Source organism: Nitrospira sp. MA-1 (assembly GCA_032139905.1).
In the GTDB taxonomy this organism is placed as follows: Bacteria; Nitrospirota; Nitrospiria; order Nitrospirales; family UBA8639; genus Nitrospira_E.
Window position 1 is genome coordinate 403,700 of record JAQJDB010000007.1, and the last position, 115,343, is coordinate 519,042.

Annotated in this window: 103 protein-coding genes, 1 tRNA gene and 1 riboswitch (2 of these 105 running past the window's edge); of the genes, 64 read left to right on the forward strand and 40 right to left on the reverse strand. The window is 48.9% G+C overall.

The window, feature by feature from the left end; translation table 11 throughout:
• On the reverse strand, window positions 1-302 hold the beginning of the coding sequence (locus tag PJI16_14570; protein MDT3778787.1) for an SRPBCC family protein. 478 nt of this gene lie to the left of the window's left edge; only the first 302 of its 780 coding nucleotides appear in the window; the start codon lies at window positions 300-302; its stop codon lies off the left edge, out of view.
• A gap of 158 nt (window positions 303-460) precedes the next feature.
• On the reverse strand, window positions 461-667 hold the full coding sequence (locus tag PJI16_14575; GenBank protein ID MDT3778788.1) for a hypothetical protein: 207 nt from the start codon (window positions 665-667) through the stop codon (window positions 461-463).
• A gap of 117 nt (window positions 668-784) precedes the next feature.
• On the opposite strand from PJI16_14575, the gene PJI16_14580 reads away from it, so the two are divergent.
• The 4 genes from PJI16_14580 to PJI16_14595 all read left to right on the forward strand — a co-directional run bounded on the left by PJI16_14580 (window position 785) and on the right by PJI16_14595 (window position 4,431).
• Window positions 785-1,219, forward strand: a complete 435-nt coding sequence (locus PJI16_14580; protein MDT3778789.1) for a hemerythrin domain-containing protein — start codon at window positions 785-787, stop codon at window positions 1,217-1,219.
• A gap of 531 nt (window positions 1,220-1,750) precedes the next feature.
• A complete protein-coding gene (locus PJI16_14585; protein MDT3778790.1) occupies window positions 1,751-2,416 on the forward strand; it encodes a DUF2238 domain-containing protein in 666 nt (221 codons plus the stop codon).
• Window positions 2,385-3,047 carry a DUF2238 domain-containing protein gene (locus tag PJI16_14590; GenBank protein ID MDT3778791.1) on the forward strand — a complete coding sequence of 221 codons (663 nt, stop codon included), beginning with the start codon at window positions 2,385-2,387 and terminating at the stop codon, window positions 3,045-3,047. Before PJI16_14585 ends, PJI16_14590 begins: the two co-directional genes overlap by 32 nt.
• 16 nt (window positions 3,048-3,063) lie before the next feature.
• Window positions 3,064-4,431, forward strand: a complete 1,368-nt coding sequence (locus PJI16_14595) for a hypothetical protein (protein ID MDT3778792.1) — start codon at window positions 3,064-3,066, stop codon at window positions 4,429-4,431.
• 84 nt (window positions 4,432-4,515) lie between these two features.
• Here PJI16_14595 and PJI16_14600 read toward each other — a convergent pair whose 3' ends face one another.
• From PJI16_14600 to PJI16_14625, 6 genes are all read right to left on the reverse strand, one after another.
• On the reverse strand, window positions 4,516-4,719 hold the full coding sequence (locus PJI16_14600; protein ID MDT3778793.1) for a hypothetical protein: 204 nt from the start codon (window positions 4,717-4,719) through the stop codon (window positions 4,516-4,518).
• A 465-nt stretch (window positions 4,720-5,184) separates the two neighbouring features.
• A complete protein-coding gene (locus PJI16_14605; GenBank protein MDT3778794.1) occupies window positions 5,185-6,936 on the reverse strand; it encodes a thiamine pyrophosphate-binding protein in 1,752 nt (583 codons plus the stop codon).
• A 67-nt stretch (window positions 6,937-7,003) separates the two neighbouring features.
• A complete protein-coding gene (locus tag PJI16_14610; GenBank protein MDT3778795.1) occupies window positions 7,004-7,384 on the reverse strand; it encodes a sensory rhodopsin transducer in 381 nt (126 codons plus the stop codon).
• A complete protein-coding gene (locus PJI16_14615) occupies window positions 7,381-7,560 on the reverse strand; it encodes a hypothetical protein (protein MDT3778796.1) in 180 nt (59 codons plus the stop codon). Before PJI16_14615 ends, PJI16_14610 begins: the two co-directional genes overlap by 4 nt.
• 68 nt (window positions 7,561-7,628) lie before the next feature.
• Entirely contained in the window at window positions 7,629-8,786 is a 1,158-nt protein-coding gene (locus tag PJI16_14620; protein MDT3778797.1) for a Gfo/Idh/MocA family oxidoreductase, read from the reverse strand.
• A 245-nt stretch (window positions 8,787-9,031) separates the two neighbouring features.
• Window positions 9,032-9,838, reverse strand: coding sequence for a PRC-barrel domain-containing protein (locus PJI16_14625; protein ID MDT3778798.1), 807 nt, complete (start codon window positions 9,836-9,838; stop codon window positions 9,032-9,034).
• A 693-nt stretch (window positions 9,839-10,531) separates the two neighbouring features.
• On the opposite strand from PJI16_14625, the gene PJI16_14630 reads away from it, so the two are divergent.
• Window positions 10,532-10,918: a hypothetical protein gene (locus tag PJI16_14630; protein MDT3778799.1), complete on the forward strand. Its 387-nt coding sequence runs from the start codon at window positions 10,532-10,534 to the stop codon at window positions 10,916-10,918.
• Between the two features lie 208 nt (window positions 10,919-11,126).
• On the opposite strand, the gene PJI16_14635 is transcribed toward PJI16_14630, so the two are convergent.
• Together PJI16_14635 and PJI16_14640 are read right to left on the reverse strand one after the other, a co-directional pair.
• Window positions 11,127-11,987 carry an alpha/beta hydrolase gene (locus PJI16_14635; protein MDT3778800.1) on the reverse strand — a complete coding sequence of 287 codons (861 nt, stop codon included), beginning with the start codon at window positions 11,985-11,987 and terminating at the stop codon, window positions 11,127-11,129.
• Complete coding sequence (locus tag PJI16_14640) at window positions 11,984-12,880, reverse strand: halocarboxylic acid dehydrogenase DehI family protein (protein ID MDT3778801.1); 897 nt, start codon at window positions 12,878-12,880, stop codon at window positions 11,984-11,986. Before PJI16_14640 ends, PJI16_14635 begins: the two co-directional genes overlap by 4 nt.
• 209 nt (window positions 12,881-13,089) lie before the next feature.
• On the opposite strand from PJI16_14640, the gene PJI16_14645 reads away from it, so the two are divergent.
• Window positions 13,090-13,575, forward strand: coding sequence for a hypothetical protein (locus PJI16_14645; GenBank protein MDT3778802.1), 486 nt, complete (start codon window positions 13,090-13,092; stop codon window positions 13,573-13,575).
• A 41-nt stretch (window positions 13,576-13,616) separates the two neighbouring features.
• Window positions 13,617-15,011, forward strand: coding sequence for an MBL fold metallo-hydrolase (locus PJI16_14650; GenBank protein ID MDT3778803.1), 1,395 nt, complete (start codon window positions 13,617-13,619; stop codon window positions 15,009-15,011).
• A gap of 542 nt (window positions 15,012-15,553) precedes the next feature.
• On the opposite strand, the gene PJI16_14655 is transcribed toward PJI16_14650, so the two are convergent.
• Together PJI16_14655 and PJI16_14660 are read right to left on the reverse strand one after the other, a co-directional pair.
• Window positions 15,554-15,898, reverse strand: coding sequence for a hypothetical protein (locus tag PJI16_14655; GenBank protein MDT3778804.1), 345 nt, complete (start codon window positions 15,896-15,898; stop codon window positions 15,554-15,556).
• Between the two features lie 117 nt (window positions 15,899-16,015).
• Window positions 16,016-17,629, reverse strand: coding sequence for a hypothetical protein (locus PJI16_14660; GenBank protein ID MDT3778805.1), 1,614 nt, complete (start codon window positions 17,627-17,629; stop codon window positions 16,016-16,018).
• A gap of 203 nt (window positions 17,630-17,832) precedes the next feature.
• On the opposite strand from PJI16_14660, the gene PJI16_14665 reads away from it, so the two are divergent.
• Together PJI16_14665 and PJI16_14670 are read left to right on the forward strand one after the other, a co-directional pair.
• A complete protein-coding gene (locus tag PJI16_14665) occupies window positions 17,833-18,192 on the forward strand; it encodes a PRC-barrel domain-containing protein (GenBank protein MDT3778806.1) in 360 nt (119 codons plus the stop codon).
• A gap of 342 nt (window positions 18,193-18,534) precedes the next feature.
• Window positions 18,535-18,885, forward strand: a complete 351-nt coding sequence (locus tag PJI16_14670) for a cupin domain-containing protein (protein ID MDT3778807.1) — start codon at window positions 18,535-18,537, stop codon at window positions 18,883-18,885.
• A gap of 47 nt (window positions 18,886-18,932) precedes the next feature.
• Here the strand turns inward: PJI16_14670 and PJI16_14675 are convergent, their stop codons facing one another.
• Window positions 18,933-19,745: a M48 family metallopeptidase gene (locus PJI16_14675; GenBank protein ID MDT3778808.1), complete on the reverse strand. Its 813-nt coding sequence runs from the start codon at window positions 19,743-19,745 to the stop codon at window positions 18,933-18,935.
• Between the two features lie 357 nt (window positions 19,746-20,102).
• Entirely contained in the window at window positions 20,103-20,573 is a 471-nt protein-coding gene (locus PJI16_14680) for a response regulator (protein MDT3778809.1), read from the reverse strand.
• 582 nt (window positions 20,574-21,155) lie between these two features.
• Between PJI16_14680 and PJI16_14685 the strand changes: the two genes are divergently transcribed.
• Entirely contained in the window at window positions 21,156-21,836 is a 681-nt protein-coding gene (locus tag PJI16_14685) for a PRC-barrel domain-containing protein (protein ID MDT3778810.1), read from the forward strand.
• 222 nt (window positions 21,837-22,058) lie between these two features.
• The gene (locus tag PJI16_14690) at window positions 22,059-23,519 is read left to right on the forward strand and encodes a glucose-6-phosphate dehydrogenase (protein ID MDT3778811.1); all 1,461 of its coding nucleotides are present in this window, start codon (window positions 22,059-22,061) and stop codon (window positions 23,517-23,519) included.
• 36 nt (window positions 23,520-23,555) lie between these two features.
• Here PJI16_14690 and PJI16_14695 read toward each other — a convergent pair whose 3' ends face one another.
• The 3 genes from PJI16_14695 to PJI16_14705 all read right to left on the reverse strand — a co-directional run bounded on the left by PJI16_14695 (window position 23,556) and on the right by PJI16_14705 (window position 26,134).
• Entirely contained in the window at window positions 23,556-23,984 is a 429-nt protein-coding gene (locus PJI16_14695; protein ID MDT3778812.1) for an MgtC/SapB family protein, read from the reverse strand.
• A 63-nt stretch (window positions 23,985-24,047) separates the two neighbouring features.
• Window positions 24,048-24,938 (reverse strand): mechanosensitive ion channel family protein, encoded by an 891-nt coding sequence (locus tag PJI16_14700; protein MDT3778813.1) that lies wholly within the window; start codon window positions 24,936-24,938, stop codon window positions 24,048-24,050.
• A gap of 17 nt (window positions 24,939-24,955) precedes the next feature.
• Window positions 24,956-26,134: an AI-2E family transporter gene (locus PJI16_14705; protein ID MDT3778814.1), complete on the reverse strand. Its 1,179-nt coding sequence runs from the start codon at window positions 26,132-26,134 to the stop codon at window positions 24,956-24,958.
• 470 nt (window positions 26,135-26,604) lie between these two features.
• Here PJI16_14705 and PJI16_14710 point away from each other — a divergent pair, with 470 nt between their 5' ends.
• The 5 genes from PJI16_14710 (at window position 26,605) to PJI16_14730 (ending at window position 29,399) form a co-directional block, all read left to right on the forward strand.
• The gene (locus PJI16_14710) at window positions 26,605-26,898 is read left to right on the forward strand and encodes a hypothetical protein (GenBank protein ID MDT3778815.1); all 294 of its coding nucleotides are present in this window, start codon (window positions 26,605-26,607) and stop codon (window positions 26,896-26,898) included.
• A gap of 83 nt (window positions 26,899-26,981) precedes the next feature.
• Window positions 26,982-27,155: a DUF1328 domain-containing protein gene (locus PJI16_14715; GenBank protein MDT3778816.1), complete on the forward strand. Its 174-nt coding sequence runs from the start codon at window positions 26,982-26,984 to the stop codon at window positions 27,153-27,155.
• A gap of 119 nt (window positions 27,156-27,274) precedes the next feature.
• Window positions 27,275-27,568, forward strand: coding sequence for a hypothetical protein (locus tag PJI16_14720; protein ID MDT3778817.1), 294 nt, complete (start codon window positions 27,275-27,277; stop codon window positions 27,566-27,568).
• A gap of 814 nt (window positions 27,569-28,382) precedes the next feature.
• On the forward strand, window positions 28,383-28,835 hold the full coding sequence (locus PJI16_14725) for a hypothetical protein (GenBank protein MDT3778818.1): 453 nt from the start codon (window positions 28,383-28,385) through the stop codon (window positions 28,833-28,835).
• Between the two features lie 168 nt (window positions 28,836-29,003).
• A complete protein-coding gene (locus tag PJI16_14730) occupies window positions 29,004-29,399 on the forward strand; it encodes a response regulator (protein ID MDT3778819.1) in 396 nt (131 codons plus the stop codon).
• 112 nt (window positions 29,400-29,511) lie between these two features.
• Here PJI16_14730 and PJI16_14735 read toward each other — a convergent pair whose 3' ends face one another.
• The gene (locus PJI16_14735; GenBank protein MDT3778820.1) at window positions 29,512-30,447 is read right to left on the reverse strand and encodes a hypothetical protein; all 936 of its coding nucleotides are present in this window, start codon (window positions 30,445-30,447) and stop codon (window positions 29,512-29,514) included.
• A gap of 361 nt (window positions 30,448-30,808) precedes the next feature.
• Here PJI16_14735 and PJI16_14740 point away from each other — a divergent pair, with 361 nt between their 5' ends.
• The 5 genes from PJI16_14740 to PJI16_14760 all read left to right on the forward strand — a co-directional run bounded on the left by PJI16_14740 (window position 30,809) and on the right by PJI16_14760 (window position 41,902).
• Window positions 30,809-34,621, forward strand: coding sequence for a PAS domain S-box protein (locus PJI16_14740; GenBank protein MDT3778821.1), 3,813 nt, complete (start codon window positions 30,809-30,811; stop codon window positions 34,619-34,621).
• A 9-nt stretch (window positions 34,622-34,630) separates the two neighbouring features.
• A complete protein-coding gene (locus PJI16_14745) occupies window positions 34,631-34,993 on the forward strand; it encodes a response regulator transcription factor (GenBank protein ID MDT3778822.1) in 363 nt (120 codons plus the stop codon).
• A gap of 128 nt (window positions 34,994-35,121) precedes the next feature.
• Window positions 35,122-36,630 carry a BON domain-containing protein gene (locus tag PJI16_14750; GenBank protein MDT3778823.1) on the forward strand — a complete coding sequence of 503 codons (1,509 nt, stop codon included), beginning with the start codon at window positions 35,122-35,124 and terminating at the stop codon, window positions 36,628-36,630.
• Window positions 36,631-36,852: 222 nt separating this feature from the next.
• Window positions 36,853-37,275 carry an STAS domain-containing protein gene (locus tag PJI16_14755; protein ID MDT3778824.1) on the forward strand — a complete coding sequence of 141 codons (423 nt, stop codon included), beginning with the start codon at window positions 36,853-36,855 and terminating at the stop codon, window positions 37,273-37,275.
• A gap of 430 nt (window positions 37,276-37,705) precedes the next feature.
• On the forward strand, window positions 37,706-41,902 hold the full coding sequence (locus tag PJI16_14760; protein ID MDT3778825.1) for a chemotaxis protein CheB: 4,197 nt from the start codon (window positions 37,706-37,708) through the stop codon (window positions 41,900-41,902).
• A gap of 600 nt (window positions 41,903-42,502) precedes the next feature.
• Here PJI16_14760 and PJI16_14765 read toward each other — a convergent pair.
• Window positions 42,503-42,892 carry a hypothetical protein gene (locus PJI16_14765; GenBank protein MDT3778826.1) on the reverse strand — a complete coding sequence of 130 codons (390 nt, stop codon included), beginning with the start codon at window positions 42,890-42,892 and terminating at the stop codon, window positions 42,503-42,505.
• Window positions 42,893-43,143: 251 nt separating this feature from the next.
• Between PJI16_14765 and PJI16_14770 the strand changes: the two genes are divergently transcribed.
• The 4 genes from PJI16_14770 to PJI16_14785 all read left to right on the forward strand — a co-directional run bounded on the left by PJI16_14770 (window position 43,144) and on the right by PJI16_14785 (window position 46,824).
• Window positions 43,144-44,655, forward strand: a complete 1,512-nt coding sequence (locus PJI16_14770; protein ID MDT3778827.1) for a tetratricopeptide repeat-containing serine protease family protein — start codon at window positions 43,144-43,146, stop codon at window positions 44,653-44,655.
• 648 nt (window positions 44,656-45,303) lie between these two features.
• Window positions 45,304-45,609, forward strand: coding sequence for a hypothetical protein (locus PJI16_14775; GenBank protein ID MDT3778828.1), 306 nt, complete (start codon window positions 45,304-45,306; stop codon window positions 45,607-45,609).
• A gap of 183 nt (window positions 45,610-45,792) precedes the next feature.
• Complete coding sequence (locus tag PJI16_14780) at window positions 45,793-46,101, forward strand: hypothetical protein (GenBank protein MDT3778829.1); 309 nt, start codon at window positions 45,793-45,795, stop codon at window positions 46,099-46,101.
• 3 nt (window positions 46,102-46,104) lie between these two features.
• Entirely contained in the window at window positions 46,105-46,824 is a 720-nt protein-coding gene (locus PJI16_14785; GenBank protein ID MDT3778830.1) for a hypothetical protein, read from the forward strand.
• Between the two features lie 10 nt (window positions 46,825-46,834).
• Here PJI16_14785 and PJI16_14790 read toward each other — a convergent pair whose 3' ends face one another.
• The 3 genes from PJI16_14790 to PJI16_14800 are packed head-to-tail and all read right to left on the reverse strand — an operon-like array spanning window position 46,835 to window position 50,747.
• Window positions 46,835-48,817: a response regulator gene (locus tag PJI16_14790; protein ID MDT3778831.1), complete on the reverse strand. Its 1,983-nt coding sequence runs from the start codon at window positions 48,815-48,817 to the stop codon at window positions 46,835-46,837.
• Window positions 48,814-49,257: a response regulator gene (locus tag PJI16_14795; protein ID MDT3778832.1), complete on the reverse strand. Its 444-nt coding sequence runs from the start codon at window positions 49,255-49,257 to the stop codon at window positions 48,814-48,816. The genes PJI16_14790 and PJI16_14795 overlap by 4 nt, the downstream gene beginning before the upstream one ends.
• A 14-nt stretch (window positions 49,258-49,271) precedes the next feature.
• Entirely contained in the window at window positions 49,272-50,747 is a 1,476-nt protein-coding gene (locus tag PJI16_14800) for an ATP-binding protein (GenBank protein MDT3778833.1), read from the reverse strand.
• Between the two features lie 503 nt (window positions 50,748-51,250).
• On the opposite strand from PJI16_14800, the gene PJI16_14805 reads away from it, so the two are divergent.
• From PJI16_14805 to PJI16_14825, 5 genes are all read left to right on the forward strand, one after another.
• A complete protein-coding gene (locus tag PJI16_14805) occupies window positions 51,251-51,436 on the forward strand; it encodes a hypothetical protein (protein MDT3778834.1) in 186 nt (61 codons plus the stop codon).
• A gap of 22 nt (window positions 51,437-51,458) precedes the next feature.
• Window positions 51,459-51,611 (forward strand): DUF3309 domain-containing protein, encoded by a 153-nt coding sequence (locus PJI16_14810; GenBank protein ID MDT3778835.1) that lies wholly within the window; start codon window positions 51,459-51,461, stop codon window positions 51,609-51,611.
• A gap of 49 nt (window positions 51,612-51,660) precedes the next feature.
• Window positions 51,661-52,131, forward strand: coding sequence for a hypothetical protein (locus tag PJI16_14815; protein MDT3778836.1), 471 nt, complete (start codon window positions 51,661-51,663; stop codon window positions 52,129-52,131).
• A gap of 81 nt (window positions 52,132-52,212) precedes the next feature.
• Window positions 52,213-53,784: a cytochrome B6 gene (locus tag PJI16_14820; protein ID MDT3778837.1), complete on the forward strand. Its 1,572-nt coding sequence runs from the start codon at window positions 52,213-52,215 to the stop codon at window positions 53,782-53,784.
• A gap of 68 nt (window positions 53,785-53,852) precedes the next feature.
• Complete coding sequence (locus PJI16_14825) at window positions 53,853-54,275, forward strand: hypothetical protein (GenBank protein ID MDT3778838.1); 423 nt, start codon at window positions 53,853-53,855, stop codon at window positions 54,273-54,275.
• A 153-nt stretch (window positions 54,276-54,428) separates the two neighbouring features.
• Here PJI16_14825 and PJI16_14830 read toward each other — a convergent pair whose 3' ends face one another.
• The 4 genes from PJI16_14830 to PJI16_14845 form a co-directional block, all read right to left on the reverse strand.
• Window positions 54,429-55,034 carry a BON domain-containing protein gene (locus PJI16_14830; protein ID MDT3778839.1) on the reverse strand — a complete coding sequence of 202 codons (606 nt, stop codon included), beginning with the start codon at window positions 55,032-55,034 and terminating at the stop codon, window positions 54,429-54,431.
• Between the two features lie 180 nt (window positions 55,035-55,214).
• On the reverse strand, window positions 55,215-56,402 hold the full coding sequence (locus PJI16_14835; protein ID MDT3778840.1) for a histidine kinase: 1,188 nt from the start codon (window positions 56,400-56,402) through the stop codon (window positions 55,215-55,217).
• Window positions 56,403-56,411: 9 nt separating this feature from the next.
• Window positions 56,412-56,747: a hypothetical protein gene (locus PJI16_14840; GenBank protein MDT3778841.1), complete on the reverse strand. Its 336-nt coding sequence runs from the start codon at window positions 56,745-56,747 to the stop codon at window positions 56,412-56,414.
• 300 nt (window positions 56,748-57,047) lie between these two features.
• Entirely contained in the window at window positions 57,048-57,563 is a 516-nt protein-coding gene (locus PJI16_14845) for a hypothetical protein (protein ID MDT3778842.1), read from the reverse strand.
• Window positions 57,564-57,804: 241 nt separating this feature from the next.
• Here PJI16_14845 and PJI16_14850 point away from each other — a divergent pair, with 241 nt between their 5' ends.
• The 3 genes from PJI16_14850 to PJI16_14860 all read left to right on the forward strand — a co-directional run bounded on the left by PJI16_14850 (window position 57,805) and on the right by PJI16_14860 (window position 59,475).
• Window positions 57,805-58,428 (forward strand): superoxide dismutase, encoded by a 624-nt coding sequence (locus PJI16_14850; GenBank protein MDT3778843.1) that lies wholly within the window; start codon window positions 57,805-57,807, stop codon window positions 58,426-58,428.
• Complete coding sequence (locus PJI16_14855) at window positions 58,425-58,634, forward strand: hypothetical protein (protein MDT3778844.1); 210 nt, start codon at window positions 58,425-58,427, stop codon at window positions 58,632-58,634. The genes PJI16_14850 and PJI16_14855 overlap by 4 nt, the downstream gene beginning before the upstream one ends.
• A 187-nt stretch (window positions 58,635-58,821) precedes the next feature.
• Window positions 58,822-59,475, forward strand: coding sequence for a response regulator transcription factor (locus PJI16_14860; GenBank protein ID MDT3778845.1), 654 nt, complete (start codon window positions 58,822-58,824; stop codon window positions 59,473-59,475).
• 120 nt (window positions 59,476-59,595) lie between these two features.
• On the opposite strand, the gene PJI16_14865 is transcribed toward PJI16_14860, so the two are convergent.
• The 5 genes from PJI16_14865 to PJI16_14885 form a co-directional block, all read right to left on the reverse strand.
• On the reverse strand, window positions 59,596-60,255 hold the full coding sequence (locus tag PJI16_14865; protein MDT3778846.1) for a response regulator transcription factor: 660 nt from the start codon (window positions 60,253-60,255) through the stop codon (window positions 59,596-59,598).
• 308 nt (window positions 60,256-60,563) lie between these two features.
• Window positions 60,564-62,042, reverse strand: a complete 1,479-nt coding sequence (locus PJI16_14870) for an antibiotic biosynthesis monooxygenase (protein MDT3778847.1) — start codon at window positions 62,040-62,042, stop codon at window positions 60,564-60,566.
• A gap of 13 nt (window positions 62,043-62,055) precedes the next feature.
• Window positions 62,056-63,105: a cobalamin-dependent protein gene (locus tag PJI16_14875; protein ID MDT3778848.1), complete on the reverse strand. Its 1,050-nt coding sequence runs from the start codon at window positions 63,103-63,105 to the stop codon at window positions 62,056-62,058.
• Window positions 63,106-63,655: 550 nt separating this feature from the next.
• Window positions 63,656-63,952, reverse strand: coding sequence for a PepSY domain-containing protein (locus PJI16_14880; GenBank protein MDT3778849.1), 297 nt, complete (start codon window positions 63,950-63,952; stop codon window positions 63,656-63,658).
• 628 nt (window positions 63,953-64,580) lie between these two features.
• Complete coding sequence (locus PJI16_14885) at window positions 64,581-64,832, reverse strand: hypothetical protein (protein ID MDT3778850.1); 252 nt, start codon at window positions 64,830-64,832, stop codon at window positions 64,581-64,583.
• Between the two features lie 148 nt (window positions 64,833-64,980).
• Here PJI16_14885 and PJI16_14890 point away from each other — a divergent pair, with 148 nt between their 5' ends.
• The gene (locus tag PJI16_14890) at window positions 64,981-65,298 is read left to right on the forward strand and encodes a YtxH domain-containing protein (GenBank protein MDT3778851.1); all 318 of its coding nucleotides are present in this window, start codon (window positions 64,981-64,983) and stop codon (window positions 65,296-65,298) included.
• 575 nt (window positions 65,299-65,873) lie between these two features.
• Here PJI16_14890 and PJI16_14895 read toward each other — a convergent pair.
• Window positions 65,874-66,728 (reverse strand): SDR family oxidoreductase, encoded by an 855-nt coding sequence (locus tag PJI16_14895; protein ID MDT3778852.1) that lies wholly within the window; start codon window positions 66,726-66,728, stop codon window positions 65,874-65,876.
• 100 nt (window positions 66,729-66,828) lie between these two features.
• On the opposite strand from PJI16_14895, the gene PJI16_14900 reads away from it, so the two are divergent.
• Entirely contained in the window at window positions 66,829-67,869 is a 1,041-nt protein-coding gene (locus tag PJI16_14900) for a GntG family PLP-dependent aldolase (GenBank protein ID MDT3778853.1), read from the forward strand.
• Between the two features lie 13 nt (window positions 67,870-67,882).
• Window positions 67,883-68,185, forward strand: a complete 303-nt coding sequence (locus tag PJI16_14905; protein MDT3778854.1) for a hypothetical protein — start codon at window positions 67,883-67,885, stop codon at window positions 68,183-68,185.
• A 324-nt stretch (window positions 68,186-68,509) separates the two neighbouring features.
• On the opposite strand, the gene PJI16_14910 is transcribed toward PJI16_14905, so the two are convergent.
• From PJI16_14910 to bioF, 5 genes are all read right to left on the reverse strand, one after another.
• Complete coding sequence (locus tag PJI16_14910; GenBank protein MDT3778855.1) at window positions 68,510-68,944, reverse strand: hypothetical protein; 435 nt, start codon at window positions 68,942-68,944, stop codon at window positions 68,510-68,512.
• A 402-nt stretch (window positions 68,945-69,346) separates the two neighbouring features.
• Window positions 69,347-69,562: a hypothetical protein gene (locus tag PJI16_14915; GenBank protein MDT3778856.1), complete on the reverse strand. Its 216-nt coding sequence runs from the start codon at window positions 69,560-69,562 to the stop codon at window positions 69,347-69,349.
• Between the two features lie 18 nt (window positions 69,563-69,580).
• Window positions 69,581-71,107 carry a YifB family Mg chelatase-like AAA ATPase gene (locus PJI16_14920; GenBank protein ID MDT3778857.1) on the reverse strand — a complete coding sequence of 509 codons (1,527 nt, stop codon included), beginning with the start codon at window positions 71,105-71,107 and terminating at the stop codon, window positions 69,581-69,583.
• Window positions 71,108-71,209: 102 nt separating this feature from the next.
• Window positions 71,210-73,099 (reverse strand): protein kinase, encoded by a 1,890-nt coding sequence (locus PJI16_14925; protein MDT3778858.1) that lies wholly within the window; start codon window positions 73,097-73,099, stop codon window positions 71,210-71,212.
• A 273-nt stretch (window positions 73,100-73,372) separates the two neighbouring features.
• Window positions 73,373-74,533 carry an 8-amino-7-oxononanoate synthase gene (gene bioF, locus PJI16_14930; GenBank protein MDT3778859.1) on the reverse strand — a complete coding sequence of 387 codons (1,161 nt, stop codon included), beginning with the start codon at window positions 74,531-74,533 and terminating at the stop codon, window positions 73,373-73,375.
• 259 nt (window positions 74,534-74,792) lie between these two features.
• Here bioF and ilvB point away from each other — a divergent pair, with 259 nt between their 5' ends.
• The 12 genes from ilvB (at window position 74,793) to queA (ending at window position 87,426) form a co-directional block, all read left to right on the forward strand.
• The gene (ilvB, locus tag PJI16_14935; protein ID MDT3778860.1) at window positions 74,793-76,568 is read left to right on the forward strand and encodes a biosynthetic-type acetolactate synthase large subunit; all 1,776 of its coding nucleotides are present in this window, start codon (window positions 74,793-74,795) and stop codon (window positions 76,566-76,568) included.
• A gap of 22 nt (window positions 76,569-76,590) precedes the next feature.
• Window positions 76,591-77,112 carry an acetolactate synthase small subunit gene (ilvN, locus tag PJI16_14940; GenBank protein ID MDT3778861.1) on the forward strand — a complete coding sequence of 174 codons (522 nt, stop codon included), beginning with the start codon at window positions 76,591-76,593 and terminating at the stop codon, window positions 77,110-77,112.
• A gap of 96 nt (window positions 77,113-77,208) precedes the next feature.
• Window positions 77,209-78,222 (forward strand): ketol-acid reductoisomerase, encoded by a 1,014-nt coding sequence (ilvC, locus tag PJI16_14945; protein ID MDT3778862.1) that lies wholly within the window; start codon window positions 77,209-77,211, stop codon window positions 78,220-78,222.
• Window positions 78,223-78,255: 33 nt separating this feature from the next.
• On the forward strand, window positions 78,256-78,921 hold the full coding sequence (locus PJI16_14950) for a phosphatidylserine decarboxylase family protein (GenBank protein MDT3778863.1): 666 nt from the start codon (window positions 78,256-78,258) through the stop codon (window positions 78,919-78,921).
• A complete protein-coding gene (gene pssA / locus PJI16_14955) occupies window positions 78,918-79,688 on the forward strand; it encodes a CDP-diacylglycerol--serine O-phosphatidyltransferase (protein MDT3778864.1) in 771 nt (256 codons plus the stop codon). Before PJI16_14950 ends, pssA begins: the two co-directional genes overlap by 4 nt.
• Before the next feature lie 62 nt (window positions 79,689-79,750).
• Window positions 79,751-81,298, forward strand: a complete 1,548-nt coding sequence (locus PJI16_14960; GenBank protein ID MDT3778865.1) for a 2-isopropylmalate synthase — start codon at window positions 79,751-79,753, stop codon at window positions 81,296-81,298.
• Between the two features lie 148 nt (window positions 81,299-81,446).
• Window positions 81,447-82,520, forward strand: coding sequence for a 3-isopropylmalate dehydrogenase (gene leuB, locus PJI16_14965; GenBank protein MDT3778866.1), 1,074 nt, complete (start codon window positions 81,447-81,449; stop codon window positions 82,518-82,520).
• Between the two features lie 3 nt (window positions 82,521-82,523).
• Window positions 82,524-83,738: an SMP-30/gluconolactonase/LRE family protein gene (locus tag PJI16_14970; protein ID MDT3778867.1), complete on the forward strand. Its 1,215-nt coding sequence runs from the start codon at window positions 82,524-82,526 to the stop codon at window positions 83,736-83,738.
• 163 nt (window positions 83,739-83,901) lie between these two features.
• Entirely contained in the window at window positions 83,902-84,915 is a 1,014-nt protein-coding gene (locus tag PJI16_14975; protein MDT3778868.1) for an aspartate-semialdehyde dehydrogenase, read from the forward strand.
• A 15-nt stretch (window positions 84,916-84,930) separates the two neighbouring features.
• Window positions 84,931-85,170, forward strand: coding sequence for a DUF2905 domain-containing protein (locus PJI16_14980; GenBank protein ID MDT3778869.1), 240 nt, complete (start codon window positions 84,931-84,933; stop codon window positions 85,168-85,170).
• A gap of 18 nt (window positions 85,171-85,188) precedes the next feature.
• Complete coding sequence (locus PJI16_14985; GenBank protein ID MDT3778870.1) at window positions 85,189-86,376, forward strand: SpoIID/LytB domain-containing protein; 1,188 nt, start codon at window positions 85,189-85,191, stop codon at window positions 86,374-86,376.
• 27 nt (window positions 86,377-86,403) lie between these two features.
• Complete coding sequence (gene queA / locus PJI16_14990) at window positions 86,404-87,426, forward strand: tRNA preQ1(34) S-adenosylmethionine ribosyltransferase-isomerase QueA (protein ID MDT3778871.1); 1,023 nt, start codon at window positions 86,404-86,406, stop codon at window positions 87,424-87,426.
• A 192-nt stretch (window positions 87,427-87,618) separates the two neighbouring features.
• Here queA and PJI16_14995 read toward each other — a convergent pair whose 3' ends face one another.
• Entirely contained in the window at window positions 87,619-88,320 is a 702-nt protein-coding gene (locus PJI16_14995; protein MDT3778872.1) for a SurA N-terminal domain-containing protein, read from the reverse strand.
• A gap of 336 nt (window positions 88,321-88,656) precedes the next feature.
• Between PJI16_14995 and gltX the strand changes: the two genes are divergently transcribed.
• From gltX to PJI16_15015, 4 genes are all read left to right on the forward strand, one after another.
• Complete coding sequence (gene gltX / locus PJI16_15000; GenBank protein MDT3778873.1) at window positions 88,657-90,087, forward strand: glutamate--tRNA ligase; 1,431 nt, start codon at window positions 88,657-88,659, stop codon at window positions 90,085-90,087.
• A 59-nt stretch (window positions 90,088-90,146) separates the two neighbouring features.
• Window positions 90,147-90,220 (forward strand) — tRNA-Gln (locus PJI16_15005).
• Window positions 90,221-92,425: 2,205 nt separating this feature from the next.
• Window positions 92,426-94,198, forward strand: coding sequence for a VCBS repeat-containing protein (locus PJI16_15010; protein ID MDT3778874.1), 1,773 nt, complete (start codon window positions 92,426-92,428; stop codon window positions 94,196-94,198).
• A gap of 593 nt (window positions 94,199-94,791) precedes the next feature.
• On the forward strand, window positions 94,792-95,067 hold the full coding sequence (locus PJI16_15015; protein MDT3778875.1) for a hypothetical protein: 276 nt from the start codon (window positions 94,792-94,794) through the stop codon (window positions 95,065-95,067).
• 72 nt (window positions 95,068-95,139) lie between these two features.
• Here the strand turns inward: PJI16_15015 and PJI16_15020 are convergent, their stop codons facing one another.
• Window positions 95,140-95,349 (reverse strand): hypothetical protein, encoded by a 210-nt coding sequence (locus PJI16_15020; GenBank protein ID MDT3778876.1) that lies wholly within the window; start codon window positions 95,347-95,349, stop codon window positions 95,140-95,142.
• A 286-nt stretch (window positions 95,350-95,635) separates the two neighbouring features.
• Between PJI16_15020 and PJI16_15025 the strand changes: the two genes are divergently transcribed.
• From PJI16_15025 to PJI16_15065, 9 genes are all read left to right on the forward strand, one after another.
• Entirely contained in the window at window positions 95,636-96,001 is a 366-nt protein-coding gene (locus PJI16_15025) for a hypothetical protein (GenBank protein MDT3778877.1), read from the forward strand.
• Window positions 96,002-96,029: 28 nt separating this feature from the next.
• Complete coding sequence (locus tag PJI16_15030; GenBank protein MDT3778878.1) at window positions 96,030-97,910, forward strand: FG-GAP-like repeat-containing protein; 1,881 nt, start codon at window positions 96,030-96,032, stop codon at window positions 97,908-97,910.
• 285 nt (window positions 97,911-98,195) lie between these two features.
• Window positions 98,196-98,450 carry a hypothetical protein gene (locus tag PJI16_15035; protein ID MDT3778879.1) on the forward strand — a complete coding sequence of 85 codons (255 nt, stop codon included), beginning with the start codon at window positions 98,196-98,198 and terminating at the stop codon, window positions 98,448-98,450.
• Between the two features lie 600 nt (window positions 98,451-99,050).
• Window positions 99,051-99,140, forward strand: a riboswitch (cyclic di-GMP riboswitch).
• 76 nt (window positions 99,141-99,216) lie between these two features.
• Window positions 99,217-99,618, forward strand: a complete 402-nt coding sequence (locus PJI16_15040) for a fibronectin type III domain-containing protein (protein MDT3778880.1) — start codon at window positions 99,217-99,219, stop codon at window positions 99,616-99,618.
• 991 nt (window positions 99,619-100,609) lie between these two features.
• Window positions 100,610-101,758, forward strand: a complete 1,149-nt coding sequence (locus PJI16_15045) for an outer membrane beta-barrel protein (GenBank protein MDT3778881.1) — start codon at window positions 100,610-100,612, stop codon at window positions 101,756-101,758.
• A 329-nt stretch (window positions 101,759-102,087) separates the two neighbouring features.
• Complete coding sequence (locus PJI16_15050) at window positions 102,088-102,888, forward strand: hypothetical protein (protein MDT3778882.1); 801 nt, start codon at window positions 102,088-102,090, stop codon at window positions 102,886-102,888.
• A gap of 1,810 nt (window positions 102,889-104,698) precedes the next feature.
• Window positions 104,699-105,514 carry an ABC transporter permease gene (locus PJI16_15055; GenBank protein ID MDT3778883.1) on the forward strand — a complete coding sequence of 272 codons (816 nt, stop codon included), beginning with the start codon at window positions 104,699-104,701 and terminating at the stop codon, window positions 105,512-105,514.
• The gene (locus tag PJI16_15060) at window positions 105,504-106,856 is read left to right on the forward strand and encodes an ABC transporter ATP-binding protein (GenBank protein ID MDT3778884.1); all 1,353 of its coding nucleotides are present in this window, start codon (window positions 105,504-105,506) and stop codon (window positions 106,854-106,856) included. The genes PJI16_15055 and PJI16_15060 overlap by 11 nt, the downstream gene beginning before the upstream one ends.
• A gap of 138 nt (window positions 106,857-106,994) precedes the next feature.
• On the forward strand, window positions 106,995-110,276 hold the full coding sequence (locus PJI16_15065; protein MDT3778885.1) for a glycoside hydrolase family 99-like domain-containing protein: 3,282 nt from the start codon (window positions 106,995-106,997) through the stop codon (window positions 110,274-110,276).
• 307 nt (window positions 110,277-110,583) lie between these two features.
• Here PJI16_15065 and PJI16_15070 read toward each other — a convergent pair whose 3' ends face one another.
• Window positions 110,584-111,573: a radical SAM protein gene (locus PJI16_15070; protein ID MDT3778886.1), complete on the reverse strand. Its 990-nt coding sequence runs from the start codon at window positions 111,571-111,573 to the stop codon at window positions 110,584-110,586.
• A gap of 1,118 nt (window positions 111,574-112,691) precedes the next feature.
• Here PJI16_15070 and PJI16_15075 point away from each other — a divergent pair.
• The 3 genes from PJI16_15075 to PJI16_15085 all read left to right on the forward strand — a co-directional run.
• Window positions 112,692-114,062 carry a glycosyltransferase gene (locus PJI16_15075; GenBank protein ID MDT3778887.1) on the forward strand — a complete coding sequence of 457 codons (1,371 nt, stop codon included), beginning with the start codon at window positions 112,692-112,694 and terminating at the stop codon, window positions 114,060-114,062.
• Between the two features lie 115 nt (window positions 114,063-114,177).
• Window positions 114,178-114,954, forward strand: coding sequence for a macrocin O-methyltransferase (locus tag PJI16_15080; protein ID MDT3778888.1), 777 nt, complete (start codon window positions 114,178-114,180; stop codon window positions 114,952-114,954).
• A gap of 33 nt (window positions 114,955-114,987) precedes the next feature.
• Window positions 114,988-115,343, forward strand: the beginning of a protein-coding gene (locus PJI16_15085) for a class I SAM-dependent methyltransferase (GenBank protein MDT3778889.1). 382 nt of this gene lie beyond the right edge of the window; 356 of the gene's 738 nt are visible here — the first part of the coding sequence; it begins with the start codon at window positions 114,988-114,990; the stop codon falls past the right edge of the window.

The window sequence follows — 115,343 nt, forward strand, 5'->3', positions numbered from 1 at the left end:
AAATTTTTAAAATCCCGCCAAAACGAATAGAGGTCCTCCTGCGATCGATTGATCGTAATGGACCCTCGGAAATGAACGGTTCTATTCAGGGGATGCCGTATATGAGATCCATGCAATTCGTCAATGCCAATAGCCTCATACAGGCGGCTATGGCTTGTAAGGCCATGGATGAGTAACCCGCTCCCGAATAACAGGGGTAAAATACCTCGCCTGGTTTTTTGCCCTAGACCATGAACAATTAAACCACTGCCGATTCCTAAGGAAAGGATTTGCTCCAGAGCTCCGATATTCGTGCTTTTCATATGACATCTCCAATACAAATTATTCCAGCCCAGAGAATCGGGTGATTGGCCCTCACGCCATCGGGATCACCATACGAACTAACTTATACCCTCTCGTGCTCCACGGTTACTGGTAATATCCCTGGAAATAAACCAGAAACAGACCAATGAAGGTTTTTTCAATCGCATGAGAGAATCAGCCCTTCATGTCCGCGCAGATCGAGACGGCCGTGTATTTCTTCCCCTTCCTTGTCCAGAAACGTGGAAAGACAGACGTGGGCCTGAAACGAATGGTCCCGCTCAAGTGTTTGCGGTTCACCACTGAAGTTGAGCACGACCAGATGATTACCGTCGTGACTCATTCGCAGCCGGATGTATGTGGACATTTATGCGAGCCTCTTTACCAATTCGTCCATACCTCTCATCAACCGTCCCATGGTGTACTACGGAACATCATATTGATGTTCCGGTAGAAGAACTTAACATTCAATAGGGGGGCTTTAATGGATATTTATCAGGCGCTCAAGGAAGATCATCAAGAAGCTAAGCAACTCTTCAGCCAAATCGAAGCCGCGGGGAAGAACAGTGATTCACGGGGAAAACTGTTTCTCAAACTTAAGGATGCCTTGGAGGCGCATAGCGAAGCGGAAGAGCAAGTCTTCTATACTCCCCTTCAAAAAAATGAGGAGACCAAACAAAAAATCAACCATGCCAACAAGGAGCACGAAAAAGTCACCACGTTGCTGAATGAAATCGAGGCTATGGATCCCCAGGATGAGAATTGGGGGAAGAGAGTCAGTAAACTGAAAGAAGATGTGCAACATCATATTCAGGAGGAAGAAGGCGAAATTTTTAAGAACGCTCGGGGTATCCTGTCACAGGATCAGGCCGACCAGATGGGGGAAGAATTCAAGCAGGTCAAGGAAAAGAAGGTATAAGACAATGGATATGGATTTGCCTCGGAGACGAACATCTATGATCGGAATGGAGGAAGACGATGGCGGATAATTGGGGATTATGTAAGAGGTGCCAATGGTGGCAAATTGAACCATCTGCAAATATCGAAGATGCGACAATGGGACTGTGTATTGATGAAAACCTACAACCCTTTCGATTGTTGGTCTCCGGCAATAGTGGATGCAATAGATTCATGAAAGGCACCCCTGCGAAAGCGGAAGGGTCCTCTTCCAGCCCTCCGACTGCCGAGCCAACCCGTTAGGTGAACGGGGTTTGACCTGCCAGTGAGATGGGGGAGGCTGGAGGCTGTCTCTCACCTGAGTCCGTCGGGTGGGATGCATCAAAGGGAAGAATGGCGAATCGGCTTTGTCAAGCCAGGTACTCATCAATGGGTTCAAGCCTCAGTCCATGTAAGAAATTTTTCCCGTTGACTTGTTTTTCAGGGGTTCATGGTGACCAATATATATTACCCATGTAATGGCTTATTCCGAACGCTCTGAGGAGGAGTTTATTTGAAGCATCGAGTAGGGTACGGATTATTGGTCTGGTATTTGGGGTTTTTCGTGTTCATGGGGTTGGCTCCCATTGACCCTCAAAGTTGGGCCTTTGCGAATATCCTCCCGCTTCTCTTCGTCGGTGTGTTAACCATGACACATCGCCAATGGCCATTTTCAAGCGCTTCATATGTCCTCCTCACGGTGTTCCTCACCTTGCATACGATTGGATCACACTACACCTATGCTCAGGTGCCGTTCGGACTTTGGCTGGAAGAGTCCTTTGAATTGCCCAGAAACCATTTCGATCGCATCGTCCATTTTTGTTTCGGCCTACTATTTGCCCTGCCTTTGCATGAACTCTTCTCCCGGATTTCCGGTATGGCTGCATGGCTCCGCTCCGGCATGGTCCTGATCACCCTGGTGGGGCTGGGCGGTATGTGGGAAATTCTCGAATCATGGGTGACCAGAATCGCCCACCCCGAATTAGGTCTGGCCTATCTGGGAGCACAGGGAGATATCTGGGATGCGCAGAAGGATATGGCCGCGACATTCTATGGAGCATTAGCCTCTCTAGTGATCATGGCTGGTGGGCAGAAACTAACGGGAACCCGTTTGACCATAACCCGGGAAAGGCCGGTGGAACTTCCGCATGCAATTGACCACTGCGACAAGCGTCAATAATCAGAGGCCGTTTAAGAACCGGATTCTCCTTCACGGGTTAATGGCCTGGTATGCGGTGCTTTGGATATTTCTCGCCATAGAACCGATCGACCGCCATGATTGGTTTCTCGAAAATATATTGGCGATTGGATTGGTCATTGTGCTTGTCACGACGTATCGATGGTTTCCCTTATCGGATCTTTCCTATATTTTTCTCACGGTGTTTATGACCCTCCATGCGATCGGAGCCCATTATACCTATTCAAAAGTTCCTCTTGGATATTGGATGCAGGAGTGGTGGGGATTAGAGCGCAATCATTTTGACCGGATCGCACATTTTTCATTTGGTCTGCTCCTCGCCTATCCTTTAAGGGAGTTATTTCTTCGCCGGGTCAATGTGCGTGGATTCTGGGCGTATTATCTCCCCGTTAGCGGAATATTGGCCCTCAGTGGATTCTTCGAAATTATCGAATCCTGGGTTGCTCTCCTCGTTCGTCCGGAATTGGGGGAGGCCTATCTAGGTACTCAAGGAGACGAATGGGATGCACAAAAGGATATGACCGTGGCGGTCATCGGGGCCGTTTTAACAATTATGCTGACGTATGTCTTCTCCAAAGTCGTGCCACAAAAATCCCTTCCGACTGCTCCTTAGAATTTCCGATTTCCCTATGATTCACCTGTCCATTGCGGGCTCGATTCCGATCCACGCTCACGGAGATGAATCCAAGGGACCACACACGCACGAACGTAGCCGCCACACCCCTATCCATAATTGGATGTTGGCCTTGTCGATATGCCTGATGGTGATTTCCCCTCGGGTCGCTTCGGGGGAAGATCCCGACACGCCGCTTGCAGGACAACCCCATCAGACGGAAATTTTTGGACAGGAAATTCATGTCCCTCCACGGGATCGCCGGCATGTGACGGCGATCAATATGGGGATGAATTGGATTCCGGACGGACCCAAAAGATTGGAACTTCTCCCATTTGGAGCCTTGTTTATTTGGCACAATTGGGAGGAGGAAAACCGGCGGTTTCGGGGGACAATTTCAGGCGTTTTCAATGACATTCAGTACCAGCATGGTCTGTCATCGACCAGCCCATGGTTTGCCGCCATGACCTTTGAAAATGTGATCATTCCATTCGGCCGATACGAGTATGTAGAAGGACAGGCTATCAAGGATGTGGACCTGCAATGGAATTATTTCTTCGCCGGAATGGGTTTCGGGTATCGCACGTCAGTTTCTCCGGGGTTTCAGGATAATGTGGTTGAAGTTTCTTTGACGTATGAACCAGGTTACCGGTGGTTTGACCGCAGTTCAAAAACATCCCAAAATTTCACCGTTCCTCAAAATACCTACGAAGGGCGTGTCCATGCCCGGCTCCGGGTAGATAAATTTGAACGAAATCTCATGGAGTTGCTTCATCACGGTGTTGCCTTCGGAGGTGATGCCATTTATGGACATCGCTCCCAATGGCGTCAGTGGGGAGATCCGGAATTTGAGACCCCCGATAACCATGATGATCCCACATTTATGCTGGCCAGCTTCTATGCCGCCTTGGCGGGCAAGGTCCCGTTTGTCCCGACAGAACGGCACAGGTTGGTTGTCACGATGTATGGTGGAATCGGGAAAAACCTTGACCGATTTTCCACCTTCCGGTTGCCGGGCCGTCCTACGGGCTACGAGTGGGAGGCGCTGTCACGTCCTCTCATACCCGGAGTGGCCTTCAACGAACTGTTCCCTCGCAAGTACGCGATTGCGAACCTCACCTACCGGTATGAGGCGTTGTTTTTCTTGTATCCGTATATACGAGGTACCTGGTCCGCGATTGAACGAGCCCGTTTCAACGGGGATGGTTCTATTCGCAACCAGGTAGATATGCTGCCCGCCGTGGGAGGGGGAATTGTCAGTGGGGCTCCATGGGGTTCACAAATAGAGATCAATTATAGTTATAACTTTGGGATATACCGGGACCGGCACGGGCCCAAACTGGGAGGTAATAGTGTGGTGGTATTCTGGTCAAAGCTACTTTAACATGAAGCGAAAAAAATTCCCGCATCCGATTTTCTGGGGATCAGAATGAAGATCTTCGCCTTCTTCTTTCCTCTTCCGATATGGTTAGTTCCGTTCCTGAGTCGGGACCTGTGGATCGACATGCATTTCTGTTTGAACCACTCCATAGAAGATCGTCGCCAGGGACAGAATCAACAAAAAATAAAAGGCCACGCGCGCCGGTCCTAAAATAGGGGTCGTAAAGACTCCAAATCCGATTAAGGCACAAAGTCCTGCGAAGATGAGTAAAATGAAGCCGATGGTGAGCATGGGTACCTCCTTTTCTGGCAGGCAAGAGACCGACTTTAAAAAAGATTTCCGCCATGGTTTTCCTTCCCGGCCATCATTCCATCAAACGTCGTATCCGCAATCAACCAGGTTCTGTCTTTTCCTTTCAACGTATTTGTGCGCAAGAGAAATGGCCGCCGCCATCGCCCGCCTGGAGAGAATGGTGTTGGTGTCTACAATATTCTTATTCATCCAGTTCATCTCTGCATTTTCCGAAATAGGAAACACCCAACCCCTACACTGAAATTTGAATTCTTGAATATGAAATCTTCAAAAGCTTATCAACATAGTGACAACTCCTTTACCTATCCCCCTAAACACTTCCCTCCTGTGTGTAGGAATGAATGGCGCAGAGAAGAGAGGAGAGAAACAAGATATTGGATCTCCATATTTCTGGAGCATCGCTAGCATTCCCTTCGCCAGGCTACGAATTTCTCCCTCAATCTGTTACACAAGTTCCCGTACTCGATCTGACAAGGCCGTCATGGCAATTTTCAAACGATTCGGTTCGCCTCTTGCCAACGATTCGGCAAATTTCAGGGCCTGACTCGTTGTAATGTTGGCGGGCATCGGAGGCTCGAATGGGTCCACAATGGCTTGCACTAATACCGGACCAGGAGTTTGCAAGGCCTGTTCGATGATGGAGCCGCAATCCGCCGGATCATCTATAGTCAACCCTGTGCCTCCGCACGCCTGAGCGATGAGGGCGAAATCGATCGGCTGCAGCTCGCAACCATATTCAGGATTTCCCAGGAACACCATCTGTTCCCATTTAATCTGGCCGAGGGTATTATTCTTGATGACAACCACTTTCACGGGTAATCGGTATTTGACACAGGTGGCGAACTCAGCCATGAGCATGGAGAAACCTCCATCACCCACAAACGCAATGCATTGCCGATCCGGAAAGGCGATTTGAGCGGCGATGGCATAGGGCAGCCCGCAGCCCATTGAAGCGAGTGTTCCCGAGACCGTATGTTTCTGTCCGCGTTTGGCGGGTATTTGTCTGGCCCACCAGGTCGTAATGGTTCCTGAATCACAGGAAACAATCGCGTGGTCCGACAGCCGTTTGCCCAGTTCCCAGGCGACCACTTGTGGCTTCATGGGTTTGTCCTTCCTGGTTCCTCGGGCTTCCATTAATTCCCGCCATTTTTTCATATTGGTCTGTGCGCGTTCCAAAAATTTCCGGTGTTTATTGTGGTGTAACATCGGAAGTAATTGTTGGAGTGTCTTTCGACAGTCGCCCACCAGGCCGACTTCCACAGGGTATCGCAACCCGATTCTTGCCGGGTCCAGGTCGATCTGGACCGCACGCGCCTTTCCTGGTTTTGGATAAAATTCCAAATAGGGGAAGGACGTGCCGATGAGGAAGAGCGTATCACAATCCTCCAGGGCCTCCTGGGAGGGTGCGGTGCCCAGCAAGCCAATCCCGCCTGTCGTATAAGGACTGTCATCAGGCACCGAAGCTTTGCCTAGCAACGGTTTAATAATCGGGGCTCCAAGAATTTCCGCTAATTGTTCTAATTCATCTGTCGCTTCAAGTGCTCCCGCTCCGGCCATAATGGCAATCCGTTTTCCGACATTCAGCACTTCTGCGGCTTCATACAGGTCTGATTCATTGGGGAGGCGGGCGCTACGGGAAAATACTTCCATCGAATGATGGGGAATGTTTCGTTGGGAATAACCTTTGTCGGCTTTTGATTCCTGAAGATCCACCGGGAAATTAATATGAGCCACGCCACGATAGCCCAAGGCGGTCCGACATGCGAGATCCACGACATTTTCAAGATGTGTCGCGCTCATCACCCGGGTGTTATAGACTGTGACATCCTCAAAGGCTCTGGTGAGATTGACATCCTGCTGGGCATGGGTATCAATCAGGTCGTGAAAGTGATGGCCGGTGATGGCAAGAACCGGTTGTTTTTCCATTTTCGCATCATACAATCCGTTCAACAGATGAAGCCCCCCCGGACCGGACGTGGCCAAGCACACACCTAGCTTTCCCGTGTATTTGGCATATCCACATGCCATCAAGGCTGCGGCTTCCTCGTGACGCACCTGGAAAAACCGGATATGGTCTTGTCGTTGGCGAAGAGCTTCCATAATTCCATTAATACCATCTCCGGGCATGCCGAAAATTATTTCGACCCCCCAATTGTGAAGCTTCTCGATCAACACATCTGCGGCGGTTTTCGTCATGTTCTGAGTTCCTCTCTTGTTTGTTCAAGGTTGAACCAGACGGGATTGGGGCGGTGGTTTACAGGTCTTAGGAATTGTCCGTATAGGCGATGGTAGAGAGGAGTGCATTTTCGGCCTGGCGGGAGTCCAACCTGGTATGTTGCACCACAATTGGCACATCGGACTCAATCAGGCTTGCGAAATCCGTATCCCTGGGAATGGGTTCCGGTTCTTCTAAATCGTTAAACCGGACATGTCTCGTTCGTTGAGCCGGGACAGTAATGTTATAAGGCCCTATCGGTTCCCGATCTGAATAAAAAATGGTGATTTTTACATGCGCGGGCTTGTTGGATATGTTTAGGAGACAGGCTGTTTCATGACTCGTCATTTGAGGTTCTGGACCGGTACTGTTCGCCGGAATATACCCTTCCGGGATTGCCCATCGCGTGGCACCCATCGCTTGAGTCATGACCCTATCTCTTTTTCTGCTGGCGTTCGCGGGGCTTTTCCGACTTGTCCTTGGCGATGGCGACGTTCCCATTCCCTATCCAATGCAGCCTCAAGAAGATAGGAAGGCAAGGATGGGTTAATATTTCCCGATAGATGTGACCCCTGGGAATCACTGATGTTCATCGGTTCATTCATGAGAAAATTCCTTTCCTTGTTTACCTTTAAAAGGTGAATGAAAAGATTGCATGCCCATCAGCCGCTCATTATGATCCCGACGGACTCTGAGCGTGAACGAGTTGGGGTTTTTTAACCGGCGGACGGCGGAGATTTTGCCGCATTGTTGGACGGCGTTTCCGGTTTAATTCTTTAAGAGAGACCGGCTGGCCTTTTTGGGCTGAACGATAAAGAGCATCGATAATTCGAACATCATGAAGGCCTTCATCGCCTGCCGGTTCGGGAATCGTCCTGTTCAAAATGCAGTCCGAAAATTTGAGCAGTTGGGGAGCAAATTGATCGCGTTTGGAAAAGGTTTGCTTTTTCTCCTTCCCGTTAATGGTCAGGTAATGCGTAATGGGCTCAACATACTCGTAGGCTGATGTCATCCGTAGTTGTCCCTTTGTACCCACGATCCGAAACTCGGAAACGTCGGCGGCTCCGAAACTACAGATGAAGGAAGCCAACCGATCTTCGGGAAACCGGAGTGTCACCGCGCACATTTCTTCAACTTCCTCGAATTTACCGTTTCCCTGTCCGGCGTTGGTGGCATACACGCTAAGAGGTTCCGCTTGAAAAAGATACCGGGCGGCATTTAAACAATAAATGCCGATATCCCAAAGCGTTCCTCCACCGGTCTCTTCCCGTAGGCGGATATTATTTTTGTCTTTGACCGGGAGACTAAATGCCGATTGAAAGTATCGGGGATTGCCGATTTTCCCGGATTGAACGATTTGGATCGCGCGTAGATTGGCCTCCTCAAAATGAAGCCGATAGGCAACCATCAATTTGATACCATGATGGTCTGCCGTGCGAATCATGGTTTCACATTCCTTGACCGAGGTGGCCATGGGTTTTTCACACAAGACATGAATCCCAGCTTTCGCAGCTCGGGTGGTATATTCGCAATGCAAATGATTGGGAAGAGCGATATACACGGCATCAATTTTTTCCCGTTCCAGGCATTCTTCATATTGGTCATAGGAATAGAGCCCGCGAATGCCATATTGTTTCCCCAATTGCTTCAATTTTTTGGGGTCATCGGAGATGAATGCCGCTAATTCCGAGTTCTTTTTCGCATGCGCGAAGGCCGGGAGCACGGCCACCTGAGCGATATATCCTAATCCTACAACCGCGTACCGGATAGGGATTGAGGGCTTTGTTTGTGTGCGTGATCTCTTTTTTGTCGATGTTTTTTTGGGTGCCATGATGTGATTCCATTCTCTTAAGATCTTAAGAAAAAAATTATTGGTTTTTATATCAGGGTCTGCTTTTTAGCAAAACTGTGGAAAACCCTTGTCGGGAATTTTCCGGGTCGATATGACCGGGATCCGATACCCTCAAATAAAAAAGTTGGAGTAGGGAAGGTTCTGAAAAAGGAATGAGGCGGGAGGAACTCGAAGCGGGAAAAAGCACGGAGGCTTTTTCCCGCTTACAGACAATACGGAGATAATTAGTCGTGTCCAGTTTTACTCTTCGTATGGACACTCCCATCCATATTCCATGCGGGAGAGCCGTCAATCTTCCGCACGGTCAGGACTTTTCCGTTTCTTTTCAGCACAATTTTTGATGCGACAATCACACTTTCCCCTTCTTTCATGATGCGTGAACCGGTCACTTCGACTTTATCGCCTTCCGTAACCTCTACCCCCTGAGCTTTGAGGTAATTATCTGGTGCAACCCGCACACGCTCGGTTCCGGAGGAGGTTTTCACATCCAGCACGATAAGACTATCGGTTGTGGCGACTCCTGATTCAAACAGGTCATTATTCACGTTTTCCACCGTTCCATCGACTGTTTCGACAGTGGCCGGGTTGAAGTCCCTGGTATGAATGCCGGCTGCTTGTTGATTGTGGACTGATGGGTGGTTTTTAGCCGGCGCCTTTTCGCCAATCGGCGCTTCGGCGACCTGAACCATCATTTTATCATCTTGTTTGGTGAGCTTGACCTCCGCCCAGGGGATGGAATAATTTTCCGACCCGATGCCCAACGTTCCCCCGAATGTGCCTCCATAGGAGAGCACAATATAAGATATCTGGCCGGTCTTTTGGTCAATCAGTAAATCTTTGACCGTGCCAAGTTCCTTGCCCGCCTTGTCAATGACGGTGTTGCCAATAAGAGTATTGGCGTTGAGAAGAAGTTCATTAGATGGATGAGTCGATCCTCCTGATTCACTGAGGGCTAAGGACATGCCTCCTCCGATGAGAGCAAAGGCTAATGCCATTCCGAGCGTGCCACTGGTTCTACGTCTTGTGTTCATAATGATTAATTTCCTTTTTGTAAGAGTTTCTAAAAACTGATGGTGATTTGGTGATGTCATCTTCTTGATTTATAAGGTAATGGAATGGTCACGAGCCAAAAACCGTGCAATCTTCTTTCCTCCTCTTATTAAAAGGGCTAACCATCACGATAAAGGAAGGTAAATCGCCTCTGCGGCTAGGGGTGGCTGTACCTCTCACCTGGAAAAGGAATAGATTTCCGATGCGATGCTAGTTGTTTTGGAAAGGTTTCCGTGATCGGAAAGGATATATAGGAAATTTGGCCGGGATTCTGATCCTTTAACAATTCGGTAACCGTTGCCGACTTCCCCCCCGGACCTGTCGGGACTGATTCATTAAGTACGAACATCATCCCTCCCCCTGCCAGGCCAAACGCTATGATCATTCCGAGAATTCCTTTAAAGGTCATGAGTGGGGGCATGGTATGTTTTCCTTGTAAAAAACTTTCGTGAGTATCATCTGTGTTTTCTGATTTCCTGATTGTAAAGAAAATTGGAGAAAATGCGCCTGGAGAAAACCCTTGCTTCCTTGTTTTTTCTCCCTGACGCATATGGCCGAACAATATTTGGGAAATCGCGATTCAAGGGTTCTTGCCAGATGTTTTTGCTTCTCGTTTCAGGGGATAATTCCAAGAGAAATCCAAGATATAAATCCCAGGAGAAAGAGGTGAGAAGATGAGTCGAACAAGGATTGAGATGGGAGTCGTGATGCTGGGTTTCAGTATAACCCTCTTATTGAAAGCACAAGGATTCCCCCAGGGTCTACCAGAATCAAGTGCCCAGCAACTTCAGATTTCGGCGGATGAAGCTCAATCACATCAACCGAACCAATTTGGAGAGAAGAAGGACCTTCAGAAGCCCCAACCTGTCATCCCACCAAACAATGATGCTGAGATGGTCATAAAGCCGGATGTTCCTACCAACCCGGAAGCAGTGGTCACTCCGCCGGTGGTGGATCCGGAGATGGCTGTGGATCCTACCACTCGTCAGCCCATGACCGACGAAAAACTGGAAGAACTGACGCCAGAGGAATTAGAGGAGAACGCCCGAGGGGAGAAATAAACCGTTTTCAAAATACATGAGGTTGCTAAGGGTTTGTTATCAAAACGGCGGCGGCCTGATGCGGTAACGTCAATTTTGTGAGGCCCGCGCGAGAGTGGTGGTACGGCGGGGCACTACGACTGCTATTGCCCTTAACGGATCAGGCTTTATTTGTAAATCGTTTTCTTAATCTGGAGACCCCTTGGGCGCTGTATCTGGGTTAGGTTGCCTACACCCTCGTATCTCTGAACGACATTTCATCCGTTCGCTCGAAAAATTCCAACAGATGTCTTGTCACGATCTCCGGTTGGTCCAACATAACAAAGTGCCTTGCGTCCTTCACACGAATCAATCTCGAACCCTGAATATCCTTCACGAGCCTTTCTCCATAATGAATAGGTTGAAAACGATCGTTCTGACCCCATACGACCAGTGTTGGAATCCTGATTCTCGAGAGGAGATGGGTGATTTCCGTCGTGAGATTGGTATTCAATGCGGCTGCATTCCGTATGAGTGACAGTTTCCCCGTCTCGGTGGTGTAGGGTGCCAATAATCCATCCAATACTTCCCGGTTAACGGAGGAGGCAAATCCGCCCTTTAAGGCCTGTCGAAGCAATCGAACCGCAAGCGAGGCTGATAATTTCCGGTGAGCTTCAGGATGTCCAAACTGGAGCATCAATTCAATTGGCCAGGAGTCATAACAGACCGTGTTCATGACGATAAGCGTTTGAACCCGGTCGGGGAACAGGGTCGCCAACCTCAACGCGACACCGCCCCCGATATCATGCCCGATGATCGTGGCACGAGGGATTCCTAATTGTGTCATCCAGGAGGCAATCATATGGGCCTGGCAGGCGATGGAGCGATCAAAGCAATCGGCTTTATCACTAAAACCGAATCCGAGTAAATCAGGGATCAGGACGCGACGGGTTCGCGCCAACTCCGAAAAGATCCCGTGCCACAAATAACCCCAGACAGGGATCCCATGGATGAGGATAACAGGGGGACCAATTCCCGCCTCCACATAACTGAGAAACCGGTCGTTAAGCCGGCTGACGAGTTGAATCCGCTGAAATTCCCGCCAGGTCATGTTGGTGACTTCATTATGGGCGAGGGTACGCCAACCGGAAAGGGCGACATTTCCAAATCCTCACGAGATCGCCAATCCAGAGACATCAGCACGATATTTAAAATCAAAGGTGGCAAAAGGTGGGTAAAATCGGAGGTTGTCTCCAGGAAGCTCTGTCGTTTCCTTCCCAGAATCATCAACTGGTCCTCAGACAAGGTTAGTCGAGGAATGACCTCGCCTGCCATCTGTTGAGCCGCTTCCTGTAAGGCCACCGCGGCTTCCATGTATCGAGGTTGATGTATCACAGATTTTAGGCGATGCCAGACTGAAAGAAAATATTCCGGCCATAATGCCAACGTCCGGTAATCGCTGTTAATCCTGGTTAAACCCAATGTTCGTTGTAAATCCCGAAATGTTTTCCGGAGAGTGGCATTGTCCGGAGTTTCCTCGATCATTTCCATGGGGTACATGTGACGGGGAATTCCTCGCGTAATCAGCTCATGATCCTGTTGGCGGGATTGGAAAGCGGTCATAGTGGGATGATGGCAAGCGTATTCCACCGCGGACGTGATGAGCAGGAGCTTGGGATTGATGTAATGGTAAAGTTCGAGAGCGGCCTGTATGTGAAAAACCTGGCTTTCACCCAACCTGACGGACGAGGCCACCTCCAACCTGGGAAGTTTCTCGGCAAGGCGGGCAGCTAACGCCCGGAGTTGATCGGATGAATCTTCGAATACACGGGTTTCAGCGACCGGTCGAATTGACTCCCATAAGACAGGGAAAAACGTTGGATAGGCGGCCCATGTGCGAAAGTTGAGATTGACTCCGGAAACACGAAAGACCTGTTTAATCTCATGAAAAATGCTGTCCAGCTCTTTCTCAGCCTCTTCTTCTGGTATGGGATGGTTTTTCATAACACACAAAAATGAGTGGGGTGTTTATCCAAAGTGTGGGCCACGCGGCCTGAATTGACTACTAGCAGAAACCCTGTAGTTTCAACGGATGCCAGGGTTTTTGTTAGTTGTTGATCCATTTGTCCTTGCTTATCTTCTGAACTACACAGAGCGGCGCCCCATTGCATTGGAGCGCGTCGTCCCTCAGAACAGAATGGAGGCCATGGATGATGACTTCACCAACGACCACACGAGTTGAGGAAAATACCGACGCTGACATCAATGAGGAAATCTATAACCGCACAAAAAATAATGTTCTGTTGTATGCCTCAGCCGGGCCTTCGGCCATCGATCGAAGGTTAAGGGAGCTAGAGGTGGAATGGGATATCGAAAGAATACTTGAAGCCAATGCTGCCTCATTTTCCCTTATGGGCCTGGCATTGGGAGCTTTTATTGATCGCCGATGGTTTATATTTCCTGCCACCGTAGCCGGTTTTCTTCTGCAACATGCCATACAAGGCTGGTGTCCGCCGGTTCCCCTGTTCCGGCGAATGGGAATACGGACCGCACATGAGATTCAACAGGAGCGTCATGCGTTAAAGGCATTGCGGGGAGATTATCGGGACGTGGCCGAATTAAAGGCCGAAGTCAATGGGGCGGACGCTCTGCAGGTGACTCGAGCATTTGAGGCGGCCGGAAATAACTCCTCCACCTAGATGTTTAGGAGCATATTCGGCACAATCATCATCCACAACTCATGATCATTAAACAATTTCATGTGGAAAGTTTGGGGCACGCCTCCTATCTTCTCGGTTCGGAAGAAACCGGAGAAGCCTTCGTGGTGGATATACAGCGGGACGTGGAACCCTATCTCAAAGAATCCCGCACACAGGGAATGACGATTGCGTATGCCCTTGAAACCCATCAGCACAACGATTATGTGACGGGAATTCGTGAATTGGCCGAACGCATTCCTCTCCAATGCCTAGCGGGCCAACATGCCAAGCTCGGATATGACGCGCGTCCCATGGCCGATGGAGAGCGGTTAACAATTGGAGAAATAGAACTTCAAATTTTGCATACTCCGGGACATACACCCGAACACATCAGCGTTCTGGTGACGGACCGCTCGCGGGGTAAAGAACCCGTTCTGCTCCTCTCCGGGGGAGCCTTGTTGGTTGGGGATGTGGCCAGACCCGATCTTTTGGGTGGAACGGATGAAGCGGCTCATCACGCGGAGGTCATGTGCAAAATGCTCCAGGAAAAAATTCTGCCGCTTCCGGACTATGTGGAAGTCTACCCCACGCATGTGAGAGGCTCTCTGTGTGGGGGGAATATTGGAAGCAGGTTATCCACGACGATCGGGTACGAACGCCGGATGAATCCTCTTCTGGCCGACCTGGACAACAAAGACCATTTCGTCAAACATTGCCTGGATTTAAAGCATCTTCCCGGTGTGCCGCCCTATTGGCCCAGGATGCGGAAAATGAATAGTGAAGGCCCCCCTCTGCTTGGAACCATGCCCGAACCGCCTGCACTCACACCGGACCAGTTTTGCCGACAACAGGAAGAAGGGTGCCTTGTCGTCGATTGCCGCCAAGCGGAAGGGTTTACCACTCACATTCCCGGTGCGCTGAACGTTGGATTGGGATCATCGTTTGCGACATGGGCGGGTACGGTCATCCCGGCGGATACCCGGGTCTTACTTGTTTTGGATCATCCGGCAGACCTTTGGGAAGTGTCCTGGCAGCTTCTTCGAATCGGATATCCTACACCGGCAGGTTGGCTGGCGGGCGGGATGTTCGCATGGCGAACGGCAGCGAAACCCCTCCATCAGTTAACACAGTGGTCCGTGTGGGATCTTCAGGCTCACCTAGAGAAAGATTCCGATCTGGAGGTATTGGACGTTCGCCAGCCGGGGGAGTGGGCTGCCGGTCACATCAAGAATGCCCGATTTGTGACGGGCAGCGAACTCCCGCAACGTGTTCAGGAAATCAGAAAAAATCTACAGGTTGCGGTCATCTGTGGAAGCGGATACCGCTCGTCGGTCGCGGCAAGTTACCTTCAACATCATGGCTATCCAAACATCGTCAATGTGATTGGAGGAATGAGCGCTTGGAAAAAGGCTAACCTTCCGATTATCAAGGATTAATGCCCCAGTCCGGCCCGCTTGAGGGCGCCACAGGATTCCGCAAGAATTGTTCTATTTCAAAAGGCTTGAGCCCCCAGATGGTTGGTGGTGAAATTGACGTGTTAAGTTGGTTTGCTTTCGCCACCGCGGATCCTCTTCGGTAATACGACTCCTTTTGAGCATTTGGCCGCTCTTGTTGTTTTCGCCTCGGAGGATTCTTCTGCCATCGTAATTTCAGACATTTATCTGGAGGATATGTCCTGGTTGCACTCTATGAATGAATGCCCGGTGATATCGTGGAAAGAAGATGACGACATACACATCGAATGGGGTCAGGCCCATAAAGGGTTTGATGTGTAGGTTCCCAGAGGATAATAGAGATGTTCACAAGAAATGATTAAAATGTCGATGTGATTCAAACGGAGATAAAAAACTCTGTCAACAATGGGTGTCGGCCGATCGGACGATCTCCCCTTCGTCCGATCGGCTCCTACCCCTCACTAGATGGCATTCCCTGGCCCTAGTGATGCTTGTATGTCATGAAGCTCCTCATATCAATCTCATCACATACCTTGTTGACGTTTTTCCCTTTCTTCTGCCTTTTTATCTTCACCCGTATATCCTTGTGAGGTGTCGCCTGGGGGAAAGGTGCTAGGGCTGCCAAAGGTTGAACCTTCTTCACCTACACCACCCGGGCGGGCTTCTCTTTGCTGATCCTCCGTAGGTTCAGTATTCCGGTTCGAATGACTTTTTGACTCAATCGTCCCCTGATTTTGCTCGCCCTGCATGCTTGGGGAATCTCCAGCTTGACGCTGTTGGTCGTTCATCCCGGCCTGACCTGCAAACACGGAAACACCGGAAAACACGAGGAACGCGGACATACCCATGACGGTTAAAAGTTTTGTCATGTCACTTCTCCTTTGAATGGTGGTTATTATTAATTAAACGGCTCAGACTGTAAGGGTTAAATGTTGAAGGTTTTGGCCTCTGGATCCTAGTGTGAGGCTCAGAGGTCTCTTTCCAATTTATGGACGGTATCCTTCCGGGCGATCATCATATTCCTTCATATTGGATCTCCTGGATTGATACTGATCGTCGTTCTGCCGTTGGGAATCATAATCCCTCCGCGGAGCTGTCGTGTTGTACCGGTCAGACAACTGCTCCATATCTCTGTAATTTCCTTCGCGATTCTGGGAATACATGGACCTTTGCCTTTCACCTTGCAGATCATCATAGTTCGGCCTGTTTGAACGGGATTGGTTCCTGTATTCCCGATCGCCCGAATTATTGTAATTTCTTCCCTCGCTGCGAGAATATTGTTCATTTCCGCGATCCCGATAATCATTTGAATATGATCCTTGTCGATTTCGGGTAGATGAATTCTGCTGATCAGCCCCTTCATATTGAAAGGCTCGATCATGTGGCGGAAATTCGGTTGGGCTGAAGTTGTTACGTCTCGTCTGATAGTCTTCAGCATTCTGATCTTGATAGTGCCTTTGCCGATCATCTCCCGAACGGCTCATGCGAGAACGGTTCTGATCATATCGATCATACCCTTCCCGATTATTTCGGAAAGTTGGCGTGTCTTCGTAGTAGCGGTCTCGGATTTGGTCTCTCTCATCTAGTCGCTCGTTCCACTTGGCCAAATTCTGCCGTTCCTGTTCCGAAAGATCCCAATTCTTTTGCACATGGGCGCCGACATTTTCACCATCATTCAGAATGGGAAGATTCCCTAATTGATTCTGGGTGACTTTCATTTTGAAGGATTTATTCCCTGATCCCTCCAATGCCTGCCAGGGGACCGAAATTAACTGTCCGTCCGGTTTCCTGATAATGGCATAGGCAATGTCTCCGTTGTTATTCGTCATCACCCTGTAGACACTCCCGATTTCCTTGCCATCATTAGAATTGACCGAGTAATGAGCATCCTTATCCGAGATATCCAACCCGCCTAATTGCCCGGCTGGAAGAACAAAGTACTCCCCTTCCACTCCGGCTGTTCCATAGTAGTCCTCACTATTCCCCATGGACCGCACAAATGTGGCTGTATTGTTTTCACCTAATTTGGCTTTGACAAACTCCCCTTTTTGGAAATTACATTCGCCAAACCTAAAGCCCTGTTGCTGGGATGGCTGTGAATCACTAGACATCCCTGGAGAGCTCTGACCGGAAGCCCGTCCACTCGGATTTTCCAAAAGATTGCTAATCGAGGTTTGAGCGGAGGTAGAGGAGTCTCCTCCGGGAGAATTTTGGGTCATTTGATTTTTCCCGGAAGTGCTTTGCGCAGAAGATTTCCCGGTGGAATTCCCTTGGTCCATTGCGGAATGTTGATTTTTTTGGGACTCACCACTCATGGAAGACGATTGTGATGTTTGAGTTCCTTGCGGACAAAGCTGATTCGTTTGATCAGTGATCCGAAAAGTGATTCGTTCTCCATCACTAGTACGCAAGGTGATTTTCTCTCCATTCTTTTTGGAAATTTCGCCCTCAATGATTTGTTCAATGGCGTTCGAATGCCCCCGGTCCTCACGATGTGACCGGTCCTCCCGAGACATGCCGGATTCTGCTAACAGCGGTAATGTCAGCAGTGGAATGCCGGCGAGAAAAATTGTTTTGACCATGTGCCTTCGCAACTTCATGGTTTGTACCTCCCTAGGGGTTGGGGTTGAAAAATAAGATAATGGTCATGTTCGTCACAATAAATGTTTTTGTGTTCGGAACAACTGGTGAAAACCCTAGCGGTTTCCCAAGGGTTTATCACAGTTCGACCCGATGGGACGCCATGCTATACCGAATGAAACGGTTCCATATTATTCATTTAACGATTTGCAAGGAGGTCCGTATGACTACCAAAATTCGTCAGGTGCTTTCATCCAGTTCCATCACCGGTGACACAGTGCAGAATATGGATAGAGAAGACCTCGGAGAAATTAAAGATTTAATGATTGATCTGTCGGAAGGCCGGATTGCGTATGCCGTCCTTTCATTCGGAGGATTTTTAGGAATGGGAGATAAACTTTTTGCGATTCCCTGGGAAGCGTTGAGTGTGGTGCAGGAAGAAAAGGTGTTTCTCTTAAATGTACCAAAAGAAAAGTTGGAACAAGCCCCTGGATTTGACAAGGACAATTGGCCTGATATGGCTGATGTGACCTGGGGGCAGAGCATCCATGAATATTATGGGTACAATCCCTACTGGGGTTAAATACAAGGAGTGACCATTCTGAAGACAAACTTGACATTGGATGAATGCTGCTCAGAAAGAACCCGCCGTCCGGCGGGTTCTTTTTTTTCGAATCACACCTCCTCTTCAATAGTTGGGGTAGCGTCAATTTCCTTCTGAATTATCAAGGATTGACCCATTCCTTCCCGAATCCACAATCTTCTTCCGTGGTTACTCTAAAACCATTCCTGCAGGATAATAATTAACCAAGATTTCGATGGGTTCCGGCATGGATCACCAGAGATCAGCCAGGGTTTTATAGAGTTGGTGGGATGAATTCAAGCATGTAATCTTTTAATGAGGAAACACATCAACAGAGGAGGCATGGACATCTATGGCGATACCAGTGTTAAAAAAGTACAGGCGGATCATTCTCCCAAGGGTTCCATGGGACAGAAATATTTAGCCTCAGGTGTTGGATTGGCAATGCGATTATGGGAGGAATTACCAGTCGGGTACACACACGAATCATCTACCAGGGATTATGAAACAATCGGATATGTGATCCAGGGACGTGCTGAGCTTCAGCTTGAAGGGCAAACGCTTTTGCTGAATGCGGGAGAATGTTGGGTTGTCCCCAAGGGCGCGAGCCACAGTTATAATATTCTGGAAACCTTTACCGCCGTTGAGGCGACTCACCCTCCTGCACACATTCATGGGAGGGATGAAGTCTAGCTCCAGTTTGTCTTGGTTCCCCGTGGCGTTTTGGAAAACAAAGGAATTCAGCCTCCGACTGGGGGAAGGGGAGTGTCTGGAGCATGCTGAACCTTTTGATAAATTTCCAACGCCTCGGGCATCGCCTCTTTAAGACGTGTAATCCTTGTCTCATGGCTGGGATGGGTGGATAAAAATTCTGAGGGTGCCCCTTGGCTACCTTCCTGCATTCGTTGCCAGACCCGAACGGCTTCTTGAGGGTCATATCCCGCCTTGGCGGCAAGGAGAATGCCAATGGTATCGGCTTCGGATTCATGGGTCCGACTGTAGGGCAGGAGAACGCCGACTTTTGCTCCCAAGCCTAAGGCGGCCATGGTGGCTTGTCCTACTACCGGTCCCGCACCACTTGCGCCCAGCCCTACCGCCGCAGCGGAGAGCCCCGCTTGAGAAAGTACTTCCTGGCTCATACGCTCCGAACCATGGCGTGCGAGGGCATGGACCACCTCGTGTCCGAGAATGGCCGCCAGTCCTGCATCGTTTTTCGCAACGGGGAAGATTCCCGTATACACAGCGATCTTCCCGCCCGGGAGGGCGAAAGCATTTTTGGTCTGGTCATCTTTGATCACCGTCACTTCCCACTGGAATGCCTTGGCGTCTTCCGCAAACTTGGATTCTTTGGCGGCTTGAATAATCCTGTCCGCCACACGATTTACGGCTTCTTGTTCCTCAGCAGATTGAGATTGCTGGACCTTAGGATCGGAAAGAATTTGTTGAAAGGCCTGCTCTCCCATTTCTGCGGCCTGTGATTGAGGGACCACCACAAGTTGCGATCGATCGGTATACGGAACGGTTTCGCAACCCATGGCCATACCGGTCAACATACATAAAACACAGAAAAGTTTAACCTGCTGAAAACGAATTACGCTGAATGGGTTGGGCATTGGTTTTCTCACTTTATTGGCTAAGGAATTAAATTGAGAAAGATGAATTGATAGAAAATCATGAGGGAACCGGATAGTGAAAGGCAAAAGACAAGTGAATCATTGAAGGTAGACAAAATGTCTAAGCGCCAACAATCTATTCTCCTTTCTAAGATATCGGTTTCAAGAGAAAGGTTGGTTGGGGATTGAATGAGGAAAGAAGAGAGTCAATAAGAGGACGTTAAGTACTTCCATTTGCTATATGACGCCCCCTGCCACGATTAGGAATATCAACACCTTGCACAATATTAAGCTGGGCTATGGGTTCGCTTTGAGGGTCCCAATCCGATTGAGGGCCGTTTGCAAATTTTCAAGAGAAAAAGGTTTGACCAGAGTGGCGGTTGCTCCAACCGAGACAGCATGATCGATGAAGAAAGGATCGAAATGCGCCGTCATGAAAATGATGGGAATGGTGGAAATGCCGGATGTCGTTCGTACGGTATGGATGAATTGAAGGCCATTCATCTCCGGCATCTGATAATCACACATCACAAAATCGAACCGTGAGTAGCTCAATGCGCACAGACCTTCATGCCCATCATCCGTTTCCTGACACACATACCCCAACGAGGTTAATCGGGTTTTTAAAATTTCCCGATGATCCGGGTTGTCCTCCACGATTAAAATTCTGCCTTCAGGTGAATTCTCGGAGAGTGGCGGAAATGGACTGATGGGTTCCGACGAATAGATTGGGAATGACGATATTGTAAAATTCTTTATTGTGCTCATTTGCATTTTCCTCTCCGTAAGTGAAGGGTTGCTGGCAATTTCGGCCATTTTTGCCTGATCGTCATGTCTCTGCCGCTTACGAGGGGGAGTCCTCTCCTCTTTTACGATTATCACTATTTCATCAGAAGTGCCAGGGACAAATACGGCGGAAATATGGGTTCTTGTCTTTTTCGCATGGCAGGTGGGCGGAAAAGGTTCTGCCAAGCATAGGACGGTCGTTGGGCGGTTTCAGCAGTTACGCTATGACAGTTGAAAACCGCCGATGAATGAAAGCCCTCCATGTCTCCTATGCATGGTGAGGGAACTATAGACATTTGGTTTTTTGGGATGGTCGATTTGTCCATTGGCTGAATGTCGGCCACGTGATATTTGAGAAATACATTTAGCGATTGTGAACCGCATGCTGTTGTTAATTCCTATTTGGAAAACCCAAAGGTTCTTCAATTAATCGGCACATTCACAATTTGGAGAAGGGGGTCTGAAAAGTATTTGAACGTAAAGACGCTGCTCTCTCAAGCTGGTCGAGAAAGTCGTCAGCACGGAGATGGATGGAAATGGACCTAACCAAGAAAGGGGAAAGGTATGTTACGAGATCTCGATAAAATCAATAATTGCGTGTTACAAGGGACGGACGGGATTATAGGCTCCGTGGCCGATGTGTATGTGAATGACCAGACGTGGAAAATTCATTATCTGGCGGCTGACACCGGGAACTGGCTTCAGGGCCGCCATGTGTTGATTTCCACCCAGAGTTTTGTGCATCCCCATGAGGACATTGGGTCATTCCGGGCTTTAGTCAGTAAGGCTCAGGTCGAGGAGGCTCCTAAGTTTGAAATAGAAAAACCTATTTCCTGGGGAAAGGAACGTGAAATCTGCAACTATTATCGATGGAGTACCTATTACCCTATTGACGAAAGGGAACTTTCGGTATTTCCCGGACTATTGACCAGCGCAAAGGGTCTCAAAGATTTTTCCCTCCAGGCGACGGATGGAGAAATCGGAAAAATTATTAACTTTCTCATCGATGATGCCAATTGGACCGTACGGTATTTGGTCGTGGATACCTCGAAATGGTTGGCCGGCAGAAAGGTGTTAATTAGTCCAATGTGGAATAAATCCATAAATTGGGCAGAGAGAATGATGGTCGTGGACCTCAACCAGAGCCAAATTGAACAGTCTCCGGAGTATGATCCAGCTGCCCCAATCGAACGAGTCTATGAAATTAATCTGTATAAACATTACGGGAAACCACATTATTGGTAGAACAATTGAGAAGACATTCCAGGCCGGAATGAAGGAAGGATTCGTGAGAGGAACATCTGATTCAAAACATTCAATCAGGATAATACCCATGTGGCGATCCAGGCAGTCCCTCACGCTCCGATTCTTTTCCTGGTCACCCCACACATGTTCTTTTGCATATTGGTGGAGAGACCTGGTGCTACCCAAGGCTTACCTATTGCATTGAGGTACACAAAAGTCCTTATGTATGAACATCTGATTATTTTTGGAGCCACAGGGGACGTCACGAAGCGGTTTGTTTTTCCTGCTTTGGCTCACGTGTTCGCCAACCGGGGTCTTCCCAGGGAGCATAGAATCACGGGAGTAGGACGACGAGATTGGACGACTCCTCATTTTCAGGAGCATGTCTCCGAATTGCTCGATAACCATGAATCTTCATCACCCCCAAGATCCCGGGAAGGATTCTTGGAATCTTTGGACTATGCACGTGTACAGGATATTTCCGACCCTCGACAGATTCAGGCCATCTTTAGCCAGCAGGCAGGGTCAACGCTCCTCTATTTAGGGTTACCGCCACAGATGTTTCCGTCGGTGTTGGAAACATTTCGACACGTGACGTTACCGCCGGAATCCCGTGTCATCATCGAAAAACCGTTCGGGTTAAGCTATGCCCAATCAATGGAACTGAACGGACTTCTGCATCAGAAATTCCCTGAAGGCATGGTATTTCGTATTGACCATTTTTTAGGAAAGCCGGTGGTGGACACCATTCTCGGTCTCCGGTTTGCCAATCCTGTGTTCACCCCTCTCTGGAACCGTCATCACATCAAAAAGATCGAGGTGATCTGGGACGAGACGTTGGCGCTGGAAGGGCGTGCAGACTATTATGATCACGCCGGAGCGCTGAAGGATATGATCCAAAATCATCTCCTTCAGTTGATGGCTGTCCTGGCGCTGGGACCATTGGAGTCCATGTGGTCTCCTGAATTTCGGGATAAAAGAGTCGAATTGTTCAAGGCTATTAGAAAACCCTCAAAGCCTGAAATCCGAGCCCAGACCGTACGGGCTCGTTACGAGTCCGGGGAGATAGGTGGTGTGCGGATTCCCGGCTATGCAGAAAACAGGGGAGTGGTTTCAGAGCGAAACACTGAAACCTTTGCTCAAGTGACCTTGTGGGTCGATAATGAACGATGGCAGGGGGTGCCTTTTGTGTTACGTTCGGGAAAAGCCCTGGGTCGGGACCGACAGGAAATTCTGGTGCATTTCAAGGGTGGACAGAGAAGTACCGAATCCCTTCTTTCTGAAGAAGGCGGCAATATCTTGCGAATAAATCTCGGGAGCGAAAAAGTGAACCTTGGAATATTTACCATCCATGAACCCGGAGGAATTACACCTGAACCAATGAGGGTGGACGACCCAGTGTCGCCTGAACATCTTTCCCCCTATGAACGGCTGTTTCTCGAAGCCATGTCCGACAATTTGCGACTTTTTGTGCGAAATGACGAGGTAGAAGAGATGTGGAGCATCATGCAGCCCATTGCCGATGCGTGGGCCGAAAACCTCGTGCCCCTGCAAATTTACCGGGCTGGATCCTATGGTCCATCTATGGGAGATCAAGGCGAGGTTGCAGAGTCCAGAGAGTCCAAAAAGTCTCGAACGAAGGAGGAATCTCCTGCCCGCGACCCATCCTCCTCATATCTCTAGGATCCCATCCGAACTCTGGTGATGATGGTGCGACTGTTACTTGTTTTTCAACAACGGCATGAACCGGAATGTTAAAAAATTCAACACGCTTAGCACCAGGGCAATTTCGTAACGGTCCCAGGCCACGGCCATACCGATGGCTCCGGTATTCCAAATGCTCGCCGCAGTGGCAGTCCCGGCCACATTTCCTCTCTCTTTGAGGATGGCCCCTCCGCCAATAAATCCAATTCCGGTTAAGATGCCGTATATGACACGAGCTTCGGCATCGGTGGAATTCAGCACATTGATCCCTGTCAGCATATACGCGCAAGACCCGACTGCAACCAAAGGGAAGGTGCGGAGCCCGGCACCGCGCGATTCATGTTCCCGATCCCAACCGAGAGGAACGGCCAAAAGAAAGGCAATGAGCAGATGATACAAATGCGACCAGACCTGATGCCAGTTCAGATCGATTAATCCATCCATTGGGAATCCCTCATTTTGGAGGCCGGACAAGTTGGAGACGCTGGGACCTTCGGGATAAAAGTGTCACCTATCATGCGGCACGTCCTGTCCTTTCCGGTGGCGTGTGATCAAGGTCTCCAATGGTTCTTTAAATGTTAATGTGCGATAAGGGAATGGGATCTCAATCCCGGCGGAATCTAAGGACTGTTTCACCGCAGCCACAACCTTGTCCTTGGATTTTCTGATGTCCACCGGGCGGGACCCAGTCCACCAGGTCACCTCGAAGTCAATGCTACTGGCCCCAAAACCCTGGGCAAAGACTTGTATGTCTTTCTCCTGATTGACCGTGTCCAATCCTTCTAATGCGCGCCGGATTACATCGCGTCCAGCATTGACATCCTCTCCATAGGCGATGCCGCACATGATGGTGACCCGGCGCAAATCCCGGTCTGTCCGCACGATGACCGGATTTTTAAACAGCACGCTGTTGGGAATAACTACTCGTTGGCCGTCCGTTTGACGGATATGGGTATCTCGAATGGTGATTTCTTCTACAAACCCTTCCAGGTCCTCGCATTCAATGACATCCCCCAATTGAAACGGCTCGCGAAGGAGGATCAAGATGCCGGCCAGGAAATTTTCAAAAATATCCTTGAAGGCAAATCCAATGGCTATGGATCCCAACCCCAATCCTGTGAGAATTTTCCCCGGCGTTAAGCTGGGAAAGATAATAATGGCCGCAATCAATATTCCGACTATCCAAATGCCGATGTACACGAGTTTCTGAAGTAATTCCAGAAGAGATTCCCGTATGCCAAACCGAGAAAGCAGTCGGGTCAATAGGGTTTCCAAAGCCTTGGTGCTTAACCAGGTCAACGCAAGGATCACGATAGCTGAAATCACATTCGGAAGGTGAGCCAATGCCTGGCTTCCCATTTCCCGAAGACTGTTCAATATAATGTTGAGGGGTTCCATGTGTTATCCGGCAACAATCAGGTCAGACCTGAGGATTGAGGGGTAATAATTTTTCCATGCACTTCCGTAATATCTCCCGACTGAAGGCGGGGAATAATTAACTCCTTCGCCAGGATTTTCAAACAGGCCGCAAAGGGGATGGCCAGAATGAGGCCTAACACTCCCCCTAGAGCTCCGCCGATTAAGACGACGAGCAGAATCGTTGCGGCACTGAGGTCGGTGGACTGACTTTGAATCCAGGGCGTGAGAACCCAACCCTCAATGAATTGAACACCCAGATAAACTGCGCTGGGCCAGACCAGGACTTGCATCCAATAATCGTCGATAGAGGAAGGCCCCATGGACATATCTAAATATTTCAACAGGAGAGCAATAGGCCACATCAGGGTGGCGGCATAGGGAATCAGGCTCAACACGCCTGCGCAAAATCCCAGGAGAACCCAATAGGGCATTCCCACCAGGTACCAGCCACCTCCAAACATCCCGCTCATAATCAATGCAATGAGCAATCGTCCTCTGAAAAATTCTCCTATAGCCACGTCCATTTCTGTCAGCAGCTTTTCCCAGCGGGGATCGCCTTGAGATTCGAGCAAACGCCAAAAAGTTTTCTGGATGGAGGGAAAACTCCAGGCAAAAAAGAAAAAGTAAATGACGATTAATGAAAGGGAAAATAGAAAAGAACCCAGTGTCCCGATTATGATATTTGTAAAATAAAACACCTGCCCGGTTCCTGAGAAAAATGTTTTCAGCGTAGCGAAGGGATTACTCTTAATATTGGTGGAAACTTCATAAAGCCTGCGGGAAATGTCCTCGAGGTCCACCTCATACCGGTTGGCCAAAATGGAAAGATATGTCGGGACTTTTTCAAAGAAATGCCGTAGTTGATCGACAAGAAGTGGTCCTATCCACAGAACGAGGCCACTGAACAGCAGGCACATAATCATGGCCATGAAGGCCACGGCGACCCACCGCGGCAACCTCCAGGCCTGTTCCACGTAATCCAGTGTGGGGTCAGCCAGATAGGCCAAACCCAGACCAATCAAAACCGGAACAAGAATGGCCTGTAATTGCAAGCATAACCAGAGGAACCACACAACCACTCCGAGTAAACACAATTCACGAATGGCCACGACTTCCCAGAGATGCAGATTTCTGGAAAGTTTTCTTCTGGTCGTGGAGGGAGTCGGCAATGGCATACATTATGTCCGCAATATAAATTTTCACGCCATCAGTGATCGTTGGAACACGATCTCTGAGTCAGCTAGAGGTTTTCCTGGTGTACTCAAAACTTTCTACTAAACGCTGAGACAGCTTTGCGAGTGGCCGAACCTGCACGTGCACAAGAATACACCGGGCGTGTGGGCTCCAATAAAAAGAGGCGTAGAAAGGATGAGGCTATGTTCCCTCTGGTTCTACAGACCTTGCTTTTCCTACTTTCCATCTAAATCTCTAACAAAGTTCCTGTTGATCCTATATAGATAAAACCCAACCGTCTCACTCACAGATGTCTATTTAAAAAATAATCGTCTTGAGACATGATAGGAAAGTGAACGATTCAATTCCTGAATACGATTTCATAACGGGAGGAGTAAGTCGTGTACCGGAGGGGAGAGAAAATATGAGAGATTATCCAGACGCGGGGAGCCCTGATAGAGGGAGGCCGAGGGTGGAGTGGATTCGGAGAGAGACCGGGGGGTATGGGTTACACGGCTCCAAAGACCATCCGCCTGTCACACCACCTCCGGAACCTGAAAAAAAACGACCACCCATGGGTCCTCCAAACCGGGACCCTAAGCCGGAACCGATTAAGGATCCGCTTGTTCCCCCTCCGCCGGGAAAGGACCCTTTAGAGGAGCCCAAACCCATCGGTGATCCTCCTGATGAGACGGATCCTCCAATGCGTATGGGTGTCATGACAAGAGTTTGTTCTAATCAAGAGGCAGCGGATTTTTCCCCCTAAAGAGACAGAGTTCCATTCAGTGCCTACCGTCATCGCAGGATCTCTCATAACCATGACTCACTAGGAAGGAGCCTTCTATGACGATATTAAAATGGGCGGCAATTTTCTTTGTCATTGCGCTCATCGCGGGTGGATTTGGGTTTTCAGGGATTGCTGAGGGAGCTGCGGGAATCGCACAGGTATTATTTTACATTTTTCTCGCAATCTGCGTTGTCATGGTGCTGATCGGAGTATTTGTGGCCAAAAAAATTACATGAACCCGTTTGATCAACCGTGGAGACTTCAAGGAATAGGGTTCATTGGCTTTATTGACGATTCTGGCGCAAATAGGGAGGCAAGGCCATGAAGGAATCCGGGCCTAGACAAGAGGGATATTATGACCAATCACGAGAAAGCAAAATTGATTGCGCCCTGGATTAATCCTGCGGAACGGGTCACTGTCGATTTTAAAGATGAGATAGGGTTGAATGCTGAGGTCTTCGGGTGCACCGAAAACGTCGTCCATTTATTATTTCAAGAAGCTTTCCCACATATAAAAGAACAAATCACCATTCCGTTGAGAGAGGTGGAGGTTGGAGAGGATCATGGACGCTATACACGGGACCCCGATACACCTCTTCAATGGCGATTGCGTTTGCAGGTGAATCGAAATCGTCCTGAAGGCATGTGAAGTCTTGCCAAATTCACCCTTTCCGAACTCAAGCATGTCATCGGGACAAGGAAAATTGGACGATGTGGAATATCCTAGCAACAACTTGTCCATACAACATTCGTCTGGTGTCCGGTTATATTTAAAAGAAGGGCTGAGAAACATTGCCGTCAATAATAATTGTAATGTTTAGCAAAGGAGGATAATGATGAATTTGGTATCAGAAGCATGAATGAGAGGCGACAACGATAATGTTGTGGGGTCTGGGAATGTCCTGAGGGGCTAAAGCAGGATTATCCTGTCTGATGAAGCGCCGGGATTCTCTGTCATAAATTATTAACTTCCTAAGAATAAAGGAGCAGGAAAATGCCAATATTAGCGTGGCTGTTAGGCGTTCCTCTAAGTCTTGTCCTCGTATTATGGTTGTTCGGGGTCCTTACTTTTTAAATTTCCGTTTCACAGAAACGGATGTTGTGACAAGGGATTGTGCAAACCTACGTTCAACCTTGGGTTAGAGTCGATTATTCCTTATTTGTCACTTTAATCCAGTAAGCTTTTGTTGGACACTGAAACGGGCCTGGGACATTCCAGTGTGAGGAAATGTCCGGGCCCGTTTCTATTAAAAACCTCGGTGCGGGTTCGGATATATTTTCCGTTTACCCTTATACGCCCCTCATGCCACATATCCATGCGGCGCTGACAAAGGACAGGCTCCTAGAGTAATTAAAAAGAAATGTCCATTGGGTTAATGCCAAGTATCCTGTATATGAATAGGTCATTCTGATTTAAAAATGTCTGAATACCATTCATAACGAAAAGGGATTGGGAGACGCCGATGAAAAGGAATTTACTCCATGACGGATATGGTCAGGGACAAAGGGATCTGATCTTTTTGCCTTTTGTACTCGGTGCGTTAGTGTCAGTGCTGCTCTTCTCTTTTCAGGTGCCGTATATAGAAGCAACCTGTGGGACAGATCCCGCCCCAATGAACGTGCAACAGAAATGTCGGAATGAAAAGCCTCTTTTGGCCGGCTCCTCGGGGACGACGTTGATTTATTCATTTCAACCTTGGGGTGGTGTGAGGTTCGTCGATTCCGAAAGGCCTTTTATTCCTAGCCGGGATACTTATATCCTGACCCTGCTCCGGGGATCGGGGCCATATCCCTTGTCAACGGCCGAAACCATTCCTGTGGCTGCAGAATCAGAAATGCATATGACGCGGGAAGGCAGGCGTCCGACAGTGCAATTACTTCGATCAGGAAATCCGAATTGGATGACCACATTTTGAGAAATAGAGAAATGCTTTAATCACTGAGGCTGATTGTGAACTGAGGTCTGAGAACGAATGGTCCACTATTCTAAACGGTTCTGGCAGTTCCTTGCAGGGTGAATTCCGTATTTTTTAGCTGGAGCGGGTGTGCGGAAATGACTTACCTTATTAACCACACGGACTGTGATGAGTAAACTACTTATTATCGACCCCGATTCGGATTCACAAAAGACATTGGAACGTCTCTGTGATGGGTATGGAGTAGAGAGTGTCATTGCGGGAAATCTTTCAGACGGCATTTGTCTCTATACCCAAGGATCCATCGATTGTATCGTCATAGACTTATTTCTCGAACAGAAAAGCGGGTTTTCGTTTATTGCCGAAATCACCTCCCAAGACAGTCATCCTCTGATTATTGCAACATTTTCAGCCGCTTGCGCCCCAAAGTTCAATATTAGAAGATTTGCCCATTTGCTGGGGGCGTCTTACGCCTTCGAAAAACCCCTTAACCCCAGGTTATTTCTTCAGGCCATTGGTGATCTGGTGTCATACATTCGCATTGAGCGAGACAAAGGCTATTAAAACATAAGACGGTCAGGAAAAATTCGTCTACCACAGCTCTTCACGCTCTGTTCACCATATGTAATCGTGGTCCCATTCTTCTAAATATATTCAGATACCTGTTAGAGAAACGTTAGGCCATCTGCAGATCCCGAGAATAACGGTGCCCCGTTTTATTCCTCGAAGAAGGTTTTGACCCATGAGCCCCATGAGCCCGCCATGAAATCTCTTCATCCTTTAACGAATGAGGAGAAACATGAAAATTTAAAGTGATAGTGGGGTCGAGGAGAAATGAGTCGCCAATCCGGGTAATGACGTTCATACAGGAAAGGCAGAGAGGTAGATGCCACATCCGGTAATCAAATCCGTATCCCTCTCTGAGCATTTCGTGCCATTTGGAATCTTCGAGACAGGGATAGTACGGGGGGTCGCTTTTTCGATAAAAAGGCAACAATTCTTGTAAATTGTCCCGGACCTGTTGATTGAATAATTCAGGGTTGGCCCCTTGGTTTTCCACTAAAGATTGGACGTCTTGCGTGGTTAATCCAACCTCTTCTGTCGCTTGAAACCACCCCTTTTGCCGCCATCGCGCAAAGTTTTTATAAATGCGTTGGGTCTGGCCTTCTTCCAAACCGAGAAGGAATCCGACCTCGACCGGTTTCATACCATACAGGTGGTAGAACAGACAGATCAAACCGTCCCGACTCAGTACGGCTCGATTAAGCAGGCCATCCAAGTACCGGTACAAAATCGGATTGGATGTCGATGACGCCTTGGATTCCTGGGGTCTTCCAAAATAATCGGATATGAATCCATCCAAAAGCAGGGAAGGCCGGCAGGGGAGTTGGGAAGGACAGTATTCGATAAACCGTTCAACCAGATCAAAGGAAAGACGCAACAATAATTTTTCATGTGCCGAATTGTCCGCCCATTGCCCCATATCTTGCAAAATACGCCGGATATGGTTCGAAGAACGTTCGAGAAAGTAGGAAAAGTTTGCCGGAATGAACTGGTTGAATTCTTGAGGACTATTAATCACACCATTCATTGATGGAGATAAAGTTTTCAACGTCGGCCTCCTTGCTGGGGGATAAAGAATGAATGAAACATAAATATCATTTCTTCAAATCATGCCATCTGTCTTGTTGTACAAATTAACGAAATGATCCTCCATTCCGTACTGTTAATATCCCTTGATTCTCCGGATCCCGACCCTAGGGAGGACGTCCCCTCAATCAGGTTCCATGAAAGGGAAAAACTGAGAAAATCAGAGAGGGTGTTTCCCTCAAGCGGGTGAAACACCCTGATTTGTCAACTGAAAGAATGGGACAGATGTGATAGGGTTGAGCCTGCGAATCTGGGGCATGAATCAAAAATCTGGTTTCTCTCCGTTAACCTGAGGGGCTCATACAGGTGAAAGGTCTTTTTCCATGATGTCATCAAACCAGATGGCAGAACTCATCCGGAATAAGGATTGGACGGATACTCCCTTGGGAGATAGAGCCAACTGGCCCCCTCAGCTCAAAACCTCCGTCCAAATAATTCTGGATTCGAGATTTCCTATGTTTATCTGGTGGGGAGAGCATCAGATCAATATTTATAACGATGCCTATATCCCGATGTTGGGAAATCGGCATCCGGAGGCCTTGGGGGAATGTGCCTCGAAAATTTGGGCAGATATTTGGGAGGTCATTGATCCGCAAGTGCAAATGGTGTTTCAGGAAGGTCGAGCAACCTGGAATGAAGACCTTCCGCTTTTTATGAGCAGATACGGGTTTTTGGAAGAAACCTTTTTTTCTTTTTCGTACAGTCCGATCAAGAACGATCAGGGCATGGTCGTGGGTCTCTTCTGTGCCGTGACCGAAGAAACAGGTCGAGTCTTAAAGGGGCGAAGACTCGACACCCTCCGGCAAATTTCCAAGGTCACCGAACGGTCAGAGTCGGTTGAAGAAGTCTGCCGGTTGTCGGCGGATGTTCTTGCCCGGAGTTCGCTGGATATCCCCTTCAGTTTGATATATCTATGGGACGCTGAAGAGCGTCATGTGTGTTTGAGGGCACAGTCGGGATTGGCGCCGGAATCCTCCCTTGTTCCGAATCGCCTGGAGGTGGATGGAGATAATTTTTATCCACGGCCGTGGTGGCCGGTGTCCTTTTCGCCCAGGTGGGAGGAGGCCGCGTTTTCCATTACGGTTGATTTGGGTGCTTCTGCAGGAGTCTGGCCGGAGCCCTGTCGGCAGGGCATGGTCTTACCTTTACCATCGTGGGAGCGAGAAAAAAAAGCCGGATATCTGGTTGTGGGGACCAGTCCGAGATTAGCGGTGAATGGGAGATATTTTGAGTTTCTGAACTTGCTCGCCAACGGGATTTCCGGTTCTATCAACCGGGCGCAGGCGCTGGCCGAAGAGCGGAAACGGAATGAAGCATTGGCGGAACTGAATCGTGCCAAAACAGAATTTTTCAGCAACGTGAGCCACGAGTTTCGAACGCCGCTGACACTGATTCTCGGTTCCTTGGATGAGGCGATGCACCCGACCACTTTCCCCACGGCTCCGGCTGTGGCGGTGGCCCACCGGAATGCTTTGCGGATGCTAAAGTTGGTGAACACGCTATTGGACTTTTCCAGCCTGGAAGCGGGCCGGATGAAGGCACTATTTGAACCGGTGGATGTAAGCGGATTGACAAGTGACCTGGCTTCGACATTTGAATCGGCCATGAAAAAAGCCGGCCTGGAATTTATTGTGTCCTGTTCCACGCTGTCTCAACCGGTCTATGTTGATCGAAGTTCCTGGGAAAAAATCATTCTGAACCTGCTTTCTAATGCTCTGAAATTCACGCTGCAAGGACGGGTTTACGTGGAAGTCATTCCTCATGCGGAAGGCGTGGATGTTCGGGTTGGGGATTCCGGGGTCGGTATGAATCGGGAGACGCTTTCTCATGTGTTTGAGCGTTTTTTTAGGGCCAAGGAAGCCTTGGGACGAACATTTGAAGGAACCGGAATCGGTCTGGCCTTGGTGAAAGAGTTGGTGGAAATGCATGGCGGGAAGGTTCATGTTGAGAGTGAACCCGGAGAGGGAAGTGTGTTTACCGTGAGGGTCCCCTTCGGCTTTCATCACCTCCCGCCGGAGCAGGTAAGCCACACGTCCACGAAACCAACCGACGAGCGTTTAGCGAAGTCTTTCATTCTGGAATCCGAACAGTGGGCGGGAGGAATCGATCATGAGCCGTCCGGTCAAAAAGTTCTCCAGGATGAAAGAGATTCCGTTCAGAAGACGGATCGCTCACGTCCCATCATTTTATTGGTGGAAGACAATCGAGATATGCGGGACTATATGACGCGATTATTGCGGGCGGACTATGAGGTGGTTTCTGCATGTGATGGGCTGGAAGCCTTGGAGCAGGTTCACATGGTCCATCCCCATCTTATTCTGAGTGATATCATGATGCCTCGCATTGATGGGCTCGAGTTGCTTAAACGGATTCGGTCCAATCGGGACCTGCAATCGACGCCGTTTATTTTCCTCTCGGCAAGGGCCGGTCAGGAGGCGCAGGTGGATGGACTGCTGACCGGTGCGGATGACTATCTGGTCAAACCGTTTTCGGCGGCAGAACTGCTGGCCAGAGTGAAAAAAACACTGGTATTGACAACGATGCGTCGTGCTGCGATCGAATATGAATCCCGCTTCCAGCATCTGGCTCACCACCCCGATGTCATGACCTGGATCACAGAAGCAGACGGGAATTGTATCTTTCTCAGTCAAACCTGGTATGACTTTACCGGTCAGACGGAGGAAACCGGCCTGGGTGAGGGATGGATGACGGCTATTCATCCTCACGATCGTTCATCCATTCAACAGGCGTTTTACGAAGCGAACAGAAAAAGACAATCCGTTCGACTGGAATATCGTCTTCGGAGTGCAAAGGGTGAGTATCACTACGTTCTGGATTCCGCCTCTCCCCGCTTTGAATCGGACGGCGGCTATCTGGGGTATGTCGGTTTGGTGCTGGATCTTTCCTATCAAAAAGAGATGGAAGAACAACAGCGGGAAAGTGAAGAACGGTTTCGCACGCTTGCCAATACGATTTCTCAATTTGCCTGGATGGCCGACTCGACGGGATGGATTTTTTGGTACAACGCACGTTGGTACGAGTATACCGGTACCACGCTCAAGGACATGGAAGGGTGGGGGTGGAAGACTGTCCATCATCCTGATCATGTCGACCGGGTGGTTGAGAAAATCAGCCGATGTTTTCAGACGGGTGAAATATGGGAAGACACCTTTCCTCTCAAGAGCAAGGACGGAGAATACCGGTGGTTCCTTTCCCGGGCCGTACCGATTCGGGATCAGAATGGGAAGGTGGTGCGATGGATTGGCACCAATACGGACATTACCGAATTAAAAACGATGCAGGAGCAACTCCAACATCTGACAGCCAAATTGGAAAGTCGAATTGCCCGACGCACGGAGGAACTGCGCCATAACCAATCTCGCCTTCAATCGCTCATCGGGGAGCTGATTCTGACGGAACAGCGGGAACGACGCAGGATTGCGGAGGAACTTCATGATTTTTTGGCTCAGCTCCTTGTGGCCTGCCGGTTACGGGTCAGTAGCCTGGAGCAAATGGTGAGTGCTTCGGGGGGTCTGGTTTCTGTTCTTCAAGAAATTGATCGCATTCTCGATCAATCGTTGGGCTATACGCGCTCTCTGGTCGCTCAACTGGTCCCGTCGGTGCTGTATCAATTCGGGTTGTTAGAGGCCTTGCGGTGGTTGGCCGAGGATATGAAGGAATATGGGCTCTCTGTGGAAGTTCAAATGGATCGTGACCATCTGACCCTCACGGAGAATGAGGCGGTGCTCCTGTTTCAATCCGTTCGTGAACTTATGCTGAACGTAGTGAAACATGCAGGTGTGAACAGGGTGTGCTTGGCTGTCACCCTTTCCTCACCGGAGGAGGTCTGCATCGAAATTGCGGATCAAGGCAAAGGATTCGATCTTCACCTCATCGAACAACACAGCCATTCCTCCAATCAATTCGGACTGTTCAGTATTCGGGAACGTATGTCTTTATTAGGTGGGCGGATGGTCATAGACTCAACTTCCGGTTCAGGGACACGCATCCGCCTGTATGCATCCCTGCCCGATCAGGCGCGACCGAATGCGGCCTTTTCTTCTCTGGCTCCGGCCCCGATGGTGGTTACGGAGATCAGTCAGGAATCAAGTCCGGAAAGGTCGTCAGGATTTTGAGTCATTCTGGTGGATGATCATGCCGTGGTTCGGCAGGGTTTGCGAAGTCTGCTGGGCGCCTTTTCCGACATTGAGGTCGTGGGGGAAGCCGGGGATGGGATAGAGGCTATCCGTCTGACAGCATCTCTGCAACCCGATGTAGTGGTCATGGATATCAATATGCCCAAAATGAATGGTATTGAAGCCACCAGGCAGATTCGTCATCACCACCCTGGGATTCACGTAATCGGATTATCGGTTCGTCAGGATAAGGAAACGGAGCAAGCTATGCGTGGAGCCGGTGCAGCGGCATATTTATCCAAAGAGTCTGCCGGCCAGGAACTCTATCGCCTGATTGTTCAAATCGTCTGCATGCATCAAAAATTCAGTTGAGCCTCAACGCAGATTCCAATCCAGGACATTTTTTGTTCACGCTCGCCAATTTTGTCAACTGACATCCTCTGAGCGTTTCCTCATTCTAATTCAAATCTTTCCTCTGTATGTTCCATGGAAATGGGGGTATGCCGGTGCTGTTCCATATTGCCATATTTGCTTTGTCCTTTGGTCTGATGGTCGGCTTGGGAATAGCCGAAGAGGATGTGGAAAACACCGCCGAGGTTACGGGAGAAGGGGCTGAAGAGGTTGATGATACCCGTGTGGCCGTGGCCGTGAAAAATCGATTTTCTCGAGTCGATCCAAAGTCATTTTCTTCAATCGAAGTCACGGTTAAACATGGGGTCGTCACTCTCACCGGGACTGCGGATAGTCTTTGGACGCAACAGCGTGCCACAGAACTTCCGCAGACTATTCGGGGGGTTCGGGGAGTGATCGACCGCCTTTCAGTAGGACCGGTCGGCAGGATCGATGATTCGGTTCTCGAAAAGCACCTGACATACCTGTTCGATGAAAATCCTGTGGTGGAGCGCGATAACATTCATCTTGATGTTCAAAATGGGGTCCTCACCTTGAAGGGACGGGTGCACTCCAGACAAGAAAAACAGACTGCGCTCAATTTAGCAAAAATGGTCAAAGGCATCGTCGAGCTGCGGGACCTACTGAATGTGGAGGGTGTTCGAGACAGGCCGGATTCGGTCCTGAAGGAGGAAATCATTCATCGTCTGGTATTCGACGTCTGGGTGGTACGTCCATCCTTATTAAAGGTTCAGGTGAAAAAAGGGCATGCGATTCTGACAGGACAAGTGGGAAGCGCCTACGAAAAAGGCCGGGTGGCCGAATTGGCGTGGGTTGAGGGTGTCCATGACGTAGATGTGAGCGGTATCACCGTCAATTGGGTGTCGCCGGATCCGATGCTGCGTACTCAGCGTCCCATCTTTTCGGATCAGGAAGTTTCCAATGCCATTCAAGGGGTGCTGGCTTATGACCGCCGCGTGGCTCCCTTTCACATCCACGTGTCGGTAAAAAATGGGACCGTGACCCTGGAGGGCAATGTGCCTTTTCTGTCCATCAGACGTGAGGCTGAACAAAATGCGAATAACACCGTCGGGGTCCAATCCGTGAAGAACCTCATCACGGTCCAGTCTAACGCGACTCCTAAGGATGCCGATGTTCAGGCCCGGTTATTGGAGGCGTTTTCACGAGATCCTGTCTTGGAGCAGTTCACGCTTGGGGCCGTGGTGAAGAAGGGAGCCGTCCTGCTCACGGGGACCGTCAATTCGATTTATGAACGAAACCATGCCGAAAACGTGGCTTCCCGGATTCAAGGGGTGAAGAGCCTGACCAATCAAATCAGTTTTTCCACATCTGAAATCAAAAAATCTGATTGGGAAATTCAACTGGATTTCGAAAACCAGGTGTGGTGGAGCCCATTCTTATCGAGCCAGGATATCGTGGCGACGGTGGAAGATGGCAGGGCGACCTTGTCCGGTTCCGTGCAGCATATTCACCAACGTCTCATTGCCGAACAGCAGGCTTTTGAAGCCGGGGCGTCGACCGTGATTAATCGGTTGCGGGTTGGAAACTCTCCAGGTTCCGCGGAATCATCAAGTCCAAGGATTCCTGCCGGACGTTGAATGCGAGTCTGGTCATCAGGACCAATGTAATTTCATCAGCCACACAGCGTTGAGAGTGATGAATGACGAATGGAATGGCCGCGACTTGCTCCATGACGCGATTAGGTATTTACCCTCAAGGGTAATGTAGAGTGGTACGAGAGTCCGGAATGCGTACAATTGGGAAAATTTCTTCATACTTGTTGAACAATATCTTTATTTTCATGTAAGGAGGTCATTGTTATGAAATGCACCATTAGCACTCCTGGCCAACTCGTGGTCCTCACCCTCACGGTAGATCTCAGTATCAACACACCCAATTTGAGCCGAACAGATTTATTATTGGACCACGTGGTATCGTCACCGATTTCCTTACTTATAATAGATTTTAGGAACTTGTCTTGTGTGAATTCAATTGGGTCTTGGACCCTCTTCCAGATCGTGTTCAAAGCCAGGGAGCAAAAAAAGGCTGTCTATCTGTACAACCTCCAACCTGCCTTACAACCACATTTGAAAGAGGCAGGAATACTTGAAATGGCCCACGTGATTAACACCAGAGAAGATTTGGGGAATTTATTACACGGAAATTACCGACTTCCGGAGTCAGGCGCGAAAATTTCTTTAAAGGAGGAACAGGTTTCTTCTGCCAGCATGTCATCGGTGTAAAAATCACATCGGCGGGATTTAATATTGTATTTTTGCAAGATCAATTGATCACACGTTTAGGGTTAAGAAATCTCGTTTAGACATAAAATAAAAAACTGTATGCGAGGAATTCACATCTCGCGTATACAATTCGGATATACAGAGGATGAGGATGAGAAAGGAACATATTCGGTGCGAAATCTTTCTTTAAAGCCGTAAGTTAGGTAATATTCTCCCTCAATAAAAGATCAGCAAGGACTTTTGTGACCCCTAAAAAAAAATCTTCCAAGGGTCGATCTGCCTCCTCGTCTACCCCTTTCCCCAAAAAATCGTCAATACGCCAAAAAGCACGGAAGTCCTCAAGTAGGCTCTTTCTTCAGCACCAACTCGTTCCCCCCATCATCAGGGAGTTTCGCCGGACACACACGCCCATGCGTTTCCCATTGTCGGGATAGGGGCCTCTGCGGGCGGGTTTGAAGCTTTTACGAAATTCTTCTCCCTTCTTCCTGTGAACACCGGGATGGGGTTTGTGCTGGTACAGCATTTGGCCCCCGATCATGACAGTCTGATACCTGAACTCTTGGGGAAGCACTCGTCCATCCCCGTTCAAGCCGTCGCGGATCAAACCCGAGTGAAACCCAACCATGTGTATGTCATCCCCCCCAATGCCGATCTGACGATTGAAGGGGGGCTGTTGCGGCTGGTCCCCCCCGTTCAGCCCCATGGGCACCGGACCCCGATCGATCGTTTTTTCATGTCCCTGGCCGAAGACCAGGGTCCATACGCCATCGGTCTGATTTTCTCCGGGGCGGGATCTGACGGCACCAACGGTGTTCGCGCGCTCAAAGAGTACGGAGGGATGTCCATAGCCCAATCGGCCGAAACGGCCAAATTCAATAGTATGCCGAAGAGCGCCATTTTAACCGGGCTCGTCGATCATATTTTGACGATCGAAGAGATGCCGGAGACGCTCATGAAGTATGGAATGTATCTCTCCGGTCTCCGTGAGGGTAAAGGCCTGGACCATCTTGGTGAAGAAACGTTAAAGCGGTTGGATACGATCTGTACACTTCTGCGGCGGCACACCGGGCACGACTTTCGTCAATACCGCAGCAGCACCATTAGCCGACGGGTTCAGCGACGCATGCAGATCTTCCACATGGATTCCGTCACGCAATACCTCGAACGACTTCGGGAAAATCCGGACGAAATCCAGCAACTGTTCAAAGATCTGCTGATCGGGGTCACGCAGTTCTTCAGGGACCTGGAAGCGTTCGATGCCCTGGATCGGGACATTATCCCCAAAATCGGCCACATCAAAGGTTCAGGGGAATCCCTCAGGATTTGGGTTGCCGGCTGTTCAACGGGAGAAGAGGTCTATTCCCTGGCCATGTTAATGCATGAATATCTTTATCGTGAACATCTGGACCTTTCTGTTCAAATTTTTGCGACGGATATCGATGAACAGGCATTGGACACGGCCCGCCAGGGACGATATCCAGAAAAAATCGCCGAGCATGTGACGGCCGAGCGGCTTTCCCGGTTCTTTGAAAAGGATGGTTCCTCCTATCGGGTCGTCAAGGCCATCCGCGATGTCTGCGTGTTTTCCCTTCATAATATCGTCGCCGATCCGCCCTTTTCCCGCATGGATCTCATCTCCTGCCGGAATCTGTTGATCTACATGGATTCGGACCTTCAATATCAGATCCTTTCTTTGTTTCATTATTCCCTGAACCGGGGAGGGTATCTGTTACTCGGCTCCTCTGAACACGCGGCGGGGCACTCAAAATTTTTCCGGTCGGTGAATAAACGGCATCGGATTTTCCAGGCCAAGGAGATCATGCATCAAATCCCGTTTGATTTACCCTTGAGAGGGCCCAAGGAAGACACGTCGGGTCAGAAACCCGCCTTTCACCATCACCCGGAAAAAAACTTCGAATTTTTCGATCGCCTGATCAGACAGGAATATGGCCCGCCCGCCGTGCTGATTGATAGAGAGAGCCATGTGCAATACATCTCCGGGCAGACCCGAGATTATCTGGAACTGCCTTCGGGCTCATTGAGCATCAACCTGATCCAGTTGGTCAGGCCGGAATTGCGTATTGCCTTGCGCTCAGGCATTTTTCAGGCGATGAAAACCGGCAAGGAGATCGTTCAGGAACATATACAGTTTTCCAAGGACAAGGTCATCCAATCTGTGGATGTCATTGTCCGGCCCATCGTCAATTCGAAGGAAAAACCGGAATGGCTGATGGTGGTGTTTCGGGAGCGGGGCCCGATCGCAACAAGCCCGACGGAACCGAAATCCCCGAGGAAGCGCTCGAATGACCATCCCCGGATCATTCGGGAATTGGAGCAGGAAAACAACTCGATCAGGGACCATTTGCAGTCGGCCGTGGAGGAACTGGAGGCCTCGAACCAGGACTTGAAAACGTCCAACGAGGAACTGCTTTCCGTGAATGAGGAATTGCAATCCGCCAACGAAGAACTGCAAACCTCCAAAGAGGAAATGCAATCCATCAATGAAGAGTTGGGAACGGTCAATGCCCAATTGGTGAGTAAGGTGGAGGAATTGGACCAGTCCCATGCAGACGTGGAAAATCTTTTTCTGACATCGGACATCGCCACGCTGTTTCTTGATTCCAAACTCGCGATCAAACACTTCACCCCTGCGGTTCAAAAAATTTTTCGGTTTCGGGATATCGACTTAGGCCGACCCGTTTCCGAATTGGCGGCATTCTTGGAGGATGAGACCTTAGTCCCGGATATTCAGGAAGTGATTCGAACCTCAATGGTCAAGGAAACGGAACGACCGTTGGGCAAGGATTCCAGGATTTATCTATCCCGAATGATTCCCTTTCGGACCCAGGACAATCTGCTAGAGGGAGTGGTGTTGACTTTTGTGGATATCACCAGGATCCGGAAGGCGGAAATCCAGGTGGCGGATTTCTCGCGCCGGCACAATGCCATTGAGGTGGTCGCCGCTTTCGGACGACTGGCGCTTCAGGAACGGGATCTGGCCAAGGTCATGGACGAATGTGTCAGGCTGCTGAGCCGCACGCTTTCGGTCGAACTGGTCAAGGTCCTGGAATTATTACCTGGCAAACAGTCCCTCCTGCTCCGGGCAGGAGTCGGCTGGAACGACGGGATTGTCGGACACGCCGTCGTAGGCGCCGGTCGAGAATCGCAAGCCGGCTATGCGCTGTTGTCCGGTGCCCCGGTGGTCGTGGCGGATCTCTCTCAGGAAACCCGGTTTTCGGACCCCGCATTATTGTCCAATCATCATGTGGTCAGCGGCATGAGTTGCCTCATCCGCGATCATGAGGGCGTTCCTCACGGCGTCCTCGGTGTGCATTCCACGTCGAAAAGGTCGTTTACCGAGGAGGATGTCATATTTCTTCAAGCCATGGCGAATATTCTGGCCTACGCCGTCTACCGCACGGGTGTCGAAGCACAATTGCAGTCCATAAAGGATTCACTGGAAGGCCGCGTGGCGGAACGGACGGGGGCGCTCCTACGGCACCAACACCGTATTCGGAACCTTGCTTCAGAGTTACTCCTGACCGAACAACGGGAACGTCGCCGGATTTCGAACGAATTGCACGATTATTTAGCCCAGTTGTTGGTTGTCGGAAAAATCAAAGTCAGTCAGTTGCAGCAAAGCGGTGTGTCGGAAGAGCAGTCTCTCTTGATCAAAGAGGTGGAGGAATCACTGGATGAGGCGTTAACCTATACGCGCGATCTCATGGCACAGATCAGCCCACCCGTTTTGTATGAATACGGACTTCTGGCGGCCCTTCGATGGTTAGCGGAGAAGATGACCCGATATGAGCTGCATGTCACGGTCACCGCTCATCCTGATGACGAGTCTATTCACCTGCCCGAATCAACGGGGGTTATTCTGTATCAGGTTGTGAGAGAACTTCTTTTTAATGTGGTTAAACATGCCAAAACCGGAGAAGCCAGGGTTGAGATGACCCGTGACTCGCCTGATGTCATCGGTATTGAAGTGACAGACCGCGGATGTGGCTTCGATCTTGATTCTACCTTTGAAAAAATTGGCAAATCTCCGAAATTCGGTCTTCTGAATATGCAGGAGCGCCTGGAGGGTTTGGGAGGACAATGTGAGATTTATTCGAAAAAAGGGGAGGGCACCCGTGTCAGGATCACCATTCCCCTTTACACCCGTTTTATGGCAGACCCCGAGGCAGACCCCGAGACCCACAACCATTCCGAATTTTCTCCAACTGACGTTGAGAAATCCGGCGACCTCATTCGTGTCATTCTTGCTGACGATCATCCAATATTGCGGGAAGGGTTGGCCACCCTGTTGAATGCCTGTCCCTATATACAGGTGGTCGGAGAAGCCGAGAATGGTCAAAAGGTTGTCGAGCTTGTTCAGATGCTCCATCCTGATGTGGTTGTGATGGATATCAATATGCCGGTGATGAACGGCATCGAAGCCACCCGTCGCATCAAAGCCAGCCACCCGTCAATCTATATCATCGGGTTGTCAATGCATGGAGATCAAATTGTGATGAAGAACTTTTCTGAGGCTGGAGGGGACGAATATGTAACCAAAGGGGATTCCTTTAATTCCTTTGCCGAAGTCATTCGATCCAGTCAAAAGAACCATAGCTCTTCCTGAAAGCCTCACACCTGGCTTCCTCATTTCCCCTTCGGTGTTCCACAGCCATGCTGAGATGAAGACGAAGCATCAGACAAAGCCATGGTCCCGTCGAACCGGGCACAGATCCTTCGCTTCTTTCAGAATGACAATGAGAGGAGCTGGGGACGCAGTGGTCTGGGAAATCAGGAATAAAATATAACCAGTCAGTAAAAGAGCTTCCGCCTTCGGTTTCACCTCTCAATCCAGTATGACAGAGTCACAGAGGGTGAGTGTTTTATTGGTTGGTTCCCCTCTTTCAGGCATGGGGTGCGTATATCACTAGTCCAGTAAAACCCACCAGATTGTCATTCTGAACGATAGCGAAGAATTAATGTCCAGCTCGAAAGGCTCCAACGCTCAGCGAGATACATTGTGGAATTTATCCTGAGCGTCCGATTGACAGAGAGTGACCTCCCTCGTGGCAGATTATGGTGCAACATCCCTCCGAGGCCCTGTTTCCGGATCTGCCGAATAATTTGTTGACTCTCTCTCGTTTGGGCATCCATCCCCAGTTGGTAGAATGAAAATGGCAAAAAAAAGCCGGCTGAATCCGCCGGCTTTTTTCCCTGACTCTAAAGCTTAGTTCATGTCATTTGCTTTTTTCAGCATGACTGCGTGACCTTGCGGGGTGACCTCGGCTTTAATCTTGTCTCCCTCTATTAATTTTCCGGACTTTTCCGTGGATTCGTCCACATGCAATTGCACTTCTTTGCCTGTTGAATCTTTAACGGTATACAGATCCCCTTCGACAGTAAGAATTTCACCTGTAATCTCGGACCCCATAATGTTCCCTTGGGCGGATCCCATGGAGCTTTCGGAATGCTCAGGTCCGGGCTGGTTCGTGGGATCCGTGTTTGTGCCATGGTGTAATTCTGGTTCGTTCATGCTCTCCGGAGGCATTCCCATGGCGGCCGTAGATAAAAGACCGAAGCAGGCAAGGGTTAAAATTGAATTTCGCATTATTGTCATTGAAGCACCTCCTTGTTGTGAATAAACGGGAATTCATTAAAATGACCGGCTGTCCTTCTTCTTTACCTCTTATAGAGATTTCGCCGACCTGTGCATTAGACATACAGGGACACCTGGGTCATAATATTTAGAAGTACCAGCTGGATGGGAGAAAAGGCGATGGACAAAATCCGGTAATCTCACTCAAAAATATATGAAGTTCTGAGAGCTCTCAATTTCCTCTCATCATAACTCACAGATTCCCGGGACCCATGAATCAACACCCTCCCGACAATATGTCCTTATCCGTTCAATTCAGAAATGCTGGGCTATTCTTGGTGATCTTCTTGTGGGCCTGGATGGGCTCCGAAACCATCTGGGCATCAGAACGCAGTGACATTTACCTTCAGTCCCGCTCGAGTGCGGTTCTTCTGGTTTCTGTAGACCGGGAGACCAAATCACTGTCTTTTGGGACGGGTTTTTTTATGAGTCAGGATGGACATATTCTGACCAACGCCCATGTCCTGATCTCATCCGCCAAATTGCTTGTCTATGTCCCTGATCAGGGGGTGTTTACTGATGCGAAAATCGTCACCATCGACCAGGATGCCGACCTGGCCGTTCTTCATCTTCCCCAGGGTCATGACCGGGCCTTATCTCTTTTCGGAACCTTGGCCGAAGATGGCGCAGAGGGTCTCGCTGTGGGATTTCCTCGGGTCATAGACACGTTGCAAATGGGGTTGATGCTCCATGGCACAGTGAAACCGGTAAATGTCAGTGGGTTGACCATGGGCCGTTCAAGGACACAGGGCCGAACCATGCCTTTTCTTCAAGTCTCTGGCGTCCTTCACGCAGGAACCAGCGGTGGTCCGATTGTTGATGCGGTGAGTGGCCAGGTCTTGGGGATCGTCGTTCATTCGGTTCCGTATATTGGTCAGGCTACGGACAGGAAGGGCTCATTGATCGGGAGTGTTCAGCTCAGGGCCGATATGAGCTATGCCATTCCTTCTACGTTCATTCGGCAATGGTTGGCGGATCAGCATATTCCTTATGAAATGTCCCCGTCTCAGGTCGCCAGTTCCTCTTCTTCCGGGTCGCCTGGCCGCTTACCGGTAGATCCTCAAATATTAGGGATGGGGTTCTTTCTCACGGGTCATCTGATGCAGACGATTGCGGGGACCTTGAACGATGAACCCGAGTTTATGGAACTTGCCGTCAACCATTACGAAAAAGCGCTCGAAATTATTCCTGGGAATATGGTTATCCTCAAAAACATGGCTCTGGGCTATGGCGCATTGCACCGGTATAAGGATGCCTTGCATATCTATGAAGGCCTTCTTCAACAATTGCCGGCCGATCCTTTTATTTTGACCGAAACGGCCAAAACTTTGAAATTACTTCACTATGACGACCGAGCCATGATGATGTATCGAACTGTCCTGGATCATGAGTCGTGTCATCTTGATGCCCTCAATAAGCTTGGCAGTCTGTATTTCAGTCATCAGGAATATGAAAAGGCAGTTCCCACATTTCGACAGGCCGTGAAGTGCGAGCCTTCATCTGCGTATGCCTGGTTTTATCTCGGTGAATCGATGACCCGTTCCGGCTTGGTGGAGGAAGCTCATGCTGCCTGGAAGGAATCATTGGAGCGGGTTGTCATTCAGAATTCTCAGGAGAAAGAGTTGTTTAATCTCATGCGCGAGCGGGCTGTGAGTGGGCCTGCGATCCTCTCCCATGCCTCTCCGGTCGAGGCCATCAGCAGCCCGCAAGTTGTCTCCCGGTAAGACGCGGATTCTATCCTTCTTTTCTTCTTTCCCCGAATTTTTTTAAATCGTTTTCACTCCCCTGGTGGATGTTTGTTTCGTCGATGCCTTCAAGGTCTCAGTGGTGCCTGAGCCGTGCATCCTTGTCATGGGAATGTTGAATAGTACTAGTTTCCAAGGGGATATAGACCCACAGGCACGTTGCCTATCAGAGGCCTCGGGGCAGTTCAAAAAATTTCGTCCAGTCCTGCCTTGAGTCATATCGAAGAGAAGGCCGCAGGCATTGTTGCGCGCAGAGCATACTTCCAGTAAAGGAGCAGGGAAAAATGGCGACCTGCCTGCGCGCTTGCGCGTCGAAGCGCTTCAGCGCGTAGACGCGAAGCCACTTTCAGCTTTCGTCCCTACTTCGGCGAGGAAGAACCGGGGAAGGCAGGGAACGCCGCTGGCGGTCTTTTTCCACCAGCCTGTAATGGGCGCGATGAAATCCTTGTGGTGTGGGTTACTCTTTCGCCTCCTTATTCAGTTCTTTCACCTTCCTTTCAAAAATATTCAAGGGACCTTCCCCACTAGACCAAGGGTTTTCAGTAGTAGTGGCTTGCAGGGTGAGAATTTAGAGTCAGAGCATGATTATCAATTCTCAACCTTTTATGAAGTTATGAAGGAGGCGGTATGCAAACGTTGACTTTAGAAGCCATGCGAACTGATCACCCCGATGTATTCCCTCAATTGATGAAACAAATGCAGCAATCACATTGTTCGCGGTGTGGAGGAACGATGATTGAGGAGACGTGTATGGATATTTTCTCCGATTATGAGGATTTCCAGTTTCAGGCCAAGCACTGTATTCAATGTGGTGACGTGATAGATCCTTTCATCCTCCTGAACCGGTTGTTGAAAAATCAAACCGAAACTCCTGCCTTGAACTCATTTCCTCAGGCGCGTCCTCGTGGAAATGGGTTGGTCATGACCGCGTAAAAAGATGAATACTCTCGATAAGGCCGGGAAGTTGGTAAGGATTCACTGTTCTATCGAGAGATACGTTCAGGATCCCAGGGCAACGAAGGGTCCGATGGAGGGATTCATATCATGAGAAACAACAAATTCTGTTTTCACTGGATTTTCGGATTCGTATTCTGTCTCCTCTTTGGGGGAAACGGGATGGCTGCAGATATGCCGAATGAACCTGGTGAAGCCAATCTTATTCATGAAGACGTGAATATCATTACGGGATTGTATATCCGGGAATACTCCTTGAAGGGAGATGAGATCGTCGATTATAAAACGGCCCGCCAAATTATTTTTTTTGAAAATAACAAATTTTGGAATACGGTAATTGAAACCGTTGAATGGCCATTATTTTATTGGATAGACGAGAATCGAGATGGGGTTTTCGATCACTTTGTCGATCAGAGGGTAGAAGGGAAACGAGAATATATTATCCCGTATTTGCCGGTTTCGGGGAATTAGCCAATGAAACAGTTTCTACGGATAGCTCTTATCTTCAGGGTTTTGGCATGGGCGATTCCGGTTGTCTGGTTCTGCTCTTTACCTCGTCCCGCCGAGGCCGCACCGTCGTTTTGGCAGCAACAAACCGTGACATTTCTGGGAACCACGCTGAACCAGCATCATCAGCCCAAAGGAATTGTGGGAAAACTTGAAATCGCGTTCCGCAAACAGGAAGGTCAGGAAGTGTTGAATGTGTCCTTTTCCAGCGGACCGGGAAAATTTTCGCCTTTTACTCAGGTGGCTATTCAATCAGGAATTATGGCTGCAGCTCGTGTTGCGGGCCTGGATCCAAAGACCTGGGATATATTTTTAAAATTTCCCAATCCAGGTGTGACGATATACGGCGATAGTCTGACAGCAATGGTGAGTCTGGTGGTTCTAGCCATGGCCAACGATAACACCATCCTCCTGAGCCGAGTGATGACCGGGAAAGTGACCCGTGATGGACATATTGGGGCGGTCGGAGGGATACCTTTGAAAATCCAGGCTGCCTATGCGGAACATATCCGAAGAGTGATTATTCCTGAAGAGCGTTTACCTGAGGACAATGATTGGCAGACCCCTTTTCTGATGCAGATTTCTCCTGTTAATACGGTATTTCAAGCCTATCAGATTTTGACGGGGGCGAACCTACCCAACGTCGAAAAAGCAGGCGGACGGATGACGAAGAATGAAAACGAGTAGGAGAGAAAGGTTAGACGGGCTTTTTCTGTTGCCAGGATTTTCTGACCATGGTGACTAAGCTTTCGGCCGGTCCTCCTTTCGTGACAAAAGTCTCGGCTCCTGCCTCTTGGAACCATCGGGCCACATCCGGAGTGTCGTAAACAGATAATCCGATAATCACAGTTTCAGGAATGGCTTCTTTAATCCTTCTGGTCGCTTCCAGACCGTCCATATTGGGCATATGAAGATCCATCACGATGACGTCAGGGCGAAGGGATTCACACAGGGTCATGGCTTGTACCCCGTCTTCTGCCTCTCCCACGACTTCGAAGTCCAACTGAGAGTTCAGGATATGACAAAACCCCTCACGAACCATCTTGTGATCGTCCACGAGAAGAATTCGAATTTTCTCTGAATGAGAACGGAGGGAAGGTATCTTCTCGACCGCTCGCACTGTTGTTGGACGAGCAGTATGTGGTCGGAACTCCTCGATGCCCTTTTCTACCGGAATACGCAGGAGGACATGAGTCCCTTTCTGCAGGGTCGAATTGAGCACCATTTCTCCGCCGAGGGCTTCCAATCGTTCCCGGATGCTAAAGAGTCCAAAATTGGTTGGTGATTGCTCATTTCTGTCTTCGGCACTGTCTATAAAACCGCAGCCAAAATCTTCCACCTCGATCATCAGGTGGTGGTCCTGTTGAATGGCCAGGTTCACCGTCACTTCATTGACTCCGGAATGCTTGAGTACGTTATATAATAATTCACGAACCGATTGGAAGATGAGGACAGCCTGATCTTCCGGAAGGTTCAACGATAAATTTGCGCCGTTGACGTTGACGGTCAACCCCTGCTTCCTCATTTCAGATCCCAACCAGACGAGAGCTGCATAGAGTCCAAATTCATAGAGACAGGTCGGACTGAGTTGGCTGACGAGTGTCCGCGTATAGGTCAAGGATTGGTCCAAGAGAGCATCCGCCTCCTGGATCACCTTTACGAGGCTTTCCGTATCGGTGAGCGATTGACCCTGACCTAATTTCAGTCGGCACACGACAAGGAGTTGTGCCAGATAATCATGAAGATCCGAAGCCAACCGACGTCGTTCGCGTTGTTCGGTGACTGTGAGATCTGAAGCCATGGCTCGTAAGCGCTCCTGGTTGCGAGTGAGTTCCTGGGTTCGTTGGATTACGCGTTCTTCCAGGGTGCGATTGAGTTCGGCTAATTTGTCCCTGGCATCTTTTTGCGCGCTTTTGTCCCGAACCACTTTGGCGAATCCAATGAGGTGGTCCGTTGAGTCGCGTATGGCTGTCACTGCCCCGCTGGCCCAGAATCGCGACCCATCAGCTCGAACCAGCCAATTATCATCGTCCCCCTTTTCTACTGCCTCGGCCCTCAGGAGTTCGTTTTCCGGACGACCGTTGCGTTTGTCCTCATCGGTAAATAGCATAGAAAAATGTTTATGCAAGGCGGCGTCTTCCGGATAACCGAAGAGCCGCTCCGCTCCTGAATTCCAATGAGTAATGTTCCCGTGCAAGTCAAGCATGACAAAGGCCAAACCGGTGGCTCCATCCACAAATAACCGGTATTTTCTTTCGCTATCGCGGCGAATCCGGTCGTTCTTTTCCCGTTCTATGGCATAGTGCAGAATTCGGGAAAGTAGCACGGCATTCATGGAAGATTTCGGAACATAGTCCTGTGCCCCTAATTTGATCGCTTCAAGGGCTAAGGGTTCATCCTCATGCACGGTTAACACGACGAGTGGAATTACCGAGTTTGCCGACCGGATTCGTTTTAATGTTTCAAGGCCGTTGGTTTCGGGCAGGTTTAAATCAAGAAGGATGACGTCAAACGACGTGTTTTGAAGGGTTGTCAGAGCTTCGTTGAGTGTCGATGCGCGCGTCATATAAAAAGGAGACATGCCGGAGGCATCCTTCAGCCGTTCCCGCACTAATTCCGCGTCAGCAGGATTGTCTTCCACGAGCAGGATGGAATGGGTTGGAGAATGAAGATCGCTCATAACTCTGGTACTTTTGGAGGAAGTTTCACTACGGAGAGCCAGAAACTTTCGAGGGATTGAATCATTTTGATGAATCGCAGAACATCGATGGGTTTGACCAGATAGGCATTAGCATGAAGATTGTAACTACGCAACACGTCTCCTTCGTCCTCGGAGGTGGTCAGCACGACTACGGGAATTGTGCGCGTGTGGGGATCAGATTTAATTTCCTTCAGAATCTCTCTCCCGTCCTTCTTCGGAAGGTTTAAGTCTAACAGAATAAGGTCCGGTCGGGGAGCATCCTGAAAGGGGGCTGTCTGTCGAATGAAGGACATGGCACTGACCCCGTCTTGAGCGACATGAATGGTATTATGGAGGCGCGCTGCCTGAAAGGCTTCCTGGGTCAGGCGGATATCAGCCGGATTATCTTCTATTAACAAAATTTCAATAGGATTTTGCATGAAAAATCTCCGGTTTATTTTGGTATGGTAAAGGAAAACTTGGTTCCGTTTCCCGGTTGGGATTCGACCCAGATGCGGCCCCCACGGCGCTCCACGATTTTCTTACAGATGGCCAGACCGATTCCGGTGCCCTGGTATTCTTCCCTGGTATGTAGTCGTTTGAAGGGAAGAAAAATTCGCTCGAAATATTCCGGTTCCACCCCAATCCCATTATCCTGGACTGAAAAAAGCCATTCGTTGGTTTTTTTCTGGGCGGAAAGATGAATGCGTGGTGGTTTCGGGCCATGAAATTTAATAGCATTGGTAATCAGATTCTGGAGCAGATGTTGAAATTGTGACCGATCCGTCCGAATGATGGGCAGAGGGTCATGAGTAATCGAAGCCTGCTTGTCTTCAATGACCATGAGGAGATGTTCGAGGATTTCCTGAAGCACTTCCTCGCCATTGACCTGGACTGTGTTCAGCTCCTGGGCTTGGATTCTCGAATATTTTAGCAGGTCCTGAATGAGGGTTTGCATCCGATTCGCTCCATCGGTCACGAATCCAATAAATTCCCTACCCTGGTCGTCTAATTGGTCTTTATAGCGTTCCGCCAACAACTGCGTAAAGCCATGAATGGTGCGGAGGGGTTCTTGGAGATCATGAGAGGCAATATAGGCAAATTGTTCGAGGTCTTCATTTGATTGCTTCAGTGAGGCCGCATGGCTGGCCAATGTCAGGTTTTGTATGGCCAGGAGATTTTCCAACCCCTTTTGCTGGGAAATATCCCGTGCAATTTTAGAGGCGCCAATAACCTTTCCCCATCGGTCGATAATCGGAGAAATGGTTACCGATACAGGTATTTCCTGACCGTCCTTCCTGCGTCGAATCGTTTCAAAATTCTTTATCTGCTTGCCACTGTGGAGTTTTTCCAGAATATCTTTTTCTTCGGGAATCCGGTCTGGTGGAAAAAGAAATGTCAGGTATTGCCCGATACTCTCCTGTGGGGAATAACCGAACATCTGTTCGGCTCCGTTGTTCCAATTGGTGACCTTTCCCTCGAGTGTTTGACCGATGATGGCGTCATGCGTGGATTCCACGATGGACCCTAACCGAAGCCTGACCTCTGCTCCCTGACGATATTGATAGGTGAGTAGGGCGGTTGCCCAAATCATAAAAAGCGACAACAGACGATTGACCACAGCATTCCCGGCAATGGTGCTGCCGGAATGCACCACATTCACGCCCGGCGAATAGATTATTCCAATGATAGCCAAGACCGTACACACTCCTGCAACCATGAACGGGGATTTCGGATGTGGCAACCATGGGGTCAGCATAACGGCACTCACATATAACATGCCGATTGCCACGCCTGTTTTGGTGTACAGGTCCAATATGAATATTGCACCTATGAGAGCGCAAATGGCTATCAAAAGGCTTGTATCCCATTTTGGGGAGCGAGTGCCTGTTTGAGTTCCGTCCTGAGGCAGCGTCATGACTTCATCCATTTCCTACCGACCTGAAGAGGAGGGTCTCCGTTCCTGAGTATGGCTTAGTTTTCGATCTGAAAACTGTGTCATCCCGCATTACATCAGGATTCTTAAAATCGTTTTTCACAATTCGTGCAATCAGCGGGAGACCTCGTTTTCTAAAAGGGTCTGACTCTGAAATATATGGATACACAGTGTAATAGAGGTCACGCCACCGAATGATGGAGCTTTTCCCCCGCTGTTGTAAACCGAACGCCATTCGTGACATGTCGTGAAAGTACGTAGACGAGAAAAGTATAGCGTCAAGGAATAAGTCTTGTCTAAGAGGAAATACCCTACAGGTGCAGGCACAGGAGAATCCAGGGATATTGTTCACTCATTCCAGGGTTTTTATCAGGACTTCCGACCCAAAAAATTTGTAGTAATAAGGCAACCAAGAAAACGAGACAAATGTAATTTTGGAAATGAACAACCGGGCCTGACAGATATCAAATTAGATTAGCAATAAGGAGAACAAAACCATGAACAAAATTCTTGAGGAGGACATGCTAGGCAGCAATGGATCGGGGCAGAGTGGAAAGTCCCGTTGTTTTTTTGGGGACTGGCCGCGTCGGGCTCTACTCAAGACGGCTCTGCCTATGAAAGACTGGCCACGTTCTGTCCATGTCAGTGAGGAGACGATGAGCACTGATCATACAATCTCATGACGGAATGGGAGGAACCATATTTATGTCTACTATCGTACTAGTCATTCTTATTCTTTTATTGGTGGGCGCCTTGCCGGTCTGGCCGTACAGTTCATCGTGGGGGGCTTACCCCAGTGGTGGGTTGGGATTGGTTCTGGTGATCGTGCTGATTCTGGCTCTTACCGGAAAACTATAGCACGGGTCAGGTTCATCATTTTTTGCCACGAAAAACAAGGGGAGGCTCCATGCCCTTTAAAGAATTGACATTGTTGGCCGTAGTGCTTGGATCACTGTTTTTGGGTTCGATTGGGGGAATGTTATTGGCTTCTCCCAACCCGACCGAGTCAGCGTTGGCTTCTGAAAATTCAACAAAGCCGATCTCCACTTCTGCCCTTAATATTGTGAACCAGGAGGGAAAGGTCCGGGCTACACTTAGCCTATGGGATGGTGTACATCCAGCACTCATTATGGGGGATAATCACTGTAACCGTCGAACCTCTCTTGCTGTGTATGGCAAAGAGCGAACTGGATTAACCCTCTATGGCGAGGATTGTAAGCGGCGGGTGGCATTGGAAGTTCAGAGCGATGACCTTCCCACGTTTGTGTTGAGAGATTATCTGGATAACCCTAGAGTTCAAGTCGTGTTAAATAAGGACGGGAGTCCCCTTGTCCGGCTGTTTGATGAAAATGGGAAGACCTTGTGGGAAAAGCCATAGGATAAGCGACCATTTTCGGATTAACTTCCCGGTTATTTCTAGACCTTGTGTCCCTATAACGGCCATAAAATAAGGAGAACAATGGATATCTATTCAACAGTTTCTCAAGTGACATGGCGGATGAGCCGGAGTCTCATCATGGGGTGTATTTTGATCGCTAGCAGCGGTTTGGGAATGGGACTGGCTGCGGATCAGGGCAAGCCAGAAAGTTGGGAGGCTGTGCCCGGTTCGGGACAGCTGGTTCCTCAAATCGGGCCTCCGGCTGTGGTCAAGGATTGGCAACGGGCCTATCCACAATATCAACCGGTTGGAAAAGGGGACACCCAAGAATCTCCGGATGCCAAACCGGGAACTCCCAACCCTCCGGCTATTCATACCTTTGGTGGTCGAACTCCCAGTTCCTTTGTCTTTGACCTAAGTCCGGATGAACCATTGGAGAAGGTGATTGAGGAGGAAACCCAACAACGATCGAAGATTAAGTCCCAGCAGCAAGATCTGCTTGAGGAACGGTATGATTTGTCTCCCCAATTTGTTGAAGGGGTGACCATGACTCGTGGGAAACCCGTTCCTAAGGGACCCACGGCCCGCTTGAAGAATGGGCTTACCTTTGCCCAACTCGCCCGAATGCCGGAGGAGGACATCAAAGCAGAAGATCTCTTCCCGTATTTGCCGTTGCCGCATCCGCTTCACTCCACAGGGGGAATGGTGTTTCCTTCAATGATGACTGAAATTCATCCTGAGCGCGAACGTTTCGACGTGGTTCATGATTTGCCTGATCATTTTTTGCCGGAATTTCCTCCGCCTCTGTTCCTCACAAGCAGGCCGGATTTGGGAGATGTTTCACAAGGTCAGGAAATCACCAACGAAAATTTTTACGCGTTGTTCGATGGCATTCTTTCGCCGGTGCAATTTGACGGCGTTCGATTACTGGTGGAAAAAATCCCCCAGCAGCAATTCAATGCGACGGATGATCGAAAAACAGTGCCGCCCAGTCGTGGTGTGGCTTGTTTCGATTGCCATGTAAACGGGCATACGAATGGGGCCATTCATTTAAATCCTGATAACCGGCCACAATTTTCGAGGTTTCGCATTGAAACGCCCTCCTTACGGGGTGTCAATATTCAAAAAGTCTTCGGATCCAAGCGGGCGATGACGTCTGTTGAGGATTTCTCTGAATTTGAAAACCGGTCAGCGTATTTTGATCATGATCTGGCGACTGCCGAGAAAAAGGGTCGTCGTGATTTGACTCGCACGGAAGTGATGAAAATGGCACAGTTCCAGAAGCTTGTCGATTTCCCCCCTGCGCCGAAATTAGACCTCTTTGGCCGATTGAATCCTAAAAAAGCCACGGAAGAAGAGTTGCGAGGGGAGGCCTTGTTTTCCGGAAAAGCTAAGTGTGTAGCCTGCCATACTGCTCCCTATTTTACCGATAACCTGATGCACGATTTGAAAGTGGAACGGTTTTATCATGGTAGGGCCGAGGGATCTATCAAGACCTTCCCTCTTCGAGGAATAAAGGATTCCCCACCCTATCTCCATGACGGCCGTCTCTTGACTCTTGAAGACACGGTGGAGTTTTTTGCCCTCGTCACTGGTGTGCAGTTGACAAAAGAGGAAAAGGCGGATCTTTCCGCATACCTACGAACCTTGTGAAGAAAAGCTTTTCAATGAAGTGTTGATGAGCGGGCAGTCGGGGTCGCAGGAAAAATGGAGGATGTACCATGAAAAAAACAGCCGTTGCCGACCAGGTCTTCAGAGTGTCGTTATCCTGTCTAGGATTCATGTTTGTTGTGATGTCTCCCCTAACGGAACCCGTCTTCGGGGATGAATTTAAGGAAGTACCTACCGATGAAATTCAATCCAAAGACCGTTCAGAAAATCCCTCTACTTCTCCTTCCATAGGAGAGAAAACCAAAGATTCCCCCATTCTTGGGGAAGGGGTACGGACACCACCCGACATCGGAGCTTCAGGCACCGCATCGTCCACTCCTCCGGTTGGAACCGAATCACCGACAGACGACCCCCAAATCCTTCCCGACATCTCCCCAGTTCCCACGCATCCCTTGAATTCGGAAATGGCTCCAATCAATGAGAGCGAGCCGTTAGGGCAACCAAATCATCTTAAAAAGACACCCGAAGAATGAGGGACTTTTAGAAACTTTATCTTGGTCCAAAATAAAATAAATTTGTCAAAAATTTTAGCTAATTATTCTAATGAAGAAATCTTTAATGCCGGCTGCTTTGATATTCAACCCTAGTCCGTTTTGTTTTGTTTTTGCGGCAGGCTCCTTCCTTCGTTAATCTAATGTGGGATCGATCCATAAACGAATGCGGACATTCTTCGCTCCGGCTTCATAGGCGTTTTTCACTGCATCCACAATTTCCCCTCGATTTTCGACTCTTCCCGAGAGTATGACGGTTCCGCTTTGAGCTTCAACGCGGATGGGAACCGAATTCACAAATGGACTCCAATACAGCTCGGCTTCAACCGCCTCTTTCAATTTCTGGTCGTTTATCTCTCTCCATGGATGGTCAAGCTGAATTTGATTGTCCACGTTCGTGGCTCCGGAGTCATAAGCGATTTCGATCACCTCCACTATAGAATCGTGGTCTTTGACATATCCTGAGAGTACCGTTTCGCCCTGTTTCACATGAACCGTGATGTCGGCATTCCGATATGGACTGATCTCCAAGCGTCTTTGAATGCGATATTCTAACTCTTCGTCTGAATGCCCACGCCTATTGTCCTTGTCGGAACGCGGAACAAGTGTTTCCGGAGATATCGTTTCCTCAAAACCGGCCAGAGGGACAACCAGGACCTGTCCTTCTGTATTTTCCATTATGGTTGCGATGAATAATGGACACGTCACCAATACAACAAAATATTTAAATGGGGATTTCATAGGCGACTCCAGAATGATTCGAGGTTTCTTCCATTCTGAGAGATTATGCAGGAAAAGCTCTCATCCGATTCCTTCCGGTCGCGGGCTGCTACCGGTCGTCTGGCAGAGGAGTTTCTTTAAAACATATCAAGTTGAAAGAGAAAGGAAACTGATCGAAACCCTTGAGGTATGGATGGAGAATCAATGTGGGGGAGAAGGTGGTGACAAAGGAATGGTGAGAGAGGCCCGTGTGCCTTGGCCTGGATAAGAATTCAGCGATATTGTTCCATGAAGCGCCGTCATTCGTCCCCTGATGCCGGATAAACCGAAATGATCCTGACCGGGAATCTCCCCCGCCATGGTTGCAGGATCAAAGCCGCATCCGTGATCGGAAACCATGCAATGAAGGTGTGTGCCGTGAAGTTGGTGAATGCTGATCGTGGCTTGGTCGACGTGAGCGTGTTTAATCACATTAAATAATAACTCACGAAGGGACCAATAGAGAAGAAATTCCTGATTTTCGGATAGGTCGGGCAAAGGGCGTTCGGCTTCGAGGGTGACGACCAACCCAAGCAACTTCATCTTTTTAGTCAGTTCCTCTAAAACCTTCAGTAGGCCTGATTGATGAAGGTTAAAAGAGTTCAGCTCCGTCATCAACGTTCGTGTATAGCTCAATGATTCCTGAAGGAACTGATCGACGGTATTGAGAAGACTCAAAACTTCCGGGTCTGATGTCAAGTGGCTTCCTTGAGCCAGCTTTATTCGGCCAACTGCCAACATTTGGGCCAGATGATCATGAAGCTCGCCCGCTAAGGCTCGCCGTTCCCGAGTTTCGGTTGAGATGAGGCTTTCCGAAAGCTCTAAGAGCTGTTGTGTATGGTCAAAAACTAAATTGTTCCTTGCCCCTACATGATTATCCAATTCATCTTTGGCTTGTTGTAATTCTCGCTTTGCGAAATTTTTTTCATTTATCTCTTTTTGAAGTCGCATGGTCAGAAATTGTTCTCGATGCCAGAGGGTTTCAAGCAGGCTTGTGGGCGTAATGGCTCCAATAAACCGCTGCCCGCTATCTATGACAGAGAAGGCATCGATACGGTGTCGTTGGAAATCTGCGTACAGCACATCAAGAGGAGTGGAGGGTTCGACATGGGGGGACGTGGAACATGAGAGAAGATCCCCAAAAATCCTATAAGGATATCGCCCTATCATATGTTTGGGGACGATGCCCAGAAATTGCTCGGAAGGCTTCTGGTTCACGACTTCAGAAAATACGGCATAGGCTTCATAACTCTGTAGTTTATGATTCAGATTGAGGTCACGCAGGCCCATCTCTGCGGATACCATCAAAACGGAGGGACTGACGGCATCTTGTGCAGTTAAATGAACCACGAGACCATTCTACAATTCTTGGGTAATGGTGATTTCTGTGTCCAACTGAATGTGGAGGATATCATCCGCCACCATCAAGGGCTTTACTTGATCAAGAAGGAAAGTCACCACGCGTTTTTGTGTTAATCGTCTGGTAATGGAAGATCGTATCAGCATGCTATTGATGACTTCATCCTGAATTTCGATATGGTCAAATTCTTCCGGGATGAGCAACCGCAGCGCCTTCTGTAAGGCGCTCACACCAATAGCCGCATCCTTACCAATGATGAGTCCGTCGGTGATAGGAGGGATGGAAAATTCTTTAATCTTCGCCGTGATGAGAAATTTTGGTTCGTTGGAAAGCACCCGGGTTACCTCCAAAAGCCTTTAACGCATCTCAAGAAATTTGAAATTTAGGGCGGACTCCTGCAAGGAATAGTATTCGGAAACGTAGTGTATTGATCCCTTTGAAATTATTCAACAAAAAAGATACCCCCCGCTGAAAGGGGTGCCCCAAATCAGAACCGCCTAGGTTATTTTACCCGGAAATCGTTCAGGGGGTTGGAGGAGGGCTTCTCACCAGTTTTGAAGGACACATCACAAACCGATATCAGAGCAGAGCCTATCAGATTGTCATGGAAAGAGGGGTGATGAAAAAAACCTGAGTTAACTTCGGTCGGTGGATCTATCAGTGGTTTTCACGTTGTGTTCATGGGTGGCATCGATAATAAGCTGGGCGGCTTTTTCAGGATCACATTCGGCAGCAAATGTTTCCGCGGCTGCAAGAAGCATCTCGGATTTCACCTGGTGATTCGTCGATCTCCCTACGGCGTGGGATTTGAGGATTTTGAGAATATGTGTGGCTTTTAATGCCTGATCAAGCTGGTCATCATCAAGCAAGCGATGAATTTCCTCCAGTATTCGTGTGTCAATTTCCGCATGCGATAAAACTGCATGTTCCTGAAGAGTTTCGGTGGGAGACGGGACCATCGTCGGTTGGGAAATCCAGTGAATCGCCTCAGGAGAAAGTGGCACCTTCTCGTTGCGAATGGTTTCAATAAGAAAGCCCAAAACATTCCACGCATGAATTGTGAGATCTTCAACCCCCTTCATCCCGAGGGCGGATTGAAGGGCAGTTAATTCCTTGCCCATTTCATCGGATATGGTGAATTGGATATTCATAAATCCCCTTACACTCTTTTTAACTTTTTGAAAACTTACTCCATAGCGGAGAGGAAGGCGACTAGGCAAAACCCTGGTCGAAATGTTTTTTCCCCGACCGGAGATTCCCGGAACAAGGGTTTTTTCCAGTTATACAACAGCATAATTTCATGTAATTTCAACGAAAGTGACGGGGCTGTATTTCGCTGAAAGCTCTTGGAATGAGCAATAAATTGTGATTGGGGAAGGAGAAATCACACCTATGAAGACAAAGAACGATAAAAATTATCCGGTCAAGGAATTCCCCCTCAAAGGATTAACCGGTATTTCAGATAAAACCTTAGAGATGCATTTTAAGCTCTATGAAGGATACGTGAAGGCGACCAATTCTCTCACCAGGCAAATCGGGGAATTTTTGATTGATGGACAGGTGGATCAGGAGGAAATGCCTGCCTATTCTGAACTGACCCGTAGATTGGGATTTGAATATAATGGAATGGTCCTACATGAATTATATTTTGAAAATTTGTCATCCCAGGAGTCGAAAGGTCCACAACAGGGACAAATATCACTCCAAAAAGCCATTGAAGATAGTTTTGGGAGTTTTGACATTTGGAGGGCAGACTTTTCAAGCGTCGGGAAAATGCGGGGAGTCGGTTGGGCTGTGTGCAATATTAATCCGGCAAATGGTCGGGTTTCCAACCACTGGGTGAGTCTTCATGAATTCGGCAATGTAGCAGGGTTTCGTCCCCTTCTCGTTATGGATGTGTGGGAACATGCCTATTTGCTGGATTTTAAACCATCGGAACGAGGCGAATATATTGAACGTTTCCTTTCCCACGTTAATTGGGATGTGTTTGCCAAGCGCCTGGAGGGGCAATCATGAATAGCTTCGAATTCAATGGCTGGTGCCTTTCAAGTTTTAACTTTGGATATGCCAACCCGAATCCTATCCCTAACCCCAATCCCAACCCTTTTCCTCCTCCCGGACCGATTCCCACTCCTCCTCCAGAACCGCCTATTCCTCCTCCTCCTCCAACCCGTCCCCCCATACCCAAAATTCAGCAATTTCTCTTTCGGCTTCGAAGATAGGTTGTCAGGTGGGTCGGATTTGTCGGTCCACCAGTTCACAGGCCGAAGGTCAGGCTTTGTGATCCCATATACTAAAGGTTTGCCAAAACCAATCTTGGTGCTCATTGTGGACTTATATGAGTGATTCTTTCATAATACCTATCTCAAGGTTTTATATTAAAAATTTATTCTCCAATCCTCTATTGACATGAGCAAAACTCGGGTACTTTTAGCTGAGGATCACGTCCTGGTAAGTGAGGGACTGACCAAATTGCTGGAAACGGATTTTACATTGGTGGGGACCGTTGTAGACGGTCATGCTTTAGTTCAAGCCGTCAAGAAACACACACCGGACATTGCGATTGTTGATATTTCCTTGCCCCTGCTGAATGGGTTGGAAGCGGCCCGTCAAATAAAAAAATGTGAACCCCAGACAAAAATAATTTTTCTCACCATGCATTCGGAAGACCATTTTGTCCAGGAAGCCTTTAAGGCTGGCGGGGCGGGGTATATCTTAAAACAATCTGCGACGGCAGAATTAGTATTTGCCATTAATGAGGTTTATCAGGGACGTACCTACGTTTCCCCTTCCATTGCCCAGGGAATCGTCAGCCAGGCCCTGAATCCCTCATCTAATTCAAAGAAGACGGCCCAACCGGAGACTCCCCCACTGACTCAACGACAGGTTGAAATTCTCCAACTGGTTGCTGAGGGGAAATCCAATAAAGACATTGCGGTTGTATTAAATCTGGCCGTCAAGACTGTGGAATTTCATAAAACCCGGATCATGCAAATTTTGGGACTCAAGACCGCATCGGAACTCACGAAATATGCCATTGCCACCGGAATTATTTCCATTTAATAGCTTCTAGAAGTTCTTTCTTCCAGTCTCCAATCCGAGACTTTTCCTCCTCACTTCTACCGATACATCCTGTGATCATGCACGCCCTCTAATCCTCAGGAGCTTCTGTCCGCTCAATCCCTAATCAAGAGGAGAAATTCCTAATTTGACCGCGTATTTCGTGAGATCGGCCTTGGAATGAAGACCTAATGCCTGCACAATTTGCATTTTATGGAACGCCACCGTGCTTTGGGAAATAGTTAACACGTTGGCGATGTCCTTAGCAGAGAAACCTTGAGCCACAAGTTTTAACACCTCCTGCTGTCTGGGAGTCAATTTTCCGGAAAGTTCGGTACCCGGCATACCATCCATCTGGGCAAGAACGGCATATTGCACCTCCTCAGGAATTAAAGGAGAGAGGTATCTCTGTTTTTCCTGAACCTGTTGAATGGCTGATAATAATTCGCTGCCTGCCGTTTGCTTTGGCACGTAGCCTTCTCCTCCCGCACGAAACGCTTCCATGATAAAGGTGGGCTCCAAATGCATCGACACAAAAATTATTTTTACTGATGGGCAGGCGACTTTTAAGAGTCGAGCGGCTTCGTATCCGTTCTGGTCCGGCATTGAAATATCCATAAGGAGAATGTCGGGTTTTGCTCGTCGGACTTGGCTGACCAAATCGCTTGCGTCATGAGCCTCCCCCACAATGTCATGGTGGGGTTCGAGCAGTTTTTTGCAACTCTCCAAAACAAGAATATGATCGTCAACAAGGAATAATCTTGCTCGCTTGAGTGTGTTCATATATTAAAAAAATGTCACATATCAATGGTTGTTTGCACGTTCCAATCCGCATGTCTAAGGGAAATAATTACACCATATGTTTTTGTAGGAGTGTCTACATAAAGTGGTGCAATATGATGGTCCTTCCATGTTAGGTTCGGATGCCTGCCGTTCCTTCACTGTAACGAGAGTCCGGCCCATGGCCAACTGACCAAAACCCTTGAAAAGGAAGCTTCAATGTCGACCTAAAGGCGTCTGAACCTATTGTGGCGGTTTTCAGTTGAGTCCAGCAAGCCGTGGGGAGGCCATGATAAGACGGGCAAAGGATTTTACGGGGATGGAGGAACGATGATGGTGATGGTCGTTCCCATTTTCGCGCTGGAAGTAATATCAAATTGTCCCTTTAACGCCCTTATGCGTTCCCGGTAAAAGAAGAGGCCAAGATGTCCCCGTTCTTGTTCAAGTTGCCGGGTTTCCGGATCAAACCCCTTTCCGGAGTCACTCACCCTTATCAGGAGAACATGTTCCGAAGGGCATTCCCAATGTATCGATGCGGTGGTAACTCCTGCATGTTTTAACACGTTGAGCAGTAACTCTCGCACTGTTTTATAAACTACGATGCTGATATCTTCCGCCACCTTCACCGGTAGGATCGTCTCAGGGCTTGCCACGGTTAAACCAAAGCGCTGCATGTCTTCGGAAAGATATTTGAGGGCAGTGAGTAAACCATGGTGCTGGAGTATGGACGGGTTTAAATCAGAGATCAGTGTTCGGGTGAACGTCAATGATTGATCGATCATTCCGTCAACTTCCTGAATCACCTTGGAATGTGACGGAGGAGTGAGCTTATGGTCTATTTGCCCGAGCTTGAGTCTGCAGGCGATGAGCATTTGGGCGAGATAATCGTGTAAATCATTTGCCAAATTTTGACGTTCGAATTGTTCGACAAGGGCTAACTTCACCAACATGGCACGCAATTGTTCCTGATGGTAAACCAGGTCTTTTGTCCGTTCGGTCACCAGCTGATTCAAATATGAATTATTTTCCGACAGTTTGTTCCCGCTTTTTACTTCCTCTCGCATTTTGACCGTCATTTCGTTTTGAATCTGCATGAGTTCCACGAATGCCCTCTGGTTGAACTTTTCCGGTTCTTCCCCGATGAGAATGGTGGTGTCAGCAGAATTCTTCTGCACCAAACAGTCCAGTGTATGAGGGATTCCGGACGAATCGAGGAAATTAAGTCGCATCCGATTGCTGTGGCTGGAGATCCCATCTTCAAGGATATCGCGCAGGTGCTTTTGGTCCGGATCAGTAAGAAATTCCCAGATAAATTTTGTCTGCAATTCCGCTCTGGACACATTGAGTTTGGTCAAGAGGACGTCATTGTAGACCTGAATCCGTCCATCAGGGGTCATGACGCAATACACAATGGTATCTGTCTGGTTGAGGAATTTTTCCAGGAGCAGGATCGAGTCGCCCAGAAAATCCTGTAGTCCGCCCTGTGGCCCCGTTTGTGGGAGACGCTCCAGTTCAAGGATTTGCGTCACGGTGGGGTCCAGCTTCAGTCCTGTGGGGAGCATGCCGTGAGAAAGGCGATGGTCCGGGCTTTTATGCCAGGCGTGAAAGGTTTCCCGATCCGTCCAACGAGTCACCAAATGGAAAATCGTTTGGTCTGAGTGAGGCGTGTAGACTTCCATCCCTAAAAAGCCCGGAACGGCCTCAACCAATCGCGGGCGCTTTTGAAAGGCTTCGACCACGTCCCCTTCAAGTCCGTTTGCCACCTTAAATCGTGATATGACTAAAACCATTGATATGTGTCCTTTAAGGTAATAGTGCCGTTAAGGACCGTAAATCATACGCAAACGCATCGGCGCCTATATCCCGATACACATCCGGAAGTGCACGAAAGGCTGATCCTCCAACCAGGATGCGGGGAGTGGCAGCGGGGGGGAAATGGTTTCGAATGTCCCTGATCAAATCTCTCACGGTCGGAACTTTTAAAACCATGGTTGCGGAAATTCCGACGAGAGTCGGTCGGAAATCCTTAATCAATTGGAGGATAGATTGATGAGGAACATTCACCCCTAAAAATCGAATATCCCATCCCTGCAATTCCAGCATATCTGCGACCATGTGGGGTCCGATTTGATGCAGTTCACCTTCTACGCCGGTGACGATCCCTTTCCCTTGCAAGGGTTGGGCAGGTGTCACACACGTATATAAATTGGCCATGACATATTGGGTGATGGCGGTGGCCACGTGTTCTTGAGCGACGGAAATGTGATTGGCTTCCCAAAGGCTGCCTATCTTATACAACGATTCTTGAAAGAGCTCCACATACACATCCGAGAGAGAGCGGGTACTTGAAAAGGCCTCAAGCGCGATCGTTCTGGCCGCATGGCGGTCACCGGCCAAAAGAGCTTGAAGGAAAACCTCCTGATGGAGTGCTATGGGAGTTGTTGAGCGTGCGGGGGTTTGAGGTTCTGGTGGTTCCGATTCTGGGGTCTCCAACAAATGGGACCGAACGACTGTTTTTTCGGGCTCGGTCAGGTGGGGTTCCAATGCATGAGAAATGTGTTCCAAAAATCGCTGTAACACATGTTGCGGAATGTTTCTTGTCTGGAGCACCTTTGTCGTCCAACGCAGATATTGTCTGAATGTGTCCTTGTTTCCAAATTCAATGGCCGTTCTGAGAAAGGTCAAGTGGTAGCGTGCATCGGTGATACAGTGGTTTTTGGCAACTTCTCCCTGTTCTTTGGTCTCGGGATGTTGTTGGAGAAATGTGGTCGTGATGACCTCAATGACGTCTCGTTCAAGAAATCGAATTTTTTCTGCAAGCCGGTGCCGGTCGTGTGTTTGAATGTCTTTCATGTAAATGGGGAAAAGACCCTGAGAAGGATCATTGCTTCACGACGATAAGAAAATCTCAAAAATATGAAGAGGAGCAAACGAAATGGGTCGTGATCCTTCACTTGCCGGTTCACAATGGTCAGAATCAGCATTCTAAGCCTGGTACGTCAGCATTTTCAACCCGAATGGGTCGATGGTCAAGCCCCAAGGCTTGTTCGTCAGGGTCTGAGACCCGTGGGGAGGATGGTAGGATGTCGGTTTTGTTGCTGGATTTCCTGGCGGAGATAACTTTCGATTATTCACGGGGCTTAGCCAGTAAAAAACCATGAGCCGCTCGCAAGGCCGGATTTTTGCCTGCGATACGGCTCATTAATTATTAGACAGGCCAATGGTCATTGAATTCGTAGCCTGAATATTCCCCCATTTTTTATATACATGTTCACGCGTGTGATAAGAAGATGAACGGAGAGTTTCAAGTTACTATCTTTACCACCGAAGCCTGTTTTGCCATTCCAAGTCCATCAGTCCATACGGAATGACTTCCAATGTCAGATTTAAGCCAGGACCAGGTTTAGTCCTTTTCAATTTTGAGAACCTCTCCTGTTTGGGCATCCACGTAGATTTCTCTTGCGGCTCCTGTCTCATCGATGACTTTAACCTCGAATACCGTTTTGCCGTCTTCCTTTTCCAGCTCTGCATTAAATGCCTTTCCCTTTACATTGGTTAGAGCGGTTTGGACGGCCTCGACTAAGGTAACTTTGGTGCCCTGAAGTAATTCTGCCTTATCATCTCCGAACAACGCCCAGGCTGGGTTAACCGATAGAGTGAAAGTGATGGCCATTACACCCGTAATAAGCTGCTTGTTCATAATGAACTCCATTTCGTGCTTGAGAGTGGTTGTAAAGCGCACAAGTTGAAATAAACACACATTAAGGAAATTGATTATGGCAACTCCTTCTGAGTGAGAATAATGGCTGAACCTCCATCCGTAATCATTGGACAAATTCCCGAGCGTTCTTTCCAGGTGGTCCAATGCCGAGACAAAAACACTTGTTCAGACAAGCCATTGACATGAAACGATGTCCTTAATGAAGGAAACGGGTATCCCTTTGATGCAGGGAATCCGAATGTTGGGGCCACAATACCAACGGAAATGTCGGTTACGTTTCGATGTCAGGAACAAGCGGGGAATCTTCTGCATTCTTTGTCAGAGCTGATGGCATCGAGGCAGCCTATATCCCCAGAGGGAATAACAACCACGGTCAGAAAGGTTGCTAAAGAGGAAAAATTACAGACATAATTGTCAAGAAATGTTTTTCGAGAGTCAGGAAAAGTGGATAAATGCCGGAGAGTTCGGCTATGAAACTCTAAAGGGTTCATTGATATTTTAGCGTCATATACTCCGTTTTCTGGAAGAAAGTGAGGTTTTCCGGATGAATACCGTCTGTGCCCATCCCCCATGTTCATGCGAAAATTTAGAAGGCGAGGAATACTGTTCAGAAGAATGTGCGAATGTCATTACCGCGCCGGTAGGGAAATGTCGGTGTGGCCATGATGGTTGTGAAGGTTATTTGAAATATCGGGACGCCCAGACCTAACCGACATTCATGTTTAATCCGCTCATGTGAGTCATAGTCGTCAAAAGTCAGGTTCTTCTTCCGGAGGGAAACATGATGATCGGTAATATGATCTGAAACATCCTCCGCTACAAATAATACCTTCGTCACACGATTACTGTGGTGCATCATCACATTTCCTAATTTCTGAGACATCGTTGTGGACTACTTTTTGATGATCCCTCGGAGTGATTTGTCTATTCACCATGGTCCGTCTTCATGGTACTTATACATTATGGAAATCGTTAATCGAAACTAAACACTAGAAGTGAGGAAATGTATGCGTCACCATGAATCAGATGTCGTAGATGGAAAGCTGTTAGGTGTATTTGCCATGGGCTTAATTATTGGATCTGTTGCCACATTACTACTTTCTCCTCAGTCGGGACGGGACTCGCGGGAGCAAATTCGTGATTATGTTCGTCGAAAAGGAGAAGATTGGAGTGATTTGCAAGAAAAAACTGTTGAGACCTATCAAGACATCGTGTCCGGCACGCATAAGGGATTGGCAGAGATTCAGGAGACGATAAGAGAGGCAGTCCATGCCGGAATGGATGAATTTCGTAAGGAATGGAAGGACGTCAAAAACAATCGATAGAAAAGAACCAAGACAGTTGTGTGAATGAGAAATAACTGAAGACGGTCATGGTTGTGAAATACTCTGCCATTGATGAAACAGATGAAGATGAAGAGAACAAAATAAACACAATGTGGAGTAATTCTTTTCCGTCTTCGCGAACAGCTCCAAGTTTCGTTTGAATCAATTTCCCATGACCCATCTAAATTTACCTCAGAGCGCATGCTGCGCCTACTTGGGATACGATAAGCTCGCACTCTGAGGCCGCATTCGTTCAATTTCAGGTGTGGCCGCTTAGAAGGTCGCAGTGATAGATTTTTTTTGTTCAGGCCCGTAAACTCTTTCCTCCATCTTCCGCCAACCGTGCTATTACCTTTACCAACGTTCGTTATATTTGTTTTTGAATTGATCAAAAGATGTGTTCTTACCCTCGCTCCCCCATGAACGACAGTCCGGTTGCCGATCTGCAGGTCGTGAGGCATATGATACTGCAGGGGCAGGGCTCGAAAAAAAAGGACTTGGACTAGCGGGTGGGTAGGTAGGACCATGTTTTCAGGAGTCTTCTGTAATCCTAAAAAAGGTGTGTTAAAAGAATTTTACCTTTCAGAGGTGACGGTCATCTTGCGGGCTTCTTGTAGAGAAACCCTTGGTTTTTTGAGGAGCCGTTCGGATCGGGAGGAGTCCATGGTGAGGTTTTTGGGGCGGCACAATCCGGATTCCTCGATTGTTCCCTTTTGAATATTCGATGTCTGTGTGACTCCAAAGTGCCGGAGCAATCCCATCCCCAATTCCCACCTGTTCAGGCTTTCAGGACCTCCGAGATGTACGAGTCCTGGCACATCTTTGGTGGCGACTTCCAGTAACAGTTCGGCAAGATTTTCCACCCAGATGGGACAGCGAAGTTCATCTATAAACAAGCGATACTGTTCGCCGGTTTTTGTGGACTCGATTAAGCGGGTCGTCTGGCGGTCCGGTGTGCGCAAATCATAGAGCAACGAAGTGCGGACGATGGTGGCCTTCGGATTCAGGGAGCGGATGAGTTCTTCCGCCTGGGCTTTGGCCTTACCGTAGGGATTGATGGGATTCGTGGGGCTTTCTTCGGTATAGGGCGCGGAAGTCCCATCAAAGACTTGATCAGTCGAAAGGTGAATGAAACGAATGTTTCGTTCTACTGATTGCATGGCGAGGAGTCCTGCTGCAGGGAGGATCGCTTCAATTCCTTTTCCCTGTTCCGAGCAGGCGGTGTGAATAATGACGTCCGGTTGCACCCGATCCATGAGGACTCGAACTTCCTCAGGGTTTTGGAGATCACAGACGTGAAACGTCACACCGGGAAGGGATATGGAGGGCGTGGCGTGCAGCGTTCCGGCTGCGACAAATTGATTGGCCCGACGAAGGAGGTGATTCCCTAAAAAGCCCGCTCCGCCGGTGACGAGGAGACGTGGTTTCATCGTCCGCATTGTAGACCAATGCCAAAAGGAAAATCTTGTGTGATGGAGGACGGTTCCTTAGAATACGAATAGAATATATCCTTGTTGAAGGAATTGATGTATGCAAAAAATTGATTTACGTAGCGACACCGTGACGAAACCGACACCGGCCATGCGAGAAGCGATGGCTCAGGCTGAAGTGGGCGATGATGTGTATGGAGAAGATCCGACCGTGAATCGCTTGGAAGCCATGGCTGCGGATATGTTAGGCAAGGAGGCCGCAGTGTATGTTCCATCAGGGGTGATGGGCAATCAATTGGCCCTCCGGTTACATACGCGGCCCGGTGATGAAGTGATCGTTGACAGTACATCCCATCTCATTCGCTATGAAGGTGGATCGGCGTCTTCACTCTCCGGTGTCCAATTGTGTTGTGTGCCGGGTGATCGTGGACGCCTGTCGCCGGAATTGGTCAAGGCGGCCATTCGGCCAAAGGGTCTTCATAATCCTCCATCCACCTTGGTGTGTCTTGAACAGACACATAATGTGGGTGGAGGATCGATTTATTCATTGGAGACCATCAATCGAATTGCAGAGGTGGCCCGTACCCATGGCCTGGCCCTGCATTTGGATGGCGCTCGATTGTTTAATGCAGTGGTCGCAACCGGGGTGGCGGCGGCTGACTATTCTCGTCCTTTCGATACGGTGTCCTTTTGCTTGTCGAAAGGTTTGGGGGCTCCCATTGGGTCGCTGGTGGTGTCGGATACTGCACGAGTTCAAACATTGCGCCGCCTTCGCAAAGTGTTTGGCGGAGGAATGCGGCAGGTGGGAATTTTGGCCGCGGCCGGTGTGTATGCACTTGAGAACCATATTGCCCGATTAGCTGAGGATCATGCGAATGCGCATTACCTGGCGACTCTGTTGGAGGACATTCCCGGCGTGGTGGTGGATGTTAAGGCGGTGGAGACCAATATGGTAATGTTTCAGGTCCCTCGTTCCTCGAAAACGACCGACGTGTTATTAGCTGACTGCCTGGAGGCCGGAGTCCTGCTGAATGCCATGGGAGATCGGGCGTTTCGGGTGGTAACGCATTTGGATGTTAATCATGAAGACATGGTCGCCGCGGGTCGGATCTTCAGGCGTGTTTTTTCAGCCACGGAGTGAATTTCCACTCTCTATGAGTTCTTGGACAGAGCCTGGCACCGTTTCTACAATTTCATTGATCAGCATGGCGAAGGGAGTCGACGTGAGTTTATTGGATACGGTTTCGTTTCAACACATCACGAGGATTTTAGAAGTGATAGATGATTTGGATATTTCACGAGAGGCGGTGGAAATCCCTCTCTCCCCGGCAAGTCCTGGAGTGGTTCGTCGGTTGCCCAATGGTAAGTTGGAAATTGTCGTGGATGCCGACCTGCCCTTTGATGAGTGGGTACAGACGTTGCCTGAAAAAGTCCGGGCGCAAATGCCAGACGATTGAGTCCGAATCATTGGGTTGTGTAAGTAAGAGGTTGGCAAAGGAGGCCAACCACATGGCTGTGCGTGTCGAGAGTGGCCTGGATATACCCTTTAGTATTGTTGTCAGGAATGTGGCCGTTTGTGGACGTATCAGGGGTCAGATGTCGTGGCGTTGTGGACCTCTGTATTTCACTAGGCCCGGCCATTGTCGGGGACGGCGTCCGCGGACAAGTCTGTGCAATTTGTAAAGGGCGGTGGCATGCGCCGTCGTCTGAAATTTAAAGACCGTGATTGTATGGGGAAGTCAAGCGATTGGCCTCAACGAACCCATGATTCCTTAGCTCATTTACTGAGAGCCAACAGCGACTGCTTGGCCCTTCATGTCGGTCTCGCCTGACCTTTCTGTGGTTTTTTCCACTGACCATTCATTGGGGGTAATCTTTAAGAGATGACCTTTGAGCGTATAGAACTCGCCTTCCGGTATTTCCACCTGATCAGTGCCCGTCACGTTGATGGCCAGCACGCGTTTTTGATCCCCTCTGTTGGATAAAACCAAGCCGGTCTCCAACCGTTCCAGGTGATAGGCTCCCTGTTCGTTGATGACCAGAGAATTGGCTTCTATCTTTGCGTGAATTTTCCCAACTTTATCGAATATGGCAAAGTTTACTCGGACAGGGGTTTTTCCGGTTTGTCGGAGTGTCATTTCGATTTGAGGGAGTCCGTCGACTTCAACAATTCCATTGGAATTGCGGTACCAGTGCGGTCCGACTTTCACATCCATGCCCAAAAGCCTCCTTTTTTCGTCAGTGAATAGACTAAATACTGAATCGTATTGTACTGACCGGATCAGCCTGGTGGCTAGAGGAAATGTTCCGGAGGAGCGTTGAAAGCAAAGGTTGCACTCTTCGTGAGGCTTTTAGGAATGTGTTTTGGCTGCTTGGCCATGGTCTAGTTCCCAGTCGGGTTTCTGGTAAGCGTGTGTTGTTGAAAAGACAAAATATTAAAAATTGGCATCAGCCCCAGGGATTTGTGCAACCATCCCAAAATTGCCCATTTGACTCTTGCTGTGCTGCAACTGCAGATAGAGGATTCGAACTTCAGGAAGGGGTTGGAATGAGTCTGTGAGGGACCTTGGGATGTGATAGGGGGAATTAAACGGAAAGGCCGTCAATGGTTCCCTGAGTCAGGACTTATCTTTGATTCGATTCAGAATGAGGGCAATGCACCCACCCAATAGACCTCCCCCAAAGATCGGGGGGCCCAACTCGACCAGCTTGATTTCCCATATGGGTTCATTCGCTAACATCAGATCGCGGACCCCCCCTTGAATCATAATGACAGCGAGGGCCATGAGAGAACCAATAATGAACCACCATCGAAAAACTTTAAACGATTCCATGAAATGTCCTTATGCCAATTATGCCAGAATAGGTCGATCTAATGTTCGGTACTGAATCGCTTCAGCAACATGTGTGGATGAAATCATAACCGATTCTCCTAAGTCGGCAATAGTTCGGGCCACACGTAAAATCCTGCCATACGCCCGCGCGGACAATCCCAGGCGGGTGACGGCTTGATCCAACAGTGTGTTCCCGGCTTGATCCAATTGGCAATATTTTTTGAGCAAGCGAGGCTTGAGCTGTGCATTGTTTAGGGTGTGCTCGGCGCGGTACCGGTCGATTTGACGATGTCGTGCCCGGATCACCCTGTCTCGAATTTTCGAAGAGGATTCACCGATTGTCCTGCCCGATAGTTCTTTCACCGGGACGGCAGGAACTTCGATGTGGATATCCAGTCGGTCGAGGAGCGGGCCGGACAGACGGCTTCGATACCGTTGAATGTGATAGGGCGTACACACGCATTCATGGGTGGGGTCTCCGCAATACCCGCATGGGCAGGGATTCATCGCGACGATCAACATGAGTCTGGCTGGAAAGGTTAGGCTGGCATGGGCGCGGGTCAGTGTGACGGTTCCATTTTCCAGTGGCTGGCGCAAGCTATCCAAGAGCGACCGCTTAAATTCCAAGGCCTCATCTAAAAAGAGGACGCCATGATGTGCCAGAGAGACTTCTCCGGGACGGGGGATGGATCCTCCTCCAACGAGGCCAGCTTCTGAAATGGTGTGATGGGGAGCCCGAAAGGGGCGATTGGCAAGGAGGGCCGCATGAGGTGGAAGGTTTCCCGCTACACTGTGGACCTGACTGGCTTCCAAACATTCCTGAAAGCTCATGGGTGGAAGAATACCTGTTAACCGTTGGGCTAACATGGTTTTTCCTGATCCTGGTGGTCCCACCATCAGAAGATTGTGCCCGCCTGCCGCAGCCACCTCCAGGGCACGTTTGGCCTGATATTGTCCCACCACATCGGCAAAGTCTTCCTCGATAGAGGAGGGGCCGGCTTGCCCAATAGAGAAGGTATTTTTTGCAGGAAGGAAGGTGAGGGACCCCTGAAGAAATTCCACCACCTGAGGGAGGGTGGAGACGCCAAACACGGTGGCATGGTCGACCACGGCAGCCTGCGAGGCATTGTCGTGCGGTAGAATTAATGAAAAGGGGTGATGGGTGGCAATGGCCATGGACAGCGCTCCGGGAACTGCTTTGATTCTGCCATCCAGCGCCAGTTCACCGACAAAAATGTAGGACATGACCTCTTCCTGGGACAGGACGCCTTCAGCTACCAAAATGCCAATGGCAATTCCCAACTCAAGTCCTGCTCCTTCTTTTTTCAATCCGGCCGGGGCCAAATTAACGGTGATTTTTTTTGCTGGGAAGTGGAACCCGGTATTTTTGAGTGCGGATCGAACCCGGTCTCGACTTTCACGAACAGTCGCATCCGGTAGTCCCACGATGGAAAATTGCGGGAGGCCACCGCCTATATCCACCTCAATTTCAATGAGATTAGCGTCTAATCCCACCAATCCCACACTTTGAATTTTGGCTAACATGCCTGTTTCATATATTTAGATTACAACCTGTAGGGTCTGTTTATTCAAGGATTATAGGTAGCGTTCATGGAGGTACAGAGAATCCGTCATGTGAGCCTGTGGTTATGGGGGAGATACTGGTGACGGAAGAGCCGGGAGTTTCGGTGAAGGGGGAAGGGACGGTGAATTTGGAGCAGATGGAAGTAAAGTGCCTGGTCCATCTTTTGGAACTATGGGTGCGGTCTCAGGGCTCTGCACCGAATCCAATATGTCTTTAAGTTCCTTGCTTTCAACGTTGTCCAGCGATTCTGCGTTCGGGGAGAGAGCCGAGTCCTGTATGGGTTGGGGTCCCGTGTGGGAAACCTCTGACGACTCTTTAGAGTGTGAAGAATGTTTATCAGGGTCTGGGGGGACACCCGCCTGATCAGTTTCCGACACGATTGCTGGAGGCCTTGGTGTGGACTCGGGTAGGGTGACCGGAGTTGTCGGTTTCTTGAGCAATGGTGGATTGCCAATCGTGAAATTGTCTTGGGGTGGCAACGAGTGAGGTTGAGCCGTAACTGGTTTGGCTTCGGGTTTGGGTTGCGGGCTCAAGTTCTGAGGTTGTGTCCTTGTGCGTTCCGGTGTGGAAGGCAATGGCGTTCCTGAGTGTTGTGATACATCAGGTTGCAATGGGTGATCCTTTGTCACCACGGGTGTCGGCATTGGTGGTGTGGTCCTGATTGAGGGATCGCCTTTTGATGTGTCATTGGTATTTAGGCGCGGCTCCTCCGCCTGTGAGGAATGGGGTGGAGAAGAAATTTGGGGTCCAGGGGTTATGGTCCTGAACGGGTCAACTGGAGGAACTGAAGGGGCCGGTTCGTTGATTCGTGGCTGCTCTGGGACCCTGAATTCAGGGGATGTAAGAAACGGGATGCCGAGCTTTTCCTTGTAGATATAACCCATGGTGCCACCAAGCAAAAGGAACAAGCTGATTCCAATCGTTACGCCTAATTTTTTTCTCGTCTTGGCTTGGTGTATTCCTTGATAGTCGGTAGAGTGTTTCGGCCGGGTCACGGCAGGCGGTTGGTTTGAAGAGGGTACTGATACTGGTGCCTGTGGTGGAAGGCTCGGTGCCTCTACCTTGGTTGTTTGGATTTCTGGCGTTGGTTGAGGTTCTGCAGGGGCCACTGGGGGCTTCAAAACGTCAGGGGCAAATTTTGCCAATTGCTGATTCAAAATCGTGAGAACATGGGTGGCATCTTGAAGTCGCTGTGAGGACTGATTCCGGGTCATTTGGCGGATAAGCTCGCAGATGGCTTTTGGGACATGGTCCGGGAAGTCAAACACTGGGTCAGCCTGGTCGAAAGCCAGTTTTCCCATAATCGATGTTTTTGGGAGACCTGAATAGGGCACTCGCGTAGTGAGCATGTCGTACATCATGAATCCCAAACAGTACAAATCGCTGCCGAGGGTCAGGAGTTCGCTTTTGGCAGTTTCCGGGAGCAGGTAGGGTAATGGTCTGAGTAACTCAGCATCACAGTTTTTTAGGATGTCCATCAGGATCCAGGATAATCCGAGGTCCATGACTTTGATCTGGCCTTGAGGGCCGACCAGGACATGACCTGGATGGAGTGTGCCGTGAATGATCCCTTGAAAGTGGATATGAACTAACACTTCCGCAATTTCACGAGCCAGCATGAGCATCTTTTCGACTGAAAGAGGCCCCTCACTCTGAATGACGTGTTGGAGACTGGGAGCGTCAAAGAATTCCATGCAGACGATAGGTGTGCCGTCCTGCTCTTCCACTTTGAAGATTTTAATGAGATTGGGATGCTCCAATCGAAGGAGCGATTGGGCTTTTTCGATGAAGGCTCTTCCGCGAATGAGCCGACCATTGATATGGGTATGATAAACCTTAATCGCCATTTCCTGCCGAAGTTCGAGATCATACCCATAGTAAATAGTCCCGGTTTGGCCTTTGGCTATTTCTCCTTGTATTTCAATTTTTCCCGGCAAAAGCTGTGTATTCATATGAATAAACCTAACCGTTTCAATGAACCTTTGTGAGAAATGAAGACGTGATGGTGATCGTGGCCCATTGAAACGAAGACACACTTATCAATAATAATGAGGAAATCTCGGACCCATGGAATTCCTGCTCATCTTGTCGGAATACCGTTTGATTTTCTTGAATGGAGGGAATTCTTGATCGCTTGGAGTTTCGAATGTAGGTCAGCAGAGAAAGGTGTCTTTTTAAGATCAGCTGGTAGAAACAAGAGAAGCCCAAGGGCAGCAATTCTTTTCTCAGAGAACCTTAAAGGCTGTTCCCACTTTCCGTAATGCCCGGAGGGCAGTTTCGAGATGCTCTGGCGAATGGTCAGCTGTGACCGTGATTCTGAGGCGGCTGGTCCCTTTAGGCACCGTAGGGGGGCGGACAGCAGGAATCCACACTCCTTCTGCTCGTAGATGTTGGCTCATTTGGACTCCGAGTTCCGGGTCGTTCACCATGATAGGGAGAATAGGGCTCTGGGTGTTGGTCAGTTCAAATCCCATGGTTACTAAGCCGTGATGCAAAAATTCCCGATTGCGCCAGAGTTTTGCCCTTCGTTGCGGTTCTTCTTGAATGACTGTCAGGGCTGCACTCGCTGCTGCGGCGATGGCTGGTGGCGGGGCAGTGCTATAGATAAATGATCGTGCGGTATTGACCAGATAGGCCACGAAATCTTTCGGCCCGGCGACAAATCCGCCACTACCCCCAAGAGCTTTACTGAGGGTACCCATCTGCAGGATGCGGCGGGGGTCTAACCCAAAATGTTCCACCGTGCCTCGACCGGTTGCGCCCATGACCCCTGTACCATGTGCGTCATCAATGAGCAGGATGGCACCATACTCTTCTGCCAATTGGGCTATCTCAGGCAGCGGAGCCACATCTCCATCCATACTAAACACCCCTTCAGTTAGAATGAGCGTCGAGGCTCGGGAACGTGGTCCGGACAGAAGGCGCTTGAGATGGCCAACGTCATTATGGTGGAAGACGCGCAATGTGGCCCGGCTGAGACGGCAACCATCAATCAGGCTGGCATGGCAGAGTCGATCCGCCAAAATCAGGCTGTCCGCCGTGGCAAGATTCGGGATAACTCCTATATTGGTGGCGTATCCTGAAGAAAAGGTGAGAGCCGCTTCTGCGTTTTTAAAACTGCCCAATTCCCTTTCTAATACGTGATGAGGAGTGATGGTGCCGGAAATTAATCTAGAGGCTCCAGATCCTACCCCAAATTTTTCGATGGCATTCACGGCGGCCTCTTTTACCTTTGGATGGTTGGCCAGTCCAAGATAGTTATTGGAGGCAAAAAGGAGGACTTCCCGCCCTTCCACTGAAATAACCGGATTCGAGGGGGAGTTGATGAGAGATAATTCCCTCAGGAGGTGTTGTTGCGCTCGGGTCTGAAGCTCTTCTTTGAACATTGAGATGCCCACAGAATTTTGGAATTCTAAGCTAGGGAGCCCGGGATCCACAGGTATTTCGTAATGCGATCAACCCTGTTACAATAAATGTTGACTTGAAAAAACCATAATGATTACCATGGTTTATTTACTTCCCCAGACAATAAAATTATCACAATTGGGGAATCTTTTTTGTTGGAGAGGTTTTTGAGGGAATTTCCCGTGACGATGTGGTTCACCAGGTCTCGTCCAACGTCAAATTAACCAGAGGGTGAGAATCATGAAAATCACTGGTGCAGAAATTTTTTTAGAAGCATTAAAGCGTGAAGGCGTGAAAACCATGTTTGCCTTACCAGGCGGAGTGGTTCTCAAAATATTCGATGTCTTGCACCAGCAAAAAGATATTCGGGTAATCCTGACTCGGCATGAACAAGGTGCCGGGTTTATGGCCGTTGGATACGCGAAAGCCATGGGCAAACCCGGTGTGGCGCTCATTACCTCGGGCCCCGGAATGACAAATGTTATCACGTCTCTTGCAGATGCGTATATGGATTCAGTTCCCATCGTCGTTTTTTCTGGACAAGTTCCGACCGCATTGATAGGCAATGATGCCTTTCAAGAGGCAGACAATATTGGTCTCAGTCGTCCATGCACCAAATATAATTTTCTAGTCAAGGACGTGAACGATTTAGCGCAGACGATTAAGGAAGCGTTTTATATTGCCACCACTGGTCGTCCTGGCCCGGTTTTAGTCGATATTCCTAAGGATATTTCGCTGGACAAAGCGGAATTTCACTACCCGACGTCTGTCTCCATTCGAGGATATAATCCCACCTACGACGGAAGTCGTTGGAAAATTAAGCAAGCAGCTGACGCGATTATGAAATCCAAGCGTCCTATTTTATATGTGGGTGGCGGAGTGGTGTTGTCTGGAGCTTCTCATGAGGTGAAGGATCTGGCAGAATTGACTCAAATCCCGGTGGATATGACGTTGATGGGGTTGGGAGCATTTCCTGGCAATCACCCATTGTCCCTGGGAATGTTGGGCATGCATGGAACGTATGTCGCGAACATGGCTATGCATTATTCTGACCTGGTTATTGCCGTTGGGGCACGATTTGATGATCGAGTGACGGGCAAGGTGTCAGAGTTTTGTCCCGATGCGACTATTATTCATATTGATATTGATCCGACCTCCATCAGAAAAAATATTCAGGTAGACATTCCAATTGTGGGTGACTGTAAGCGGGTGCTCACCGAATTGAATAATATTCTTCGTGCCACGGTGAATGGGAATCAAAAAGAACAACGGAAGCCCTGGTGGGATCAACTGAATGCCTGGAGGGAAGCACACCCACTGCACTATGACCAAGATCCTGACGGATTAATTAAGCCACAATTTCTTATTGATCGTCTGTATCACTTAACGAGCGATCGAAATCCTATTTTGGCCACGGATGTCGGTCAACACCAAATGTGGGCAGCGCAATATTTTAAATTGCAAAATCCTCAGTCCTGGTTAACATCCGGTGGTCTTGGAACTATGGGTTTTGGGTTGCCGGCCGCTATGGGTGCGCAGGCTGCGTTCCCGGATCGTCTGGTTTTGTGCGTCGCTGGGGATGGCAGTATTCAAATGAATACCCAGGAATTGGCGACTGCGGTCGTCGAGCAACTACCAGTTAAAGTGTTTATTATTAATAATCGGTTCCATGGCATGGTTCGCCAGTGGCAAGATTTGTTTTATGAAGGCCGGTATGCCTCAAGTTACCTGGGGACCGTTCCTGATTTTGTTAAGTTAGCTGAAGCCTATGGGGCTACCGGTATCCGGATCGAAAAGGTGTCGGAGATGGATAGCGGCATTCGTGAAGCCCTCTCCATTAAGGGGCCAGTCGTGATTGATGTCCCGACCTACCAGTTTGAAAATTGTTATCCCATGATCCCGGCCGGAGGCTGTAATCATGAAATGTTGTTAGGGGATCCCCCGGACTTGAAGAAACCCAATGCGATGCAAAAAATCGGGACTCGGGCGGATTCAGATTCTGTCATCACAGCTTAGAGTACAACTATAAAAGGGTATTATGGAGCACATTATTTCCTTGACCGTAGAGAATAAATTCGGATCATTGTCTCGAATAGCGGGCCTCTTCAGCGGGCGGGGTTTTAATATTGAAAGTTTGTCAGTAGCCCCCACTCTGGATCCCTCTGTGTCCATGATGACAGTGGTGACTAAGGGGGATGATCCGATTATCGAACAAATCCTGAAGCAGCTGAACAAACTCATTGATGTGATAAAAGTCGTTGATATTAGCGAAAGCGAGTTTGTTGAACGAGAGACTGCGCTCATTAAGGTTCATACCCGGGCAGAGGATCGAGCGGAAGCTCTTCGCATTGCGGATATTTTTCGAGCTAATGTTCTGGATTCCTCTCCGACCAGCTACACTATTGAAGTCACTGGAGATGTGAGGAAAGTCCAGGCGATCATCAATCTCCTGCAGCCACTTGGCATCAAAGAGCTGGTACGAACCGGCAGAATTGCCATTGGGCGCGAACCGACACGCTCGACACAAACCCAATCCCGACCGCTTGCGAAAGCGAATTAATCAGGCCAACCAACACCTGCCTTTAGACTGAGGGGATCCGTCCACCCTGATCGACGGAACGACTAAGGACTATTTTATCTTTATGAGGAGTGCATGATGAAAATTTATTATGAAAAAGACGCAGATCGACAGATTTTAGCCCAAAAAACTGTGGCCGTCGTGGGTTTCGGTAGCCAAGGTCATGCTCATGCCTTAAATATGCGGGATAGTGGTCTTCAAGTAGTCGTGGGTTGCCGTGAGGGTTCGTCATGGAACAAGGCGGAAGCGGCCGGGTTGAAAGTCATGCCGACTGCAGATGCGGTGAAAGGTGCCGATGTGGTGATGCTGTTAGCTCCTGATGAAGCCCAAGCCGCCATTTACAATAAAGATATTGGTCCAAACTTGAAACAGGGAGCCTATCTGGCCTTTGGGCATGGGTTTAATATCCATTTTGGGCAAATTCAACCTGCCAGCCATGTGAATGTATTTATGGTGGCTCCCAAGGGTCCAGGGCATCTGGTCAGGTCGGAATATACCAAGGGGACGGGCGTACCATGCTTGTTAGCCATTCACCAGGATCCCGGCGGTCAGACAACCAAGGTCGGATTGGCCTATGCCTGTGCGATTGGCGGAGCCAGAGCGGGTGTCATCGAAACATCCTTTCGAGAAGAGACGGAAACGGATCTTTTTGGGGAGCAGGCAGTCTTATGCGGAGGGCTTACCTCCCTGATTCAGGCAGGATTTGAAACCTTGGTCGAAGCCGGTTATTCGCCTGAAATGGCCTATTTCGAGTGTTTACATGAAGTGAAGCTCATAGTGGATCTCATCTATCAGGGTGGCATTGCCAATATGCGCTATTCTATTAGCACGACCGCCAAATATGGCGATGTGACACGAGGGCCACGGGTGGTGACCGATGAGACGAAGAAAGTGATGAAAGAGATTTTGGGAGAGATCCAAAGCGGTCGATTCGCCAGAGAGTGGGTGTTGGAAAATCAAGCGAACCGGCCCGTGTATAATGCCCTTTTGAGAAGGGGAGAGGAGCACCCCATTGAAGAGGTCGGTGCACGGTTGCGAGGGATGATGCCCTGGCTGCAAAAAGATCAGCTTGTGGATAAACAGAAAAATTGATGAGAAGGTTGCGGGACGTGAGACCCAATCCCAATGGCTGATCAGGCAAAAGGAATTCCTGTTGCCAAAGAAGGCCTTCCCTTTATCGCTGGGGGAGGGCTTCTGACGCTTGGGTGTTGGGTGGCCGGGCCGGTCTGGCTCACGTGCCTGATGGGATCGTTAACCCTGTTTACTGCCTGGTTTTTTAGAAACCCGGCCAGAACGATACCGCAGGGGAGAAATCTCATAGTGTCTCCCGGTGATGGGACGGTCGTAGCGGTGGAACAGGAATTTGAACATCGATTTCTCAAAGAACCCAGTATCAGAATCAGTATTTTTTTAAATGTCTTCAATGTACATATTAATCGGTTGCCTGCGACAGGAGTGCTGCAGGATGTCGTCTATGCTCCAGGTAAGTTTTTAGTAGCCAGTCGTCCAGAGGCTTCAGTGGAAAATGAGCAAAATGCGCTCATGCTCAAGCGTTCCGATGGGAAGAAAATACTGTGTGTGCAAATTGCCGGGTTAATTGCCAGGCGAATCGTTTGTTGGGTGAAGCCCGGTGAACAGGTTGAAGTTGGCGAACGGTTTGGACTTATAAGGTTTGGATCTCGGATGGATTTGTATCTTCCCCACGATTGTGCCATTCAAGTCAAGGTTGGCGAAAAAGTGAAGGGGGGATCGTCCATCGTGGCGGAGTTGCCATGCCTGGAGCCTTCATGAAACAACCCAAAAAACGACGGGTCGTCTATTTAATTCCCAATCTTCTGACCACCGGAAATCTTTTTAGTGGTCTGGCCTCTATCTTGTTTGTCTTTGGGGGCGATTATGGGCCTGCGGCCATTGCGATTCTTGTGGCGATCGTTTTTGACGTGTTGGATGGGACGTCAGCCCGTCTGATGAAAAGTACGAGTGATTTCGGGCTGCAATACGATTCGTTGGCAGATGTCGTGGCTTTCGGAGTGGCTCCGGGCTTGCTGATGTATTCCTGGGCGCTCAGTGGTCCGAAGATGTTGGGTGCCGCGGTGATGTTTGCCTTTGTTGCCTGTGGTGCCTTGCGATTGGCCAGGCATAACGTTTTGGCGACAACTGGCGGAGATGGGAAGCCGTTTACGGGGCTTCCTATTCCCGGCGCAGCGGGGGTGATGGCCACGTTGGTGATTTTCGATCATCATGTTGCGCCTTTAGGGGAGAAGGTGAAGCCTATTCTTGGGATCGTCTTGACCTTAGGGCTGGCGTTTCTCATGGTGAGTACCTTTCGTTATCGTAGTCTGAAAGAATTAAAAACGCAGGAACACCACCATTTTAATTATTTGGTGTATGCAGTCCTCATTCTCATGGCGGTCTTAGCGTATCCACAGGCGATGCTTTTTGTTGTGTTTGCTGCCTATGCGCTTTCAGGCGTCTTGGAGCAAGGGTGGAAGCTTGTGGCAGGTCTGATGGGGAAAAAGCCTGCGGAAGAAGTGGGGACGGATGGACTCCACAAATAAATGACCGGCAGGCGGGAAAAAATTGGAGCTTGGATGAAGAGCAAATGTGGGGGAGATGAGCCATGACACGGATGATTCGAATTTTCGATACCACCTTGCGGGATGGAGAGCAATCGCCTGGCGCGAGCATGAATATCGAAGAAAAAATCCTCGTGGCGAAGCAATTGGCCAGGTTGAATGTGGATATTATCGAAGCCGGTTTTGCGTTTAGTTCTCCCGGTGATTTTGAAGCGATTCATCGTATTGCACAGGAAATAGAAGGTCCGGTCATTTGCAGTCTGGCCCGGGCAAAACCGGAAGATATTGACCGGGCTTGGGAGGCACTCAAAGGTGCACCCAAATGCCGTATCCATACGTTTTTGTCTTCTTCGGATATCCACCTGAAACATCAATTTCGTATGACCAGGGACGAAGCCCTTAAGAGGGCAGTGGAGATGGTTCGCCATGCCCGGGGGTACGTTGAGGATGTGGAATATTCTCCCATGGATGCCACCCGTTCCGATTTGACCTATCTCTGTGAGGTGGTGGAAGCCGTAGTGGAGGCTGGAGCGGGAACGGTGAACATTCCGGATACGGTGGGGTATACGACTCCTGAGGAGTTTGGAAAGATTATTCGGACATTAAGAGAGCGAGTCCGGGGGATGGAGACAGCCATTATTTCCGTCCATTGTCATAACGACTTGGGGTTGGCTGTCGCAAATTCCATGGCCGCCATTTATGCGGGAGCAGGCCAGGTTGAATGTACGATCAATGGGATTGGTGAACGAGCCGGCAATGCCTCATTAGAAGAAGTTGCGATGGGACTTCGTACGCGAACAGATTTTTACCAGTCCGATACCAGAATACGCACAGAGGAAATCTCCAAAGCCAGCCGCTTGGTGAGCAATATCACCGGGATGGTGGTACAGCCCAACAAAGCGATTGTGGGTGCCAATGCCTTTGCGCATACGTCGGGAATTCATCAGGACGGGTTACTCAAGGACAAAAGTACCTATGAAATCATTCGGCCCGAATCCGTCGGATTAACCCAAAGTCGATTGGTGATGGGTAAACTGTCTGGTCGACATGCCTTTCGTGAGGAACTGGCCAACCTGGGGTACACCCTTTCTGATCAAGAATTGCAAGAGGCCTTTGAACGCTTTAAACGGCTGGCGGATCAAAAGAAGGAATTATTTGAGGAGGATTTGGAGACAATCGTCAATAAGGCTATTACCAAAGTTCCTGAGCGCTATGCCTTAAAGGGGTTGCATGTGGAGAGTGGGTTGGAGCAGCGCCCGTCCGCAATGGTGGAATTGATAATGGATGGGCGTATCGAGAAGCGGACGGGTACGGGTGATGGTCCCGTGGATGCGGTGTATCGGACCATTGCGGCCTTGACTGAAACGAAGAGTCTTCTTCGTGCCTACATCGTTAAAGCGATTACGGGTGGTACCGATGCGCAGGGAGAAGTGTCGGTCCGTGTCGAAGAAAATAGTGAAACTGTTACCGGTCACGGATCGGATACGGATATTATTCTTGCTTCTGCGCAGGCCTACCTCAACGCCCTCAATAAATTGGCGGATTTGGCGGAACGACATGCCAAGGCCGAACAAAAAATTGGGTTGTGTTGAAGAAAGCGTTCCCTTCATCCAATTAAATGAGCACCTGTTTTCCTGCCATTGTATTGTCTTTGGGCATGTAGTTTCTGGTAGACCATTTCAGGTACGCAGTTATCGCTGGAATTAATCTAAAACTGTTCATTATATTATCGGGGGAATCATGAAGAAACGGATTGCCGTATTACCGGGTGATGGAATCGGACCGGAAATTATGCCACAAGCGATTCGGGTTCTTGAGGCCATTGGTCAGAAATGTGGGCATCAATTTACCTTTACCTATGGGCAGGTTGGGGGGGAGGCGATTGACGCCACAGGCTTTCCATTGCCGGCCGAGACTCTGAAATTGGCTCAATCGAGTGATGCTGTCCTCTTGGGAGCTGTGGGTGGACCGAAGTGGGAGGGCCTTGAATATGAGCGTCGCCCGGAACGCGCCTTGCTGGGGTTGCGGGAGCAGCTTGGACTTTTCGCTAACCTTCGCCCGGCAAAAATGTATTCAGCGTTAATCGGGTCGTCCAGTCTAAAACCGGAAGTCGTCGAGGGCATTGATATTCTGGTTGTTCGGGAATTGACCGGTGGAATTTACTTTGGCAGACCGAAAGGCATTGAACAAACGGCGACAGGACATCGGGGGTTCAATACTGAAGTCTACACGACGGAGGAAATCCGCCGGATCGCTGATGTGGCTTTTCAAGCAGCCCGGAAGCGGCGTGGTCTTGTTCACTCTATCGATAAGGCCAACGTTCTGGAGTCATCCGAGCTCTGGCGGCGAGAAGTGATTAACGTGCATCAGAGCTACCCGGATGTGGAATTAAGACACATGTATGTGGACAACTGTGCCATGCAACTCGTTCGCTATCCCAAGCAATTCGACGTAGTTGTGACAACCAATTTGTTTGGGGATATCCTGAGTGATGAGGCGGCGATGTTGACCGGGTCGATAGGCATGCTCCCTTCCGCCAGCGTCGGAGCGACAGTGGGAATGTTTGAGCCTATCCATGGGAGCGCTCCGGATATTGCAGGAAAAAACCTCGCCAATCCTATTGGGACCATTGCTTCGGCAGCCATGATGTTGTCTTATTCGTTCGAGTTGACGAAAGAAGCCGAGATGATTGAATCGGCGATTCAGAGGACTCTTGAGCAAGGATATCGCACGAAAGATATTGAGAGTCCGGGGAGTACACTGGTTGGAACCGCTGAAATGGGCGATCACATCCTGAAGCAGTTAGGACATTAAAGGATGATTGGGCAAGGGAAGAGTGGGCAGATTATCACGATAGCGGGGACCGGGGAACCTGGGTATGAGGGCGACGGACAACCAGGGACCCGAGCAATTTTAAATGAACCCAAGAATGTGTGCTTTGACGCTGAAGGCAACCTTCTCATTGCCGATTCTGAAAATCACGTCATTCGCCGACTGATACATTCGACTGGTGTTATCGAAACGGTAGCCGGATGTGTTGGGACCCGCCGCGCCGGTGAGGGAAATCCAGAAACTCCGATGCCATCTCCAATTTCTCAGGTAGAGGAAGAGATTGATCCTCTTGCGGATGTGGAAGAGATTCCTGGCCAAGCCTACTCTCAAACGCCTGATCTGAGTGGAACGGTTCGTTACATCGTTGGAAAGGGGATTGGCAAAGATCGGTTTGCCGGAGATGGGGGCTTGGCCACGAGTGCACAATTAAACTTTCCCTCCTCCGTTGCCGTCGATGCGGCAGGGACCCTCTTTATTGCGGACACGTGGAACCATCGCATTCGACGGGTAGATGCCAAGACGGGGCTTATCCAGACCGTGGCCGGGAACGGTCAGTCGAAGTGGATGGGGGACGGTGGTCCGGGGATCTCCGCCTCGTTGAATGAACCGGTGGCATTAGTCGTGGATGGTGTACGCCTATATATTGCCGATCAGAGTAATAATCGTATCCGTATGCTGGATTTGGAATCAGGTATTATCACGACTATCGCAGGCACGGGAGATTCCGGATATACCGGGGATGGCATGCCTGCCGTGGAATCTGCGCTTGCGGGACCGAGCGGGTTGGCACTGGATCACGAGGGAAATCTCTATATCGCTGATACGTTTAATAGCCGTATTCGAATGCTGGACCACAACACGGGGCTTCTGTCCACGGTTGTAGGGGATGGAGCCGAGTTTCGCTACGAGCGGGGGGTGAATGAACAGTCTCAGGCATTGGCCAGGCCCTATGGCATTGCGATCACACCACAAGGACATGTGCTTATCACGGATTCCGATCATCACTTAATCCGGAAGTGGGATATCGGGAAAAAGGAAATGACCCTTGTCGCCGGCAATGGTCAATCGACATGGACTGGAGATGGAGGCCTGGCTTCGGATAGTAGCCTCAGTTTTCCGTTTGGGGTTGCAGTTGACGCTTTGGGCAATATTGCCATTGCCGATACCTTTAATCACTGCATCCGTTTTATTCCTTTCTGATAAAATCTCCGAGGCCATCACGGGAGTGCCAAGATTTTCTGCCTCTGGTTGCTCGCCTGCCTTGGGTTTCCCTTTCGTCATTTTTGAGTCAAGGATTTTGAACTGATAGGATATGCGTATTACCTAGTGTCATCCGTGTTTTTCTTGAGGGAGTGAGTCTGACATGATGAAGAAAAAATCGGCCTATACGATTGCCGTGGTTGGAGCAACCGGTGCTGTTGGAACAGAAATGATCCAGGTCTTGGAAGAACGGGATTTTCCTGTCGGAGAGTTAATACCGCTGGCTTCGTCGCGGTCTGAAGGCCATGAGGTGACATTTCGCGGTCAAACCCTTCTTGTGAAGGTGCTGGAACCCAACTCGTTCGATGGTGTTGATGTGGCCTTGTTTTCGGCAGGAGCCGGTGTCAGCAAAGAATTTGGTCCCATAGCTGTCAAAGCGGGAGCGGTGGTGGTAGACAATAGTTCCGCGTGGAGAATGGATCCCGAGGTCCCACTCGTGGTGCCCGAGGTGAATGTCCATGCTCTTTCGGGGCATCAGGGATTAATTGCCAATCCCAACTGTTCCACCATTCAAATGGTCGTGGCCTTGAAGCCGCTTCATGATGCCGTCCGAATAAAACGGATTATTGTCACGACGCTTCAATCCGTGTCCGGAACCGGAAAGGATGCAATGGAAGAATTAGTTGAACAGTCTCGTCAACTACTCAGTTTCGGGGAAGCCAAAGTAGCGGTCTATCCTCATCAGATTGCTTTTAATTGTTTGCCGCATATTGATGATTTTCTGCCGAATGGATACACCAAAGAAGAAATGAAAATGGTCAACGAAACCCGAAAGATCCTGGGTGAATCGTCATTGCCGATTACGGCGACGACAGTCAGGGTCCCGGTCTTTATCTGCCATGCGGAATCCGTGAATATTGAAACTGAGCAAAAACTGAGCGCCAATGATGCTCGGGCCATACTGGCTGCCGCTCCAGGCATTCAGGTCTACGATGATCCCGATCGCAATTTGTATCCTCTGCCGATCGACGTGGCGGGGACCGATGCGGTATTTGTAGGACGAGTGAGGGAGGATGAATCGGTGCCCAATGGTCTGAATGTGTGGATTGTGGCGGATAATTTGCGTAAAGGTGCTGCGCTCAACGCTGTACAAATCGCTGAGGAACTAATTCGATAATGGGTGAGAGTCGGCATGATGAGTGGAATGGGAAAAGCCCTGATCCTGATGGGGGGCATTCTTCTGGTGCTGGGTCTTCTATTCCTTGCCCTGGATAGATGGTCAAATCCTGAGGGGGGACTGGGATGGCTTGGCCGGTTGCCAGGCGATTTTATTATTAAACGGGATCATGTGACGTTTTACTTTCCTCTTGCGACCAGCATCATTATCAGTGTGGTCGGAAGTGTGATGATTTATTTTTTCTTCCGGCGGTAGGCAAGAGTTATGGTGTGTGTGGAACATCGTATCGGCATTATGCTGCTGTTTGTCAGTTGGGTCATGTTGTCCTCTCCGGTCGTTGAGGCTGCTGAACCAGCTATTCGCGTGGGTCTTGCCGATGCAGCCCAGGTCCTGTCCATCCAATCGTCGGATTCATTTTTCCTCCGCCTGGCCTCGGGGAAAAGATTTCATATTTCAGGGCGAGTGACTATTCGAATGCAGGGTGCTGGTCTGTTGCTCAATGACCGTCCCGTGGCGGATTCTCATCTGTGGGTTGAGGGATCAGCAGGCACCTATCAGGTTAGAGTGGAGACGAAGAGGGAAACGTCTCCGCCTAGCAATTCAGGGCCAGAGTGGGTGGTACGCGGACCACTTGAAATTCAATCGAACCCGTCTGGATTAGCTTTGATTAACTGGATTGATCTTGAAGAGTATGTCGCAGGCGTAGTCTCGGGTGAAGTCGGGGCCAAGTGGCCATTGGAAGCATTGAAAGCACAAGCCGTTGCTGCCAGAACCTATGTGTTGTACAAGAAAATTGAAAACCAATTGCAATCGTTTGATGTGGTCGCTGGTGTGCAAGATCAAGTCTATCATGGCCATTCCGTACGAGCTGAATCCGTGCTTCATGCTGTTGCGGCTACCAGAGGCCAAGTGGTGACGTATGAAAATCGCCCAATTTTCGCGGCCTATTCGTCGACGGCGGCTGGTCCTACCGAGGATGCCTTATATGTGTGGGCCTTGGACCTTCCTTATCTCAAAGGAGTTGACTGCCCGTTTGATGAGCAAGCCCCACGGTATGATTGGCGTGCATCATTTTCCTTCGACTTCCTAGAGCAGCAACTGGTTAAAGAAGGGTATGACGTTGGCAAAATCGCAACTTTCACACCCTATACCTTCACCCCATCCGGGCGAGTCGATCGTGTGCGTTTACTTCATTCTCGTGGAGAAATTATCCTGCGGGGGCAGGATTTGCGACGTGTGGTCGGATACTCCAAAATTTTCAGCACCCAATTTTCCATCGAATCATTGGGGCAGGAAGTGGTCGTGGTGGGTCATGGGGCGGGACATGCCGTGGGGATGTGTCAGTGGGGCATGCGGGAGATGGCCGAATTAGGGTATGACTACCAATCGATTATCCGGCATTATTATCCCCACACCATACTTCTTCCTCTTGATCGCGTGCTCCTTACTGCGGCCGACTAACTCTATCGTTTCTTTCCTTTCCTGGTCATGGATCTTTCCCAATTCAACTTTCCCTTTGACCAGACCCTGGTTGCTAAATATCCGGTTCATCCCCGGGATCATGCCCGATTGTTGGTGCTGACCCGATCAACCGGAGATATCACCGATCGGCAAGTCAAAGATCTCCCAAAAACATTACGACCCGGGGATTTACTCGTGGTCAATAATACCAAAGTCATTCCGGCACGCCTCTGGGCAAAGAAGGTACCAAGTGGAGGGCGGGTAGAATTACTGATTGTCAAAGAAATTGGTGAGGACCATGCAGAAGTCCTTATTCAGGGGAAAGTTGGAGTCGGACAGATTGTGGAATGTGAGGGTTCTGCCCGTGCGCAGATTGTGGAAAAAGAACCAGGTCGAACGGTGATTCATTGGCTGGGTCCTGGTGCCTTGCGAACATGGTTACTTTCTCATGGAGAAATTCCGCTTCCTCCGTATTTGAAACGTCAGCCTGGGCCAGGCGATCAAGAAGATTATCAAACCGTATTTGCCAAGGTGGAGGGGGCCATTGCTGCGCCAACTGCCGGATTGCATTTTACGCCAGAATTGATCACGCAACTGGCAGAGAAGGGGATCGGAACAGCCATGGTTACCCTGCATGTTGGACCTGGAACCTTTCAGCCCGTCAAGACGACGGATGTGGAGCGTCATATCATGCATCCGGAATGGTTCGAGGTGTCGGAGGAGACCGCGAGGAGAATTCGCGAGGTTCGGAACCGGGGCGGGAGAATTGTCGCTGTCGGGACTACCGTGGCACGAAGTCTGGAGTCAGCCCTGGATGAGACCGGCGAGCTCAGGCCCTGTTCAGGAGAGACGCGCCTCTTTATCCTGCCAGGATTCCGATTCCGGGTCATTGATGCGCTTCTGACCAATTTTCATTTTCCCGAAACGACCCTTTTAATGCTGGTTTCGGCGTTTGCGGGATTGGCGGAGGTCAAGGAGGCGTATGCGCATGCGGTACGCGAGCGCTATCGGTTCTACAGTTACGGCGACGCCATGCTCATTTATGAATAATGAAGTTGGAAGAAATAGTGAGGTAATCCAGGGGTGATTTTCCCAGCAGGTGTTATCTGACGTATGGGGCGAAGGATTTGTGGTAAGGACGAATGAGTCGGGGGCAGGTATCTGCGGATAAAATCCCGAGCTGAGCCACTGGGGGAGGACTCCAGGCAGACCAGATTGCAGGGTAAGGCCAAGGGCTGCCTCTTACAACAGTTCCTGGTGAATTGTGACATCCCCACGAGCTCGAAGCGCAGTTTGGAATGCCTGCATGGCCCGTTGTTTCTTTTGCATGAGAAATTGAAGGCGAATCTGTTCTAGGACCGTGAGATCGGGCTCGGCCCCGTCAAGTGTTTGTCGATCAGCGAGTTCTTTGACTTCTTTCATTTCGGCCGGGGTGAGTGTTGTGGCTTCAGAGACGAGCAGTCTCGCCTTTTCCGCCAGTAATTCGTTTCGGCGTTGCTCCTCATATTGATGAGGTTTCATCCGGTTGGCCGCCAAGATTCTTTGGTAATATTCTGTATCGAAGACGCCATCTTTTTGGAAGTCTTTTTGATTCACAATCGCATCGTGGAGTTCTTGAGCCGAGACAGCCAAATTCATTTCATCGGCCAGTAATTGCCAGGATTTTGTGGTGATTAATCCCTCGAGAGCGAGTTGCTGGATGGTCTCTTCTTTTACGTCTTCTTGTTTAAGTTGGTCCCGATAGAATCGGAAGTAACCTTGCTTTGTCCGGAGATATTCATCCTTGGAGACCTTATAGGGGCCAACGGTGGCCACGGCGTTACCTTGAGTGGAATCGTACCCATACCAACCCATGCCAATGACAAAAGTGACAGCGATTCCCAGGATGAGAAACTTGAGAATCCATGGGTATTTTGCGGAACCCTCGCGTATAATTCGAATCATGCGTCCTGCCTCCTGAGAATGTCTTTGATGACCATGACGAAATTTTAAGGGCCGGCAACGGGAAAGGCAAGTGAGTGGGCCGTGTCAATTCAGTTCTTTACATGAGTCGGGTGGCATGGTAAAGCAACGGGCCGGAGAGTGAGAATGATAGATATTTCTTAAATGGTCGTCCGGGATAGAGTGTGAGGATTTCCTGGAATTGCTCTGTCCTTGATTTTCATTGGAAAGCGGCGTGGAGAACGGAACATGGCGTCTCTGCAAAACAATGTTTCTGATGGGAGAGTTGTTTCCTATAATATGTGCCTGAGTCATAATGAGAAAGGTCGGTGAAAGCAAATGAGTGAGGTTCGAGTTCGCTTTGCGCCCAGTCCGACTGGTTTCCTCCATATTGGCGGAGTGCGGACAGCATTGTTTAATTGGTTATTCGCTCGTCATGAGGGTGGCACCTTTATCCTCCGTATTGAGGACACCGATCGGGACCGGTCTACGGATGATGCAATTCAGGTCATCCTGGATGGCCTAAAATGGACCGGGTTGAATTGGGATGAGGGGCCTTACCGGCAGACAGACCGCTTGGAACTGTATCGTGAACGGGCCATGGATCTCTTGAAGAGAAAGTTAGCCTACTGGTGCATCTGTACGCCTGAGGAATTAGACGCGAGAAGGAAGGAAGCTCAGGCTAAAGGCGAATCCATCAAATATGACGGGCGGTGTCGACATCGAGGAATTTCCGAATTCACCGAGCCGGCGGCTCTTCGATTTCTCACTCCTCAGGAAGGGCAAACCGTCGTCAATGATCGAATTAAGGGTCGGATCGTGTTTGATAATACGGTTATGGACGACCTCATCATACTCAGATCCAATGGCTATCCCACCTACAATTTTTCTGTGGTGGTGGATGATGGGCTCATGAACATTACGCATGTCATTCGGGGGGACGATCATGTCAATAATACTCCGAGACAAGTTCCGCTCTTTTCCGCAATGGGATTTTCGGTGCCTGAGTTTGCCCATCTACCCATGATTTTGGGATCGGATAAAGCGCGTCTGTCTAAACGCCATGGGGCCACCTCCGTTTTAGCATATAAGGAGATGGGGTATTTGCCTGAAGCCCTCATTAATTATTTAGTCCGATTGGGATGGTCCCATGGGGATCAGGAAATTTTCTCAATTCAGGAAATGGTCGAGTTTTTCGATTTCAAGCAGGTGCAAGCCTCGGCAGCCGTTTTTAATCCTGAAAAACTACGGTGGGTGAATGCGCAGTACATTAGAAGCAGCAACCCCAAGCAGGTGGCCGACGCCCTCATGCCATTTTTGCAAAATGCAGGCTATGACGATGCTGCTTTGGCCAGAATTCCCGGGGGAGCCGAGGCCTTGATTCCACCCTTACGAGAGCGATCAGAAACGCTTTTAGACCTTGTTCAAGGTGCCGTTCCCTATTTATCAGAGCCCATGACGATGGATGAGGATGCCGCGAAAAAACATCTCACCCTGTCAATTGCCCCGAGCCTTCAGGCGTTTGCTGATCAGGTTGAGGCGGAGTCAGACTTTTCCAAGGAGGCGCTTGAGGGTATTCTTCATGGCATTATCGAGCGGCAGGGGCTCAAAATGGGCAAGATCGCGCAACCGTTACGCGTGGCTTTAACCGGTAGGACTGTCAGCCCTGGCATTTATGAGGTAATGGCGTTATTAGGGAAAGAAAGGTCGCTCCAACGAATCCGTGCCGGTGTTAAGCGAACGATGAATCCCCAAAGCCATCCTTCATAAATTGTTTTTATGAAGTCCCTTGACTGGTTCCGAGAGGTGAATTAAGCTCACTCCTAGGTTGGGGGATCGTCTAGCGGTAGGACGCCAGTTTCTGGAGCTGGCTGCCCAGGTTCGATCCCTGGTCCCCCAGCCAACTTTTTCCCTCTTCTGAATTATAATCTTCAAACTCTTTCTTCAACTGCTTCATTTTTCCATTGGGTTTATTCTGGGAATATAAGCGACCTGTAGCCTGTCGAATTTGCGCTATGCCGAAGGTGGCGGTTCGACTCGGCTTCCTTCCTAGTTCAAACCAGCCCTCGTTGTTTAAGAGCTTTGTTGACGGTTCCTGCTGAGAGATGGCCCCATCTCATATCCTTTTGGGCTCTAATGGTCTGGAATTCCTGAAATTGCTAGAAAAGCTCCAGCCCGACTATTACTCCCCGACTGGCTGTGGTATGCCGGAGGGTATGCCACTAGCCTCAGGTGATGAATGTGATTTCTTAGGTGTATTTGTGCCGTGTCTCAAAACGAGCCTGACTCTACACGGGGGCAGGGTTTGTTGTTTCATCCAGCATCAGGATCTTCTCTTCAGACTTTTTAACAAAAATTCTTGGGTCTGGCAGGACCAAGATTTTTTCGCAGGGACTTCTTGACCGTACAAAACCAAAGATTCCCTGGCTTTATTAACCACATTGTCAGAAAACACGTTGGTGCAGAAAACCTTATCGTGTACGCCTCCCTTCCATGTCCGGCCTATCTGATTAGCCAGATTTGCAGCGATTGAACTCTTCTCTCCCTGGGTGCATTCTTTGCTCCTCTTGATCTGATGAGGATTTTGTCTCGTCCGAAATACTTATGCCTAGGCCGTGGAGGGAGTGTTGATCATTTTTTTGCCGAAATAGTGGGATTTTATAAGGTCATAGAAGTTCATCATGAAATCACGAACAGCTTTTGTCATTTTTGTGAGCAGTGTGTCCTTAACGTTAAGTATGCTCAACATAAAACCTGCGCGGGCTGCGTAGTTTATGGGGTTGGGGAAATTCTCGGTGAAGGTTTTTTAGCCAAGCTTTGGCTGTTTCTACCGAAGGATTTGTAGTCGTGGACATGGGGCTGGCTTTTCGGGGGACAGCCGGTGGCTTTGAACCCATTGGCGATTTGACAGGGATGATGACTCTTACGGCTAATGGAGTAACTAGTGATGGTCGTTTAATAATTTAATAATCGAAGGATAATCCCATTAGGGATTAGGGCTGAAAGCACAAGCTTGGAGATGGACAGTAGGTAGCGGCGTTGTTGGCTTGGGGAATCTCTATGGGGGATTTAGAAGTAATGTTACGGCTATCTCGTTCGATGGATTAGTGATCGTGGGCAATAGCACAGGCGGAAGCAGGCAAGGAGGCATTCCGGTAGATCAAGGAGCGGCATGGTCGAATTTGGATTCCTGCCTGGAGCAATATTTAATTCAAATGCATGGGCCATTTCTGATGATTGATCAGTAATACTTGGAAGCAGCTGCTTACTTCTGGTGGCGAAGGGTTAATGCGTGGAAAAAATTAGGATGCCCCTTTTTTTTTAATACAGGGTGTGCATATGTGGGATTTCAAGCTGGAACGATCCACGTTTTTTGCCCCATGCTCACAATCACCGTATTGAAACATTGGCCGAGTAGAGTCTTATCGGTCTGATTGCCCTCTCATTCCCCTTGGCTTGCGCACTGCTAATGGGTTGGCGAGCGTACAGAATTGAAGACAACGAAATACCCAATCTATAAGGCCGGGATGCTTGCTGGCGTAATTGGGTTAGGTTTTGCAGATATGGTTGAACTTAGCTTTATCCGCCAGTGGGTAGTTCTCATGCTGTTCATCCAGCTAGGGGTTGTTGCTCATTTTTCCAGTCAGCAAAAATTTCATAGAGGGGCGTCATGTTCAAATTGATCCCTATTCCTCAAATCGTTACTAGGTGGGCCACCATTTCTTTGGCCTGTGCATGTTTGGTTTTGGGGGTGTGGCCTCAGTGGGCCACTCAATTGCAAGCACAAACCGGCTATAGGTACATATCACCCGCGTTCATAATCGATAGCGGAGTCACCCCGGCGAACTCAGATACAGGAAGTCCCGGCAAGCCAGGTATAGGTTTTGACGGAGTCAATTTTCTAATGGTGTCCTGCCGAGAGAATGGCTCCGCCGCCAATATCCAGGGGACACTCGTCTCTACGATAGGCTCAAACGTAACGTCTTTTCCGATTGCCGACCTAACTCCAGTTTATGGTTGCTCCCTACAACGGCCCTCTGTGGCTTTTGACGGAAGTAACTATCTGGTTGTCTTCAAGCAAGTAACCGAAACGGGGAGAACGGACATTGTGGGGGCTAGAATTACCCCGGCCAGTGCCGTACTTGACGGGCCAAGGGGATTCACGATTCTCCAAGATGTGGTGGGAGCTGCCGTTGTTGCGTTCGACGGTTCCAACTATCTTGTCGTGTCAGATAGATATAGTGATGCCACCCTTCACGACATCATTGGAGCCAGAGTGAATTCTGACGGACATGTGTTAGATGAATTTCCGATATTTACCGCCCCGGGTGGTCAAGTCTTACCTTCAATTGCATTTGATGGCAACAACTACCTCGTCATTTGGTCGGATACAAGAAGTGGATCACCCATAGGAACGGATGCCAATATTTATGGCACCCGGGTGTCTCCGCTGGGCCTGGTGTTGGATCCAGGGGGAATCCCGATCTCTACTGCTCCGGGTAGTCAAGGATTTAATGATGTCATTTTTGACGGAGAGAATTATTTTGCCGTCTGGGATGACACACGCAATGGTCTAGGCGGTTTTGATCTCAAAATAGACATTTATGGTACGCGCATAACCCCTTCCGGTGTATTACTCGATGGATCACCGGACACAGGGGGGATTGCTATTAGCACTCATCCCCGCCCTCAGGAGCGTCCTGTGGTCAGTTTCACTGGCACAGAATATTTTGTCACTTGGGGGATGTCATATTTTCTAGATCCCCCAGAAGGAATATTTGCAGCGAGGGTCTCTACTGGGGGTGTTCTCCTTGATGGGCCGCCTGGTGTTGGAGGGATACTGATAAGTAATCCGAAAAACAACGACTCCAAATTCGTTTCGCCTAATAGTTACTTCAATGGGAGCAATGTGCTTCTGAGTTGGATTAATAACAGAGAATTAGGTGGAACCTTCAAGGATCTCTTCGGTGTTTTGGTATCAGATACATCACATACCCCCTATGACCTGAATGGGGACAGCAATGCCGATATTCTCTGGCGTAACACCAGTGATGGCAACATTGCCATCTGGTTCATGAATGGGATGGCCACGGCCTCTTTCAGCTTTCCCGGTGCGGTATCCTTGGCTTGGAAAATCGCGGGGGTTGGCGATGTGAATGCAGATGGCAAAGGGGATGTCATCTGGCACAATCAGACCAGTGGCGCGGTTGCCATCTGGCTGATGAACGGCGGGACCGTGACAGCGGTGGGCTTTCCCGGTACCGCCCCGACGACTTGGAGCATTCAGGCCGTTGGGGATATCAACGGCGATGGCAAGGCGGACCTGATCTGGCGCAACACCAGTGAGGGTCATACGGCCATCTGGTTTATGAATGGGACCGCCATGGCTTCCTCCAGGTTTCCGGGCGGGGTGCCAATGGCCTGGCAGATCGCACAAGTGGGCGATGTGGATGGCGATGGCAAAGCGGAAGTCATTTGGCGCCATAGCACCAGTGGTGCAGTGGCGATCTGGCTGATGAATGACGGGACTGTGACAGGGGTGGGCTTTCCCGGCGCCGCCCCGACGGCGTGGAGGATTCAGGCGGTCGGCGATGTGGACGGTGATAGGAGGGCGGATCTGTTGTGGCGCAACACCAGGGATGGTAACACTGCCATTTGGTTCATGAATGGGACTGCTGTGGTTGCCGCAGCCTTTCGAGACGGTGTGCCCTTAGTGTGGCAGATTGAACAGGCGGCCGATGTGAATGGGGATAGCAAGGCCGACATCATTTGGCGCAATGCCATCCGCGGCACAGTGGCCATCTGGTTGATGGATGGGCTAACTGTGACGGCGGTAGGATTTCCCGGCAGTGTGTCGACGGGGTGGAAGATCCAACCGTAGGCGGAGGCCCCACTCAATTTCCCGCATTGAGGTGGCGTCTTACGGGGTTGGGCTTTTTTTGTGATGGAAAGCCTGAATAAGGTCCAGGTGATTGACCGAAAAAAGTCCTCTCTTTCCCAGGTCTATTTTCTACATCTTCAGCTTGCCCTCAGTTATCTCCAGGTTTAGCTCCAGATTCTGAATCGATGTAAGGTAAGGATGATAGGTGGTATGCAAAAAGTGTAAATATTTTGTGTTAATGATGCGGCTGGCACTCCGTCACCATAGATATATGGTTCCCCGCCTTTTGATTTTGTAGATTTTCGGAACTGGCTGCCCAGGTTCGATCTTTGGTTTTCCAGCCAAAAACTTTCCCCTTTTCTCCTAAATTAACCAACAATCTTCGTCAGACCTGAAATCTACAACGGAATTCTTAGATTTCCTTTTGGCCTCAAAAACGGGTTGCCGGTCCGTATTGTTGAATTGGTTGTATAATCCTGAGAAGATTAAAGCGCAAAGGGATGATTAACTCAGAATGGAGTTGGAGGGTGTGGCGTTGGATCTAACGGACCCAATATCACATTTCAAAGAATTACCATTTAGGAGGGGACGCTATGAATCTTCATCAACGGGGCGCCGAGCTGATTAATGGATTAAAGGATCATATTCTAGAGGTTCTTCGTGGGCATCCGGATGCAGAGTCCGAGGGAATGGGCGTTATTCAGGAAGAAATTGCCCGGCGGGCAGGGTTGCATAATATGGGCACCGGGGAATTGGATCACACCTGTGGGGAAATGTTGCGGTTGCTTCAGAAGGAAGGCCTAATCCAACTGGTGGTAGAGGGTGAGCCGGATGAAAAGAGGAAGCGGTGGCGTTTGTGCTCACGATAAGTTATGACTCGTTTCTCCAATTTTGCACTTCAATTTTGAATTCATTTCTCTCCGACTGAAAATCGTTGCTCATCAAGGGCGCCAACAAGGGGTATCCCCGCGATAGCCGAGCTGCTCGTCGGCCACGGTCTTGCTTCCGCTTTTCTCCCGTCCTAAGTATTCCGGGACCTCCTGTTCCGGAATATCTTGAAGCCAGCCTTGAATCTTCCGACGGGCATAAGTCTTCAGACAGCCGTAAGGCAGGTACTTGCCTCTCCCGCTCCGTGGTGCTTTCCTTTTCATTGGCCTATCCTTACTCCGTCGGTCCGGGCAAACAGGGTGTGGGGGAACCTTCACCCGAAAGGCTATGCCTCCCTTCACCATTATTGACAGACTTTTAATTGTAGCTCGTTGGCCGGAAAATATGACATACTTTTTTAAGGAAACACCATGGATTTCCTTTTTTAGTTGTCATAGCCGAAACGGAATATTAGATTAAATAGAAATGCCAGAATGATTTTCTTTGATAGGGTTCTCTCTGAATTTTTCCCCAAAGAAAAAAGGGAAGTTGTTGAATGGAGGAAATGAAATGAAAATTGTGGCGCCACTATTTGTCATGTTTTGGATTATGCTGAGTAGTGACCCTCTCCTGCAAGCAGAGGTCATTATTGTAGCAGATGGTGGAGAGGAGGAAGAATTGACTCTTAAGCATCGTAAGGGAGCTAAAGCACCCATGCGGATTGAAGAGCCCGATGGAACGCTACAACCCCTTCCATTGGGCTCGATTCCCGAGAGTCGTATGAGTAAGGAGGGTTTGCGGTATGTTCCAGATGCAGGCGGTGGAACAATGGTCAATGTTGAAGGCCGGTTTCAGTCAATTTTAAAGGTGCCAGATGGCGCTGACCATGCGATTCATCACCATGAATCTGTGGATTTACAGTCCTTGAAACCCTGAAAACTTTCCAAGGCTACCATTTGGGTTCATGAATGATCCTAATGCCAATATGCTGAGAGGTCCCTCTCAGCTGCCGATATCCTTCAGCCTGTGTGTGGCTGGGTTTCTGGTTGTCTTACTCTTTGGCGGCCTTGGCCTCTTGGCCGAGACCGACGCAGCCACCATTGTTATTGTGAATAAAGATAGCCCTGGTGAGGGATTTAACGATCCTGCCCCTTTTACCCCAGTGGGTGGGAATACCGCGACAACGCTTGGGCAGGCGAGGTTGAAAGCCTTTGAGTATGCGGCAAATATTTTAGCGCAGGGATTGGTGAGTACGGTGGGCATTCGAGTCGATGCTCGAATTGATTCCTTAGGAGCAGGAATCCTGGGATCGGCTGGCCCTAATACCGTCCATCGGAATTTCCCCAATGCTCCGGTGGCGAATACCTGGTATGTTCAATCCTTGGCAAATAAATTTGCAGAACAGGACCTGGATCTGACTACCAGTGATATAAGTGCCACCTTCAGTGCAAATTTCACGAATTGGTATTTTGGGCTGGATGCCAACCCCCCAGCGGGACAATTTGATTTTGTCACCGTGGTACTTCATGAAATTATCCATGGCCTTGGGTTTTTGTCATTGGTCGACGCCCTGACTGGAGAGACATTCCTTGGAGGCAATGATGCTTTTATGCGCTGGTTAGAGCATCATGGAGCCAGCCCGGCCGATTATCTTTCAATGACCGACCTGCAACGGCAATCTGCGAATGTTTCTTGGCAGAATCTTCATTTTGTTGGTGCCAGTCTTCAAGGGGCATCTGGGACATTGACGGCCGGACGAACAAACACACATGTGCAAATGTATGCCCCGAACCCGGTTGAATTGGGTTCGTCGGTGTCTCATTTCACGAACACGATTAAGCCAGATCAGCTTATGGAGCCTGGAATAGCTTCCGGAAGGGCGATTCATGATCTCGGGTTGGCTCAACCTCTGTTGCAGGATTTAGGATGGGTATTTGAAGCTGACGTGAGTTTTCCAATTCGAAATGATGTCAATGGGGACGAAAAGGCAGACCTCGTCTGGCGCAATACCAGCACGTGGGCTGTTGCGATTTGGTTGATGAACGGTCCTACGATTGCTTCCTCCGGTTCATTGGGCGTGGTGTCGTCGAAGTGGCAGGTTGCCGGTACCGGAGATGTCAATGAGGATGGGAAAGCAGATGTGATCTGGCGCCACAGCGATACCGGAACGGTAGCGGTGTGGCTGATGAATGGTCTCACTGTCATGTCGGTGGGTTTTCCGGGTAGTGTCTCTCTGGATTGGCAAATAGCGAGTGTGGGTGATGTTAACGGCGATGGGAGGGCAGACGTCGTTTGGCTAAACACGAGTAGTGGAGAAGTGACGATTTGGTTAATGAGCGGCTCCACGATTGCTTCTTCCGGCCACTTGGGTGCGGTGCCGTTGGAGTGGAAAATGGCCGGAATGGGAGATATGAATGCCGATGGAAAAGCGGATCTTATATGGAGGAATACCCTTACCGGCGCAGTGGAAACGTGGCTAATGCAGGGGCTCACGGTCCTGTCAATAGGTTTCACCGGTGGGGTCTCCACGGATTGGCAGATTGCGGGGGTGGGTGATGTGAATGATGACGGGATGGGGGATTTGGTTTGGCGCAAAACGAGTAACGGGGAGGTTGCAATTTGGTTGATGAATGGAGTGACTCTCAGTTCGCCGGGGTTTTTTGGCGTGGTGCCTCAGGGGTGGGAGATTGCTAACACCAGTGATGTCAATGGGGATGGGCGCGCAGATATTATTTGGCGTAATAAGCAGACGGGTACGGTGGCGGTGTGGATAATGAATGGGCTCGCAATCACGTCGATAGGCTTTCCGGGAAGTGCCTCAACCAACTGGAAAATTCAGCATTAGGTGAATTGTATAAGGAGGTTTACAACCCTGTGTCCTAGCCAAACTAAAGTGATGAAAATAAAGGGTCTTCTCCTAATGTAGGCTCGTTCAAGTGCGAGAGGCACATGACCAGGGGTTTGGGTAGCCGTTTTGAATGTGGAGCTAGAAAAGTTTACTCAAGTGGACCCTGCCTCTGGCAGGTTGCTCTTGCACGTTGATCTGTTTTTATACGGTCAAATTGTGTTGAGCCATTTTTCATTGAGATTATTTTAACTGGGAATGCATGCTTTGTATGGGAGCGTGAATATGCTGATGGTCAATGTGAAATGGTGGTGGGCAGCTATGCTTGGAGGCAGCATTTTGCTTGCAGTACCTGGGCATTCCGAAATTAGTGCGATTATGGGCGATGTGATTGGGCACTTTTTTTCTGCGCTGATCTTAGCGATTGTGCCGATTCTGGGATATCGTCTTTTTTATCATCGAATCGGTGAGAATGAAATCACATATATCTTTGGTGCTGCCTGGGTCTATCTTGTTATATCGCAATTGTTTGGATGGTGAGGGAAATTTCAACTTCAAACACTCGATTATAGACATTCCCTTGGATTTAAGGCTTGGTCTACCCATTTTAACTCAAAAAGTAGGGGAGAGGATCATAGAACGGTTGAAGTTCATTAATGTGGTAGATTCCCACACTCCAGAGGTGGAATGCTTGGTGGTACCCCTGGGCAGAGCGATGCGTTGGCAGGGTTCGCTCGCTCTCTGTGGGATGTCCGTACAAAAGCTTTATTTTGATCCCAGGGAATGAAGGAAAACTAATAACAGACATGTCCATGTTTGGTAATTGTAACGCACCTGGTAGTTTCTTGAGAAAAGGAATTTCTTCACTGAATCCTTATGGACCGAGCCATGTGGAGATTTTCAATGACTGGCCAAACTTCTTGGATTTCGGACTGGGCAATATTAGGTTAGAGGTTCGTTAGATTATTGCGTCTGTCAATCATAGTATTGAGTCATGAATCATACTATTCATTTCCTTATTTTTTGTGATTAAGGTTCGGCCGATTTCATAAATTCTTGAGAAATTGACAGTTCCCTCCCCTAGCATTTAAGGATCTGGCAAATGTTCCGATGAAGCATCCAATATTAAAAACGGTCATAACCTGAAAATGGCAAACCATCTGAAAGGGTGGGACGCAAAGCCATGGGCCTACTTCTTGGAGTTCAAGATAAGGTTGCCAGGTTGCCAGGCAAGTCACAGAGTCTCCTTGATCAAAAGCGACGTGGCTTCGCTCGGCATGACTCACATGCATAAAGGAGATCTCGTATGGCAGACGATCAAGGTTTCTCTCGAGTAGGTGTTCCCCGTCCCCATTCTTCCCGATTCGCGGTTAGTTTATTATGGGCCATTGTCATTTTTCTCTGCTTCTCCCACTCCAATGCATTGGCGGGAGAAGTCACCCTAGCCTGGAATCCTCCTTCCGCTGAATATGGAGGATTTATCATAGCCTACGGGACTTCAAGCGGCAGTTATACTCAGAATCAAGATGTCGGATCCCAAGCCATCTATACCTTAACAAGCCTGATTCCCGGTCAAACGTATTATATTGCGGTCAAGGCATACGACCGGAATCGGAAAATCGAAAGTCCCTATTCGAACCAGGTCAGTGTTACTGTGCCTATTGTTGCGGCACGCCCTGCTCCTCCTCGGAATGTCCAAGTTTATTGAAACTCAACATCGTCATCTGCGGCAAATATTTATTGGGAGTTTGTATTGGTAGCCAGGGTGCATCCCCGGATATGTGGTTAGCTGAATTCTCCTGGGTCTTGTACGGTGAGATCCGTCATAATGAAGACGCCTACTTCCGGGACAATTTGCAGAACGAGGATGTTCTGCAAAGGGCGCATTTAAAAATAATTTTTCTCAGGCGATATGGCGTTAATTATAAGGATGGATTGTCTAAAGGAGTCGAGCACATAATATCTCATAAGTATTCTTCGATTTTTTTAAATCTCACTTCGTCGAATTTTTGCTAACCCTCCCCAAGTAACTTTACGGGAAATTCGGCATCCCTGCCGGATTGCACCAATCCAATATTCATGGAATAGTTTGTTCTGCTTCGCAAGCGTCGTTTATCTTCTCCTATTGGGCTTCGACAGACATGGTTTCCCCGAATTTAACTGTACGCCGTAGGGTATTCTTGGTTCCCCCTACCCTAGATCGACTTTATCCTGTAATTTTGGTAATCATCCCTTCGCAAGAAAAATTCTCCTAGAAGGAAAATATTCTCATACCAAAATCGATGACTGTTTCTTCTATCGGTTCCTATGGTAAGGTCCGTTCCTTATCGGAGCACTCATTTTGTAATTGACTTAGCAAGGGGATGAGGGCACCATATTTAAATGTGATTAAGATCCACTATTTTTGCTCTTCTGAATCCACCCGGATATTTGAATCGATTAGTGAGTATGGTTATTTGATGATTAATTGCGTATGGCCAAAAACTAGAGCGCTACGCCTTTTCCCATTTTGCACGATGCGTGAGCGGAAATGGGGTCTTGTTCTTTTTCTAACATGTCTCGTTTCTTGTGAGGTTTTTGTCCCGGGCACGGTGAAGGCTCAATCCTTTTCTGATATGGGACTATTTTATTTCACTGGGTCTCACCGACCTATCCAAAATCGGAGCGGGCTTTTTCGTGAATATCTGGCGGGAAATGGTATGGGGGATGGTCTCAAAGCCGGTCCGGTTCAGCTCCATCCGTTTTTAGGTGTATCGGAAGTGTTTACAGACAATGTGTTTAAGAGAGACACAAACACGAAAAGTGACTTTCTTACGACCATCGCACCAGGGATTCAGGCGTTCATGCCGTTTGGTGGAGGTAAGCATTCCGTTCTTCTTGACTACCGCGCTGCCCAATTTCTCTACAAAAAATTTACCGACAATAATGCTTTGGCTCAAGATGCTCTTGGCCATGTAAGCTTGAATTATCCTGGTGGGTTAGCAATAGACTTGCAAGGAGGCCATTTAGAAGGGTTTGACCCGAGAGGGTCGGAGGTGGATACTCAACAAAAGGATATTACCAAGTGGAATGTGAATCAGTTTTTAGGTCAAATTGAATTCACGGGGCAAAAGGCAGGTATCCGTCTTCGCACGTATTTTGATGATATAAATTACACAAACAATGGTCAGGATGCCCCGCGGGACCGGACCCGTGCTGGGGCCAACCTCAGTGTATCTGTAAGTGTAACCCACTCAACTCGAGCCCTTCTTGGCGTTCGAATGGTCAACAATGATTATAATACGAATACGCAGCAGAATAGTTTCGGTTACGGGGCGTATACGGGCTTCAGTATAGCTCCTACCCGCCAGTTATCGGGAGAACTTAATGTAGGGTACCAGGTTTTAAATTTTGACCATGCGGCTATCGATGAAAACTCCGCCCGTGGCCAAGACCTTCTTTCAAAGGGCTTAAGCTTAGGATCGGCACAGCGGACCTTCTTTTACATGCGAGGAAATTTGGATTGGAACCCTACGTCTCGGTTAAGTTTTCGTCTCCGTCCCTTTTCAACAATTAATCAGTCAGCGGTTCAGAATACTTCCACGTATAAGCGAATAGGCGTTGACCTTTATGGGAAACAGTCATTTACGGACCGGTTTGCCCTGCGTGGAAATTTCTACTACGCCAACGATAATTTTGATACCAATAGAACGGATGATCGATTTCGTTTGCGGATAGGACCGGAATATCGTACGGTTAAATGGTTGGGATTTCGTTTGGATTATATTTTCGAGAAGAGAACCTCAAACATCGACAATTTTGATTTCAATAGTAATACGATCATGCTTTCAATCCAAGGGATTATCTAGTAAAACAGAATCCACCGTTGATCCGCCCCAATTCTTTCCAAACTGTTCCTTGCCCTTTGACAGTTGTGTGACAAGTATTTTCCTGTTCTCTTGAGATCACCCTGTGGCGGTAATCCCCCTATCTCGTTTGATCAGCATGCGGAGAAATCCTCATGGATCTCTCCAATATGAGTTTCAAAATTTTCGCACTCTTAACTCTTGCTCAGGAGATTGAGATTAATTGAGAGTGATGCGAAAATATGAAAAATAGATAGAGGTTTGAGGGTTTTCGTCTACTTCAGATTGAAATTGAGCTAGTTCAACTGTTTGATTGGGAAAGGAGATGTGCCATGAGATCCGGTCAAAAAATACTGTCTAGATGGATAAATGGGCTGATTCTGGCCGCCTTACTCCTTTTGGTATGCCTCAGGGGAGGGGTACTCGCTTTGACACCGGAGGTCCCTCTACAGGTTGAGGGGGATCGGATAACAGGTCATCTGTCACAGGTGACCTTACGAACGGTATTGGAGCAATTACAGAAACAGTTGGGTATAAAATATGAGGCCCCCGTTGAGGAAATGAATAAAGTCATTTCCGTCGATTTGCAGCAGGACAAGATACTTCCTGCATTGGCAAAAATTTTGGCGCAGTGGGATTACGCATTCACGGTCAATGCGGCGGGACGCTTACAATTTCTCTATGTGACACCAAAAGCCTTACCAGCAGAAACGGTGTCTGAGGCGAGGAACCCATCAGAGGTTGATTCTCCAAATGCATTGGGCGAAACGGATTTCCGTTCGGACCGACAGGGGGAGCCATGGCAAGAAGAATTGGATGCCCCTCCATTTCTGTCTCAGGATGGGGAGCCTGATGAAAACTTTTCATCATCGGCCTCATCCTTTTCATCTTCTCCGGAAGGGAGCTCTGACTTAAGAGCTCCTGTGGTGGGTGTCCCCATGGATATTCAGCCGGTACCGGCTGGAACCACCATGCCCATGATTCCGGCAAGTAGTGGTAGTGGGATGCAAGTGACGCCTTCGGCCAATTCGCCGGACATGCCAATCATTCCGGCCACAGCCTACCCACCGATGGAGATTGAGCCGGTGCCAAGCTACCTGCAAGATGAGATGCTTCGGAATATGCAACCGTAATCGGAGAGTCGAGTGAGAAAAGATATCTTAGTCTATGAGTCTTAAGCCTTGAAAGTCTCATGAGAATAGACGAGAAAACCCCCGAAACGCGAGTCGAGGGGTTGAGTCTTGCCACGCGGGGTTTATTGTGAAGATCTCTGCCCCCACCATCCCTGAGGGCTTGTTGGTTTATGGGAGAGCTGTCTTCAGTTGTGAGTCCCTATCTTTTTACTCTCTCAAAAAATTTTCTCCAATTGACATGAATGCCGTCAATGCCCTCAACAGCGCTTAAAATGTTTGCTAGGATTTTTCTGCAACTGGTTAGGGGAAGAAATGGGCACCGTTTTTGGTGTCCCTGATTTTGTCGGATTTAGTGTAGGATGCAAAGGGATACATATTTAAGGGTTTGTGACGAAAGTTTATTGGAAGTGATTAGAGGGGAGGTTGTAATTGAGCGTGGCGATTAACTTCAGTTGCTTCCCAAGTCTGCTGTGGAAGATACGGTTGTCGCTGAGCCTGCAAAATCTCCAGTATAGTCAACTAGGTTCTCGAATCCGTGATGACGCACAGATGGAACCCTAGATTCCCCAAAAGCCGGCATTCATGCGAAATGCTTGTGTGTCCCGTGATTGCCAGAAGGAGAGCCCGTTCAGGATCTGATAAAGTATTGTTTTCGAAATTTTAAATAAAGGGTATGAACTCTGAATCTTAGTAGCGCAACATGCAGACGCCAATCCTCTTGTGGCCGAGAATGCTGGGGACAACAATCGTTTTTTGCCGCACAGTAGCATGTTTTGGCATGTGCTTTTGTCCAGTAACGACCTTTTGTCAGCTAGAAACAAATAAAATGCGATCAATGACTTGAATTGGCCTCACTTGTCCATATCCAGTATATGGGGTTTGTCTGGGGGATTGAGATGCTGTCCTATCAGATACCTTGAGGTTCCTACCGAAGTGTTGATCGCGGAAGTGCGCAAAGGTCTTACGGGTTTCCCTCCCCAGTACACTGAAATGCCATCTAGCCGATCCCCTGTGTTTTGAGAATCTTTTGTGATTAATGCTTTGGACTCTGGGTGAGGAGCGGCCTAATCTAAGGCTTTCAGCTACTGGCCGGGAGAGGGCTAACTGCTGGCCTGTGTTGGCTCGGTGGTTCGTGGCTATTTTGGTGACCTGCGCAGGTTGTATCGGGTACAGGAGGAAACGTTTTCCCTGCATCCAAATGCTTTGCTGGTTTACCGGGCAATGGAGAATGGGCTAATATTTGTTGGCATGGTACTCATTTGTTTTTTTTTACCATGGCTGATAGGGTGTCGGACTGAGCACCCATGAGGATGGGTTTATCCTCACTAGGTTTTCAATATTTCTCCTATTTTTCCCAAAAATACGGCAATGGAATCTTGAGAAAGCCTTGGCAGAGTAAATGGCCCAGTCCATGTTGGCCGTATACTTGATGATATGGTGTTGATTTGATATACGTTAAAATTGTTCTATTTGGCCTTTTCCCCCCTTCAGTAATGAAAATGAAATCTTCCCGAAACTTGAGTGGGTAGATCCTTTCTGCCGCATACCCCAAATGGATATTTAGGATTTTTCCACTTCCTGGTCACCCACCCCTTTAATTCCATCGGTTTATTTGCTGGTTTTGAGAATGTAGGTTGAAGGTTCGAGTCAAGGGCCTGTCAGTGTGAGGATTTCATGCTGAGAGATTTGCTAACTTAGCCTTGCAGATAAAGGGTGTTGCATGAGGGAGGAATGATTTTTTAACTTCCCACTCGGTCCATCTACTGAAATTAGGGCAACGATAATTTTGGATGAGATTGATAATTAACCAATGAATAATGCGTATAATCCCTTTGCGCCATTGATCTGTGCCTGGGAGCACAGAACTTTGATTGCTCGTCTTGCCAAGCGAGAGATCGATGCGCGTTATCGAGGGTCGATGCTTGGGGTCATCTGGGCCTTTGTTGTCCCGATATTGATGCTGGGGGTGTATACGTTTGTTTTTTCTGTGGTGTTTCGAATTCGATGGGAGGTGCCCATGGAGGAAAATGGCGCCTTTGCTCTGTTATTATTTTCTGGGTTGATTATTTTTAATTTATTTTCCGAATGCGTCACCCGTGCTCCGGGTCTTATGCTCGAAAATGTATCATATATTAAAAAGGTAGTGTTTCCTCTGGAAATAATGCCTTGGGTGTCAATGCAGGTGGCACTGTTTAACGCCGCCGTGAGTCTTTTGATTTTGTTGGTTTTTTACCTCGTAGTCCATGGCCTTCCACCAGTAACGGTATTGCTGTTGCCGGTCGTACTCTTTCCGTTTGTGTTGTTGATTGTAGGGTTGGGCTGGTTTCTGGCCTCAGTGGGGGTTTTTCTTCGTGATGTCCAACCTTTGGTCGGGGTGATGGTGACGATGATGATGTTTCTCAGTCCTATTTTTTATCCGCTGTCTGCTATTCCTGAAGCCTATCGAGGGTTGATTCAGCTCAATCCATTGACACCTGTTCTGAATGCGTCGAAATCAGTCATATTTTGGGGACAAATGCCGGAATGGTTAGACTGGTTCCTGTATATGGTTGTGTTTTGGATGGTGGGTTGGTTGGGTTATGCATGGTTCCAAAAAACGCGAAAAGGATTTGCTGATGTCGTCTGAACTGGCTATACGCGTTCAAGGACTTGGAAAGGCCTATCAGATCTTTCGAAAGCCTGAAGATCGGTTGAAGCAGATGTTATGGAGAGGGCACCGACAGTTCTATGAAGAGTTTTGGGGCCTTCAGGGTGTGGATCTGAGCGTGTATCGAGGAGAAACGGTCGGGATTATTGGTCGAAATGGATCCGGGAAGTCGACGTTTTTACAAATGGTGTGCGGCACACTCTCGCCGACCTGTGGCGATTTGACTGTCAAGGGCCGAGTCGCGGCGCTGCTGGAATTGGGATCGAGTTTTAATCCTGAATTTACCGGGAAAGAAAATGTGTATTTGGCTGCCTCCATTCTTGGCCTAACCAGTGAGCAGATCGATTCCCGGTATGAATCCATAACGGAATTTGCCGCCATTGGAGATTTCATTAATCATCCGGTTAAAATTTTTTCGAGTGGAATGTATGCGCGGTTGGCCTTTTCCCTTGTCGCTCATGTGGATGCCGATATTCTGATTATCGATGAAATCCTTGCCGTGGGTGATGCCGCCTTTACTCAAAAATGTATGCGTTTCCTTCATCAATTTCGGGAAAAAGGCACGCTCCTGTTTGTCTCCCATGATACGGCTTCGGTGACTAATCTTTGCAACCGGGTTGTTTGGCTTGATAATGGGGCCGTCAGGGAAATTGGTCCCGCAAAAGAGGTCTGTCATAATTTCCTTGCTGCGCTGTATCACGAGCAGGAAAATGCCAATACCTTTCGTATTGGTGGAAGCCGCAAAGCTCCAACGGATTTAGCCATGCCGGTAAAAGATCCACGGAGTGAAATGTTAAAGAACTCTTCACATCGAAATGAGTTGGAGATTTTCGATTTCGATCCAAATGCTCCATGGTTTGGTGAACGCGGAGCCAGTATTTGCGAAGTGGCGCTTTCCGATCAACATGGCTCTCTCCTGACAACGCTAGATGGCGGAGAGGAAGTCACGTTGACCATCCGGTGTGTGTCGGAACGACCTTTAGCGCGACCCATCCTTGGATTTTACGTGAAAGATCGACTAGGCCAGTATTTGTTTGGCGACAATACGTTTCTGATGTATCGTGAAGTTGACCGCTCCATTGAGAAGGGGCAACGATTTCACGCGATGTTTCGTTTCCAGCTTCCATATCTCCCAACCGGTGATTATTCGGTGATCGCGGCGATAGCCGAGGGGACTCCAGAGAATCACGCTCTTCATCATTGGATCGATGATGCCCTGTTTTTTCGAGTTCACTCAAGTCACGTCCTACGAGGGCTAATTGGCATTCCGATGTTGGCGATTGAATTTGAATCTTCGGTGATGCCTTTGGCCCCGTCATGAGAACTCCGGGATACACGGTCCGGTTCAAAGTGTTCTATGTTGTTCCTGTCCGGCCGGAATGAGGATTTGGTGGGATGGGGGTGAAGGTGCTAATTTAGCCCTGGCTTGGTGGTGATTAATGATGTATAGAGCCAAATCATGAAAAAGATTGACGAACAGGTCTCCTCCGGGAGGATGCCATCGTTACCCGATGCAGATCAGGAAGGGGATGCCATTGAATCAAATTCAATCTTTCTGTCCTCCACTGAAACAAAACAGGGCATTATTGCCGATGTGACAGAACCGCCAGATCTTCCGTGGACAGGCGAACGCTATGTTCCGGGAGTCATTGGAGATATTGAGCTAGAGCATTTGCATCGCTATTACCTTGCCCGTGAACTGGCGGTAGGGAAGGATGTGCTCGATATCGCATGTGGGGAGGGGTATGGTTCAGCCGTATTGGCTGAGGTTGCCCGGAATGTCGTGGGCGTTGATGTTTCGGAGGAGGTCATACGGTATGCAGCTGAACGCTATCAGCGTTCGAATGTCCAGTTTAAACATGGTGCATGTGATCACATTCCCCTCCCTGATGCCAGCATGGACCTTATTGTGAGTTTTGAAACGCTTGAACATCATGATGTGCATCATGAAATGATGCGAGAGTTTGTTCGAGTTCTACGCCCGGACGGGCTGGTTCTCATCTCCAGCCCGGATAAGGCTGAATATTCCGATAAGCCACAGTTCGTCAATTCCTTTCATGTGAAGGAACTCTATTTCGAAGAGTTCCAAGAACTGTTGTTGAATTATTTCGGGCATGCGCAGTTTTATGGCCAGCGAGTGCGATATGGGTCATGTATTGGTCCGCTTCATAACGCTTCAACGCCGCCGGCAAACTTTCGATTATCCCAAGGGCGAGCCCATAAGTTTTTGAGTATTCCTGAGCCTGTCTATTTCGTGGCCATCGTCGGGAACGGAGAGTTACCCGTCCTTCCTTCTGGGATATTTGTTCCGGAAGTTCCAGAGTATTGGCATCAACACCTGGCGTTGCAGGCTGGCATTGAAGAACGCGATCAACAGCTTAGCCATCTTCAAAGTCAGTTGTTGAGTGCCACGGCTGAACATGCACGTGTCCTTGAGGAACGGGATCAGCGCCTTAACAACCTGTATGCCCGACTGCTGACGAAAGAGGAAGAATTACGTTGCATACATTCCTCCTTGCTATGGCGAAACATCAGCAAAGTAAGGATTTTGAGAGAACGGCTTTGTCCTGAGGGCTCACGCCGTGGCCGGGCCTGTGCCAGTTTTGTGCATTGGTTAAAGGGGTCAGGTGGTTCTGGCAATTCTAATGTGAAATCAAACGGTGGGTCACTTGATCGAATACTCGTGGTTGCAAAATCGATGGTGCCCGTTTCTTCTCACCGAAAACACCAATTGGTGGCGTTTGTCTTTTCACGGTTTGGCTCCTTTTTCCAACAGACGGCGAGTTATCGGCGGTGGAAGGACATGCAATTGCCTGCGCTTAAGGAGTCTGGAAATCTGGATTGCCTTACTCAGGGCCCTCCTCGCAAGATGCCTTTTCTCATTCAGCTTGGGCCGGGTGGGGTGACAGCGCTCGTCCAGTCATTCAATTTCACTGATGTGAATCAGCCTTTGGTGTCCATTGTGATCCCTGTCTATAACCACTTGGAATACACCGTCTGTTGTTTGGCTTCTATTTTGAAACATGTGCCTCAGTGTAGTTTTGAGGTGATCGTCGTTGACGATGGATCTCAGGATGAGACTTCAAATATTCTCTCAACCATAGATAATATCCGTTATTGTCGGAATGAGGACAACGTTGGGTTTCTGCGTTCGTGCAATACAGGCGCGTCATTGGCCAGAGGCCAATATCTGCTGTTTCTGAATAATGATACACAGGTGCTTGAGGGATGGTTGGATGAATTAGTAAACACGTTTCAAGAACAATCGGATGTTGGCCTTGTGGGTTCAAAATTGCTGTATCCAAATGGTGTGCTTCAGGAGGCCGGGGCCATTATTAAGCCAGATGGTTCAGCAGAACTTGTGGGGTTGAATGGTGACCCGGACAGGCCTGAATATAATGTGGTGCGGGAGGTCGATTATTGCTCCGGGGCTAGTGTGCTCATAGAGGCCGAGGTGTTTAAGGCCTTGGGTGGATTCGATGATATTTATGCGCCCTGTTATTGTGAAGATTCCGATTTAGCCTTTAGGGTTAGAAAGGAGGGGAAGCGGGTCTTCTATCAACCGCGTTCCGTAGTCATTCACCATCTCAGTGTCAGTACCAATGATTCCAGACACGAAAAAACGCCTCTGGTGGCTCGCAATGTCAATACCTTTGTTCAACGGTGGAGCGATGAGCTGAAGAAGTTAAATGAGGTTCGTGCGATCGCTTTTTTTCTCCCACAATATCATCCCATTCCTGAAAATGATCTGTGGTGGGGAAAAGGTTTTACGGAATGGACGAATGTGACGAAAGCGCGACCGAATTTCAAAGGTCATTATCAACCCCATCTGCCAGCGGACTTGGGATTTTATGATTTACGTATGCCTGAGGTACGCGAAGAGCAGGCGCGTTTGGCTCGTCAGTATGGCATTTCAGCCTTCTGCTATTACTACTATTGGTTTGCCGGAAAGAAGCTCCTGAATCGCCCCCTCGACGAAGTGTTGCAATCCGGTGCTCCGGACTTTCCGTTCTGCCTCTGTTGGGCCAATGAGAACTGGACGAGGCGATGGGATGGGTGTGAAGAGGATATTCTCATCGCACAGAGTCATACCGAGGCGGATCATGCGGGCTTTATTGCAGAGATTGCCCCTGCATTGCTGGATCCACGATATGTCAGGATTCATGGAAAACCCCTCTTGATCGTGTATCGGCTCGGCCAGCTCCCAGATCCCAGACGTACGGCAGATCTGTGGCGGGAATTCTGTGTGAATGCGGGGATTGGGGAAATTTACTTAGCCTATGTACAGAGCTTTGAACGTATGACGATGGGAGACGATCCAAGTCTCTATGGGTTTGATGCGGCTATTGAATTTCCCCCTCATCGGTATCCGGTGCAAGCTGAGTTTCCACAACCCCTAATTAATCAAGATTATCAGGGTGTATTGTTTGACTATGGTCAGACATCCGAAAACTTTATACGAAGAACTTGGCCATCCTACAAACTCTTTAAGGGCGTGATGCCTTCGTGGGACAATACCGCGCGTCGGCAGGATGTCTCTCATGTCTTTGTGGGTGCAACTCCTGAACGATATGAATACTGGTTGCGACGGGTCGTTGAACAAACACGTCGGCTTCACTTTGGAGATGAACGGATAGTCTTTATTAATGCGTGGAACGAATGGGCCGAAGGTAATCACTTAGAGCCTGATCGGGAATTTGGTCATCAATATCTGGTGGCCACCAAAAATGCTCTCGGATAAACTACTATTCACATTTTTTATCCGAAAAACTGTACATGTTTAATTGGTTTCATGGAAAACGCAAAATCCCCATTACATGGAACAGATATAGCCATATCAACTCGAGGTTGAGTGGGTTGCTTTCTCAATCTGAGATGCGTGGAAGCTTTATGGCTAAAAGCCTTCGAAGAAAGTTATGCAGAATGTTTGACTGACCATCTTTGTTTTTAGGAAGGCTTTGTTTGTGAGTATTTTTTTTAAGACCTTATCGTCATGAACAAGGCGTTATAGGCCTTGTTCTTTCCCTCGGATATGCGAACAAAGGAGCTTATGATTGCTTTATTCGTTCTTGAAGAATTCCCTTGGTTGGGGCAGGAATGATTTGTATTAATTTATCTAGAACGGATTTCCTTGCCAGATCTGGAGTTTCCTTAAATCTATTCGCAAAAGACCTTTTCAATGTCTCCTGTTCTTTGAAAGTTGCTGGTCTTCGTTCCCAGGCGCATGAATTGCACATTGGATGGGTATAACGCCTCAGAAGGATCTCCTCCTTCGACAATTCTAGGTAAGGGCCGATCCTGAGAAAATCGAAATTTCCATAGGCACAACACAGATAGACGTCACCGGCGTGATTAATCGCGATATGCTCGAAAATCAGGGGGCAGACGTGTCCATGGCTTTCATGGGGACGTTCAGCTGAGAAATGTGCCAGGCGGTCACGGACTGCCTCACCCGCTTGATCATCTAATGCCCACTTGATTGGATGGCCTGATGCGGGAAGTACTTCGAAGTTTAGGCCGAGATTGGATGCGTAATCTGAAAGTTTCGTTTCCTGGTCAGCGTTGTAATCGAATTTAAGAAACCTTAGGCTTACCAAAGTCCTGATTGCTCCAGTCCTGAGCAAACGGGAGATAGTTTCAAGATGGTGTTTGACATAGTCGATGTTCCCCCCGACGTGATTAACCTCGTAAACCTCCTGATCAATGCCTGAGACTGAGACGGTTAGGCTATTGGTGTTGACGAGGGTTTCTTCTAAATTATGAATCCTTGGGAGGGACAGTGCGCTAGAGATCCCACAAGGCAGTCCAGCGTCCTTGACGACATTGGTGTATTCATGTAGATTTTTGTTGAGAAATGGCTCTATCCAATTGAATAAATCCACCTGATGAACGTCCCCATCATCCTTGGCCTTTTCAACGATTTGTCGGAACATTGCTAAGGACATTTTCTCGCCTGTGTTTGGGAGTGCTCTTGAACCTCTAACGCATGTGGGACACTTCAAATTACATGCATCTATAGTGTCAACATAAAGCAACATGGTGCACCTCATATTTGGATTTGTGGAAGGCGATGCAACTGAGAGGTTAGCATGGGTGAATCAGTTTAAGATATGATTTTTTTAAATTTTCAGGGCGTTGGAAGGGGGCACGTTGGTCAAGGCATATAATAAAACTGATGTGGACCACTTGGTTAAATGTAAATCCTTGTCTCAAATGCTTGCAGGAAATAATTTTTGGGCTGGCGTAGGAAATTTGAATTTTCTATGCTGGGTTTGTGCGATTTCAGTTCTCAACTCGGCCATTAGCAGTCGAATCGGCTGCTGAAACCCTTGTTTAGGGGGAGTGACTTCCCGGACGGCCGAAGATTTGGTGGGCATTCATCGTTAAATAGGTATTTACTGTTACCATCGTTGACGAATAATCATGGCTTGGCAGATCGAAAGGGTTTGGACGGTTGTAGGAGCCATTGAGCTGGATGAATCCTATTGGTGGTAGACGCGAAGGGAACCGCAGGCAGGGTGCCCGCTTTTGGTATTTTACAACGGGGAGGTAAGGTGTCACCCAATGTCATTTTTGCTGCCACACTCTCAGAATCATTTGTCCATCATCCGGGAGAGGTTGCGCTTAGAATTGCCTATAATGCCCCTTATTGATCCAACAAGGCATTAGATAAATCCGAGTTGAAGCATTCTCGAATGAACCACCGCTGACTCTTTGTGGACACCCCCCTCCCAACATTCTATCAAGAACTTTGGGAATTCGGTAAAACGTCATTTGCCTCAATTCAAAGGTATTCTCACACAACAGTCCTGTTCTGAAAAGAAGGTAAATAGTGGTTTCACGATGGTTCTCCCAAGCAAGTGAAAAAGTCTCTACGTCACTAGGTAAAACTCGCTCATTCATCATGACTCCCTCTGCCAGTCATATATTATTTATTATTGGACTCAAATAACTGTGGATCAAGACAGCCAAAACTAGCACAACTAGGGCGATATTTTGGTAAGGTCTGGCCGGAGGATTCCTGCTTTTTCAAAGTTGGACCCCTTTGCTGTCTAAAAGAAAGTGGCCTATGGATATTGGGGGAGCCCCTCTTCATATTCTGTTTTGGACAAACAACAAAGAGTTATTATCAATTGAAATTGGGCTAGCATAATCAATGGGAACTTTTATTGATTTAGTGGATGTGGCAAAACAAGCTATCCGTCATCATGGAGGGGTTTCCATGGTGTTTCGGCGTCTGTGGCAGGTCATCGCCTTTGAGGGTTTCTCTGGGCTCCCAAAAAAAATTAGGCAGTTGCTGGCTAATCGAAAAGCGTTCTCGTCCAGTCACGAATCAGATGGAACGGTGCGAATAGACGCAGCCATCAATTCTGAAGAAATCTTTAGCTCCAGGAGGGCTGTCCTTACTTCTGGAGCCCTATTACTTGGACATCCTTTTGGGGTGCTTGGGATGGGTGAGCATGTTCGATTGTCGGCTTCAGCGTTTTCGGCTGCAGAGGTCCCATTCAGTATTCGTAATATTTATGGAGAATATGGATTGCATCTTGCCGAGATCCATCAGGATTTCCCGTTTCGAGACAAAATTGCCCAAAATGGTTCCTACAGAGCCAATGTCTTTCACATAAATGCAGACGAAATGGTGAATGCGAAAATACACCTAGGCAAGGATATTTTTGCGGATCGATACAATATTGGATATTGGGCATGGGAGTTGAGCCGGTTCCCTCATGCGTGGTGTTCGGCTCTTCAGCTTGTCGATGAGGTGTGGGCTCCGTCACGGTTCATTGAACAGGCGATTGCCGATGCGACCTCTTCACCCGTCATCAGAATGCCACTGGCCGTTGAGTTTCCGGCGCCAAACGGGATGACCAGGGAATCTTTCGGATTGCCCGATGATCGGTTTTTGTTTTTATTCTTTTTCGATTTTACCTCGTATGTCCAACGTAAAAATCCAGAGGGAGCCATTCGGGCATTTTTGCAGGCATTTCCGGATGTGGATGATGAACGGGTGGGTATTGTGATAAAAATGAATGGCATGGACTTACGTCCTCAGGAATACCAGGCATTTATTCAATCAATTGATTGTGAGGATCCTCGAATTATTTTGATGGATAGGGTGTTGACTGACCGGGAAACGAAGTCTCTGGTAAACCTGTGCGATTGTTTTTTGTCACTGCATCGGTCAGAAGGTTTTGGGCGGGGGTTGGCGGAAGCCATGTATCTGGGAAAACCGGTAATTGCGACCGGATATTCGGGGAATCTTGATTTTACGAACGCGTCCAATTCGTGTCTCGTCGATTATCGGCTTATTCCGGTCAGGGAACATGAATATCCTTTTGCAGAGGGTCAGAAATGGGCTGATCCTGACATTGAGCATGCTGTGTGGTTTATGAAGCGAATCGTCAAGGATACGCATTATGCCAATACAATTGGCATGCATGCGGCAGATTTCATTAAAACCAACCATAGCTTACGGGCGGTGGGTGCAAAGTATCGAGCAAGGCTTGCGGCTTTAAACTTAATTTAAGAGTTGTGAAGTGAAATACGATCCCCTTTTTGGATAAATGGATCTTGATAGGCCCGGTTCTCAAGCGGTGCTGTATAAGGACTTTGATTGTGTGTAACACAGGGATGCCAGTGAAATGAAGCCTGACCTGAGTGAAGTGGAAATGGTCTTTAGTTTATTAGTTCCCCCTTTCGGAGGAGACTACCCCATCCGGAAGTCCCGGAATGTTCGCGATGGCTATGCCAGAGGATGGGGATTGCAATGCGGCCAGTTGCGCGAGTTAGTGCGGAAGGATGCGTTATATCAAGAAGCCTGCAGGCTGGCTGCTGGTCGCACGGTGGTCTCTGAAGATAACCGGATGAATCTTTTTTTGATTCTGAAGTATTTCCTTCCCTATATCCCTTTTGGGCACATTGTCGAATTCGGATCGTATAAGGGGGGGAACGCGCTGTTTATGGCTTATGTCGTCGATCAACTGTATCCTGGCAGAAAAGTTTACGCTTTGGATACCTTTGCAGGGATGCCGGCCACCGAACCGGCTATCGATGCCCATGGAGCGGGAGATTTTCAAGACGTCGATTTGGATGAGTTGCGAGAATTTGCCGAGCGAGAGGGTGTGAGAAATGTGGAGTTTATCAAAGGGTTATTTCAGGAAACCGGTCCCTCTGTTGTTGATAGGGTTGGAAGCATTGTCTTGGCGCATATCGATTGCGATATTTATTCGGCGGTGGCCTTTTCGTATGATCTTGTAAAGAGCTACATGGTTCAAGGTGGATATGTGGTGTTTGATGATGCGACCACCTCCAGTTGTTTAGGTGCAACCGAAGTAGTGGAAGAATTGGTGATTCGTCGCGACGGTCTGCATAGTGAGCAAATTTTCCCGCAGTTTGTCTTTCGGTTCCCTGGAGTTTGATAACCATTTTTCACATTATGAGTCACCCAGATTATGAAGGAATGTAGTAAGTCGATTGCCCGGCGCTTATCCGAGCCAAACTTCATAAACCGATTTTTCGTTGGTAAGGGCCTGGATATTGGTGGGCACCCTGATCCGTTGGGGTTATATCAGGAATTGTTTTGTCGGATGGAAAATGTGAAGACGTGGGACCTGGTTGATGGAAACGCGCAGTTTCTGGAGGGGGTGTCGGATGAGACATTCGACTTTGTCCATAGCAGTCATTGCCTGGAACATCTGCAGGATCCGATAGTAGGACTTAGAAATTGGTTTAGGGTGTTGCGACCAGGTGGCCATCTCGTGATTACCGTCCCGGATGAAGATTTATATGAACAGGGTCAGTTTCCGAG

Coding starts and splice junctions, on each gene's coding strand:
- pssA (MDT3778864.1), top strand. CDS start 78,918: ATGAAACAACCCAAAAAACGACGGGTCGTCTATTTAATTCCCAATCTT.
- PJI16_14950 (MDT3778863.1), top strand. CDS start 78,256: ATGGCTGATCAGGCAAAAGGAATTCCTGTTGCCAAAGAAGGCCTTCCC.
- ilvB (MDT3778860.1), top strand. CDS start 74,793: ATGAAAATCACTGGTGCAGAAATTTTTTTAGAAGCATTAAAGCGTGAA.
- PJI16_14640 (MDT3778801.1), bottom strand. CDS start 12,880: ATGAAAAACCATCCCATACCAGAAGAAGAGGCTGAGAAAGAGCTGGAC.
- PJI16_14600 (MDT3778793.1), bottom strand. CDS start 4,719: ATGCTCACCATCGGCTTCATTTTACTCATCTTCGCAGGACTTTGTGCC.
- PJI16_15075 (MDT3778887.1), top strand. CDS start 112,692: ATGGGAACTTTTATTGATTTAGTGGATGTGGCAAAACAAGCTATCCGT.
- PJI16_15050 (MDT3778882.1), top strand. CDS start 102,088: ATGAGATCCGGTCAAAAAATACTGTCTAGATGGATAAATGGGCTGATT.
- PJI16_14665 (MDT3778806.1), top strand. CDS start 17,833: ATGACTACCAAAATTCGTCAGGTGCTTTCATCCAGTTCCATCACCGGT.
- PJI16_14750 (MDT3778823.1), top strand. CDS start 35,122: ATGCCGGTGCTGTTCCATATTGCCATATTTGCTTTGTCCTTTGGTCTG.
- PJI16_14580 (MDT3778789.1), top strand. CDS start 785: ATGGATATTTATCAGGCGCTCAAGGAAGATCATCAAGAAGCTAAGCAA.
- PJI16_14890 (MDT3778851.1), top strand. CDS start 64,981: ATGCGTCACCATGAATCAGATGTCGTAGATGGAAAGCTGTTAGGTGTA.
- PJI16_14675 (MDT3778808.1), bottom strand. CDS start 19,745: ATGTTGACCGGTATGGCCATGGGTTGCGAAACCGTTCCGTATACCGAT.
- PJI16_14825 (MDT3778838.1), top strand. CDS start 53,853: ATGAAAAAAACAGCCGTTGCCGACCAGGTCTTCAGAGTGTCGTTATCC.
- PJI16_14805 (MDT3778834.1), top strand. CDS start 51,251: ATGAACAAAATTCTTGAGGAGGACATGCTAGGCAGCAATGGATCGGGG.
- PJI16_14635 (MDT3778800.1), bottom strand. CDS start 11,987: ATGACCTGGCGGGAATTTCAGCGGATTCAACTCGTCAGCCGGCTTAAC.
- PJI16_14595 (MDT3778792.1), top strand. CDS start 3,064: ATGATTCACCTGTCCATTGCGGGCTCGATTCCGATCCACGCTCACGGA.
- PJI16_14770 (MDT3778827.1), top strand. CDS start 43,144: ATGAATCAACACCCTCCCGACAATATGTCCTTATCCGTTCAATTCAGA.
- PJI16_14775 (MDT3778828.1), top strand. CDS start 45,304: ATGCAAACGTTGACTTTAGAAGCCATGCGAACTGATCACCCCGATGTA.
- PJI16_14765 (MDT3778826.1), bottom strand. CDS start 42,892: ATGACAATAATGCGAAATTCAATTTTAACCCTTGCCTGCTTCGGTCTT.
- PJI16_14830 (MDT3778839.1), bottom strand. CDS start 55,034: ATGAAATCCCCATTTAAATATTTTGTTGTATTGGTGACGTGTCCATTA.
- PJI16_14975 (MDT3778868.1), top strand. CDS start 83,902: ATGATGAAGAAAAAATCGGCCTATACGATTGCCGTGGTTGGAGCAACC.
- ilvC (MDT3778862.1), top strand. CDS start 77,209: ATGAAAATTTATTATGAAAAAGACGCAGATCGACAGATTTTAGCCCAA.
- PJI16_14590 (MDT3778791.1), top strand. CDS start 2,385: ATGCAATTGACCACTGCGACAAGCGTCAATAATCAGAGGCCGTTTAAG.
- PJI16_14650 (MDT3778803.1), top strand. CDS start 13,617: ATGATCATTAAACAATTTCATGTGGAAAGTTTGGGGCACGCCTCCTAT.
- PJI16_14630 (MDT3778799.1), top strand. CDS start 10,532: ATGAGTCGAACAAGGATTGAGATGGGAGTCGTGATGCTGGGTTTCAGT.
- ilvN (MDT3778861.1), top strand. CDS start 76,591: ATGGAGCACATTATTTCCTTGACCGTAGAGAATAAATTCGGATCATTG.
- PJI16_15065 (MDT3778885.1), top strand. CDS start 106,995: ATGAAAAAGATTGACGAACAGGTCTCCTCCGGGAGGATGCCATCGTTA.
- PJI16_14860 (MDT3778845.1), top strand. CDS start 58,822: ATGAGCAAAACTCGGGTACTTTTAGCTGAGGATCACGTCCTGGTAAGT.
- PJI16_14915 (MDT3778856.1), bottom strand. CDS start 69,562: ATGGAATCGTTTAAAGTTTTTCGATGGTGGTTCATTATTGGTTCTCTC.
- PJI16_14780 (MDT3778829.1), top strand. CDS start 45,793: ATGGCTGCAGATATGCCGAATGAACCTGGTGAAGCCAATCTTATTCAT.
- PJI16_14655 (MDT3778804.1), bottom strand. CDS start 15,898: ATGACAAAACTTTTAACCGTCATGGGTATGTCCGCGTTCCTCGTGTTT.
- bioF (MDT3778859.1), bottom strand. CDS start 74,533: ATGTTCAAAGAAGAGCTTCAGACCCGAGCGCAACAACACCTCCTGAGG.
- PJI16_14660 (MDT3778805.1), bottom strand. CDS start 17,629: ATGAAGTTGCGAAGGCACATGGTCAAAACAATTTTTCTCGCCGGCATT.
- PJI16_14615 (MDT3778796.1), bottom strand. CDS start 7,560: ATGAATGAACCGATGAACATCAGTGATTCCCAGGGGTCACATCTATCG.
- PJI16_15030 (MDT3778878.1), top strand. CDS start 96,030: ATGAATGATCCTAATGCCAATATGCTGAGAGGTCCCTCTCAGCTGCCG.
- PJI16_14885 (MDT3778850.1), bottom strand. CDS start 64,832: ATGATGCACCACAGTAATCGTGTGACGAAGGTATTATTTGTAGCGGAG.
- PJI16_14645 (MDT3778802.1), top strand. CDS start 13,090: ATGACTTCACCAACGACCACACGAGTTGAGGAAAATACCGACGCTGAC.
- PJI16_14730 (MDT3778819.1), top strand. CDS start 29,004: ATGAGTAAACTACTTATTATCGACCCCGATTCGGATTCACAAAAGACA.
- PJI16_14720 (MDT3778817.1), top strand. CDS start 27,275: ATGACCAATCACGAGAAAGCAAAATTGATTGCGCCCTGGATTAATCCT.
- PJI16_14625 (MDT3778798.1), bottom strand. CDS start 9,838: ATGAACACAAGACGTAGAACCAGTGGCACGCTCGGAATGGCATTAGCC.
- PJI16_14855 (MDT3778844.1), top strand. CDS start 58,425: ATGAATAGCTTCGAATTCAATGGCTGGTGCCTTTCAAGTTTTAACTTT.
- PJI16_14900 (MDT3778853.1), top strand. CDS start 66,829: ATGCAAAAAATTGATTTACGTAGCGACACCGTGACGAAACCGACACCG.
- PJI16_15070 (MDT3778886.1), bottom strand. CDS start 111,573: ATGTTGCTTTATGTTGACACTATAGATGCATGTAATTTGAAGTGTCCC.
- PJI16_14695 (MDT3778812.1), bottom strand. CDS start 23,984: ATGGATGGATTAATCGATCTGAACTGGCATCAGGTCTGGTCGCATTTG.
- PJI16_14960 (MDT3778865.1), top strand. CDS start 79,751: ATGACACGGATGATTCGAATTTTCGATACCACCTTGCGGGATGGAGAG.
- PJI16_14740 (MDT3778821.1), top strand. CDS start 30,809: ATGATGTCATCAAACCAGATGGCAGAACTCATCCGGAATAAGGATTGG.
- PJI16_14705 (MDT3778814.1), bottom strand. CDS start 26,134: ATGCCATTGCCGACTCCCTCCACGACCAGAAGAAAACTTTCCAGAAAT.
- queA (MDT3778871.1), top strand. CDS start 86,404: ATGGATCTTTCCCAATTCAACTTTCCCTTTGACCAGACCCTGGTTGCT.
- PJI16_15045 (MDT3778881.1), top strand. CDS start 100,610: ATGGGGGATGGTCTCAAAGCCGGTCCGGTTCAGCTCCATCCGTTTTTA.
- PJI16_14880 (MDT3778849.1), bottom strand. CDS start 63,952: ATGAACAAGCAGCTTATTACGGGTGTAATGGCCATCACTTTCACTCTA.
- PJI16_14845 (MDT3778842.1), bottom strand. CDS start 57,563: ATGAATATCCAATTCACCATATCCGATGAAATGGGCAAGGAATTAACT.
- PJI16_15055 (MDT3778883.1), top strand. CDS start 104,699: ATGAATAATGCGTATAATCCCTTTGCGCCATTGATCTGTGCCTGGGAG.
- PJI16_15015 (MDT3778875.1), top strand. CDS start 94,792: ATGAATCTTCATCAACGGGGCGCCGAGCTGATTAATGGATTAAAGGAT.
- gltX (MDT3778873.1), top strand. CDS start 88,657: ATGAGTGAGGTTCGAGTTCGCTTTGCGCCCAGTCCGACTGGTTTCCTC.
- PJI16_15080 (MDT3778888.1), top strand. CDS start 114,178: ATGAAGCCTGACCTGAGTGAAGTGGAAATGGTCTTTAGTTTATTAGTT.
- PJI16_14980 (MDT3778869.1), top strand. CDS start 84,931: ATGATGAGTGGAATGGGAAAAGCCCTGATCCTGATGGGGGGCATTCTT.
- PJI16_14670 (MDT3778807.1), top strand. CDS start 18,535: ATGGACATCTATGGCGATACCAGTGTTAAAAAAGTACAGGCGGATCAT.
- PJI16_14620 (MDT3778797.1), bottom strand. CDS start 8,786: ATGGCACCCAAAAAAACATCGACAAAAAAGAGATCACGCACACAAACA.
- PJI16_14680 (MDT3778809.1), bottom strand. CDS start 20,573: ATGAGCACAATAAAGAATTTTACAATATCGTCATTCCCAATCTATTCG.
- PJI16_14800 (MDT3778833.1), bottom strand. CDS start 50,747: ATGGATGAAGTCATGACGCTGCCTCAGGACGGAACTCAAACAGGCACT.
- PJI16_15035 (MDT3778879.1), top strand. CDS start 98,196: ATGCTGATGGTCAATGTGAAATGGTGGTGGGCAGCTATGCTTGGAGGC.
- PJI16_14610 (MDT3778795.1), bottom strand. CDS start 7,384: ATGACTCAAGCGATGGGTGCCACGCGATGGGCAATCCCGGAAGGGTAT.
- PJI16_14920 (MDT3778857.1), bottom strand. CDS start 71,107: ATGTTAGCCAAAATTCAAAGTGTGGGATTGGTGGGATTAGACGCTAAT.
- PJI16_14785 (MDT3778830.1), top strand. CDS start 46,105: ATGAAACAGTTTCTACGGATAGCTCTTATCTTCAGGGTTTTGGCATGG.
- PJI16_14810 (MDT3778835.1), top strand. CDS start 51,459: ATGTCTACTATCGTACTAGTCATTCTTATTCTTTTATTGGTGGGCGCC.
- PJI16_14700 (MDT3778813.1), bottom strand. CDS start 24,938: ATGGAACCCCTCAACATTATATTGAACAGTCTTCGGGAAATGGGAAGC.
- PJI16_14725 (MDT3778818.1), top strand. CDS start 28,383: ATGAAAAGGAATTTACTCCATGACGGATATGGTCAGGGACAAAGGGAT.
- PJI16_14815 (MDT3778836.1), top strand. CDS start 51,661: ATGCCCTTTAAAGAATTGACATTGTTGGCCGTAGTGCTTGGATCACTG.
- PJI16_14895 (MDT3778852.1), bottom strand. CDS start 66,728: ATGAAACCACGTCTCCTCGTCACCGGCGGAGCGGGCTTTTTAGGGAAT.
- PJI16_14690 (MDT3778811.1), top strand. CDS start 22,059: ATGTATGAACATCTGATTATTTTTGGAGCCACAGGGGACGTCACGAAG.
- PJI16_14605 (MDT3778794.1), bottom strand. CDS start 6,936: ATGACGAAAACCGCCGCAGATGTGTTGATCGAGAAGCTTCACAATTGG.
- PJI16_15025 (MDT3778877.1), top strand. CDS start 95,636: ATGAAAATTGTGGCGCCACTATTTGTCATGTTTTGGATTATGCTGAGT.
- PJI16_15060 (MDT3778884.1), top strand. CDS start 105,504: ATGTCGTCTGAACTGGCTATACGCGTTCAAGGACTTGGAAAGGCCTAT.
- PJI16_15020 (MDT3778876.1), bottom strand. CDS start 95,349: ATGAAAAGGAAAGCACCACGGAGCGGGAGAGGCAAGTACCTGCCTTAC.
- PJI16_14970 (MDT3778867.1), top strand. CDS start 82,524: ATGATTGGGCAAGGGAAGAGTGGGCAGATTATCACGATAGCGGGGACC.
- PJI16_14790 (MDT3778831.1), bottom strand. CDS start 48,817: ATGAGCGATCTTCATTCTCCAACCCATTCCATCCTGCTCGTGGAAGAC.
- PJI16_14875 (MDT3778848.1), bottom strand. CDS start 63,105: ATGAAAGACATTCAAACACACGACCGGCACCGGCTTGCAGAAAAAATT.
- PJI16_14575 (MDT3778788.1), bottom strand. CDS start 667: ATGTCCACATACATCCGGCTGCGAATGAGTCACGACGGTAATCATCTG.
- PJI16_14865 (MDT3778846.1), bottom strand. CDS start 60,255: ATGAACACACTCAAGCGAGCAAGATTATTCCTTGTTGACGATCATATT.
- PJI16_14910 (MDT3778855.1), bottom strand. CDS start 68,944: ATGGATGTGAAAGTCGGACCGCACTGGTACCGCAATTCCAATGGAATT.
- PJI16_14870 (MDT3778847.1), bottom strand. CDS start 62,042: ATGGTTTTAGTCATATCACGATTTAAGGTGGCAAACGGACTTGAAGGG.
- PJI16_14850 (MDT3778843.1), top strand. CDS start 57,805: ATGAAGACAAAGAACGATAAAAATTATCCGGTCAAGGAATTCCCCCTC.
- PJI16_14755 (MDT3778824.1), top strand. CDS start 36,853: ATGAAATGCACCATTAGCACTCCTGGCCAACTCGTGGTCCTCACCCTC.
- PJI16_14795 (MDT3778832.1), bottom strand. CDS start 49,257: ATGCAAAATCCTATTGAAATTTTGTTAATAGAAGATAATCCGGCTGAT.
- PJI16_14685 (MDT3778810.1), top strand. CDS start 21,156: ATGTTACGAGATCTCGATAAAATCAATAATTGCGTGTTACAAGGGACG.
- PJI16_14905 (MDT3778854.1), top strand. CDS start 67,883: ATGAGTTCTTGGACAGAGCCTGGCACCGTTTCTACAATTTCATTGATC.
- PJI16_14820 (MDT3778837.1), top strand. CDS start 52,213: ATGGATATCTATTCAACAGTTTCTCAAGTGACATGGCGGATGAGCCGG.
- leuB (MDT3778866.1), top strand. CDS start 81,447: ATGAAGAAACGGATTGCCGTATTACCGGGTGATGGAATCGGACCGGAA.
- PJI16_15040 (MDT3778880.1), top strand. CDS start 99,217: ATGGCAGACGATCAAGGTTTCTCTCGAGTAGGTGTTCCCCGTCCCCAT.
- PJI16_14925 (MDT3778858.1), bottom strand. CDS start 73,099: ATGAATACACAGCTTTTGCCGGGAAAAATTGAAATACAAGGAGAAATA.
- PJI16_14995 (MDT3778872.1), bottom strand. CDS start 88,320: ATGATTCGAATTATACGCGAGGGTTCCGCAAAATACCCATGGATTCTC.